Source organism: Streptomyces sp. NRRL S-646, assembly GCF_000720765.1.
Lineage (GTDB): Bacteria > Actinomycetota > Actinomycetes > Streptomycetales > Streptomycetaceae > Streptomyces.
The window spans coordinates 57672-173014 of sequence record NZ_JODC01000009.1 but is presented as its reverse complement, the minus strand read 5'-3'; the positions used below and the strand labels follow the sequence as shown (position 1 = coordinate 173014).

General features: G+C 69.7%; 95 protein-coding genes, 9 tRNA genes, 1 other RNA gene and 4 pseudogenes (2 of these 109 cut by a window edge). 54 read left to right on the top strand and 55 right to left on the bottom strand.

From position 1 onward, the window contains the following. The 3 genes from IH68_RS53440 to IH68_RS0124140 all read right to left on the bottom strand — a co-directional run. Window positions 1–2534 carry the 5' portion of an ATP-binding protein gene (locus tag IH68_RS53440; RefSeq protein ID WP_159403722.1) on the bottom strand. Its footprint begins 514 nt before the window's first position, so only the first 2534 of its 3048 coding nucleotides appear in the window; its start codon is at window positions 2532–2534; the stop codon falls past the left edge of the window. A gap of 111 nt (window positions 2535–2645) precedes the next feature. Beyond that, complete coding sequence (locus IH68_RS0124145; protein ID WP_234341545.1) at window positions 2646–3035, bottom strand: hypothetical protein; 390 nt, start codon at window positions 3033–3035, stop codon at window positions 2646–2648. A gap of 2231 nt (window positions 3036–5266) precedes the next feature. Then, a complete protein-coding gene (locus IH68_RS0124140) occupies window positions 5267–7042 on the bottom strand; it encodes a trypsin-like serine peptidase (protein WP_234341544.1) in 1776 nt (591 codons plus the stop codon). A 198-nt stretch (window positions 7043–7240) separates the two neighbouring features. Here IH68_RS0124140 and IH68_RS0124130 point away from each other — a divergent pair, with 198 nt between their 5' ends. Continuing rightward, entirely contained in the window at window positions 7241–8134 is an 894-nt protein-coding gene (locus IH68_RS0124130; RefSeq protein WP_030938647.1) for a hypothetical protein, read from the top strand. A gap of 196 nt (window positions 8135–8330) precedes the next feature. On the opposite strand, the gene IH68_RS0124125 is transcribed toward IH68_RS0124130, so the two are convergent. From IH68_RS0124125 to IH68_RS0124115, 3 genes are all read right to left on the bottom strand, one after another. Then, entirely contained in the window at window positions 8331–8579 is a 249-nt protein-coding gene (locus IH68_RS0124125) for a hypothetical protein (protein ID WP_030938646.1), read from the bottom strand. 255 nt (window positions 8580–8834) lie between these two features. Then, window positions 8835–9041 carry a hypothetical protein gene (locus IH68_RS0124120; RefSeq protein WP_030938645.1) on the bottom strand — a complete coding sequence of 69 codons (207 nt, stop codon included), beginning with the start codon at window positions 9039–9041 and terminating at the stop codon, window positions 8835–8837. 261 nt (window positions 9042–9302) lie between these two features. After that, a complete protein-coding gene (locus IH68_RS0124115; RefSeq protein WP_030938644.1) occupies window positions 9303–9779 on the bottom strand; it encodes a MarR family winged helix-turn-helix transcriptional regulator in 477 nt (158 codons plus the stop codon). A 127-nt stretch (window positions 9780–9906) separates the two neighbouring features. Here IH68_RS0124115 and IH68_RS0124110 point away from each other — a divergent pair, with 127 nt between their 5' ends. Further along, window positions 9907–10311, top strand: coding sequence for an HGxxPAAW family protein (locus IH68_RS0124110; protein WP_030938643.1), 405 nt, complete (start codon window positions 9907–9909; stop codon window positions 10309–10311). A 107-nt stretch (window positions 10312–10418) separates the two neighbouring features. Next, on the top strand, window positions 10419–11303 hold the full coding sequence (locus IH68_RS0124105; RefSeq protein ID WP_030938641.1) for a DUF2797 domain-containing protein: 885 nt from the start codon (window positions 10419–10421) through the stop codon (window positions 11301–11303). Window positions 11304–11354: 51 nt separating this feature from the next. Here IH68_RS0124105 and IH68_RS59450 read toward each other — a convergent pair whose 3' ends face one another. Beyond that, window positions 11355–11618 carry a DUF397 domain-containing protein gene (locus IH68_RS59450; RefSeq protein ID WP_078912602.1) on the bottom strand — a complete coding sequence of 88 codons (264 nt, stop codon included), beginning with the start codon at window positions 11616–11618 and terminating at the stop codon, window positions 11355–11357. A gap of 1053 nt (window positions 11619–12671) precedes the next feature. Between IH68_RS59450 and IH68_RS0124095 the strand changes: the two genes are divergently transcribed. From IH68_RS0124095 to IH68_RS0124065, 7 genes are all read left to right on the top strand, one after another. Then, a complete protein-coding gene (locus IH68_RS0124095; RefSeq protein WP_030938639.1) occupies window positions 12672–13547 on the top strand; it encodes an amidohydrolase family protein in 876 nt (291 codons plus the stop codon). 183 nt (window positions 13548–13730) lie between these two features. Continuing rightward, window positions 13731–14471, top strand: a complete 741-nt coding sequence (locus IH68_RS0124090) for a response regulator transcription factor (RefSeq protein WP_030938637.1) — start codon at window positions 13731–13733, stop codon at window positions 14469–14471. Then, complete coding sequence (locus IH68_RS0124085) at window positions 14468–16084, top strand: sensor histidine kinase (RefSeq protein ID WP_030938635.1); 1617 nt, start codon at window positions 14468–14470, stop codon at window positions 16082–16084. Before IH68_RS0124090 ends, IH68_RS0124085 begins: the two co-directional genes overlap by 4 nt. A gap of 14 nt (window positions 16085–16098) precedes the next feature. Beyond that, on the top strand, window positions 16099–17616 hold the full coding sequence (locus IH68_RS0124080) for a bifunctional glycosyltransferase family 2/GtrA family protein (protein ID WP_030938633.1): 1518 nt from the start codon (window positions 16099–16101) through the stop codon (window positions 17614–17616). Window positions 17617–17618: 2 nt separating this feature from the next. Then, entirely contained in the window at window positions 17619–19826 is a 2208-nt protein-coding gene (locus IH68_RS0124075) for a glycosyltransferase family 39 protein (protein ID WP_030938631.1), read from the top strand. Between the two features lie 78 nt (window positions 19827–19904). Beyond that, complete coding sequence (locus IH68_RS0124070; protein ID WP_234341541.1) at window positions 19905–21350, top strand: MFS transporter; 1446 nt, start codon at window positions 19905–19907, stop codon at window positions 21348–21350. A gap of 155 nt (window positions 21351–21505) precedes the next feature. Beyond that, on the top strand, window positions 21506–22261 hold the full coding sequence (locus tag IH68_RS0124065) for a TetR/AcrR family transcriptional regulator (RefSeq protein ID WP_030938626.1): 756 nt from the start codon (window positions 21506–21508) through the stop codon (window positions 22259–22261). Here IH68_RS0124065 and IH68_RS0124060 read toward each other — a convergent pair whose 3' ends face one another. The 4 genes from IH68_RS0124060 to IH68_RS0124045 all read right to left on the bottom strand — a co-directional run bounded on the left by IH68_RS0124060 (window position 22262) and on the right by IH68_RS0124045 (window position 26794). Then, entirely contained in the window at window positions 22262–22732 is a 471-nt protein-coding gene (locus IH68_RS0124060) for a PPOX class F420-dependent oxidoreductase (protein WP_030938624.1), read from the bottom strand. Between the two features lie 67 nt (window positions 22733–22799). Beyond that, complete coding sequence (locus IH68_RS0124055; RefSeq protein WP_030938622.1) at window positions 22800–23621, bottom strand: YceI family protein; 822 nt, start codon at window positions 23619–23621, stop codon at window positions 22800–22802. Between the two features lie 115 nt (window positions 23622–23736). Beyond that, window positions 23737–26280: an MFS transporter gene (locus IH68_RS0124050; RefSeq protein ID WP_030938619.1), complete on the bottom strand. Its 2544-nt coding sequence runs from the start codon at window positions 26278–26280 to the stop codon at window positions 23737–23739. Between the two features lie 13 nt (window positions 26281–26293). Continuing rightward, window positions 26294–26794, bottom strand: coding sequence for a MarR family winged helix-turn-helix transcriptional regulator (locus tag IH68_RS0124045; protein WP_030938616.1), 501 nt, complete (start codon window positions 26792–26794; stop codon window positions 26294–26296). Window positions 26795–26989: 195 nt separating this feature from the next. Here IH68_RS0124045 and IH68_RS0124040 point away from each other — a divergent pair, with 195 nt between their 5' ends. Then, on the top strand, window positions 26990–27190 hold the full coding sequence (locus IH68_RS0124040) for a hypothetical protein (RefSeq protein WP_030938614.1): 201 nt from the start codon (window positions 26990–26992) through the stop codon (window positions 27188–27190). Window positions 27191–27199: 9 nt separating this feature from the next. Here the strand turns inward: IH68_RS0124040 and IH68_RS0124035 are convergent, their stop codons facing one another. The 9 genes from IH68_RS0124035 to IH68_RS0123995 all read right to left on the bottom strand — a co-directional run bounded on the left by IH68_RS0124035 (window position 27200) and on the right by IH68_RS0123995 (window position 32379). Beyond that, the gene (locus tag IH68_RS0124035; protein WP_420719007.1) at window positions 27200–27886 is read right to left on the bottom strand and encodes a hypothetical protein; all 687 of its coding nucleotides are present in this window, start codon (window positions 27884–27886) and stop codon (window positions 27200–27202) included. A gap of 110 nt (window positions 27887–27996) precedes the next feature. Continuing rightward, the gene (locus IH68_RS0124030) at window positions 27997–28920 is read right to left on the bottom strand and encodes an RNA polymerase sigma factor SigF (protein WP_030938610.1); all 924 of its coding nucleotides are present in this window, start codon (window positions 28918–28920) and stop codon (window positions 27997–27999) included. A 269-nt stretch (window positions 28921–29189) separates the two neighbouring features. Continuing rightward, entirely contained in the window at window positions 29190–30041 is an 852-nt protein-coding gene (locus tag IH68_RS0124025) for an RNA polymerase sigma factor SigF (RefSeq protein ID WP_030938608.1), read from the bottom strand. A gap of 158 nt (window positions 30042–30199) precedes the next feature. Then, window positions 30200–30493: a Dabb family protein gene (locus IH68_RS0124020; RefSeq protein ID WP_030938606.1), complete on the bottom strand. Its 294-nt coding sequence runs from the start codon at window positions 30491–30493 to the stop codon at window positions 30200–30202. 20 nt (window positions 30494–30513) lie between these two features. Continuing rightward, complete coding sequence (locus IH68_RS57255) at window positions 30514–30690, bottom strand: hypothetical protein (protein ID WP_030938603.1); 177 nt, start codon at window positions 30688–30690, stop codon at window positions 30514–30516. Window positions 30691–30773: 83 nt separating this feature from the next. Continuing rightward, window positions 30774–30858: transfer RNA gene (locus tag IH68_RS0124010), tRNA-Ser, on the bottom strand. 73 nt (window positions 30859–30931) lie between these two features. Continuing rightward, window positions 30932–31357 (bottom strand): tRNA adenosine(34) deaminase TadA, encoded by a 426-nt coding sequence (gene tadA, locus IH68_RS0124005; protein ID WP_030938601.1) that lies wholly within the window; start codon window positions 31355–31357, stop codon window positions 30932–30934. 59 nt (window positions 31358–31416) lie between these two features. After that, window positions 31417–31944: a hypothetical protein gene (locus IH68_RS0124000; RefSeq protein ID WP_030938600.1), complete on the bottom strand. Its 528-nt coding sequence runs from the start codon at window positions 31942–31944 to the stop codon at window positions 31417–31419. Between the two features lie 240 nt (window positions 31945–32184). Then, window positions 32185–32379, bottom strand: coding sequence for a hypothetical protein (locus IH68_RS0123995; RefSeq protein WP_030938598.1), 195 nt, complete (start codon window positions 32377–32379; stop codon window positions 32185–32187). A 151-nt stretch (window positions 32380–32530) separates the two neighbouring features. Between IH68_RS0123995 and upp the strand changes: the two genes are divergently transcribed. Continuing rightward, window positions 32531–33166 (top strand): uracil phosphoribosyltransferase, encoded by a 636-nt coding sequence (gene upp, locus IH68_RS0123990; RefSeq protein WP_030938597.1) that lies wholly within the window; start codon window positions 32531–32533, stop codon window positions 33164–33166. Window positions 33167–33293: 127 nt separating this feature from the next. Here the strand turns inward: upp and IH68_RS0123985 are convergent, their stop codons facing one another. The 5 genes and pseudogenes from IH68_RS0123985 to IH68_RS0123965 all read right to left on the bottom strand — a co-directional run bounded on the left by IH68_RS0123985 (window position 33294) and on the right by IH68_RS0123965 (window position 36470). Next, entirely contained in the window at window positions 33294–33932 is a 639-nt protein-coding gene (locus IH68_RS0123985; RefSeq protein WP_234341539.1) for a LytR C-terminal domain-containing protein, read from the bottom strand. A 110-nt stretch (window positions 33933–34042) separates the two neighbouring features. After that, window positions 34043–34339 (bottom strand): type II toxin-antitoxin system VapB family antitoxin, encoded by a 297-nt coding sequence (locus tag IH68_RS0123980; protein WP_003999914.1) that lies wholly within the window; start codon window positions 34337–34339, stop codon window positions 34043–34045. 182 nt (window positions 34340–34521) lie between these two features. After that, window positions 34522–35019, bottom strand: a complete 498-nt coding sequence (locus IH68_RS58240; protein ID WP_234341584.1) for a hypothetical protein — start codon at window positions 35017–35019, stop codon at window positions 34522–34524. Window positions 35020–35099: 80 nt separating this feature from the next. Further along, window positions 35100–35795 (bottom strand): annotated as a pseudogene (locus IH68_RS50095) (HdeD family acid-resistance protein). 81 nt (window positions 35796–35876) lie between these two features. After that, window positions 35877–36470: an HhH-GPD-type base excision DNA repair protein gene (locus IH68_RS0123965; RefSeq protein ID WP_030938595.1), complete on the bottom strand. Its 594-nt coding sequence runs from the start codon at window positions 36468–36470 to the stop codon at window positions 35877–35879. A gap of 90 nt (window positions 36471–36560) precedes the next feature. Here IH68_RS0123965 and IH68_RS0123960 point away from each other — a divergent pair, with 90 nt between their 5' ends. From IH68_RS0123960 to IH68_RS53415, 11 genes and pseudogenes are all read left to right on the top strand, one after another. Beyond that, window positions 36561–38711: a penicillin acylase family protein gene (locus IH68_RS0123960; protein WP_030938594.1), complete on the top strand. Its 2151-nt coding sequence runs from the start codon at window positions 36561–36563 to the stop codon at window positions 38709–38711. After that, window positions 38704–39297 carry a GNAT family N-acetyltransferase gene (locus tag IH68_RS0123955; RefSeq protein WP_030938592.1) on the top strand — a complete coding sequence of 198 codons (594 nt, stop codon included), beginning with the start codon at window positions 38704–38706 and terminating at the stop codon, window positions 39295–39297. The genes IH68_RS0123960 and IH68_RS0123955 overlap by 8 nt, the downstream gene beginning before the upstream one ends. After that, window positions 39294–39767 (top strand): cupin domain-containing protein, encoded by a 474-nt coding sequence (locus IH68_RS0123950; protein ID WP_030938590.1) that lies wholly within the window; start codon window positions 39294–39296, stop codon window positions 39765–39767. The genes IH68_RS0123955 and IH68_RS0123950 overlap by 4 nt, the downstream gene beginning before the upstream one ends. After that, a complete protein-coding gene (locus tag IH68_RS0123945; RefSeq protein WP_030938589.1) occupies window positions 39764–40525 on the top strand; it encodes an SDR family NAD(P)-dependent oxidoreductase in 762 nt (253 codons plus the stop codon). Before IH68_RS0123950 ends, IH68_RS0123945 begins: the two co-directional genes overlap by 4 nt. Window positions 40526–40735: 210 nt before the next feature. Then, complete coding sequence (locus IH68_RS0123940) at window positions 40736–42475, top strand: copper resistance CopC/CopD family protein (RefSeq protein ID WP_030938588.1); 1740 nt, start codon at window positions 40736–40738, stop codon at window positions 42473–42475. A 239-nt stretch (window positions 42476–42714) separates the two neighbouring features. Then, window positions 42715–44025, top strand: coding sequence for an ABC transporter substrate-binding protein (locus IH68_RS0123935; RefSeq protein ID WP_030938586.1), 1311 nt, complete (start codon window positions 42715–42717; stop codon window positions 44023–44025). Then, window positions 44025–45005 (top strand): carbohydrate ABC transporter permease, encoded by a 981-nt coding sequence (locus IH68_RS0123930; protein WP_030938583.1) that lies wholly within the window; start codon window positions 44025–44027, stop codon window positions 45003–45005. Before IH68_RS0123935 ends, IH68_RS0123930 begins: the two co-directional genes overlap by 1 nt. Next, on the top strand, window positions 45002–45886 hold the full coding sequence (locus IH68_RS0123925; protein ID WP_030938581.1) for a carbohydrate ABC transporter permease: 885 nt from the start codon (window positions 45002–45004) through the stop codon (window positions 45884–45886). The genes IH68_RS0123930 and IH68_RS0123925 overlap by 4 nt, the downstream gene beginning before the upstream one ends. Before the next feature lie 26 nt (window positions 45887–45912). Next, a complete protein-coding gene (locus tag IH68_RS0123920; protein ID WP_030938578.1) occupies window positions 45913–47229 on the top strand; it encodes a glycoside hydrolase family 36 protein in 1317 nt (438 codons plus the stop codon). After that, the gene (locus tag IH68_RS0123915; RefSeq protein WP_030938575.1) at window positions 47226–49238 is read left to right on the top strand and encodes a beta-galactosidase; all 2013 of its coding nucleotides are present in this window, start codon (window positions 47226–47228) and stop codon (window positions 49236–49238) included. Before IH68_RS0123920 ends, IH68_RS0123915 begins: the two co-directional genes overlap by 4 nt. 38 nt (window positions 49239–49276) lie before the next feature. Further along, window positions 49277–49603, top strand: a pseudogene (locus IH68_RS53415) (DNA-formamidopyrimidine glycosylase family protein); the annotation flags it as partial. 572 nt (window positions 49604–50175) lie between these two features. Here IH68_RS53415 and IH68_RS0123910 read toward each other — a convergent pair. Genes IH68_RS0123910 through IH68_RS0123900 form a run of 3 tightly spaced genes read right to left on the bottom strand, consistent with a single transcriptional unit; the run spans window position 50176 to window position 52092 of the window. Then, window positions 50176–51213 (bottom strand): iron-containing redox enzyme family protein, encoded by a 1038-nt coding sequence (locus IH68_RS0123910; protein ID WP_030938573.1) that lies wholly within the window; start codon window positions 51211–51213, stop codon window positions 50176–50178. Further along, the gene (locus IH68_RS0123905; RefSeq protein WP_030938570.1) at window positions 51210–51431 is read right to left on the bottom strand and encodes a CDGSH iron-sulfur domain-containing protein; all 222 of its coding nucleotides are present in this window, start codon (window positions 51429–51431) and stop codon (window positions 51210–51212) included. Before IH68_RS0123905 ends, IH68_RS0123910 begins: the two co-directional genes overlap by 4 nt. Next, the gene (locus IH68_RS0123900; protein ID WP_030938569.1) at window positions 51415–52092 is read right to left on the bottom strand and encodes a HemK2/MTQ2 family protein methyltransferase; all 678 of its coding nucleotides are present in this window, start codon (window positions 52090–52092) and stop codon (window positions 51415–51417) included. The genes IH68_RS0123905 and IH68_RS0123900 overlap by 17 nt, the downstream gene beginning before the upstream one ends. 316 nt (window positions 52093–52408) lie before the next feature. Here IH68_RS0123900 and IH68_RS0123895 point away from each other — a divergent pair, with 316 nt between their 5' ends. Next, window positions 52409–55618, top strand: coding sequence for a bifunctional cytochrome P450/NADPH--P450 reductase (locus IH68_RS0123895; RefSeq protein ID WP_030938566.1), 3210 nt, complete (start codon window positions 52409–52411; stop codon window positions 55616–55618). Between the two features lie 171 nt (window positions 55619–55789). Further along, window positions 55790–56989, top strand: a complete 1200-nt coding sequence (locus IH68_RS0123890) for an MFS transporter (RefSeq protein ID WP_030938564.1) — start codon at window positions 55790–55792, stop codon at window positions 56987–56989. 208 nt (window positions 56990–57197) lie between these two features. Here the strand turns inward: IH68_RS0123890 and IH68_RS0123885 are convergent, their stop codons facing one another. Continuing rightward, window positions 57198–57821, bottom strand: coding sequence for a TetR/AcrR family transcriptional regulator (locus tag IH68_RS0123885; protein ID WP_030938562.1), 624 nt, complete (start codon window positions 57819–57821; stop codon window positions 57198–57200). A 371-nt stretch (window positions 57822–58192) separates the two neighbouring features. Between IH68_RS0123885 and IH68_RS0123880 the strand changes: the two genes are divergently transcribed. The 3 genes from IH68_RS0123880 (at window position 58193) to IH68_RS0123870 (ending at window position 60069) form a co-directional block, all read left to right on the top strand. Further along, window positions 58193–58606, top strand: coding sequence for a hypothetical protein (locus IH68_RS0123880; protein WP_030938560.1), 414 nt, complete (start codon window positions 58193–58195; stop codon window positions 58604–58606). A 69-nt stretch (window positions 58607–58675) separates the two neighbouring features. Continuing rightward, a complete protein-coding gene (locus tag IH68_RS0123875) occupies window positions 58676–59326 on the top strand; it encodes a hypothetical protein (protein WP_051833701.1) in 651 nt (216 codons plus the stop codon). A gap of 95 nt (window positions 59327–59421) precedes the next feature. Further along, entirely contained in the window at window positions 59422–60069 is a 648-nt protein-coding gene (locus IH68_RS0123870; protein WP_051833700.1) for a hypothetical protein, read from the top strand. Here the strand turns inward: IH68_RS0123870 and IH68_RS0123865 are convergent. Both IH68_RS0123865 and IH68_RS0123860 read right to left on the bottom strand, forming a co-directional pair. Further along, complete coding sequence (locus tag IH68_RS0123865; protein ID WP_030938554.1) at window positions 60047–63787, bottom strand: hypothetical protein; 3741 nt, start codon at window positions 63785–63787, stop codon at window positions 60047–60049. The genes IH68_RS0123870 and IH68_RS0123865 overlap by 23 nt on opposite strands. A gap of 358 nt (window positions 63788–64145) precedes the next feature. Continuing rightward, on the bottom strand, window positions 64146–65924 hold the full coding sequence (locus IH68_RS0123860; protein ID WP_234341537.1) for an LPXTG cell wall anchor domain-containing protein: 1779 nt from the start codon (window positions 65922–65924) through the stop codon (window positions 64146–64148). Window positions 65925–66242: 318 nt separating this feature from the next. On the opposite strand from IH68_RS0123860, the gene IH68_RS0123855 reads away from it, so the two are divergent. The 3 genes from IH68_RS0123855 (at window position 66243) to IH68_RS50090 (ending at window position 69734) form a co-directional block, all read left to right on the top strand. After that, window positions 66243–66773: a SigE family RNA polymerase sigma factor gene (locus IH68_RS0123855; protein ID WP_030938551.1), complete on the top strand. Its 531-nt coding sequence runs from the start codon at window positions 66243–66245 to the stop codon at window positions 66771–66773. Then, window positions 66770–67555: a hypothetical protein gene (locus IH68_RS0123850; RefSeq protein ID WP_030938550.1), complete on the top strand. Its 786-nt coding sequence runs from the start codon at window positions 66770–66772 to the stop codon at window positions 67553–67555. Before IH68_RS0123855 ends, IH68_RS0123850 begins: the two co-directional genes overlap by 4 nt. A gap of 316 nt (window positions 67556–67871) precedes the next feature. Continuing rightward, window positions 67872–69734: a non-reducing end alpha-L-arabinofuranosidase family hydrolase gene (locus IH68_RS50090; RefSeq protein ID WP_324607683.1), complete on the top strand. Its 1863-nt coding sequence runs from the start codon at window positions 67872–67874 to the stop codon at window positions 69732–69734. A gap of 296 nt (window positions 69735–70030) precedes the next feature. Here IH68_RS50090 and IH68_RS0123840 read toward each other — a convergent pair whose 3' ends face one another. Beyond that, a complete protein-coding gene (locus tag IH68_RS0123840) occupies window positions 70031–71716 on the bottom strand; it encodes an RICIN domain-containing protein (RefSeq protein WP_030938549.1) in 1686 nt (561 codons plus the stop codon). A 370-nt stretch (window positions 71717–72086) separates the two neighbouring features. Between IH68_RS0123840 and IH68_RS55455 the strand changes: the two are divergent. Then, window positions 72087–72218 (top strand): annotated as a pseudogene (locus IH68_RS55455) (site-specific integrase); the annotation flags it as partial. Between the two features lie 73 nt (window positions 72219–72291). Here the strand turns inward: IH68_RS55455 and IH68_RS0123830 are convergent. Beyond that, window positions 72292–72379, bottom strand: a tRNA-Ser gene (locus IH68_RS0123830). Window positions 72380–72452: 73 nt separating this feature from the next. Here IH68_RS0123830 and ffs point away from each other — a divergent pair. From ffs to IH68_RS59175, 3 genes are all read left to right on the top strand, one after another. Beyond that, window positions 72453–72549: signal recognition particle sRNA small type (ffs, locus tag IH68_RS52390), an RNA gene on the top strand. Between the two features lie 53 nt (window positions 72550–72602). After that, window positions 72603–73160 carry a hypothetical protein gene (locus tag IH68_RS56465; protein ID WP_159403721.1) on the top strand — a complete coding sequence of 186 codons (558 nt, stop codon included), beginning with the start codon at window positions 72603–72605 and terminating at the stop codon, window positions 73158–73160. 138 nt (window positions 73161–73298) lie between these two features. After that, complete coding sequence (locus tag IH68_RS59175) at window positions 73299–73613, top strand: hypothetical protein (RefSeq protein WP_159403720.1); 315 nt, start codon at window positions 73299–73301, stop codon at window positions 73611–73613. Window positions 73614–73646: 33 nt separating this feature from the next. Here IH68_RS59175 and IH68_RS59865 read toward each other — a convergent pair. Further along, window positions 73647–74192 (bottom strand): annotated as a pseudogene (locus IH68_RS59865) (histidine phosphatase family protein); the annotation flags it as partial. A gap of 210 nt (window positions 74193–74402) precedes the next feature. Between IH68_RS59865 and IH68_RS0123815 the strand changes: the two are divergent. The 5 genes from IH68_RS0123815 to IH68_RS0123795 all read left to right on the top strand — a co-directional run bounded on the left by IH68_RS0123815 (window position 74403) and on the right by IH68_RS0123795 (window position 83054). Then, window positions 74403–76646, top strand: a complete 2244-nt coding sequence (locus IH68_RS0123815) for a DNA polymerase III subunit gamma and tau (RefSeq protein ID WP_030938548.1) — start codon at window positions 74403–74405, stop codon at window positions 76644–76646. A gap of 267 nt (window positions 76647–76913) precedes the next feature. Next, a complete protein-coding gene (purD, locus tag IH68_RS0123810; protein WP_030938547.1) occupies window positions 76914–78167 on the top strand; it encodes a phosphoribosylamine--glycine ligase in 1254 nt (417 codons plus the stop codon). Window positions 78168–78534: 367 nt separating this feature from the next. Next, complete coding sequence (locus IH68_RS0123805; RefSeq protein WP_030938546.1) at window positions 78535–80331, top strand: membrane protein; 1797 nt, start codon at window positions 78535–78537, stop codon at window positions 80329–80331. 213 nt (window positions 80332–80544) lie between these two features. After that, on the top strand, window positions 80545–82047 hold the full coding sequence (locus tag IH68_RS0123800; protein WP_030938545.1) for a N,N-dimethylformamidase beta subunit family domain-containing protein: 1503 nt from the start codon (window positions 80545–80547) through the stop codon (window positions 82045–82047). Window positions 82048–82154: 107 nt separating this feature from the next. Further along, window positions 82155–83054: a phosphoribosylaminoimidazolesuccinocarboxamide synthase gene (locus tag IH68_RS0123795; protein ID WP_030938544.1), complete on the top strand. Its 900-nt coding sequence runs from the start codon at window positions 82155–82157 to the stop codon at window positions 83052–83054. Window positions 83055–83095: 41 nt separating this feature from the next. On the opposite strand, the gene IH68_RS0123790 is transcribed toward IH68_RS0123795, so the two are convergent. The 8 genes from IH68_RS0123790 to IH68_RS0123755 all read right to left on the bottom strand — a co-directional run bounded on the left by IH68_RS0123790 (window position 83096) and on the right by IH68_RS0123755 (window position 87601). Continuing rightward, a tRNA-Gly gene (locus IH68_RS0123790) sits at window positions 83096–83171 on the bottom strand. Window positions 83172–83194: 23 nt separating this feature from the next. Further along, entirely contained in the window at window positions 83195–83809 is a 615-nt protein-coding gene (locus tag IH68_RS0123785; RefSeq protein WP_030938542.1) for a response regulator transcription factor, read from the bottom strand. Continuing rightward, window positions 83806–85086: a sensor histidine kinase gene (locus IH68_RS0123780; RefSeq protein WP_420719006.1), complete on the bottom strand. Its 1281-nt coding sequence runs from the start codon at window positions 85084–85086 to the stop codon at window positions 83806–83808. The genes IH68_RS0123785 and IH68_RS0123780 overlap by 4 nt, the downstream gene beginning before the upstream one ends. After that, a complete protein-coding gene (locus IH68_RS0123775; RefSeq protein WP_030938538.1) occupies window positions 85059–85838 on the bottom strand; it encodes an ABC transporter permease in 780 nt (259 codons plus the stop codon). The genes IH68_RS0123780 and IH68_RS0123775 overlap by 28 nt, the downstream gene beginning before the upstream one ends. Next, on the bottom strand, window positions 85835–86773 hold the full coding sequence (locus tag IH68_RS0123770) for an ABC transporter ATP-binding protein (RefSeq protein ID WP_030938535.1): 939 nt from the start codon (window positions 86771–86773) through the stop codon (window positions 85835–85837). Before IH68_RS0123770 ends, IH68_RS0123775 begins: the two co-directional genes overlap by 4 nt. Before the next feature lie 160 nt (window positions 86774–86933). Then, window positions 86934–87006 (bottom strand) — tRNA-Gly (locus IH68_RS0123765). Between the two features lie 81 nt (window positions 87007–87087). Next, window positions 87088–87159, bottom strand: a tRNA-Gly gene (locus IH68_RS0123760). 124 nt (window positions 87160–87283) lie between these two features. Then, entirely contained in the window at window positions 87284–87601 is a 318-nt protein-coding gene (locus IH68_RS0123755; RefSeq protein WP_030938533.1) for a histone-like nucleoid-structuring protein Lsr2, read from the bottom strand. Between the two features lie 279 nt (window positions 87602–87880). Here IH68_RS0123755 and purS point away from each other — a divergent pair, with 279 nt between their 5' ends. The 3 genes from purS to purL are packed head-to-tail and all read left to right on the top strand — an operon-like array spanning window position 87881 to window position 91076. Continuing rightward, window positions 87881–88144: a phosphoribosylformylglycinamidine synthase subunit PurS gene (purS, locus tag IH68_RS0123750; RefSeq protein ID WP_015659417.1), complete on the top strand. Its 264-nt coding sequence runs from the start codon at window positions 87881–87883 to the stop codon at window positions 88142–88144. Continuing rightward, window positions 88141–88821, top strand: coding sequence for a phosphoribosylformylglycinamidine synthase subunit PurQ (purQ, locus tag IH68_RS0123745; protein ID WP_030938528.1), 681 nt, complete (start codon window positions 88141–88143; stop codon window positions 88819–88821). The genes purS and purQ overlap by 4 nt, the downstream gene beginning before the upstream one ends. Continuing rightward, window positions 88818–91076, top strand: coding sequence for a phosphoribosylformylglycinamidine synthase subunit PurL (gene purL / locus IH68_RS0123740; RefSeq protein ID WP_030938526.1), 2259 nt, complete (start codon window positions 88818–88820; stop codon window positions 91074–91076). Before purQ ends, purL begins: the two co-directional genes overlap by 4 nt. 67 nt (window positions 91077–91143) lie before the next feature. Here purL and IH68_RS0123735 read toward each other — a convergent pair whose 3' ends face one another. After that, window positions 91144–91719, bottom strand: a complete 576-nt coding sequence (locus IH68_RS0123735; RefSeq protein ID WP_030938523.1) for a Uma2 family endonuclease — start codon at window positions 91717–91719, stop codon at window positions 91144–91146. Between the two features lie 164 nt (window positions 91720–91883). Next, a complete protein-coding gene (locus IH68_RS0123730; RefSeq protein WP_037885100.1) occupies window positions 91884–93377 on the bottom strand; it encodes an MFS transporter in 1494 nt (497 codons plus the stop codon). Window positions 93378–93454: 77 nt separating this feature from the next. Here IH68_RS0123730 and IH68_RS0123725 point away from each other — a divergent pair, with 77 nt between their 5' ends. The 5 genes from IH68_RS0123725 to purM all read left to right on the top strand — a co-directional run bounded on the left by IH68_RS0123725 (window position 93455) and on the right by purM (window position 98451). Then, window positions 93455–94093, top strand: coding sequence for a TetR/AcrR family transcriptional regulator (locus tag IH68_RS0123725; protein ID WP_030938520.1), 639 nt, complete (start codon window positions 93455–93457; stop codon window positions 94091–94093). Between the two features lie 10 nt (window positions 94094–94103). Beyond that, a complete protein-coding gene (locus IH68_RS0123720) occupies window positions 94104–94901 on the top strand; it encodes a maleylpyruvate isomerase family mycothiol-dependent enzyme (protein WP_030938518.1) in 798 nt (265 codons plus the stop codon). A 40-nt stretch (window positions 94902–94941) separates the two neighbouring features. Continuing rightward, window positions 94942–95730: an META domain-containing protein gene (locus IH68_RS0123715; protein ID WP_030938516.1), complete on the top strand. Its 789-nt coding sequence runs from the start codon at window positions 94942–94944 to the stop codon at window positions 95728–95730. Between the two features lie 61 nt (window positions 95731–95791). Continuing rightward, complete coding sequence (gene purF, locus IH68_RS0123710; RefSeq protein ID WP_030938514.1) at window positions 95792–97321, top strand: amidophosphoribosyltransferase; 1530 nt, start codon at window positions 95792–95794, stop codon at window positions 97319–97321. A 62-nt stretch (window positions 97322–97383) separates the two neighbouring features. Beyond that, window positions 97384–98451, top strand: coding sequence for a phosphoribosylformylglycinamidine cyclo-ligase (gene purM, locus IH68_RS0123705; RefSeq protein ID WP_030938512.1), 1068 nt, complete (start codon window positions 97384–97386; stop codon window positions 98449–98451). 76 nt (window positions 98452–98527) lie between these two features. Here purM and IH68_RS0123700 read toward each other — a convergent pair whose 3' ends face one another. Together IH68_RS0123700 and IH68_RS0123695 are read right to left on the bottom strand one after the other, a co-directional pair. After that, window positions 98528–98785 carry a DUF3073 domain-containing protein gene (locus IH68_RS0123700; protein ID WP_030938509.1) on the bottom strand — a complete coding sequence of 86 codons (258 nt, stop codon included), beginning with the start codon at window positions 98783–98785 and terminating at the stop codon, window positions 98528–98530. 290 nt (window positions 98786–99075) lie between these two features. Beyond that, window positions 99076–100179: a Leu/Phe/Val dehydrogenase gene (locus IH68_RS0123695; RefSeq protein ID WP_030938507.1), complete on the bottom strand. Its 1104-nt coding sequence runs from the start codon at window positions 100177–100179 to the stop codon at window positions 99076–99078. Window positions 100180–100402: 223 nt separating this feature from the next. On the opposite strand from IH68_RS0123695, the gene IH68_RS0123690 reads away from it, so the two are divergent. Together IH68_RS0123690 and bldC are read left to right on the top strand one after the other, a co-directional pair. Continuing rightward, the gene (locus IH68_RS0123690; RefSeq protein WP_030938504.1) at window positions 100403–101245 is read left to right on the top strand and encodes a hypothetical protein; all 843 of its coding nucleotides are present in this window, start codon (window positions 100403–100405) and stop codon (window positions 101243–101245) included. Window positions 101246–101810: 565 nt separating this feature from the next. Further along, window positions 101811–102017 carry a developmental transcriptional regulator BldC gene (bldC, locus tag IH68_RS0123685; RefSeq protein ID WP_003949541.1) on the top strand — a complete coding sequence of 69 codons (207 nt, stop codon included), beginning with the start codon at window positions 101811–101813 and terminating at the stop codon, window positions 102015–102017. A gap of 492 nt (window positions 102018–102509) precedes the next feature. Here the strand turns inward: bldC and IH68_RS0123680 are convergent, their stop codons facing one another. The 9 genes from IH68_RS0123680 to IH68_RS0123640 form a co-directional block, all read right to left on the bottom strand. Next, complete coding sequence (locus IH68_RS0123680) at window positions 102510–102698, bottom strand: DUF6274 family protein (RefSeq protein ID WP_030938502.1); 189 nt, start codon at window positions 102696–102698, stop codon at window positions 102510–102512. A 607-nt stretch (window positions 102699–103305) separates the two neighbouring features. Continuing rightward, window positions 103306–103380: transfer RNA gene (locus tag IH68_RS0123675), tRNA-Asp, on the bottom strand. Window positions 103381–103474: 94 nt separating this feature from the next. After that, window positions 103475–107482 carry an ATP-dependent RNA helicase HrpA gene (hrpA, locus tag IH68_RS0123670; protein WP_030938499.1) on the bottom strand — a complete coding sequence of 1336 codons (4008 nt, stop codon included), beginning with the start codon at window positions 107480–107482 and terminating at the stop codon, window positions 103475–103477. A gap of 58 nt (window positions 107483–107540) precedes the next feature. After that, window positions 107541–107870, bottom strand: coding sequence for a hypothetical protein (locus tag IH68_RS0123665; protein ID WP_030938497.1), 330 nt, complete (start codon window positions 107868–107870; stop codon window positions 107541–107543). 43 nt (window positions 107871–107913) lie between these two features. Beyond that, a complete protein-coding gene (locus IH68_RS0123660) occupies window positions 107914–109539 on the bottom strand; it encodes a hypothetical protein (RefSeq protein WP_234341534.1) in 1626 nt (541 codons plus the stop codon). Window positions 109540–109610: 71 nt separating this feature from the next. Further along, window positions 109611–109684: transfer RNA gene (locus IH68_RS0123655), tRNA-Phe, on the bottom strand. Window positions 109685–109708: 24 nt separating this feature from the next. Continuing rightward, a tRNA-Asp gene (locus tag IH68_RS0123650) sits at window positions 109709–109783 on the bottom strand. Window positions 109784–109824: 41 nt separating this feature from the next. Beyond that, window positions 109825–109897, bottom strand: a tRNA-Glu gene (locus tag IH68_RS0123645). A gap of 80 nt (window positions 109898–109977) precedes the next feature. After that, on the bottom strand, window positions 109978–111564 hold the full coding sequence (locus tag IH68_RS0123640; RefSeq protein WP_030938493.1) for a metallophosphoesterase family protein: 1587 nt from the start codon (window positions 111562–111564) through the stop codon (window positions 109978–109980). Window positions 111565–111649: 85 nt separating this feature from the next. Here IH68_RS0123640 and IH68_RS0123635 point away from each other — a divergent pair, with 85 nt between their 5' ends. The 4 genes from IH68_RS0123635 to IH68_RS0123620 all read left to right on the top strand — a co-directional run. Then, window positions 111650–112000 (top strand): metallopeptidase family protein, encoded by a 351-nt coding sequence (locus tag IH68_RS0123635; protein WP_009327618.1) that lies wholly within the window; start codon window positions 111650–111652, stop codon window positions 111998–112000. Between the two features lie 76 nt (window positions 112001–112076). Then, entirely contained in the window at window positions 112077–112598 is a 522-nt protein-coding gene (locus IH68_RS0123630) for a hypothetical protein (protein WP_030938492.1), read from the top strand. Between the two features lie 217 nt (window positions 112599–112815). Further along, the gene (locus IH68_RS0123625; protein WP_030938491.1) at window positions 112816–114963 is read left to right on the top strand and encodes a DEAD/DEAH box helicase; all 2148 of its coding nucleotides are present in this window, start codon (window positions 112816–112818) and stop codon (window positions 114961–114963) included. A gap of 231 nt (window positions 114964–115194) precedes the next feature. Continuing rightward, window positions 115195–115343, top strand: the beginning of a protein-coding gene (locus IH68_RS0123620) for an FG-GAP repeat domain-containing protein (RefSeq protein WP_030938490.1). The gene runs 2947 nt beyond the window's last position; 149 of the gene's 3096 nt are visible here — the first part of the coding sequence; its start codon is at window positions 115195–115197; the stop codon falls past the right edge of the window.

Sequence of the window (115343 nt, the reverse complement as noted above, 5' to 3'; positions counted from 1 at the left end):
AATTTGCATGATCTGATTGCATTATCCAGAACCATCCCCGAAACTTCCCAGGCGCTCAACAGCAAACTGTCCGCAAAGTCATAGCGCCCAAGATGGGAACAGATAACCAGATCGGAGGCTGAAATATCGTTCACTGTGTCGCGATTGAGCATTTTCCCGAGCACAGCTCGTGATGCGCCTGGGATCTCACGCAGAAGATGTTCCATATGATCTGTCGCGGAACTATGAATCACATGTACAGCATCGTAATCATTCAATTCCTTAGCCGAGATTGATTTCCTTTCCTCCCCCTGCTCGACAACAAACAAGGGAAGCGATGAAACAACCTCTCGCAGCTGCGACTGAGAGACAGGCCGCCCCGAAGTCAAATCTGCGCTGATTACATTTGCTTCAGCGGTCGCCCATGTCAGTGAGTAGCCACGCTTTGACTGGAGGAGTGAAACTTCTTCTTCGACATGAGCACAGAAAGCCTCATATGAATTATTGATGAACCTCTTGTATTCCGGGGTGGCGTCGACGGCCGAACGAGCCACGTTCGTACGTGGAGCGTTGGGTCCGAAAGAATTAGCGATGGCCCAAAAGGTAGGTTCCCTATATCCAGGAGTATTACCTTCAACACGAATTCCCCCGACACAGACCCCCACCATCGGATCTGATTCCTCATCCTCATCGTCCTGATTTTGAATATCCAGGAACGTCCACTCTCGGAAGTATTCGTTCCATCTCACCGCATAGGCAATCGAGAAGCCATCCCCATCTCGCTGAATTACTCGGATTTTTTGTTTATCGAGCTCGATGGCATTACCTTCAGCGGAATCACGGATGAAGCTCTCCAGCGCATCCGCCATACTGGCAAAGCCGATAGAGACAGGTTCTTCATTATTAATTTGAACAGATACCTGACAGTCGGGTAGAACTACCCAATTCTTGGCAACGCTAAGAAAATCTCCCGGTTTCGCACTAGGCCTAAGGGAGAGTTTGACCACCGTCCCATGAGGACGAATGAAGCTAGGAACGCATTCTTTGTCCAGCGTTCGAACCAAATATTTTCCATGCACTGAACGAAGCGATAGCTGCCGCGCCTTCTCTTCATTTGGGTGGCATGTGAGAACCTCCACCTGATCAGCGATCATGAAGGTGGAAAGCACCCCAATACCGAATCGGCTAATTGGGCTGAAATCTGGATTCTGCTTTTTGAATTCAGGATCTTGGTAACGGCTCGACCCAGCACGCAGCAGGTTATTCTCAATAATTCTCTGAGTCATGCCCGTTCCGTTATCCCATACTTCAAGTGTGCGCTCAGCTGAATCCCACTTAACTCGCACCTCACCCATCGATACTGATAGCTCGCCGTGCTCCAAACGCACGGCATCGATTGAATTTTGGATCAGCTCTCGTAGAACGACATTAGAGTCGTTGTACAGAGTGTGCCCGGTTAGCAAATCGAGCACTTTCTCTTGATCGAGGGAGAATTGGAAGGGTTCTGTCAAAAAGCCCTTTGCTTCGACCTTTGTGGTATCGATTTCCTTCCACGGGAAAACATGGTTGACGCCGAGGTTTTGCGTCGATTTTTCTGCCCACTCATGGCTGGCGCGTAGCTCTGCAGAAGCGAAATTCAGATACGAAGTGAGTCCGAAGAAGCCGTCTCCGTCCGTGAACCGAGCGTGGACTTCAATAGTGTCCCTCGCGGCAGTCTCACTCACATTTCCTTCTCCGTCATAGCCTGGCTTTGGAGTAACTGCACGAACTGCCGACTGCTTAGCCCACTCCGCTTGACTCACGGGGTCAGATGGCTTAAGTACCCGAAATGCAATCGATGGAGTACGATCTCGGGTGATATGCAGAAGATCAACCGTGCGCAAAAGGATCGCAGCAAACTGGACATTAGCCTTTTCTTGCTCAGTAGCTCCGTAATACCTCCGCACGGGGTACTTCTTCGCGTTGTCTAGATCTTCCAAGTGATGACTTTCGCACACCTTAGCCAAGTCCTCACGAAATACGTCATCCAATGGGGCCAGGATGCGCTTCACTTCTTCGAGAAGCGTAGTTGCTACGCCAATCTCATTGGTTTGCTTCCCCTCGATCCAGTTCGCAACGCGGGTGGCATGGTGGTATCTGACGAATTCTTGATAGAGGAATTTTTCCCTTTCTTCTTCACTCAGCTCCGCGATTCGTGTCTTATAGTCGCGTCCGTCGTTATCGTCAGTCATAAGGTTTTCTTCGCAGAAATCGGCAAAACTGGATTGCCCTCTTCTTTCGAACTCATCCTTAGTGACCAACATTCCCAAGTCATGGAAGTAGGTTGCGAGAACAATAAGTAGCCAATCTGCTCCTGACATTGCCTCTTTAGTTTCCTCAGTGATCAACCAGTCGAGCTTCCCAAGCATTGCCACGATGTGACTGATGTCATGCTTTGTGTATTGGTCAAAGAGTCCATCCTTTCCGATATGGCTCAGTAGTTCCTCGACCTCTCGCCGTGTTTGAACAACGCTGATTCCGCCGAAGGCTTCCAGGCTTCCCGCTTGTTGAGCCATGCTTTCCGCGTACGAAAGGTGGTCTGAAATTGCCATCATGACTCCAATCAATCCACGAAAGATTTGATGCGTGATTTTTGGCGAGCTACTTCAGAGATCCCAGACAGATAGTTAATTCATCGCTGGCAAGAGGAAAACTCCCGCGAGGAGCCACATCACGGCCAGCGAGACCAGAATGAAGAGGAGGACGTAAGTCTCGTACCAGCGAGAGAAGTTCGCAATTTGCGGCCTTTTGCGAAATCCGACTGCGACGATCTCATCGGTGATATCGCATTCCTCATTACGGTAGTCAACCCAAGCAATCACGCCCACGATCATTAATGTGATGGTGAATGCAGCCACTACCGTGGCCAGGATAAGGAGGCCAATCACGCCGCGTTGTGCAGTTGCTGCATCCAGGCCCCATTTTCGGTAGCCTACAAAAAGAGCGAGGGCTGCACCGACCAGGGTCGTGGCAAGAGTCTGATAAATCGCAAGAAATCGATACGTATTTTCATTCACTGCGTGAATTTGCTGCAGTATGTAGCGATACCTTTCCAGAGCGAAGTCTTTCCGCGCTGTCTCGCACTCCGGCGTTGTCTCTCCAGACAAGGATTTGTGCCCCCCTCTTGCTGTGCTAGCCGCCACAGCACACTAGAGCATCTGGCCACGTAGCGCCCTGGATATGCATCAAAATGGCTATTCCTTGCCCTACGCGGGGAGAAGAAGGTAGGGGACGCAGCAGCGGCCGGCCCAGAGTCAGCAACTTGGAGCTAGAACCCGAAGCCTGCCCACACGTGCCATATGTGTGTCAGATTGTGCGGGGAGCCACGGGGAACAGCAGGCAGCAAGCCACCGGGCCCCAGGCACTACCAGCGGTCCTGCGCAGGCCAACCACCCGCTCCGCCCTGGATCACCTCAGCTTCCCAAGCTCAGGTCTCGTTGACTTGCTCAGGGCGACGGCGTGAAGCCGGCGGATAGGCCGAGGCAGAACGCGGAGCCAGGCTCCGCTGGGGTCCATCCCCCGCGAAGGGCGAGTTCGATGGCGTGGGCGACGTCAGACGGCCGTACAGGCTTGGCCTCACGTCCGAACCAGTTGCTCGGATGCGGCTGGTTGGCGGTGACCACGAGCGTTGTACCGGAGGCGTCCACTTGCTCGACCGCGAATGTGCACGGCGTCCAGGCCAGGGCCTGAAAGTAGGTCGGCCTACGTCGCGCAGCCGCCAGCGGTAGGCCGTGCCGTCGACAACGATCCGTCGTGATCCCTTGCGGACCAGTGCCATGGCTTCCCCCTTCAACAGCGAAGATGCTAGCGAGCTCGGCCCCGCCGTCCGTCTCAGTTTCCGTCTCATTCAGCGCCGTTCGCGGACGTTCAGACGGGACCGAAGCCTGTAGCCGCTCCGGCGACCAGCCGACCGTGAACGCAGGTGAACGACCCTGTACGCGGCTCGGCGAGGCACCAACACAGTTGGAAAGCGTGCACCCATAAGAGTGCTCCAGACGTACTGACCGGCGTGCGCCCGCATCGCCTGACTCCACCGACCGTGCGCCCTGCTCTGTGTCGGCTACGTGGCACACGCTGGATGCCCGGACGCGAAGCGGACCAGCGGGAGGGGGAGAGACCGTGGGCGAGTGGAAGCAGGGGAAGTGCGGTTGGCCGACGGCGGCTGGAGGTCGTTGTCAGAACAAGACGCTGAAGGGCACGTCACGTTGCTACCTCCATCAGGGTGACTGGACCAAGCGTGGCCAGGCCGAACTGAAGAAGCGTGCGAGCAGGCGTCGCAAGAAGTGATCTGTACGCGGTCCGGCACCTCTCGGCGGCTGTCGGGAGGGGGGTGGTGTCGAAGCTTCACGAGCTCCCGGACCGGCGTGGCTCGGGGATCTCTTCTGAGCCACCCCCCTTGGTCGCGTGCTCTCCTTGCCGAGATAACAGACCGACCCAACGCTCCGCAGCCTACGGGTAGCCACTGACAGCGCTGTGCACCACGGACGCACCCGATAGAGCGCGGAACCGCGGGAATCACGATGAAAGCGGACCAGTCCAGTGGCGGGGCGAATCAACGGTTTGCCTGCGGTCAGCGGCAGCTCTGTGCAGATGCCGCCTTGACCTGTCACGATCAACACATGGCCAACCTGTCGAAGGTCGTAGATCGTCTGGATGCCGTCATGGACCTGTTGGGCCCAGTGATCGGCGTCTTGCTGCTGGCAGTGGGCATTGAGACCCACCGCGACGGTGGATCTGTGGGTTGGCCTATCGCGGGAGCGGTAGTGCTTGTGGTCAATCTCTGGGTCGCCTGGCGCCGACTGGCTGGCCGCCGTAACCCGAATGCCGCGTCATAGCGACGCCACGCAACCGCCCATGCTCCCGCAGGTGCCCGATGGGACGTTGTCCGGACGAGGCCCGAGGAGCTGCGGTACAGCAGCGGAGTACAGCAACCACAGCAACCGTCCTCGCCCAGCAGTGCCCTCCAGGGGCTGCCGAGCGACCTGTATGGCCGTCAACGCCCGATCTCTGTAGAGCTACGGATCAGAAGGTTGCAGGTTCGAATCCTGCCGAGTGCACACAGGTCGAGGGCCCCGGAGAGATCCGGGGCCCTCGGCGTTTCCCGCGGCGTAAGTCAGTCCCGTACGGCGACGGTTGATCAGCCGGAGGGGGAGCCGCCAGGGGATCGCGGGTGGTGGGGGGGCGCCACCGACAGAGTGGGCAAGCCTGCGTTGTCGGTGGCGGGGTTCCACATCGGTGTCCCGTCCGATCAGGAGGTCGGGGCCACGAGCGTGTGCTCGGTTCCCAGCCGGGTGGCTCCCGTGTCGGTGTACATGGTGGTCTCACCGTCGGACCAGCGGATGACGAGGTCGTCGGTGCGCCCGTTTCCGGAGTAGTTGCCGGTCGTCATGGCCGTGTCGTGGGTCCAGGTCTTGTCGGGGTCGAGGATGCGCTGCTCGCTGCCCAGGCCCGAGGTGGTGGTGCCGACGTAGTTGTCGAGTTCGCCGTCGATCCAGCGCACCATGAGGTCCCACTTGGTGTTGCCGGAGAACTCGCCGCTGGTGAGGAGCGTGGCGTTCTTCCAAGTGTCGTTCGGGTCCTTGAGCTTGTGCTCCTGGCCGAAGGTGCCGGCGCCGACGTTGGTGTACAGGGTCAGTTCGCCGTCGACCCAGCGCACGATCAGGTCGGTGACGTGCTGGGAGGCGTTGAAGCGGCCCGCCGCGATCTGGACTGCGTTCTTCCAGGTGTCGTTCGGTTTGATCATCTGGGTGCCCGCCCGGTCGAGGCCGTTGGAGCCGACGTCGCCGTAGAGGGTGACCTCGCCGTCGACCCAGCGGACCAGCAGGTCGAACTGGTCCGACCCGGTGAAGTCGCCGGCGGTGATGGTCTTCGCGTTCTTCCAGGTGCCGTTGGGGGCCAGCAGCCGTCGCTCGGTGTCGTAGCCGCCGTGTCCGTTGCCGGGGTAGAGCGTGACCTCGCCGTCGGTCCAGACCACGATCATGTCGCTGTGGCCGGTCTGCCGGAAGTCACCCGAGGCCAGCAGGCCGGCGTGCTGCCAGGTGGCCGCCGAGCCGGGCAGCCATGGGTCGCCCGGCCCCTGGTAGGGCGGCTTCCTGCCCAGCTGCCGGTGGGCGGCGGCGTGGTCGAACAGGTCCTGGGCGTCCTTGCCGTAGACCGGGGCGTACGTCACCCAGTCGTCGTTGGCGTCGTTGCCGCCGCCGTTGTATCCGCCGGTGTTGCCGATGACCTTGCCGGTACCGGTGGCGCTGTCGTAGTCCTCGATCCAGGGGCCGCCGGAGACACCGCCGTAGAAGCCCTTGCAGGTCATGCGCAGCTGGCGGAAGCCCGGCAGCTGGGAGGTGCTGACCGGGCAGCGGACCGGCGTGTGGCCGGGGTTGATGTCGCCGGATCCGGGATAGCCGATGACGGTGACCTTGTGGTGGTAGCTGCTGGTGGGCGTGAAGGTCAGGGCGCCCGTCACGTCCTCCACCTTGCCGTGGCTGTTGGCGTCCACCTGGGCGAAGGCCAGGTCGAGGTCGGACGCGGCCGACTTGGTGTTCTTCGAGTAGCGCGCGTCCAGGTACATCTGGGCGACCGGGAAGACTCCGTACGGCTGCTCGGCGGCGGACTTACCGCTGCGGTACATCGGCACGAAGATGCGGTGCGTGGCCCCCTGCAGGCCGAGTCCGCAGTGGCCGGCGGTCAGGACGATGTCCTTGGCGGCCGTGTGGACGACGCTGCCCGTGCAGTAGGTCTTCGGGCCGCCCAGGGGCGTGCCGTCAAAGAAGAAGGTCCCGACCGTCCTGTGGCCGGCGAAGTGCTCGGGCTCGGGCGTGCCGGACGGCGGTGGCCGGTGGGCGGTGGCGCGCTGTGCGCTGATTCCGTGCCTGGCGGCGGCCGGGCCCGGTGCGGCGTCGACCGGGACCGCGTTGTCCATGCGGCCCGCCGTCCAGTACTTCTCCTCCTCGCTGAGACTCGGTCCCTTTGCGGGAGTGGGGGGAGTGCCGGACGCGGCGGAGGCCGGTCCGGTGCCGAGTATGCCCACGCACAGACCTAGGGCGAGGGCCGGAACCCATCTGTATCTGGAACGCAACGAGGTGTCTTTCCGTCTTGAAGTCAGCCGGACGGTGAGTGATGCCGCGCTTCGTTTAATCGCACACCAGTTCGACGGTGAAGACGGCCAGCATACCGACCCCCGCGGTGCTGTCCGGCACAACGTCAAAAGACAGGACACACAACGGCGATGGACAGATTCCGTACCGCCGCGTGGGCGGCGCTCCCGCTCCTGCTGCCCCTCCTGGCGGCCGGACCGGCTGCAGCCTCGGACTCGGTCTCCCCGCCCACGGCATCGCTCACGTACGGAAGCGTCAGGTCGGTGCGGCCCGGCGACATGCTGACGGTCGATGCCAAGCAGGGCGAGGCGCTGTACGGCGACACCATGCGCTCGTCCGTGTTCCTCGCGACAGGCAAGCTGCGCATGAGGGATCCGCTGCTGACCACCACCGTCACCATCGCCTGCGAGGCCGAGCCCGGCACCTACCCGGTCCTGCGGCGCGGCGCCGGAGACGTGGGCCCCGAGGAGCATCCGTTCCGCTGGGCGCGGGTGCGCGTCGAGGGGGTCGACGAGGCCGCGCGCGGGGCCTGCCGCGACAAGGTGAAGAAGCTGCCCCGGCCCGACCCGGAGGAGCGCTGGGCCCCGGACACCACCTGGCCCCAGTCGGAGTGGGACGTGCGGACCTTCCGGGCCGGCCATCGCATCACGATCACCGACAACGACGACGAGGGAGCGGACGGGGACATCAGCCTCACCTCCCGCGCCTTCACCGACCGCCCCGTACTGCGCGGCGCCAAGGCCGTCCTGACCGCCACCACCACCCTCAAGTGCGACGCCGCACCCGGCCTCTACGTCGTCTACCGGCATGACGTCGGCCAGAGCGGCCCCGACAAGCCATGGGCCCGGCTGCGCCTCCTGGGCGCCGGCCGGGGAAAGGCCTGCTCCACGGAGCAGGCGGCTGCGCATTCTTTCGGGTCGTCACGCCTCGGCGTGGCGGCCTGGGCCGTGGGCGGCGCGCTCCTCGCCGTGGCGGCGGGGGCTCTGTTCCTGCGGGCCAGGTCCCGCCGCGGGAACTCCGCCTGAAACACCGCGCGGTATCTGGAGCCGGCTGCTGGTCTGGGGTCTTCTGCGTGCGGCCTTCGGGCCAAGCAGGGTACGGGACTCGGCGCCGCGGACCGTCAGGGGTGACCCGTGGGCGGAGACAGCGCTCGGCGCCCGGAGCTGTGCTCCGGGCGCCGAGACCCAAGTCGGTCAGCTATGTGACGCGATCAGTGGCCACCTAGTCACAGGTACTGGAGCCGACGTGGTTGTTCTGACCGCCCGCGTTGCCCTCGCCGTTGAGCGCATTGCCCAGCAGGCCGTTGAGCAGCCCTACCTGGCCGAGGATGTCGACATTCAGGTCGTGGGACCTGCACCCACCACCTTCATGCATGAGGTTCGCGGGCTGGGCGGTGGCGGTGCCGGTGGCTATGAGGGTGAAGCTACCGAGGATGGCGGCCGCGACAGCGGCCTTCTGAAGCTTGCGCATTACTTCCTCCTTGGGTCGAATGAGCGCGCCATCAAAGATCCACTAAGCGCTCATTTGGGAGGCTAATCCGATATGTCCCGCCGCGCTCTTCGGGGCTGGCATACGGGGTCAATAGTGCGCAACCGGGCGAATCGGTCGCCGTCAGCACGGTCGGCGGCAAGTCCGAATCCTGTTGGTTTCACACGCATTTGAGGCCCCGAAGGATTTCGGGGCCTCGTGGTCGTCGTGATCTGACGCTGACACAGATGGACGAGTTCAAGCGGCGGCTGCCAGGCGGTGGAAGGCCTCAGTGGTGCAGGGGTGGGCGAGCTCGTCCAGCTGGTGCCGCCACTCCGGATCGGCGAGGGTCGGGTGTGCCAGGTCCCAGGCGGCGAGCAGCGGGGCGAGCTCGCTCTCGTGAGGGTGCTCCTCGGTCAGGTTGTCGATGGTGGTGCTCGGCTGGGAGGGCAGGAGCGGCTTCATGGCGGTTTCCTTCCGGCTGGGCGGGCGGAGAGGCTCCGGGATCCGTCGGGTTCAACGATGCCGCCGCCCGGTCGCCGCAACCATGGAGTGGCCTCCCGTATCGAGGGTGGAGGTGGCCGTACCCCTGGGGGTGGTCGGCCCCCCTCTTGCTGAAGCGGCTCGGCGCGGGGCGGGAGGCGGCCCGCAGCAGGTCTGACTGGCCGGGGAGTTGGCCCCGCCGCGTGCAGCGGCCGGTCCAAGTGATGCGTGCCGCCCGGGGGTTCAGTCCGCTCGGCAGTGTTCCTCCAGGTAGCCGGCTGCCAGCGCGCTTGCGCGCGTGAACCAGTCGGTCAGTACGGCGATTTCGTCGGGGGAGTAGTCGGCGAAGAGCTGGTTCAGGCGGGCGTAGTACGGCTCGTAGACCTCGCGGACGCGGGCCTCCGCGTCCGGCAGGGCGGCCACGCGGACCCGGCGGCGGTCCGTCGGGTCGGGGCGGCGGGTGACGTAACCGGCGCGTTCCAGGCGGTTGAGGATTCCGGTGACCGCGCCCGTGGTGACGTGGGCGCGGGCTGCCAGGTCACCGGCCGTGAGCAGGTTCTCGCCGGCCTCGATGACGTAGGCGAAGCAGGTCAGATCGGTGACGTTCAGGCCGATCTGCTGGGCCATCTCCTGCTGGCCGATCAGGCTGGTCGCGATGAGGTGGTCCATTGCCGACAGCGCCTGGGCCGGGGTGGCGGTCGGGCGCGGCTTGGCTTGCATTCCGGATTCCCTGATTCCCTTAGATCGTGAGAGATTTATGCGCTAAATTTCTTAGGAGGTGAGGGATCTGGCCAGGCGCGGTGTCTGGTTCTGTCCGGATCCCGTTCGTCCTCGGGGAGGCGGGTACATGAGCGCACACCAGTATGACGAGGGGCACACGGTCGCGGGCTGGACCGGTTTCGCGGTCGCGACCGCAGGGGCCGTGGTGCTGGGGCTGGGGGTGTGTACGGCCTCGGTGATCGCCCTGGCCGGAGGGCTCGGCATCGTGGTCGTGAGCGTCCTGGTCACCTGGGCGCTGCACCTTGCGGGATGGGGCAAGCCGCCGGGGCGGCGGCCCAGGGAGCAGTGGGGATGGCGGGTACGGGATCTGGCGGCGCGGGAGGGGCATCCCGGGTGCGTCGGATGCCGGCTGGCCGCGCGCGGACGGGGAGTGCCGGGATCGAGGGGAGCGAGGCGTATGGCGGATTCGTCCGGCGCGGCGGTCGGCGGCGCGGAGCCGGAGCCTGCTGTCGTCGCTGAATCAGGGCGCTGAACCGGCTGTATCGGGGCACCGGCCTGACCGGCTGTATCGGGGCACCGACCTGCTCGAATGCCCTCGCCACGGTCCGTTGTCAGTGGCGCCCCCTACTCTCGAAGGCAATGGCACAGGCATGGAAGTGCTCGGGGCTGCGGTGGGCGGCAGGCAGTCCCGTGCTGGCGTGGGACGGCGGTCGGCGCTCGGCGCTGACCTGGGGGAAACGGGTGGCCTTCGGGGTCGCGGACGGGGGTGTACGGACGTGTGTGGGAGCGCGGGGACATGCGTGTCCGGTGCGGGCGGTCGTGCCGGGGCGGAGTACGGGGGCGCGGTGCGAGGAGTGTGCGCGGCTGGACCGGGCGCACTCGGTGGCCGCCGACACGATCGCGGACGACCCGCGGCCGTACCACGTGTATCTGGCGTGGTTCGGGCCCGGCATGGTCAAGGTCGGGATCACGGCCGAGGAGCGGGGCTCCGCACGGCTGCTTGAGCAGGGTGCGGTGTGCTTCAGCTGGCTGGGGGTGGGGCCGCTGATGGCGGCGCGGCGCACCGAGGAGTTGCTGCGGGTCGCGCTCCAGGTGCCGGACCGGATTCCGTACGCCGAGAAGCGGGCAGTGCGGTCCGGGTTGCCGGTGGCGGAGGCGGAGCGGGTGGCAGAGGTCGAGGAGTTGCACGGGCGGGCGCTCGCACTCGACGGCTGGCCGGAGTCACTCGCCCGTGAGCCCTGCCAACCGGTCGATCACGCCGAGGTGTTCGGGCTCGCCGACCTGCCGGCCGCCGTCGGCGAGGTGACCGAGCTTGTCGCGGGCGGGGCGGTGAGCGGGCGGTTGGTTGCGGCGGCCGGGCCGGATCTGCATCTGGTGACCGGGCGTGGCGTCGTTGTGCTGGATACGCGATTGATGCGGGGGTGGGAGTTGCTTCCTGTCGAGGGACCTGTAGGAGAGGGCGAACTCAGTCTTCCGATACAGGAGTTCAAGCGTGGACCCAGCGCGCAGGACGGCTTGTTCTGAGTTGTCGGTCGAACCTGGAGGGGCCGGCGTGCGGCGCCTCGGCCATGCGGTTCAGGTGGGGAGCCGGTCAGTAAGGCGGGGGAAGGCTGTCCAGACCCCTGGCGTGACCTGGAGTATTGGCCCGTCCGCGTCCTTGGAGTCTCGGACGGCGACGGTGCCGGGGATGTTGCGGGCGACCACGAAGTATCCCGCTGGCCGACGATCTTCACCGAAGTCATCCGTCCGCGGCCGGCCCGAGCATCCCGAACCCCGCGTACACCGGACCCGTGGCCTGCAACTCCACGATGCACACTGCCCAGTGCTACGACGTGCCATCGCCGGGCGTGCCGCCGCGGCCCGCGCGTTGGTGCTCGGCTCGGTCATCCGTGTCCCGCCAAGCCGCACCGGCCGCGGGGTCGTTGAATCAGGCTACTTCGAAGGCCGCCGGCCACGAGCGGCAACCAACGTTTCAACAATCAAGATGAGCAGTGAATTGGCAAACCCGACCAACCTCTGGGCTGCTCCGGCTGTAGCAGGCTGCCTCCTGGATCTGGGTCTATGGCGAGGCCGACACCGACCGCGGCATATTCGTAGAGTGAGTGTTGAGCGTTAGCGAGGCAGAGGAGGAAATGACAGGCATAAAGCCCTCCTCCTCTGCCTGCCCCTATCTCACGCGCGGATAGGTGTCATGCACACTGGTTGCCGACGCCGTCGCAGTCGCCATCATCCCCGCCGTGGCGATAGGCGACCGGGCTGGACTGGACCGTCGTGGCCTTTGTGGCGGTGTGAAGGACCGACGGTGCGGCCATCGCGGATCCGGCCGTGGCAGTCGCGGTTGCGAGAGCGAAGCCAAGGACGGCGCTGATCGCGAGTATTCGTGACATGGATCTCTCCAGGCGTGTTTGGTGTTTGGTGTGTTGCCCCCTTGTCCATCACTCTGCCTACTCCTGTGGCAGGTTTCATCTCGGGCGCGGCCAATCGTGTGACCCCCGCGGAATCGTCCCGCCATGTCTCTGACGAGCGGCAATACTAGAGAATCTCTCCCAGCGCCAGCCTGCACTTGCCGTAACGCGCGATGGCGTCGCACGGTTCGCGGGCCACGACCAAGAACGCGGAGTGGAACCTCGACAACAGAGGCTCCACTGTGGCCCATTGTTCGCCCGTCAGATCTCCATGTGCCGCGAACCCAAATCCGCTCTCACCGCGTACCGCCCCGGTCACGGACTCGTAGGAGCGGTCCCGGGACGAGCGCAGAGGAGACGTCCCGGCGCCGTCGGCAGCCCCGCAACCCCTACTGGATCTCTTTTGGTAGGCGCTATGGACACCCCATCCCTCTCCGGTCGATCGTGGACGACATGAGCGAGGGCAGTTACGGATTCGCGAGGGCGTATGCCTGAGGCCGAGGATGTGCGGCGGTTCTGGCAGCGGATCGGGCTGCCCGGGCTGGTCGACGTGCACACCCACTTCATGCCCGAGCGCGTGCTGCGCAAGGTCTGGGGCTACTTCGACTCACTGGGGCCGCTGACCGGCGGCGTCGAATGGCCCATAACGTACCGGAAGGAAGAAGAGGAACGGGTCGCACTGATAAGGGAGTTCGGCGTGCGTCGCTTCACCGCCATGCTCTACCCGCACAAGCCGGGCATGGCGCAGTGGCTCAACAGCTGGGCTGCGGACTTCGCCGACCGCACTCCGGACTGTCTGCACACCTCAACCCTCTTTCCGGAGCCGGGCGTTGAGGCCTACGTGCAGACAGCTCTCGACGCCGGGGCGCGGGTCTTCAAGGCGCATGTGCAGGTGGGGGCGTACGACCCGGCGAGTGAACTCCTCGATCCGGCTTGGGGGTTGCTGGCAGAGGCGGGGGTCCCGGTGGTGATGCACTGCGGGTCGGGGCCGGCGCCCGGCAAGCACACCGGGCCCGAACCGGTCGGGCGGGTGCTGGCCCGGCATCCCCGGCTGCGGCTGGTCGTCGCGCACATGGGGATGCCGGAGTACGAGGACTTCCTCGACCTTGCCGAGCGGTACCGGGAGGTGCGGCTGGACACGACGATGGCGTTCACGGACTTCAGCGAGCGGCTCGCGCCGTTCCCGCGGCGGGCGCTGCCCCGGCTCGGCGACCTCGGCGACCGGATCCTGCTGGGCAGCGACTTTCCCAACATCCCGTATCCGTACGTCCATCAGCTGCACGCCCTGGAGCGGCTGGGGCTGGGTGACGACTGGCTGCGGGCCGTCTGTCATGACAACGGGGCGCGGTTGTTCGGGCTGTGAGATCCCACAGGCAGGCTTTACGCCCTGATCACCCCGGCCCCACCGATGATGGAGGCCGGGTTTGCGCAGGTGCCGCAGGTCAGGAGCTTCCCAGGGGTTGCCTGAGAGGTGCCTGTGCGTTTCTCAGGGAAATCACAGGTTGTCGAAAGGGTGCTCTCAGAGGATCCCGACAGTGTGTCCACCATGACCACGACCTCGCCCCAGGGGCGCACCGAACTGCTGAGGCCGGACGGGAGCCCCGTCCGAGTGCTTGTGGTGGACGACGAGATGTCGATCACCGAGCTGCTGTCCATGGCCCTTCGTTATGAGGGATGGCAGATCCGGAGTGCGGGGGATGGCACGGGTGCCATCCAGACCGCGCGGGAGTTCCGGCCCGACGCCGTCGTCCTCGACATGATGCTGCCGGACATGGACGGGCTGACGGTGCTCGGGCGGCTGCGCCGTGAGCTGCCGGATGTGCCGGTTCTGTTCCTGACCGCCAAGGACGCAGTCGAGGACCGGATCGCCGGTCTCACCGCCGGTGGCGACGACTACGTCACCAAGCCGTTCAGCCTGGAAGAGGTCGTCGCACGGCTGCGGGGGCTGATCCGGCGCTCCGGTGCGGCCGACCGGCGCTCGGACTCCGTGCTCGTCGTCGGTGACCTGACGCTGGACGAGGACAGCCACGAGGTCAGCCGGGCCGGGGCGGGCATACACCTCACCGCCACCGAGTTCGAGCTGCTGCGCTTCCTGATGCGCAACCCGCGGCGCGTGCTCAGCAAGGCGCAGATACTCGACCGGGTGTGGTCGTACGACTTCGGTGGACAGGCCAACGTGGTCGAGCTCTACATCTCGTATCTGCGGCGGAAGATCGACGCCGGTCGTGAGCCGATGATCCACACCCGGCGGGGAGCCGGCTACCTCATCAAGCCTGCCGCGTCATGAGCGGACGGCGACGACCGCGTACGCAGAAGCGACGAGCGGGACAGCCGCGCACCCTGCGGGCGCGGCTCGTCGTCGCTTCCGTGGTGCTGATCGCCGTGGTGTGTGCGGTGATCGGGACGGTTACGACCTTGGCGCTCAGGCAGCATCTGTACGACCAGTTGGACAAGCAGCTGCACGAGGCCGTGACGCGTGTGTCGGGCGACTTCGGGCCGCCCGGCGTGGGCGGGGACGATGGTGCACCCGGCCAGGCCAACCGGCAGAGCCAGATCCGCAAGACGTCCGATCTCAGCGATTTCGTCAAGCACGGCCCGCAGCAGCCCCCGGGCACGCTCGCGGCCAAGGTCGTCAACGGTTCCGTCACCGACGGCAAGATCAGTAAGAAGTCCTCGTCCAACTTCGAGATGAGCGCCGGGGACCTCACCGACGCCCAGAAGACCTCCCTCGGTCAGGTCCCCCAGGACGGCAATCCGCACACCGTGGACCTTCCGGGGCTGGGCACGTACCAGGTCGAGTACAGGAGCGGCTACTACGTCGGCTTCCCCACCAAGGAAACCGACGGCAACATCAACACCCTGATCCTCGTCGAGGTCAGCGTCACCGCCGCCGGCCTGGGCGCAGCCGTCATCGCCGGTTACGTCCTCGTCGGCGTGGCCACCCGCCCCCTCCGCCGAGTCGCCGCCACCGCGACCCGCGTCTCCGAACTCCCCCTCCACACCGGCGAGGTGAACCTCAGCGAGCGGGTGCCTGAGTCCGAGACCGATCCGCACACCGAGGTCGGACAGGTCGGGGCCGCGCTCAACCGGATGCTGGACCATGTCCACGGGGCGCTGCACTCGCGGCAGCAGAGTGAGATGCGGGTGCGGCAGTTCGTCGCCGACGCCAGCCACGAGCTGCGCACTCCCCTGGCCTCCATCCGCGGGTACGCCGAGCTGACCAGACGCGGCAGAGAGCAGGTCGGGCCCGACACCCGGCACGCCCTCGGTCGTATCGAGTCCGAGGCGGGCCGGATGACCTTGCTGGTCGAAGACCTTCTTCTCCTCGCCCGTCTCGACGCCGGACGGCCGCTGCAGTTCGAGCAGACCGACCTGATCCCGCTGGTCGTCGACACGGTCAGCGACTCCCGTGCGGCCGGCATGGATCACAACTGGCGGCTCGATCTGCCCGATGAACCCGCGCTGGTGTCGGCGGACGCCGCACGCATCCAGCAGGTGCTCGTCAACCTGCTCGGCAACGCCCGTAAACACACCCCGCCAGGTACGACCGTCACCGCACGAATACAGCGCCGCGGCCCGTGGATGTGCGTGGACGTCGAGGACAACGGGCAGGGGATTCCGGCGGAGTTGCTCCCGCACGTCTTCGAGCGGTTCGCGCGGGGTGATTCGTCGCGTTCCCGCGCCTCCGGGTCGACCGGCCTCGGTCTGGCGATCGTGCAGGCCGTTGCGACCGCGCACGGCGGTGCCGTCACCGTGGACAGCGTTCCGGGACGCACGGTGTTCACCGTGCATCTGCCCGCGCTTGCCCCGGTGCTGCCCCGGCCGGCCCCCGAAACGAATTGGCAATCGCACTCACAGGCAGACCACAGTGCCACCACATGGGTGCAACAGGGCACTTGACCAGAGTCGTTTCCATGCGAACCGACTCTTCTCCCGGCACCCTGCCGGCGCGGGAGCACCTCCCGGCCGGCGACGCCGGTACGCCTGTCCTGGACGTAGTGATCCCCGTCTACAACGAGGAGAAGGACCTCCAGCCGTGTGTGCTGAGACTGCACGACCACCTCAAGCGCACGTTCCCGTACGCGTTCCGGATCACGATCGCGGACAACGCATCGACCGACACCACCCCGCTGGTGGCGGCGCGGCTGGAGACGGAGATCCCCGAGGTCTCCAACTTCCGACTGGAGCAGAAGGGCCGCGGTCGCGCCCTGCGGACCGTGTGGTCCGCCTCCGAGGCGCCGATCCTCGCCTACATGGACGTGGACCTCTCCACCGACCTCAACGCGCTGCTGCCGCTGGTGGCGCCGCTGATCTCGGGTCACTCGGACCTGGCGATCGGCTCCCGGCTGGCCCGCTCCTCCCGCGTGGTGCGCGGGCCCAAGCGGGAGTTCATCAGCCGGGCGTACAACCTGATCCTGCGCGGCTCGCTGCAGGCCCGCTTCTCCGACGCGCAGTGCGGCTTCAAGGCGATACGGCGTGATGTCGCGCAGGTGCTGCTGCCGCTGGTCGAGGACACCGGCTGGTTCTTCGACACCGAGATGCTCGTCATCGCCGAGCGCGCGGGTCTTCGTATCCATGAAGTTCCCGTCGACTGGGTCGACGACCCCGACTCCACCGTCCACATCGTGAAGACGGCGACCGAGGACCTCAAGGGGGTGTGGCGGGTGGGCAAGGCCCTGGCCACCGGGTCGCTGCCGCTGGACCGGATCACCCGGCCCTTCGGCGACGACCCGCGCGACCGCGACATCCAGGACGTACCGAAGGGGCTGGCCCGCCAGCTCGTCGGGTTCTGTGTGGTCGGCGGTCTGTCGACCCTCTTCTATCTCGTCCTCTACAGCCTCTTCCGGCAGTTCGGCGGCTCGCAGGTCGCCAACGCGCTGGCCCTGCTGGTCTCCGCCATCGCCAATACGGCGGCCAACCGGCGCCTCACCTTCGGAGTGCGCGGCAGCGGCGGCGCCGTCCGGCACCAGGCGCAGGGCCTGGTCGTCTTCGGCATCGGGCTCGCGCTGACCAGCGGTTCGCTCGCCGCCCTGAACGCGGCGACGTCCGACCCCGGGCACTCCACCGAGCTGGCGGTCCTCATCGCCGCCAACCTCGCGGCGACCGTGCTGCGCTTCCTGCTCTTCCGCGCCTGGGTCTTCCCCGACAAGAGCGACAGCGTGCAGTCCACCGTGGTGGCATCGCACACCCCGTCCTCGCCGACCTGTGCGACGGCCCCGTACCCGCAGCAGTACCCGCAGCAGGCGTACCAGCCGCTGCCCCCGCTGCCGCAGCGCCCGGGCGCGCGCCCGAACGTGCCGTACCAGAACGTGCCGCACCAGAACCACCACACGACCCAGTTCCGCGCCGGTGAAGTCGCGGACCAACGCCGGCAGGACGCCACCATGCATCTGCAGCCGGTGCGCCCGACCGACACCGAGCCGAGGGACTGACGATGACCACCCACTACGACCAGTCGGCCCGGCCGGGTCCCTCCGCGTGGGGGCCGCCACCGACGGCGACCACGGACGTGCCGGAGCCCGTTGCCCCGCCGACCGCCCCGGCTCCCGGATCCGGTGAACCCCAGCAGCCCTTCGTCCGCAGACTCTGGCGCGGCCGCCCCGAGGACCCCCGCTGGGTGCGCCCGGCGTTCCTCGGCCTGCTGCTCGCCACCGGCCTGCTCTACCTCTACAACCTGAGCGCCTCCGGCTACGCCAACTCCTTCTACTCGGCGGCCGCCCAGGCGGGCAGCAAGAGCTGGAAGGCGTTCTTCTTCGGATCGCTGGACGCGGGCAACGCCATCACCGTCGACAAGCCCCCGGCCTCCCTGTGGCCGATGGAGCTGTCGGTGCGGATCTTCGGCCTCAACTCGTGGGCGATCCTCGTCCCCGAGGTCCTCATGGGCCTCGCGACGGTCGCCGTCGTCCACTCGTCCGTACGCCGCCGGTTCAGCCCCGCGGCCGGTCTGATCGCGGGCGCGGTCCTCGCGCTCACTCCCGTTGCGGCGCTGATGTTCCGGTTCAACAACCCGGACGCCATGCTGGCGCTCCTGATGTCGGCCGCCTGCTACTTCGTGGTCCGCGCCCTGGAGGACGGCCGTACGAAGTGGCTGCTGTGGGCCGGTGTCGCGATCGGATTCGCGTTCCTCGGCAAGACCCTGCAGGCCTTCCTGATCCTGCCGGCGCTCGCGATCGTCTACGCGGTCTGCGCGCCGGTGTCGCTGAAGAAGCGCTTCGGGCAGCTGGCCGCGGCGACGGCCGCGCTGGTGGTGGCCGGCGGCTGGTGGGTCGCGATCGTCGAGCTGTGGCCCGCCTCCTCCCGCCCCTACATCGGCGGTTCGCAGGACAACAGCTTCCTTTCGCTGACCTTCGGCTACAACGGCTTCGGCCGGCTGAGCGGCAACGAGACCGGCAGCATCGGTGGCGGTGGCGGTGGCGGCGGCACCGGTATGTGGGGCGAGACCGGCTGGGACCGGATGTTCGGCTCCGAGGTCGGCAGCCAGATCTCCTGGCTGCTGCCGGCCGCGCTGATCCTCTTCGTCGCGGGACTGGTGGCGACGCGCAAGTACAAGCGGACCTCCGTGACCCGCGGTTCGTTCCTGGTCTGGGGCGGCTCGCTGCTCCTGACCATGGTCGTCTTCAGCTACATGGCGGGCATCTTCCACCAGTACTACACGGTGGCCCTCGCCCCCTACCTCGCCGCCGTGGTCGGCATGGGCTCCGCGCTCCTGTGGGAGAGGCGGCGCGAGACCTGGGCGTCCCTCACCCTCGCGGGCGCGGTCGTGGCGAGCGCCGCCTGGGGCTATGTACTCCTCAACCGCACCTCGGACTATCTGCCCTGGCTGAAGTACCTGGTCCTGGTCGGCGGCCTGGTCGCCGCCCTCGGCCTGATCTTCGCGGGCCGGATCAACCGGCAACTCGCCCTCGGGGCGGCCGCCGTGGGCATCCTGGCCTCCCTGGCCGGCCCGACCGCGTACACCCTGTCCACCGTGAACAGTGCGCACACCGGCTCCATCGTCACGGCCGGCCCGGCCGGCGCGAGCATGATGGGCGGCGGCCGGGGCGGCCCCGGCGGCGGTGGCGGCATGCGGGGCGGCATGGGCGGCGGCATGCCGGGTCGGCAGAACCAGCAGAACGGCAACGGCAACAACCAGAACCAGCAGAACGGCAACGGCTTCCCGGGCGGCGGCATGCCGGGTCAGCAGAACGGCAACGGCAGCACCCGGAACCAGCAGGGCGGTATGCCCGGCGGCCGGACGGGCGGCGGCATGGGCGGCGGCGGTGGCGTCGGCGGCCTGCTGAACGGCGCGAGCGTCAGCTCCCAGGCCAAGAAGCTGCTGGAGACCGACTCGTCCAAGTACACCTGGGTCGCGGCGGCCATCGGCGCGCAGAACGCGGCGAGCTACCAGCTCTCCACCGGCGACCCGGTGATGGCCATCGGCGGCTTCAACGGCACCGACCCGTCCCCGACCCTCGCGCAGTTCAAGCAGTACGTGGCCGCCGGCAGGATCCACTACTTCATCTCGTCCGGCACGGGCGGCGGCATGGGCGGCAGCAGCAGCGGTACGTCCTCGCAGATCACGTCGTGGGTCGAGAAGAACTTCAAGAAGGTGACGGTCGGTTCGTCGACCTTCTACGACCTGACACAGAAGGCGAGCAGCTAGCAGGCGGCAGACAGGCGGGCGGCATCTGACGGAGAAGGCGTTGTACACCGTATAGCACCCAGCTATACGGTGTATGGCATGTCTACGTCCCCGCAGAGCCGGTCCCAGGGCCACCCCCAACGCTGGCTGATCCTCGGTGTCATCTGTCTCGCCCAGCTCACCGTGCTGCTCGACAACACCGTCCTGAACGTGGCGATCCCCTCCCTCACCAGGGAGTTGGGTGCGGCCACCTCCGACATCCAGTGGATGATCAACGCCTACTCGCTCGTCCAGTCCGGCCTGCTGCTCACGGCGGGCAGCGCGGCGGACCGTTACGGCCGCAAGAAGATGCTGATCACGGGCCTGGCGCTGTTCGGGGCCGGTTCGCTGACCGCCGGACTGGCCGGCAGCACGGGCCAGTTGATCGCCGCACGGGCCGGCATGGGCGTGGGCGGTGCGCTGCTGCTGACCACCACCCTGGCCGTGGCGATGCAGATCTTCACGCCCGAGGAGCAGCCGAAGGCCATCGGCATCTGGGCGGCGGTCAACGCGCTGGGTTTCGCGGCGGGTCCGCTGCTCGGCGGGTTCATGCTGAACCACTTCTGGTGGGGAGCGATCTTCCTGATCAACCTGCCGGTGGTGGCGCTGGGACTGATGGCGGTGGTGGCCCTGGTTCCGGAGTCCAGGGCTGCGTTTTCCCGGGGGACAACCCCCGGACCCCCGGAGCGCGGCGACCGTCCCGACCTCCTCGGCGCACTGCTCTCCACGATCGGCATGGCCGCGCTGGTGTTCGCGATCATCTCCGGGCCGGAGCACGGGTGGACGTCGGTGCGGGTCCTCGGCACGGCGGCGGTCGCCGGCCTGGTCCTGGCTGCCTTTGCGTACTGGGAGACCCGGATCCCGTACCCCATGCTCGACCTGCACTTCTTCAGGGACCGGCGGTTCACCGGAGCGGTGGCCGGAGCGGTGCTGATCACCTTCGGCATGGGCGGGGCACTGTTCCTGCTCACCCAGCATCTGCAACTCGTGCTTGGTTACGGCCCCTTGGAGGCCGGTCTGCGGACGGCGCCGCTCGCGCTGACGATCGTCGCGCTGAACTTCTCGGGGCTGTCGGCGAAGTGGTCGGCCAGGCTCGGTACACCGGTGTCCGTCGCGCTGGGGATGGTGCTGATGGCGGGTGGGCTGGTGTCCGTCGCGCTGCTGGACTCCGGGGGTTATGCGGGGACGCTGGTCGGGCTGTTGCTGATCGGTGGGGGGTGTGCGATCGCCAACCCGGCGATGGCGCACGCCGTCATGAGCGCAATTCCCCCGGAGAAGGCGGGGGTGGGGGCCGGGGTCAACGGGACGTTGGCGGAGTTCGGGAACGGGTTGGGGGTTGCCGTGCTCGGCGCGGTACTCAGCTCCCGGGTTCCGTCGGCCGGGCTGGCCGCGGGGTTGGAGGCGGGGCAGTTGGTGGGGGCGGTGGCGGTACTGCTGGGTGGGTTCCTGGCCGCCGCGTTGCTGCGTCGCGCTGAGCGGGCAGACTCGGGGGTGGTGGTCGCCTAGGAGCTCGGGTGCAGCGGTTGCCGGGCGGCTGAGGGCTCGTCGTGGTTTCTCGCGCTCACGCGGCGGAGCCGCACATCGACACAGCCCTGCGTCCCTCTGGGGCGGCTGCCACCTAGCATCGTGATCAGTCGACGTAAGTCTAGGAAGGTGCGCCAATGGTGAGGGCAGCCGAGCGGGCGGCGCGGACCAGTGTGTGGCTGGAGGGCAAGGTGCGCCGGGGCGGTCGCGGCGGTCAGCCGTCGGGGCTCGACCGGGACCGGATCACCGAGGTGACCGTCCGCCTCCTGGACGGGGAGGGGCTGGCCAAGTTCTCCATGCGCCGGCTGGCCGCCGAACTGAATGTCACCGCGATGTCCGTCTATTGGTACGTCGACACCAAGGACGACCTCCTCGAACTCGCCCTGGACGCGGTCTTCGGCGAGATCGGCCTGCCGGACCCGGATGCCGACGAGGACTGGCGCGACCAGCTGCGGGCGCTGGCGAGGGAGTACCGCTCGCTGCTGGTCCGTCATCCATGGCTGTCGTCGCTGGCCGGCACCTTCCTCAACATCGGCCCGAACAACCTGGCCTTCGCCCGCGTCGTGCAACGCGTCATCCGCCGCACCGGCCTGCCCACGCACGGACTGGCGGCGGCCATCTCGTCCGTCTTCCAGTTCGTGTACGGCTTCGGCACGATCGAGGGCCACTTCAACGCCCGCAGCGCCGACTTCGGAATGACCGCGGACGAGTACTTCAAGCACGCCATGAGCGCGGTGACGCAGGACCCGCAGGCCGCCGAGGTCGTCAAGGAGTCCGAGGACATCATGGCGGCCCGCGGCGGCGACACCGTGCACGAGATGTGGGAGCGGGACTTCGACTTCGCCCTGGACCTGCTGGTCGCGGGCATCGAGGCGATGGTGGCCCGGGGCTGACTACTCCTCAGTGGCCAGCCGTGCCGGGAACCCACCCGTGGCCACCGGCCCCCACTTCTCGGGAGTGACCCGGATGATCGACTTGCCCTGCTTCACCATCGCCGCCCGGTACTCGTCCCAGTCCGGGTGCTCGCCGGCGATGTTCCGGTAGTACTCCACCAGCGGTTCCACGGACTCCGGCGAGTCGATGACCTCTGCCGTTCCGTCCACCTGCACCCACGGCCCGTCCCACTCGTCGCTCAGCACGACGAGGCTGACGCGCTCGTCCCGCTTGGCGTTGCGGGTCTTGGCCCGATCGGGGTAGGTGGAGACGACGATCCGCCCGGAGTCGTCGACCCCGCAGGTCAGCGGCGAGGCCTGCGGGCCGCCGTCGGCACGGCGCGTCAGCAGGATCGCGCGGTGGCGGGGGCGTACGAAGTCCAGCAGTTCGTCGAGGGAGACGCGGGTGTTGGTCGCGATGTTCGGTGCCATGGCGTCAGCCTAGGCGCCGGGGCGCTGCTCGGCCTGTCCCTGCCGTGCCTACGCTCACGGGCCGCGTTCACGCCTGCGGCAGCGACTCCCCCTGCACCGCCTGGATGTCCAGCTCCACCTTCAGCGTCGTGCCGATCGCGGCGATACCCGCCTGGAGCACCTGGTTGTAGTTCATGGCGAAGTCCTCGCGGCGGAGTTCCGTCGTCGCACGGAAGGCGGCGCGGGTGCCGCCCCACGGGTCCGCGCCCGTCCCCAGGTACGCCAGGTCCAGGTCCACCGGCCGTACGACCCCGTGCAGCGTCAGCTCGCCGTGCACGGTCCAGCGGTCCGCGCCCGCCGCCGTAAGGCCGGTGGACCGATACGTGATCTCCGGGTACTTCTCGGCGTCCAGGAAGTCGGGCGAGCGCAGATGGTCGTCGCGCATGCCGTTGCCCGTGTCGATCGAAGCAGCCCGGATCACCGCTTCCACCCGCGACTTCTCCACCTCGTCAGGGGTGATCTCGACGCGCCCGGCGAACTCCGTGAACCGCCCGTGCACGCTGGAGATCCCCAGGTGCTGGGCGACCGCGCCCACCGAGGAGTGCGCGGGGTCGATGGTCCACGGCCCGGGCGGCGGCAGCTCCGTGCCGCCCTGCCGGGCCAGCGTCACCGCGCCGAGCTCGGCCCGTCCGCTCGCCGTGACGAGTGCGCTGGAGGCCACGGGCGCATACCCGACGGCCGTGACGATGACGGTGTAGGCCCCCGGGGCGAGCTCGGTGGCGTCCCGTACGGCCCCCTCGGCGTCCGCCTCCGCGCGCAGCACCTGTGTGCCGGTCATGTCGGTCACCGTGACGACCGCGTGCGACACGGCCCATCCGTCCCGCGTACGGATCTTCGCGGTCAGTCCCATCCCGTTTCTCCCTGCAGTGCAATGCAAATGGTCATAAAGAGAACCGGCCCGTGGCGCCGGGCGCGCACCTCCGCTCAGAGCGCGCACGCCGTCCGCCACGGGCCGGAGTATCGAACTACTCGCCCGGGTGGGCCAGTTCGATGTCGTGGTCGTCGACTCCGCGGCCGTTCACCGTGAGGGCGGTCGCCACCGGCGGGTAGCCCGTCGCGATGACCGTGTAGTCGCCGCCGTTGAGGTCGGTGAAGGCGTAGGCGCCGTCCGTGCCGGTGGTGGCCGTCCCGACCACGTTGCCCGCCGCGTCGACCAGGGTGACCCGGGCGTCGGCCAGCGGGCCGTGCGGGGCGCGTACGACGCCCTGGAGCTGGGCGCCCGAGTCGAGGTCGATCTCGATACGGGTGACCCCGGTACCGCCCACCTCGACGGGCAGGGCGCGCGGCCGGTACCCGGCGGCGTTCACCGCGACGGTCACGGCACCCGGCACCAGCTCCGCGAGGGAGAACTCGCCCTGCTCGCCGGTGGCGGCGGTGGCCAGCAGCTCCCCGCGGACATCGGTCACGATGACCATCGCGTCCTTGACGGGCAGCGTGGTCTCGGCGGCCCGCACCACACCGCTCAGCCCGCTGGTGCCGCTGAGCAGGATGTCGTACGAGACCGGCTCGCCGTTCACCACGACCGTGGACGCCTGCGGCTGGAAACCGTCGGCGGCGGCGATCAGGACGTAACTGCCGACGCTCGGCGCCTCGAGGGCGTAGGAGCCGTCGGCCTGCGCGACCGACCGGCCCAGCTGCCGTCCCGCCAGCGAGATCAGCGTGACGGCGGCCTGCGGCACGGGCGCACTCTCGTTGCCGCGGACGAAGCCGCGCACCGGGATCCCGCCGGATGCGGCCGGCTCCTCGGGCCGGGCGAGGGTGGCCACGGCGGCGAGCTTCTGCGTGCCGTCGGCGGCGACCTCGGTGTCGGACACGGCCCAGCTCGGGGCCTTCTCGACGACCGGAGCCGAAGCGGGGGCCGGGGCCTCGACGGCGGCCGGAGCGGCCTGGGACTCGGAAGGCGTCCCGTCCGCGGCAGCGGCCTGCGCCAGCGCGCCCTTGGTCTTCAGCGGGACCTCCTTGATGAACAGGGTGATCAGGAACGCGACGGCCGCGAGGGCGCCCGCGATCAGGAAGACGTCGGCGATGCCGTGGCCGTAGGAGCTCTCCATGAGGGTGCGGATCGGGGCCGGCAGCTTGCCGAGGTCCGGGAGGCTGTCGGTGGACGAGCCGGAACCGGCCAGCGCCGCGCGGTACTGCGGGTCGAGGGCGGCGATGCCGTCCTTGACGTAGTGCGTGATCCGGTGGGACATCACCGCGCCCAGCGCGGACACGCCGACCGCACCGCCGAGCGAGCGGAAGAAGGTGACCGTGGAGCTGGCGGAGCCGAGGTCGCTCGGGTCGACCTGGTTCTGCGTGCACAGCACCAGGTTCTGCATCATCATGCCGATGCCGAGACCCAGCAGCGCCATGAAGATCGACATCTTCCAGTACGCCGTGTCGTAGCGGATGGTGCCGAGCAGACCGAGGCCCGCCGTCACCAGCACGCCGCCGCTGACCAGCCACGCCTTCCAGCGTCCGGTGCGGGTGATGAACTGCCCGGAGACGGTGGAGGAGATGAACAGCCCGCCGATCATCGGGATGGTCATGACGCCCGACATCGTCGGGGACTTGTCGCGGGCCAGCTGGAAGTACTGGCTGAAGAAGACCGTGCCGGTGAACATCGCGACACCGACGAACAGCGAGGCCAGCGACGCGAGCGTGATCGTGCGGTTGCGGAACAGCCGCAGCGGGATGATCGGCTCGCTCGCCTTCGACTCGACGAGCACGAAGACCAGACCGAGGACGATCGAACCGCCGACCATCGCGTACGTCTGCCAGGACACCCAGTCGTACTTGTCACCCGCGAAGGTGACCCAGACCAGCAGCAGCGAGACGGCGGCGGCGATGAAGAAGGCACCGGCCCAGTCGACCTTCACGTCCCGCTTCACGACCGGCAGGTGCAGGGTCTTCTGCAGCACGATCAGCGCGAGGACGGCGAAGGGGACACCGACGTAGAAGCACCAGCGCCAGCCGAGCCAGCTGGTGTCGGTGATGACGCCGCCGAGCAGCGGGCCGCCGACGGTGGCGACGGCGAAGGTCGCGCCGAGGTAGCCGGAGTAACGGCCGCGCTCGCGCGGGGAGATCATCGCGGCCATGACGATCTGGGCGAGGGCGGACAGACCGCCGACGCCGATGCCCTGGACGACACGGCAGGCGATCAGCATGCCGGCGTTCTGCGACAGGCCGGCGGCCGCGGACCCCAGGACGTAGATGACCAGGGCTATCTGGACGAGCGCCTTCTTGCTGTACAGGTCGGCGAGCTTGCCCCACAGGGGAGTGGCCGCGGTCATCGACAGCAGGGCGGCGGTGACGACCCAGGTGTAGGCGGACTGGCCGCCGCCGAGGTCGCTGATGATGTGCGGCAGGGCGTTGGTGACGATCGTGGACGACAGGATCGCCACGAACATGCCGAGCAGCAGACCGGAGATCGCCTCCATGATCTGCCGGTGCGTCATCGGGGCGTACTCGGCGGAGCCTCCCCCGTGCTTGGCATGAGCCCGCACACCGGCTGGTGTGGTCGTTGCCATGGGCTTCCTTCTCTTAAGTGCTTGCGGGTGTACGGGTGGTCGGTTCGAGTTCGTGTGCGGGGGGCGGGAGCCGGGGCGGCAGGGCTCGGCAGTCGTCGAAGCTGGCCCGCAGGCGTTCCATGAGACGGCTGAGCTGGGCGACCTCCTCGTCGCTCCAGTCGGCGAGCCGCTCGGCCAGCAGCTGTGTGGTCCGCTCGGACAGCGTCTCCAGCTGGGCCAGGCCCGTGGGTGTGAGGTGCAGGATCCGGGACCGCTTGTCCGCCGGGTCGGGGGACCGGTCGATCCAGCCGCGCTCGGCGAGGTGCGCGACATGGCGGCTGGTGACCGACATGTCCACGGACAGCAGCTCGGCGAGCCTGCTCATGCGCATGTCGCCGTGGCGTCCCAGCAGGGTCAGCACGGCGGCGCTGCCGGCCGGGCAGTCGGACGGCATGATCCGCCCCAGCTCCCGCTTCACGGCACCGAAGGCGCTGAACTGACGGATCAGCTCCTCGTACTGCGCCCGCTCGGCCATCACACCTCCCGCATTCGTTGCTTGGGGCAACCATAGAAGTTGTTGGTTGCTGCAGGCAAACAAAATGGTCCGGATGCGAGACAAAAACTTGGCAAAGGCAAGTATTGCGGGTGTAAACATGCAGGTGAGGATGGTTGCGGCTGTGAACCGCCCCCCACTTGGGCCACAACCACTGATTCGCTAGGGTCTCGGGCTATGGCTAACCCCCAGGGCCCCCAGGGCAACCACGACCCCGCAGGCAGCACCCAGATGTTCCGCGCGTTCGTCGACGAGGGCCCGCAGGGCCGCCGTCAGCAGCAGGCGCCCGCGTCGGCCGGTCCGCGCATCGGCCTGATCGTCGGCATCGTCGTGGCCGTGGCCGTCGTGGCGGCCGTCGCCTGGCTGGCACTCAAGTAGGGCGTACCGCTACTTCCACTGGACGGTGACGTCCCGCGTCTCGATGTGCATGCCCAGCGGCACGCTCCCCCACTCTCGGCTTCGCTCGAGCGGGGGGACCCCCATCGCGGCGACGCACACCGTCCAGGTCTTGTCCTTCCGCGCTCCGGCCCCGATCGGCACGGGAAGCCCGGCGGTCGACTCGACCGTCCCCCAGTCGATGCCGAGCGCCCCGATGACGTGCGTCCCGAAGGTCACCTCACCGGAACGCACCGCCGTCCCCCCGGAGTTGAAGAAGTCCAGCGTGACGTCTTCGCACCACCGCTTGTCGGTGGCTTCACGAACCGGGTCGCTCCAGGTGAGCGCGGCGGGTCCGGCGGGTGCCGTGCGGCTGCGAGTCGCCGTCGGTGACGGCGAATCCGGTGTCGTACGACCGGACTTGGTTCCGCCGGTGGACGGCGCCGGATCGGGCGATGTCGGTACGGCTGTCTCCGGTACGTTGCCCGAACTGCTGCCCGGTGCAGAGGAGCCGCGCTTCTCCGAGCCGCCGTCCAGCGGCACCAGCGTCACACCGCCGGTCGGAGCCGCTGCCGTGGCGGAGGCCTGGGGCGCACCGCCGGCCACCCCGGTTGCCACGTACCCCTCACCCCGGCTGCCGCCCCCGCACGCGGCCAGTGCGGCGCCCAGACAGACGACGGCCGCCGACGCGCCGATCACGGCGCCTCGACGGCCATGTGTCCATGTCGTCCCAGGAATCCCACGCAGCATCGCGCCATGGTGGCTGACGCTCCGTCAAATAGGAACCCTCAGGTGACTCCTGAGGAGGATCAGTCGGAGATGAGCCCCTCCCGCAGCTGCGCCAGTGTCCGCGTCAGCAGCCGGGAGACGTGCATCTGGGAGATGCCGACCTCCTCGCCGATCTGCGACTGGGTCATGTTGGCGAAGAAGCGGAGCATGATGATCTGCCGCTCGCGGGGCGGGAGTTTGGCCAGCAGGGGCTTGAGGGACTCGCGGTACTCGACGCCCTCCAGCGCGGTGTCCTCGTAGCCGAGGCGGTCCGCGAGGGAGCCCTCGCCGCCGTCGTCCTCGGGCGCCGGGGAGTCGAGCGAGGAGGCCGTGTACGCGTTGCCGACCGCGAGGCCGTCGACCACGTCCTCCTCGGAGACGCCGAGCACGGCGGCGAGTTCGGGGACGGTCGGGGAGCGGTCCAGCTTCTGGGAGAGCTCGTCGCTGGCCTTGGTGAGGGCCAGGCGCAGCTCCTGCAGCCGGCGCGGGACGCGCACCGACCACGAGGTGTCGCGGAAGAACCGCTTGATCTCGCCCACGACCGTCGGCATCGCGAACGTCGGGAACTCCACGCCGCGTTCGCAGTCGAAGCGGTCGATCGCCTTGATCAGGCCGATGGTGCCGACCTGGACGATGTCCTCCATCGGCTCGTTGCGCGAGCGGAAGCGGGCCGCCGCGTAGCGCACCAGCGGGAGGTTGAGTTCGATGAGGGTGTCCCGGACGTACGCACGCTCGGGGCTGTTCTCGTCGAGTGCGGCGAGCCGCAGGAAAAGGGAGCGGGACAGGGTGCGGGTGTCGATGGCATCCGAGGCCGGAGGGGCCGGGATGTCAGCGGCCGTAGGGGCCGGGGCCGGTGCGGTGTCGACGGCTGCCACCTCATCGATGGAGCCGAGCACGGCGTCGGCGGGCGCGGACTCGCTCTTCGTGAGCGTGAGCACCTTCGAGCTGCCCTGATCTGCGGACATGCCACCCCCTCTGGGTCGCGGGACGGTCGTGGCCGAGGCTCCCCTGGTGAGGAGTTCAGCCTTCACCTGAATACCGGAGCCGAAGCCACGGCAAACGCGCTTGGGGAAGAATGTCACATGTCGGCAACACGCTGTAGTGACATGTCGACATGCGAGACGCGAATAGGCCCTGGAAAGAGGGGGTCTGATGCTTTTTCAGCGCAGAACTGTCGGGAACGGCGCTGGTGAGCGATTCGCTCGTGCCGGTGACGCCTCGATCATGCTTGCGGTTACGCCTCGATCCGATTAGCGGACCGCAGTCGCTGGAAGCTACGCGCGAGTAGCCGTGAGACATGCATCTGGGAGACGCCGAGTTCCGCACTGATCTGCGACTGGGTGAGGTTGCTGTAGTAGCGCAGAAGAAGGATTCTCTGTTCCCGTTCCGGCAGTTGTACGAGGAGATGGCGGACGAGGTCGCGGTGCTCGACGCCGTCCAGGGCCGGGTCCTCGTAGCCGAGCCGGTCGAGGAGCCCCGGCAGTCCGTCGCCCTCCTGGGCGGCCTCCAGGGAGGTCGCGTGGTACGAGCGGCCGGCCTCGATGCAGGAGAGCACCTCCTCCTCGGTGATGCGCAGCCGTTCGGCGATCTCGGAGGTCGTCGGGGTGCGCCCGAAGGCGGTCGTCAGGTCCTCGGTCGCGCCGTTGACCTGCACCCACAGCTCGTGCAGGCGGCGCGGGACATGGACCGTGCGGACGTTGTCCCGGAAGTACCGCTTGATCTCGCCGACGACGGTCGGCATCGCGAAGGTCGGGAACTGCACGCCCCGGTCCGGGTCGAAACGGTCGATCGCGTTGATGAGCCCGATGGTGCCGACCTGGATCACGTCCTCCATCGGCTCGTTGCGGGAGCGGAAGCGGGCGGCCGCGTAGCGCACGAGCGGGAGGTTGGCCTCGATGAGCGCCCCGCGCACCCGGTTGTGTTCCGGCGTGCCCGGCCCGAGCTCCTTGAGTTCGCCGAAGAGCACCTGGGTGAGGGCCCGGGTGTCGGCGCCGCGGCTGCGCGGCGGTGCGGCCTCCGGCGGGGCCTCAGGGGCCTCCAGGGGCGGTGCTTGAGGCGCAGTACTGGCCGGCACGGTCAACTCCACCTCGCAATCGATCAACGTATTCGGCAAAAGCGGTCATAGCATCACAAGAGATGTGCACTGTGTGCAAGCACCGCATTACGCCGTGTTGAGGGCAAGTTGGGGCATAAGACGCGCAAAGGCCCTGCGCCGGAACGGCGCAGGGCCCAGCGGGGTCCGGCTCAGTATTCGTAGTCGGCGATCACCCAGGTGGAGAACTCCTTCCACAGCGTCACGCCCGCCTGGTGCTCCGGGTGCTCGACGTAGCGCCGCAGCGCGGCCGCGTCGTCGAAGCCGGAGTTGATGGCGAAGTCGTACGCGATGGGGCGATCGCTGAGGTTCCAGCCCAGCTCCCAGAAGCGGATCTCGGGGATCTTCCCGTCCAGCGACCGGAAGGCGTCGACGCCCTCCAGGACGCGCGGGTCGTCGCGCTCGACGCCCTCGTCGAGCTTGAACAGGACGAGATGGCGGATCATGTGCGCTCCTAGCTGCGGGCCTAGTGGGCGCCGTTGGCGAGCCAGGTGAAGAAGTCGCCTATGGCCTTGGCGGCGTCCGATATGCCCTCGAACCCTATCTGGACGTAGTCGGCCGCCTTGGCCGGGTCCGTGATGATGATGTACAGCGCGAAGACCACGAGCACATAGACGGCGATCTTCTTGGCATTCACCGCCATTGCGGCCTCCCCAGTCACTGTTGCCCAACGACCGCACATGATCGCACGAAGGGCCCCGTCTCTCGACGGGGCCCTTCCCAAAGCGGTAGCGGAGGGATTTGAACCCTCGGTGACTTGCGCCACACTCGCTTTCGAGGCGAGCTCCTTCGGCCGCTCGGACACGCTACCGAGGGAGACCTTACAGCACGCCGGGCAGTGCTCTGAAATCGGTATTCGGGGGTCGGTGTTCAGGGTCCGGTCTTCAGTGGGAGCGGAAGAATTCGGTGAGGATTCGGGCGCAGTCCTCGGCGAGTACGCCCTCGATCACCTCGGGGCGGTGGTTGAGCCTCCGGTCGCGTACGACGTCCCACAGCGAGCCGGCCGCGCCGGCCTTCTCGTCGCGGGCGCCGTAGACGACACGGTCCACGCGGGACTGCACGAGCGCGCCCGCGCACATCGTGCAGGGCTCCAGCGTGACGACCAGGGTGCAGCCGGACAGCCGCCACTCCCCGAGGTCGGCCGCCGCCCGGCGGATGGCGAGGACCTCGGCGTGCGCCGTCGGATCGCCGGTGGCCTCGCGCTCGTTGTGTCCGGCCCCGAGCACGGTCGTACCGTCCGAGGCCAGCACGACGGCGCCCACGGGCACGTCGGCGCCGGCCCGCCCGGCCTCGTCCAGGGCGAGCCGCATCGCGGCCCGCCAGCGGTCGCGGACCGGGTCGGGGGTGCCTCCTGTGGGCGCTGCAGCGGTCAGCGGACGGTCTCCAGGACCTCCGAGGCGCCCAGGGCCTCGGCGATCGTGTTCAGGGCGTCCTCGTCCAGGGTGCGCAGCTCCTTGGCGCTGACACCGAGGTCGTCGAGGATCTCGGGGTCGCCGACGGGGCTGTGCGGCACGGACTCGGCGGACGGCGTGTCCTCGTCGCCGTCCTCCTCGTCCTCACCGTCCTCGGTGCCGTCGAGGTCGAGGGAGTCCAGGTCGGCGTCGTCGTCGCCGGGCTCCCTTCCGAGCAGTTCGTCGGTGAGCAGGATCTCGCCGTAGCTGCTGCGGGCGGCGGCTGCGGCGTCCGAGACGTAGATACGAGGGTCGTCCTCGCCGTCGACGCGGACGACGCCGAACCAGGTTTCTTCCTGTTCGATCAGGATGAGCACCGTGTCGTCCTCGGTCGAGGCTTCCCGGGCGAGATCGGCCAGATCCGACAGGGTTTCCACATCGTCGAGCTCTGTGTCGCTCGCTTCCCACCCGTCTTCGGTGCGCGCGAGCAGTGCGGCGAAGTACACCGTGACTCTCCCACTGGTCTTAGGCGTGCCGGTTGGAGGTCCCCCCGGCGGGGCTCAGGGCGGGGAGAGCTGTGCTCCGAGCCCCACCCACTCGGAATCGTGGCAGAAACAAGGCGTTCAGGGGACGTCTTCGACACCCTGTGTCTGCCGTCTTTGATCGGCCACGAGCGGGATCGTACGCGGCGATCGGCGTGTGCACGCAACGGGTTGCCCTCAGGCGCGTCCCGCGTCGGACCGCGGCTACCAGCGGAAGGTGCGCATGCGCATGGCGTGGCGCAGCCGTGCGGTCTTGGCGCGCCGGGGCTGCACACGGTCCCGCAGCTCACGGGCTTCGGCGAGGTCACGCAGGAACTGGGCCCTGCGGCGCCGGCGCTCGGCGTCGGTCTCGGCCGACGGCGAGTCCTGGCGGGTTTCACGCTCAGGCAGGTCAGGCATAGGCACACCACCCCCCGGTACGTCCTCCCACTTTCCCTCTGATGGGCGGTTTGATGCCAGCTTGGATCCAAGGGGCGAGGGCGAAGCCCTCTCGAGCAGGGCGGTGGTGGGAGACGGGTGGGCCTCACGGAGGCGCGGTTACTGTTAGGGCATGCGTCTCCACGTCGTCGACCACCCCCTGGTCGCCCACAAGCTCACCACGCTGCGCGACCAGCGCACCGACTCCGCGACCTTCCGCCGTCTCGCCGACGAGCTGGTCACCCTGCTCGCCTACGAGGCCACGCGTGACGTGCGCACCGAACAGGTCGACATCACGACGCCGGTCTCCTCGACCACCGGCGTCAAGCTCGCCCGCCCGCGCCCCCTGGTGGTGCCGATCCTGCGGGCAGGCCTCGGCATGCTCGACGGCATGGTCCGGCTGCTGCCCACCGCCGAGGTGGGCTTCCTCGGCATGATCCGCAACGAGGAGACGCTGCAGGCGTCCACGTACGCCTCCCGCATGCCCGAGGACCTCTCCGGGCGGCAGGTGTACGTCCTGGACCCGATGCTGGCCACGGGTGGCACGCTGGTCGCAGCGATCCAGGAGCTGATCAAGCGCGGTGCGGATGATGTGACCGCGGTGGTGCTTCTTGCGGCCCCCGAGGGGGTCGAGCTCATGGAACGCGAGCTGGCGGGTACGCCGGTGACGGTGGTGACGGCGGCCGTCGACGAGCGGCTCAACGAGCACGGGTACATCGTGCCGGGGCTCGGGGACGCGGGGGATCGCCTCTACGGGGCGGCTGAGTAGGGGGGCCTGCAGAGCGCCTATTCGCCGTAGGGGTGCGGATTTCTTGCGGCTGCGGTTCCGTTGTGGCTTGTCGCGCCCACGCGGCGGAGCCGCATATCGACACAGCCCCGCGCCCCTTACCGGCGGTTCAGCAGCTCTTCTTTGACGAAGCGGGCGCCGGGCTGGGATTGGCCAATACGCCCAGCGCTTTGTCGGCGTCGGCCTTGCTCGTGAGGTCCTTGAAGGCCGTGCCGAGGATCAGGTCGACGTCCGTGCCCTTGCGGGCGTCCGCTCGCTTCTCCGCGCCGGCGAGCTGCGTGGCGAGCACCGGAAGTGAACTGTTCAGGGCGGAAGGCGGGCCGAGCAGTATGCCGGTGCCCTTGACCTTCTTGTCGAACTCCTTGGACGCGTTGCCCACATCGCCGATCTTGAAGCCGCGCTTCTTCAGCTCGTCCGCCGTGCTCTTGGCCAGACCGCTGCGGGGCGTGGCGTTGTAGACGTTGACCGTGATCGTGCCGGGCTTGGGGAGGGCCGGCCTCTTCGTGTCGGCCGACGGGCTCACCTTGGTCGCGCAGTCCGCCTTGGGGCCGGCCGCCGAAGCCTTCTCGCCGCCACCGGTGAAGAGGTCGATGAGCTGCAGCGTGCCCCAGCCGACCAGGCCGAGCGCGGCGACGGAGGCCACCAGGGCGACCCCGAGCCTGCCGCGCCGGCGCCTGCGCATCCGTGGGTATTTGTCCCCCGTGATCCGGTACTTGCCGCCCATGCCCGGGGGGGTCAGCATGCTCATGAGCGCAGCGTAGTGCGCCCGGGCGGCGATGCCTACTAGATGATCATTCGAGGCCGCACAGGTGAACCCGAAAGGGCCAAGCCGTTACCGGCAGGCCTGCCGGGCTCGTGTCAGTCGAGTTCGAGCACGCGCGCGTGCAGCACCTGGCGCTGCTGCAGCGCGGCCCGCACCGCGCGGTGGAGGCCGTCCTCGAGATACAGGTCGCCCTGCCACTTGACGACGTGTGCGAACAGGTCGCCGTAGAAGGTCGAGTCCTCGGCCAGGAGGGTCTCCAGGTCGAGCTGTCCCTTGGTGGTGACGAGCTGATCGAGGCGGACCGGGCGCGGCGCGACGTCCGCCCACTGCCGGGTGCTTTCCCGGCCGTGGTCGGGGTACGGCCGGCCGTTTCCGATGCGCTTGAAGATCACACGGAAAGCCTACCGGTCAAGACCTTCCGGGCGCAGCCATGGCGACGCAGTGCGGAGGCCGAAAAGAAGTTGCAAACCGGGGCAAACAATCCGTACGGGTGTTACACACAGGCTGTGGACGGAGGGCGCCGGCCCGGCGGAGGCGGTGGGTCCACGGGGAATGCCCGCCTCCGCCGGCGGATTCAGCGGTCCCGTTCCTTCCGGGGCTGCTCGGGTTCCGGCTTCTTCAGATTCTGTTTCGGTGCGTTGCGTGCGGCTTCCGCGCGCAGCAGGGCGCGCAGGACCGCGTACGGGTCGGTGGGCATGGCTGTGTTCCTTGGTTCCTTGCGTGGTGACTGACGTTTTCCGGGGGGCCGGGGTCTGTCAGCAGCGCAGGACCACGGAGCGCAGCGTCTGCAGGGCGTGCGGCGGCCGGGGCGGGGCGGGGAGGGGGCGGTCCGCCGGGGTGTCGAGGGGCGGGTCCTGCAGGGGGGGGCGGGGCGCAGGGCCACGACGGTGCGGTGCAGGGCGTCGGCCGCCGGCCGCAGGGCCGCGTCCAGGGCGTCGTACTCGACGATCTCCGTGGCGGCGGACGGTGCCGCGTACACCTCTGCGTGGGCGCCCGGTACCAGTAGGGCGAGCAGCAGAACGAGCGTCCGCAGCCAGGCGTGGCCGCGGGACAGGCTTCGTACGGTGCTCACAGGAGGTCATTTGCCCACGGTTTGTCCCGCGTTCAGCAGATCGGGGCCGAGAACCGCCCGTTCGGGGGACCCGGTGCGGCTCAAAGGGTGCGTGGCACCCGGCCCCGGATGCGGATCGCGGTGACGATCTCGACCACGCCGACCGCGACCAGCCAGATGCCGCCGACCAGGGTGAGGACGGCGACCGATTCGAACGGCGAGTCGATCAGCACGATTCCGCCGAGGAAGGTGACGATCCCGAGGAAGACCTGCCAGCCGCGGGCCGGCATGGTGCTGTCGGAGGCGGCGGCCAGGGTCTGGGTGATTCCGCGGATGAGCCAGCCGATGCCGATCCACAGGGCCAGCAGCAGGATCGACCGCATTGGGCCGCGCAGACAGAACAGGCCCAGCAGGATCGACAGGGAGCCGCTGATGAAGGCGAGGACGCCAGCGCCGTCGTCATGGGGGTCCCCCCCCGCGCGAGGTTGTTCGAGCGTGGGGGAGTGTGCCGAAGGCGGCGACCAGCTGGAAGATGCCGCTGATCAGGAGGTAGACGCCGAAGAGGACGCCGGCCGCGAGCAGGGAGGCGCCGGGCCAGACCAGGACCAGGACGCCGAGGACCAGGGAGGCGACGCCGGTGAGCAGGACGACCTGCCAGGCGGCGCGGGAGAGGGCGTGCAGGGGGCCTTCGAAGGGGGGGGCTCCGGCTCATGCGGGCCGGTCGCGCGTCCGGCGGCGTGCACCTTGCGGTCGTCGTACTGCGGGCCCGCGGCGGAGCCGTTCGATGGCTCGGTCATGTTCCATGCTTGGACCCGTGGCGGGCGCCGCGCCACCCGTGGGAGCCGGTCGGCTGACGGCCGTCCCCCGACTGCCTTCCGCTACTTCCCGGCGGCCTTCGCGGCCTTCGCGGCCGCCTTCATCTCCTGCTTGTGCGCCCGGACCTTGGCCAGCGACTCGGGTCCCTCGATGTCGGCGACGGAACGGTGGCAGTTCGCCTCGCCGTATCCGCCCGCGGCCTCCCGCCAGCCCTTGGGCCGTACGTCGAGCTGCTTGCCCAGCAGTGCGAGGAAGATCTGCGCCTTCTGCTTGCCGAAGCCGGGCAGCTCCTGCAGGCGCTTCAGGAGCTCACGGCCGTCGGCCACGTCCTTCCAGACGAGCTCGGCGTTGCCGTCGTAGTGCTCGACGAGGTACTGGCACAGCTGCTGGACGCGCTTGGCCATGGACCCCGGGTAGCGGTGCACGGCCGGCTTCTCGGACAGGAGCGCGGCGAAGGCGTCCGGATCCATCACGGCGATCTCGTGCGCGTCCAGGTCGTCGGCGCCGAGCCGGTCCGCGATCGTCCGGGGCCCCTTGAACGCCCATTCCATCGGGACCTGCTGGTCCAGGAGCATCCCGACGAGGGCGGCGAGCGGCGAGCGTCCGAGGAGCTCGTCGGCCTTGGGGTCCTGGGCGAGGTGCAGGGTGACGTCCATGACCCCGATCATCCCTCTTTCACGCCTCGCGTACGATTCCAGCACGAATTACTAAGGCAAGGCTTGCCTAACGATGCAGGGGGTTGCAGCGTGACGACCGAGATCTACCGTGACGCGTGGGGCATCCCGCACCTGCGTGCCGGCAGCGCCCGCGAACTCGCCCGCGCGCAGGGCCTGGTCACCGCCCGCGACCGCGCATGGCAGCTGGAGGACGGGCGGCACCGTGCGCAGGGCACCTCGGCGTCCTTCCTCGGCCCCGAGGCGCTGCCCTGGGACCTGTTCGCCCGGCGGGCCCGCCTCGACGACACCGCACGGAGCTGCTGGGCGGCCCTGGAGGAACGGGACCCCGAGACGGCGGACTGGGTACGCGCGTACGTCGACGGGGTCAACGACGGACTGGACAGCGGTCCTACGGCCCCCGAGTTCGACGTCGTCGGTCTCGCCCCGGGGCGCTGGGAGCCCTGGACCCCGCTCGGTATCTGGCTCGCCACGCACATCCTGTTCGCCGGGTTCCCGGCCAAGCTGTGGCGCGAGGAGGCCGCGGCGCACCTGGGCGAGGAGGCCGTCGGCCTGTTCGCCGCCGACGGGCCCGGCAGCTCCGGCAGCAACGGCTGGCTGGTCGGCGGGGCGCGGACCACGACCGGTCACGCCGTGATCGCGGGCGACCCGCACCGGTTCATCGAGGACCCCGGCGTCTACCAGCAGATCCACCTCTCCTGCCCGGACTTCGACGTGGTCGGTCTCGCCGTGCCGGGTGTTCCCGGCATCGCCCACTTCGGCCACACCGGCACGGTCGCCTGGGCGATCACCAACGCCATGGCCGACTACCAGGACCTGTACCGGGAGCGGCTGCGGGGTGCGGCGGCGGGGGTGGAGGCCCTCGGGCCGGACGGGGTGTGGCGGCGGGTGTCCCGGCACACAGAGACCGTGGAGGTCGCGGGGGAGGAGGCGGTCGAGGCCGAGGTGATCGAGACCGAGCGGGGGCCGGTGATCGCCGGGGGGATTTTCTTCGCCCCCGCCGCCCCGTCCCTTCCCGTCCCTGGGGGCTCCGCCCGCAGGCCCACGTTCGGCCCTGAAGGGGCCTCGTCCTCAAACGCCGGACGGACTGAAGGGCTTGCCCTTCGTTATCCGCCCCGTGTCACCGGTGATCTTGGCTTCAGTGCCCTTCTGCCTCTCCTGCGGGCCCGGCGGGTCGCCGACGTGGATCGTGCTGTTGATCTGTGGGCCGAGCCCGTCAACGTCGTTCAGGCCGCCGACACCGAAGGTGGTCTGCTGCACCGCGTCGCGGGGCGGGTGCCGGTGCGTGCCGAGGCCAATCGGCTTCGGCTGGTCCCGGCCTGGGAGCCCGGTCATGAGTGGCAAGGCTGGCACGAGATGCCGAGGGCCGCCGAACTCACCGGCTCCGTCGCCGTGATGGCCAACCAGCGCGGCCTCGCGACCCCGCTCGGCGTCGAGTTCGCCCCGCCCCACCGCGCCGAGCGGATCGCCGCGCTCCTGTCGGAGAAGGAGCAGTGGTCGGCCGGCGACATGCCGGCGATCCACACGGACACCCATCTCGCCTCTGCCGCACCCCTGCTGGAGCATCTGGCCGCCCTCGAAGACCTCTCCCCCGAGGCCGCCGCCCTCCGCGACCGCCTTCTGCGCTGGGACCGCCGCATGGATGCGAGCAGCACCGACGCGGCCGTCTACGCGGCGGTGCGCGGCGCGGTCGTAAGGCAACTCGCGGCACACCCTTCCTTCGCCGCGCTCTCCGCTCCGCCCGACTGCCCCGAGGTCTTCCTCCCCTGGCTCGCCCTGCTCCCGCGCGTCGGCTTCGCCCTCGAACACCTGCTGCGCGCCGCGGAGTTGCACGGCGTCGACCGGGCGGACGCAGTGCGGGCGGCCGTGGAGGAGGTGGCCGCCGAGCCGCCCGCCGGCACCTGGGGTGACACTCACCGGCTCGCTCCCTGGCGGGCGCTCACCGGGACGCCGTACGACGGGCCGGGTCTGTCCGGCGACCACGACTGCGTGCTGTGCACCTCCGCCGTGCCGGGGGTGACGGATCTGGCCGCGCGCGGGCCCGCCGCCCGCTACGTGTGGGATCTGGCCCGGCGCGAGGACAGCCTGTGGGTCGTCCCCTTCGGCGCGTCCGGTGTCCCGGGCTCGCCCCACCACGACGACCAACTTCCCTTGTGGCTCAGGGGGGAACTGCTCCCGGTCGTCACCGACTTCACCCGCCTGCAGAAGGAAACCGATGACTGACGTGTACGTCCACGAGCAGAGCGTCGACGGTTTCGGCACCGTCCGTATCCGTCCCCTCGACCCGCACGCAGACGCGGAGGTCGTCCACCGCTGGGCCGCCGAGGAGCGTGCAGTCTTCTGGGGCATGAACGGCCTCGGCCGGGACCAAGTGGCCGGGATCTACGCCCACATGGACACCCTCGCCACCCATCATGCCTTCCTGCTGCTCAAGGACGGCACGCCGGCCGCACTGCTCCAGACGTACGAGCCGGAGGCCGACCGTGTGAGTGAGTGTTACGAGGTGCAGGGCGGCGACCTCGGCATCCATGTCCTGCTCGCGCCCGCCGGCCCGGACGGTGCGCGGCCCGGCTGGTCGGCGGTGCTGTTCGGGGTCATCGCGTCGTACGTGCTGAAAGGCCTGGACCGGCGCCGGATCGTCGTCGATCCCGATGTGCGGAACGAGAAGGCGATCGCTCGTTTCCTGCGGCAGGGGTTCGAGGCCGGGCCGGTGGTCGTGCTGCCCGAGATCGACATCCCGGACGTGTACCTGCCCGAGAAGAAGGCTCAACTGGCCTTTCTGCGCCGGGAGGTAGCCTTCCCCGAATGACTCCTGAGGACCTCGTCGCGCACTACGGACTGGAACCGATCCCGCGCGAGGGCGGACTGTTCCGCCAGACCTGGGCGGGCCCCGAGCGCGCCGACGGGCGGCCGGAGGGCACCGCGATCGTCGCCCTGCTGACGGCGGACGACCACTCGGCCCTGCACCGCCTGCCCACCGACGAGATCTGGCACTTCTACCTCGGCGACCCGCTGGAGCTGCTGCTCCTCGCCCCGGACGGGACGTCCAGGACGGTGGTGCTCGGACCGGACGTACTGGGCGGCCAGCAGCCCCAGACGACCGTGCCGGCCGGCACCTGGATGGGCGGGCGGGTCGTCGCGGGCGGGGCGTGGACGTTCTTCGGGTGCACGATGGCGCCCGGGTTCACCTACGAGGGCTACGAGCACGGGGACGCGGGCGAGCTCACGGCGCGGTATCCGGCCGAGGCCGACCGGATTGCGCAACTGTGCCGTCCATGAAGCTGCTGGAAGGACAGGTCGCCCTGGTCACGGGCGCGAGCGGTGGTATCGGCCGGGGCATCGCGCTGCGCTTCGCCGAGGAGGGCGCGGCGGTCGCCGTCCAGTGCCATACGGATGTAGAGGCGGCGCGGGGAGTGGCCGCACGGATCGAGGAGCTCGGCCGGCGGGCCGTCGTACTGCAGGGCGACCTCACCGACGAGGACGCGTGCCGGCGGGTGGTCGGTGAGGCGGTCGAGTGGGGCGGTGGGCTGACCGCGCTGGTCAACAACGCGGGCGTGCAGCCGACCCGGGAGCTGCCCGGGATGACGGCGGCCGAGTGGCGGGCTGTCGTGGACACCAACGTGTCGAGCGTCTTCGCGTGCACGCAGGCCGCGGCGGAGGCCATGCGGGAGCGCGGTGGCGGAGGTTCCGTGACCCACATCGCGTCGATCGAGGCACACCACCCGGCGCCGCTGCACGCCCACTACAGCGCCGCCAAGGCAGCCGTCGTGATGCATGCGCGGTCGGCGGCCCTGGAGTACGGCCCGTACGGCATCCGCGTCAACACCGTCTCACCCGGACTGATCGACCGGGAGGGCCTGGCGGAGGCCTGGCCAGAGGGGGTCCGGCGGTGGCGGACGACGGCGCCACTCGGCCGACTGGGACAACCGGAGGACGTGGGCGACGCCTGCGTGTTCCTGGCCTCACGGCTGGCGTCCTGGGTGTCGGGACACGACCTGGTGGTGGATGGAGGGGTGTCGGCCCGGCCGGCGTGGTGAGGTGTCGGTGGCTTGCGTGTGGTGCTGTTGGGGGCGGCAGGAGTGGGCTTCGGCGGCCGGGGTGGCCTGGTGAGTGGTTGGCGGGTCGTGTGCGTACCTATCCGGAAGGCGGTAAGGGCCGGGACGGAGGGTGGCGTGGGGTGTGACGGTGAGGGCAGGGGGCGGCAGCGGCGACGAGGGCTCCGCGGGTACCGGGGGGTTCAGGGGCTGGTGCTGCTGGGTGCCGTGCTGGTCCTGCTCGTCCTCGGCGGTGCGGGGCCCGCGTCGGCGCACGCGGCGCTCAAGTCCACCGACCCGGAGGACGGAACCGTCCTCAGGTCGGCACCCCGCTCCGTCACCCTGACGTTCACCGAGTCCGTCGGTCTGCTCGACGACTCCTTCCGTGTCCTGGACCCGGACAACCGGCGTGTGGACATCGGCGAGGCCCAGCACGCCGAGGGCCGCTCCGACACGGCGAGCGTGGCCCTGCCCGCGAAGCTCGCGAAGGGCACGTACGTCGTGGCCTGGAGGGTCGTCTCGGCGGACAGCCACCCGGTGGGCGGCGCGTTCACCTTCTCCGTCGGCAAAGCCTCCGCGACGGTCGCCACGGTGGACACCGGACCGGTCGAGAACCCCGCGACCGAGAGTCTCTACAACGTCGCCCGGTACCTCGCCTACCTGGCGGCGGCGCTGCTCATCGGCACCGCCGCCTTCGTCGCCCTGTGCCGCCCGGCCGACCGCGGCCCGCTGCGGAAACCCCTGGTCGTGGGCTGGTGGACGCTGCTGGGGACCACCCTGGCGCTGCTGGCCCTGCGCGCCCCGTACGAGACCGGCACGGGCCCCGCGACCGCCCTCGACGCCTCCGCCTTCACCCGCACCCTCACGGGCCGCCCCGGCCTGGCCCTGCTGGCCCGGCTCGCCCTGCTGCTGATCGGCGCCGTGTTCGCCGTACGACTCCGCAAACGCGAGGCATGGCCGCGGCCGCTGCTCGCCGCCGGTGGCGCCCTCGGTGTGGCCCTCGCGCTCACCTGGGCCGCCTCCGAGCATGCCTCGGCGGGCATCCAGGTTCCCCTGGCGATGGCGTCCGCCGTGCTGCACCTGCTGGCCATGGCGGTCTGGCTGGGCGGCCTCACGGCGCTGCTGATCCTGCTCCACCGCACCGAACTGCCCCCGGCCGTCGTGGCCCGCTTCTCCCGGCTGGCCTTCGCCTCCGTGACCGTCCTGGTCGTCACCGGCGTCTACCAGTCCTGGCGCGGCCTGGGCTCCTGGAGCGCGCTCACCGGGACGACGTACGGGCGCCTGCTCCTCGTCAAGGTGGCCGCCGTGGTGCTGCTGCTGACGGCGGCCGGGCTGTCGCGGCGCTGGACCGCGCGGCTTGTCACGGCGGACGCGGAGACGGCCGTACGGGAGCGCGTCCCGGAGCCCGTGGGCGGGCCTCCCGTGGCCGCGGCGGACGAACCGGCGGCGGTCCCAGCCGCCGGGGGCACGAGCCGCCGCAATCTGCGTCGCAGCGTGCTCGCCGAGGTCGCCGTCGGTGTCGTGGTGCTGGTGATCACGACCGTGCTCAGCAGCACGCTGCCGGGCCGCGCGGCCGCGGAGGCGGCGCAGGCGCCCGCGACGGCCGGCGGGCTGCCCGCCGCGTCGGTCACGACGATCCCGTTCGAGGTGGGCGCCGCGCGCGGCAAGGTGCAGATCACCCTCGACCCGGGCCGCGTCGGCGACAACACCGTGCAGGCTGTTGTGTTCGGGCCCGACGGAGGCATCGTCACCGTGCCGGAGCTCCGGCTCTCCTTCACCCTGCCCGCGCAGAGGATCGGCCCGCTCGACGCCAAGTTGAAGGACCAGGGCGGCTATTGGGGCGCGGATTCCGTCACGCTCCCCATCGCCGGGACCTGGACGATGAAAGCCACGGTCAGGACGTCGGAGATCGACCAGGTCAGTGTGACCAAGTCATTCCGCATCTCCGGCTAGCAACGACGCGAAACCGGCATTTACTCTCATCTCCGTGCAGGTGCGTTCGATGATTCGGACGGTTTCGATCACGAACATGTCGGTCACGTTTCCACAAAGGTGCCCGGCGGCTCTTGACGCATGACCGGACAAAGGGCTGATATAAGCGCCACGATGTTCGGTCGAGTTGATTTCTGGTCGTTTTCGACTTGTTTCGTCATGGCGTAGTTGGACCGAACCCCTGCCTTCAGGAGCCGTACATGGACCTCTCCCCGTCGGGTCTCTCTCTGCCCGCCCCCAGCCGTCGTGGTCTGTTGCGTGGTGTGGGTGGCGCAGCCCTGCTCGCGGGTGCGGGCATACCCCTGCTGAGCGCGTGTGGCAGCAGTGGGTCCTCCTCGGACCCCAAGACCGTCAGTCTCGGCTCCAACTCCTCGGACGCGGTGCCCAAGAAGGCCTTCGCCGAGATCTACGCCGCCTTCACGAAGAAGTCCGGCATCAAGGTCGACGTGAACACGAAGGACCACAACACCTTCCAGGAGCAGATCAACTCCTACCTCCAGGCCACGCCGGACGACGTGTTCACCTGGTTCGCGGGCTACCGCATGCAGTTCTTCGCGGCGAAGAAGCTCGCGACCCCCATCGACGACGTGTGGGAGAAGATCGGGGGCAACTTCCCCGACGCGATGAAGCAGCTGTCCAAGGGCGAGGACGGCAAGTACTACTTCGTGCCGCTGTACACGTACCCGTGGGGCGTCTTCTACCGCAAGAGCGTCTTCAAGCAGCACGGCTACCAGGTTCCCACCACCTGGGACCAGCTGGTGACGCTGTGCAAGCAGATGAAGAAGGACGGCCTGGTCCCGATCGCGTTCGGTGACAAGGACGCCTGGCCGGCGATGGGCACCTTCGACCAGATCAACTTCCGGCTCAACGGCTACGACTTCCACAAGTCGCTGATGGCGGGCAAGGAGGCGTGGACGGACCCGAAGGTCAAGGCGGTCTTCGACCACTGGTCCGAGCTGCTGCCCTACCACCAGGACGGCTTCATGGGCCGCACCTGGCAGGACGCCGCGCAGACGCTGGTCTCCAAGAAGGCGGGCATGTACGTCCTCGGTTCCTTCGTGGCCCAGCAGTTCACCAACAAGGCCGACCTGGACGACCTCGACTTCTTCGCCTTCCCGGAGATCAACTCCCAGTTCGGGCAGGACACCGTGGAGGCCCCCACCGACGGCTTCATGGTCTCCAAGGCCCCGAAGAACCACGACGGTGTCACCAAGCTGATGGAGTACCTGGGCACGCCGGAGGCCGAGCAGATCTACCTCAAGGCCGACTCCAGCGTGGTGGCCGCCTCCAGCAAGGCCGACACCTCGTCGTACACCCCGCTGCAGAAGAAGGCGTACGACATGATCAGCAACGCCAAGTCGCTGACGCAGTTCATGGACCGTGACTCGCGGCCGGACTTCACCTCGACGGTGATGCAGCCCGGTCTGCAGAAGTTCCTGCAGAACCCCAAGGGCGTGGACAGCCTGCTGTCCTCGATCGAGCGCCAGAAGAAGACGATCTTCGCTTCCTGATGACGACCGACATCACCTCGAAGAGCCCGGAGGCGGCCGCCGTGTCGCCTCCGGGCCATGCGCCTGAGAAGAAGCGGGTCCCGCAGGGCCACAAGCGCCTGCTGACCCGCCGTGACCGCATCACGCTCGCCTTCATGGCGGGCGTGCCGACGGTCTTGCACGTGGCCCTGGTGTGGCTGACCGCGCTGGCCTCCATCGCGCTGGCCTTCACCACCTGGGACGGCATCGGCTTCGACTCGATCAAGTGGGTCGGCCTGGACAACTTCCGTCAGCTGTTCACCGACAACCCGCAGTTCTGGCCGGCCGTCGAGCACAACATCATCTGGTTCGTGGTGCTCATCGCCATCCCCACCCCGCTGGGCCTGTTCCTGGCCGTGCAGCTGGACAAGAAGATCCGCTTCAGCCGCGTCTACCAGACCGCGTTCTTCCTGCCGGTGGTGGTCTCCCTGGCGGTGACCGGGTTCGTGTGGCAGCTGGTCTACAACCCCGACACCGGGCTGATCAACAGCCTGATCGGGGCCAACAAGCCCGGCCACTACATCGACTGGATCGGCGACCCGCACCTGAACCTGTGGGCGGTGCTGGTGGCCGCCTCCTGGCGGCACACCGGCTACATGATGATCCTCTACCTGGCCGGCCTCAAGGGCGTCGACCCCTCCCTGCGCGAGGCCTCCTCGCTGGACGGCGCGAACGAGTGGCAGACGTTCAAGAACGTCATCTTCCCCACCCTGCGCCCCACCAACACGGTCGTCCTGGTCGTCACGATCATCGAGGCGCTGCGCGCCTTCGACCTGGTGTTCGTGTTCAACAAGGGCGCCCAGGGCACCGAACTGCTGTCGATCCTGATCACCAACAACATCATCGGCGAGTCCAGCCGGATCGGTTACGGCTCCGCGATCGCGGTGGTGCTGCTGGTCATCTCCCTCGCGGTCATCATCCCGTACCTGATCGCGACCTTCAGGAAGGAGCGGCGCGCATGAGCACGGCTGTCATCGAGAAGCAGCGCACCCCCGTCCGCCCGGCCCGGATCCTGCTGCACACGTTCCTCATCGTCACCGCGCTGGCCTGGCTGGCCCCGCTTTTGTGGGCGGTCTTCGCGGCCCTGCGCCCGTACTCGGAGACCAGCAACCGGGGCTACGTCTCCTGGCCGCACAAGCTGAGCCTGGAGAACTTCACCAACGCCTTCCAGCAGTCGGACATGCTGCACTACTTCGGCAACACGCTGATCATCGCGGTCCCGGCCGTGCTGATCACGCTGCTGCTGTCGTCGATGGTCGCCTTCTACGTCTCCCGCTTCGACTTCCGGCTGAACATCTTCCTGCTGCTGGTCTTCACCGCGGGCAACCTGCTGCCCCAGCAGGTCATCATCACCCCGCTGTACCGCCTCTACCTGCTCATCGACCTGCCCGGCATCACCGTGAGCGGCAAGCTGTACGACTCCGCGCTCGGCCTGGTCCTCATCCACGTCGCGTTCCAGTCCGGGTTCTGCGCCTTCGTGCTCAGCAACTACATGCGGATGCTGCCGCACGAGCTGACCGAGGCCGCCCTCGTCGACGGGGCCTCGGTGTGGCGGATGTACTGGCAGATCGTGCTGCCCCTGTGCAAGCCCGCCATGGCCGCCCTCGCGACGTTGCTCTCGATCTGGATCTACAACGACTTCTTCTGGGCGATCGTGCTGATCTCCACCGGCGAGAACATGCCGATCACGTCCGCGTTGAACAACCTCTCCGGCCAGTACTTCACCGACCCCAACCTGGTCGCCGCCGGAGCCCTGCTCACCGCGATCCCCACCCTGATCGTGTACTTCGTACTGCAGCGCCAGTTCGTCAGCGGACTGACCCTGGGCGCCAACAAGGGCTGACGCCCTCCCTTTTGAAAGAGACCTCCGTGCAGCACCACCCCTTCACCGCCGTCGCCTCCGTTCCCGTGGACCCGGCCAACGCCCGGGTCCACGAGGAGGGCTGGCAGTCCTGGAGCCCCAGCGGCGCCTATGCCCTCGGCGACAAGCCGTACCGCCCGACCAACGACAACTGGGCAACGGTCTGCTACCGCCCCGGCGTGACCGTCCCCGAGAGCACCTTCCAGGGCGAGGGCCTGCTGGCGCTCGACCCCGGCGACGGCTCCCCGGCCCGTCTGTGGGCGGCCGTCGACCCGACCGCCGAGGTGCCGTCCATCCGCCTGACCGTGGCGGACGGCATCGCGGAGGTCACCGCCGACGGCGCGGTGAAGGAGTGGACGGGCACGGACGTCCAGGCGGCACTGGGCAGTTGGGCCGACAGCCTCGGCGTCGAGCCGCCGCGCCCGGCGCCGACCGTCTGGTGCTCCTGGTACGAGTACTTCACGAACGTCACCGAGGACGACATCCACGAGAACCTGCGTGCGATGGACACCCTCGACCTGCCGATCGACGTGGTCCAGATCGACGACGGCTACCAGAAGGCCCTCGGCGACTGGCTCACCCTGTCGGGCCGCTTCCGCTCCCGCGAGGGCATCGCGGACGCCATCCGTGCCCGCGGCCGCCGGGCCGGCATCTGGACGGCCCCCTTCCTGGTCGACCCGGCGAGCGACCTGGCCACGGAGCACCCCGACTGGCTGGTCCGCGGCACCGCGGGCGGCTTCACCCACGCCGGCCGCAACTGGGGCCACGACCTGCGCGTCCTGGACACCACGCACCCCGAGGCGGCGGCATACCTGACCGAGGTCTTCCGCACCCTGCGCACCGAGGGCTACGACTACTTCAAGGTCGACTTCCTGTACGCGGGCGCCCTGGAAGGCGTACGGCACAAGGCAATCGACGCCCTCACCGCGTACCGCGAGGGCATCGAGCTGATCCGCGGGGCGATCGGCCCGGACGCGTACCTGCTGGGCTGCGGCGCCCCGATCCTGCCCTCGATCGGCCTGTTCGACGCGATGCGGGTGAGCCCCGACACGGGCCCGCACCGCCGCCCCGAAGCCGACGACTTCAGCCAGCCGGGCCAGGACCCGGCCGAGTTCACCGGCGCCGGCCGCCAGTGGCAGCACGGCCGCCTCTGGGTCAACGACCCCGACTGCCTGATGGCCCGCCCGGCCGTGGAGACACGGGAACGCTGGGCGGCACACGTGGAGGCGACCGGCGGCCTGATGGCGTCCAGCGACCGCCTGCTGTCCCTGGACGAGTGGGGCGTGGCCACCACCCGCCGGCTGCTCTCGGGAGCCGAGCGATGACCCGCGCCCTGAAGGTGCCGGGCATCGCGTACGGCGGCGACTACAACCCCGAGCAGTGGCCCGAGGAGGTCTGGGCCGAGGACATGCGCCTGATGGCCGAGGCCGGGGTCACCATGGTCAGCGTCAACATCTTCTCCTGGGCGCTCCTTGAACCCTCCGAGGGCACGTACGACTTCTCGCGCCTCGACCGCATCCTCGACCTGCTCCACGCCCACGGGATCGCCGCCGACCTGGCGACCCCGACGGCGGCCCCGCCGGCCTGGTTCTTCGTGAAGCACCCGGAAGCGCTGCCGGTGGACAAGGACGGCCGCCGACTCTCGTACGGCAGCCGCCAGACGTTCTGCCCTTCGAGCCCCGCCTACCGCGAGGCGGCCCTGCGCATGGTCGGCGAGCTGGCCCGGCGGTACGCGGAGCACCCTGCGGTCGTGATGTGGCACGTCCACAACGAGTACGGCTGCCACAACGCGGAGTGCTACTGCGACACCAGCGCGGAGGCGTTCCGCGCCTGGCTGCAGGACAGGTACGCGAGCCTGGACGCGCTCAACCACGCCTGGGGCACCACCTTCTGGAGCCAGTGGTACTACGACTGGGACCAGATCCTGCCGCCGCGCGCGACCGGCGCCGTCCCGAACCCGACCCACCAGCTGGACTGGCGCCGCTTCTGCAGCGACGCCCTGCTCTCGCTGTACGAGGCGGAGCGCGACGTCCTGCGGGAGGCCGCCCCGGAGACCCCCGCCACCACCAACTTCATGGTGATGTACAACTTCGACGCCCTCGACTACTGGCGCTGGGCGCCCGAGCTGGACATCGTCTCCAACGACCACTACCTCCAGTCCGCCGACCCCGAGTCGCAGATCGACATCGCCCTCAGCGGCGATCTGGTCCGCTCGCTCGCGGGCGGCCCGTGGCTCCTGATGGAGCACTCCACGGGCGCGGTGAACTGGCAGCCGGTCAACCGCGCCAAGACGGCGGGGGAGTTGCGCCGCAACGCCCTCGGCCATGTGGCGCGCGGCGCCGACGGCATCGCGTACTTCCAGTGGCGGGCGGCGAAGGCGGGCGCCGAGCAGTGGCACTCGGCGATGCTGCCGCACGCGGGCACCGACAGCCGGATCTGGCGGGACGTGGTGCAACTGGGCGCGGATCTGCGGGCGTTGGCGGAGGTGCGGGGTGCCACCGGCACCGCCGAGGTCGCCGTCGTCTGGGACTGGAACGCCCGTTGGGCCCTGGAACTCCCCTCGCAGCCCAGCGGCGAGCTGCACTTCCAGGACCTGGTCCGAGCCTGGTACGAGCCGCTGTGGCGCTCGGGCGTGGCGGTGGACTTCGTCCGCCCGGACGCGGACCTGTCGGCGTACCGCCTGGTCCTGGCCCCTTCGCTGTACCTGATCGACGACGCGGGCGCCGCCAACCTCACCGGCTTCGCGGAGCGCGGCGGCACGCTGGCGGTCGGCTTCCACAGCGGGATGGTCGACGCCAACTGCCATGTCCGGCTGGGAGGTTACCCGGGCGCGTTCCGGGAGGCCCTCGGCGTCCGCACGGACGAGGTGTTCCCGCTGCTGCCCGGGCAGACGGTGGCCCTGAGCGACGGCACCACGGGCACGCTCTGGTCGGAGCGGATACGGCTGGAGGGCGCGGAGGCGGTGACGTCGTACACGGACGGACCGCTGACCGGGATACCGGCGGTGACCCGCAACTCGTACGGCACGGGCACGGCCTGGTACGTGGCCACCCAGCCGGACCCGGAGGCCCTGTCCGGCCTCCTGGAGCGCCTCCGCGTCGAGGCCGGGGTGGAACCGGTGCGCTCCGCTCCCGCGGGCGTGGAGGCGGCCCTGCGGCGCGGCACCGAGGCCGACTACCTCTTCCTGATCAACCACACCGACCAGGACGCGGAGGTCGCCGTCTCCCCGGAGGCGACCGAGCTGCTGTCCGGGCAACCGGTGGCCGGCGGGAGGGTGACGGTGGCGGCGAGGGAGGTCGTGGTGGTGCGGGAGCCACTGGTGGGTACCCGGTAGCGAAGTCGCCGGAGCCTCCCGTAGCGAGGTGAGCGGTCATGCCCGAGCTGCCGGACGTCGAGGGATTCCGGCGGGTCTTCGTGTCCTGCGCGAAGGGCCGGGTGATCCGGCAGGTCGACGTCCGTGACGCGGGCGTACTGCACGGGGTGAGCGCGCGGTGGCTGCGGGAGGCGCTGGAGGGCCGGCGCTTCACCGGGGCGGAGCGCCACGGGAAGTGGCTGCTGGCCCGAACCGGCGGCCCCACCCTCGTGCTCCACTTCGGCATGACCGGCCTGCTGGTCTGCGCCCGCCCCGACGACGCGGTCGAGCCCCACGACCGCGTGGTGTTCACCGTGGGCGCCGACCGCCAGCTCCGCTACCGCGACCAGCGCAAGCTCCAGGGCCTGTGGCTGGCCGAGGACGAATCCGCCGTCGGACGGCTGCTGGCGGGCCAGGGCCCGGACGCGCTGGAGATGGACCGTGAGCGGTTCGAGGCCGCGCTCTGCGCCCGCCGCGGCACGATCAAGACCGTCCTCACCAATCAGTCCCCCCCCGCGCCTTCGTCGAGGCGTTGCGACGCTTCGGTCATTGTTCTCCTCAGCCGTGCCGCGAGCGAGAAGCGCCTCGCGAGTGCCCGCCCCGACCGGCGGGAAACCAGCGACTCCTCCGCGTGCCGACGCTACCCACGCGTCGAGCGGCGCGGGCGCTGCCACGCCTCCGGAGCAGGGGCGGATCGCCCGGCCGCCAAACCAGGGGCGACCTCTTCGCATCAGGCTCTTTGCGTCAGGGCATCGACGACGAGACGGCCACCTGCAGGGGCGGGTGGCCACGGCCACCCCTTCCGGGGTGCGCGCCGCCTCGTCCTGCCCGTCCATGTCGGTCCAGGCCCAGGGGCAGAAGATGCCGGGCAGTTCGGCTCCGGCGCGGGGCACCCAGGAACGTCAGCCGGGCCTCCACCTCACCCAGCAGAACCCGCAGACTCGGCCCGGTCCGGTCGTGCCGGCCGTCTCCGCCGCCAGTCCGCCAGCAGCCTGGCCGCCAGGGCGTCCTCCAGGTGGGTGGTCGTGCGGATCCCGAAGACGACGTCGGCCTCCAGGCCCGGTTCGCTCTCCAGGAGGCCGCCCACGACGTCATGCCGTACGACCTGTTCGTGCACGGCGTCGGCCTCCACGTGCTCGGTGTAGAACCGCACGGCCGCCGCTCCGGCCCCGGCCCGGCCCATTGCTTCGGCGAGGCGGCGGGAGGCCGGGGACGAGGTCACCTCGACGGCGGCGAAGTGCCCGACGAGCGCGCCGCGCAGCGCCCGGTGCAGACCGAACAGGGACATCAGATTGACGGTGGCGAGCGCCTCGGCGGGGGCGGTGTCGACGTAGTGCCCGTATGCCGTCTCCAGCCCCAGATCCGCCATGAGGTCGGCGTACAGCTGCGCGTGGATCTCGTCCGCGCGGCCCGCGCCGAACTCGTCGAACTCGACGGCGACCATCGCCGCCTTGGCCCGGCCGTGCAGCCGGGGGATGACCCAGGCGTGCGGATCCGCTTCCTTGAGGTGGTAGAGCGAGCGCAGGGCCGCATACTCCCGCAGGTGGCCGAGATCGCCTTCGTCGCGCAGGAAGTGCGAGACGCTGCCGACGGCGTCCACCGGTTCGACCTGCAGTTCGTCCAGTGCCTGCCGGGCCGTGTCGGAGGCGTCCACCGGCACGTCCGCGCGCAGTGCCCCGAGAAAGCGGTCCTCGATCTCGGCGCGGCAGGCCAGCAGACCGCTGTCCCACTCGAGCCCGTCGGGCACGCCCTGGAAGCCCTCGTAGTGCAGCTCGTAGAGGACGTAGAGGGCGAGCTGCAGATCCTCGCCGTACGGCGAGCAGCGCGCCGGGGGCGGAATGCGGTCGGGGGCCGGTCCCCGCAGCAGGGCCAGCACGGCGCCTGAGAGCGGCCCCCGCGGTTCGGGCAGTGGCGGCGGCCGGTGGCGAGACTGGTCGCGGGGGCGGGTCGTGGTCATTCGGGGCCGCCTTCGCAGGGCCGCCCGCCGCGGCGGCGATGGCTGGTGTCGCACCAGGGGTACGTACGGCTGCGGCGGCAGGTGCAGACGGCCACGGTGAAGCGCCGGGAGACCGTCACCTCGCCGTTCTCGTCCACCACTTCGACCGGTCCCTCGATGAGGAGGGGCCCGTCGCGCTGGACGCGAACCCGGCGGGGCCGGTCAGGTGTGTTCGGCACGGATCACCACCAGCTCCTCCGTCGTACCGCCGGCCGTCAGCCCCCGGTCGCGCAGCCAGCCGAGCCGTGAACGCAGCACGCTGCCGAACGGGAGCCGGGTCCGGTCGACGACCTCGGCCCGCAGACCGGCGTTCGCGAGGCGCACCACTGTGGCGTCGATGCCGCACAGATGCGAGTGCACGATCAGCAGTGCGCCCGTCGGCCGCAGGAACGTCGACGCGGTGTCGCAGATGCGGTCGATCAGCAGCCGGCCGTCCGGACCGGCGTCCCAGGCCCGGGCGGCACCCACGGGCGGCGTCTCGTCCTGGGCGGGCACATAGGGCGGGTTGGCGACCACGAGGTCGAAGCGGCGGCCGCGCACGGCCGAGGCGAGGTCGCCGTGGCGCACGCGCAGGGTCTGGCCGTTCAGCAGGGCGTTGAACCAGGTGGCCGCAACCGCCCGCCAGGAGATGTCGACGGCGGTGACCCGGCCGCCGAGCCGCGCCGCCTCCACCGCGAGCACTCCGCTACCGGTGCCCAGGTCCAGCACGTCCGTACGTTCCGTGATCGCCTCGCGGCACATCGCCCGCCGCAGCAGCCGGGTGTCGGTCTGCGGGGGATAGACGCCCCGCGGGACCCAGCAACGGGGCGGGGCGGCGACGATCGAGCGGCTGGTGGTCATGGGTGTCTCCATCAGCCTGGTGCCTTCCGCCGAGGACGAGCGCCACCGGGGCGAACCGGCAGCGTCCCACGGGTACCCCCTGCCGACAGACGTAACGACCGGCGCCGAGAGGCCCGAACGCCATAAGGCCTCACCGCCAGGTCACACACCTGAGCGTGTGAACGACGCCCGCGACCTCCCTCCCGATGCACTGAACGGCCCGACGGTTCTGTCGATCGACCGTGTCATGCAACACAATCGCTCGACATTGTCGAGTGACAATGTCGTGTGTATGTTGATCACAAGCGACAGCCGGTGCGGCACGAAAGGCAGACCCATGACCAAGACGCCCCTGCGTGGAACCGAGCCGATCCCCCAGCGTCCGGCCCTCCCGCTGGTCGGCCACGCGTTCAGCGTCCCCAGCGGTGCCGACGGCCTGCTCCATGTGATGAAGGAGGCCAAGGAGCTGGGGCCGCTCTTCCGGCTCCGGATCTTCGGCAACGACATCAACCTCGTCTCCGGCCTGGACCTCGTCACCGAACTCGCCGACGAGACCCGCTTCCGCAAGAACGTCCACCCCGACCTCGTCGTCCTCCGGGCGATCGGCGGAGACGGGCTGTTCACGGCCTTCAACGACGAGCCGAACTGGCGCAAGGCGCACGACATCCTCATGCCGGCGTTCTCGCTCGGTGCGATGCGCGGCTACCACGCGACGATGCTCAAGGTCGCCCGGGAGCTGACAGGGAAGTGGGACCGGGCGGCAGGCACGGAGCCCGTGGACGTCGCCGCCGACATGACCCGGCTCACCTTCGACACCATCGGCCTGTGCGGCTTCGGCTACGACTTCGAGTCGTTCGCCCGCGAAGAGGCCCACCCCTTCGTCACCTCGCTGTCACGGGCGCTCGGCTTCGCGCAGGCCAAAGGGGAGTCGATCCCCGGTACGGACCTCTTCAAGTGGCGGCAGGCCGAACAGTTCCGCGGGGACGTGACCCTGATGCAGGACCTGGTCGACGACGTGATCCGGCAGCGCAGGGCTTCCGGCGACCAGAGCACCGACGACCTGCTCGGGCGGATGCTGAACACCCGCGACGCCGTCACGGGCGAACCGCTCGACGACGTGAACATCCGTCACCAGGCGATCACGTTCCTCATCGCCGGGCACGAGACCACCAGCGGGGCGCTGTCCTTCGCGCTCTACTACCTGACCAAGCACCCCGAGGTCCTGGCCCGTGCCCAGGGGGAGGTCGACGCGCTGTGGGGCGACACGGACGCGCCCGAACCGGACTACGCGGACATCGGGAAACTGACGTACATCCGTCAGGTGCTCAACGAGGGCCTGCGGTTGTGGCCCACGGCGCCTGTTTATGCGGTGGAGCCGCTTGAGGACACCGTCATCGGCGGGAAGTACGCCGTGCGCAAGGGCGAGTCGCTGCTGGTGCTCATTCCGCAGCTCCACCGGGACCCGGCCTGGGGCGAGAACGTGGAGCTGTTCGACCCCGACCGGTTCCTGCCCGAGCGGGAGGAAGCACGCCCCGTCCATCTGTTCAAGCCGTTCGGCAACGGTGAACGCGCCTGCATCGGCCGCCAGTTCGCGCTGCACGAGGCGACCCTGGTCCTCGCGCTCCTGGTGCACCGCTACCGCCTGATCGACCACACCGACTACCAGCTGAAGATCAAGCAGTCCCTCACTCTCAAGCCCGACGAGTTCACCCTCGACCTGGCCCGGCGGGCCGCCGCGGAGCGGCGCCGGCCCGCCGCCGTGACCGGCGCACCCGCGACCCTGGAGCGGCCCGCGGCCCGGCGCGTCACCGGCACCGCACTGACCCTCCTGCACGGCTCCAACCTGGGGACCTGCGCGGGCATCGCCCGCGATCTGGCCGAGGACGGCGGCGAACGCGGATTCACCGCGACCGTCACGCCCCTCAACGAAGCGGTGGGCAAACTGGCGCCCGACGCCGGGCCCGTGGTGATCGTGGCCGCCTCCTACAACGGCAGGCCGACCGACGACGCCACGGAGTTCGTCGCCTGGCTGGAGGGACTTGAGCCGGGCTCGCTCGACGGAGTCCAGTACGCCGTACTCGGCGTCGGAGACCGCAACTGGGCCGCCACCTACCAGCGCGTCCCCACCCTCATCGACGAACGGCTCACCGCCGCGGGCGCCGTACGCCTGCTGGAGCGCGGTGCCGCCGACGCCTCCGGGGACTTCGGCGGCACCGTCGACCGGTGGACGGGTGACCTGTGGGCCGCCCTGCTCGACCGGTACGGAGCCGAAGGCGAGGCGGCTGCGGTGGAGACGGAGACCGACCAGGACGCGGGGCTGTACGAGCTGCAGGACACGACCGACTCGGTCATCGGCGGGCTCGCGGCACGCCACGGCGTCCAGCCGATGGAGGTGCTCGACGCCTACGAACTCGTCGACATGGACCATGGGCTCGGCCGTTCCAAGCGCTTCGTGCGGCTGCGGCTGCCCGAGGGCGTCACCTACCGAACCGGCGACCACCTGGCCGTACTCCCGCGCAATCCCGACGCCCTGGTCCAGCGGGTCGCCGACCGGTTCGGCCTCGACCTGGACCGCACCGTCCAGCTGCGCGCCCGCCGCCGCAGCCGCAACATCCTGCCCGTCGACCGCCCCCTGACCCTGCGCCGGCTGCTGACCGACTTCGTCGAACTACAGGACGCGGCGACCCAGGAGCAGGTCGCGGTGCTCGCCGAGCACACGGCCTGCCCACCGGAGAAGCGCCCCCTGGCAGAGCTGGCGGCGGCGGAACCCGAAGCCTTCCGTGAGCAGGTGACGGCCGCCGGGCGGAGCGTCCTGGACCTGCTGGAGCGCTACCACGCCTGCGAGTTGCCGTTCGAGCGCTTCCTCGAACTGCTCCCCGTGCTGCGCCCGCGTCACTACTCGATCTCCTCCTCCGCGCAGGCTGCCCCGGGCGAGGTGGACCTGATGATCTCGCTGCTGGCGGCACCCCACCGCGGTGGCGAAGGAACGTTCCAGGGCATCGCCTCGCACTACATCCAGACCGTTCGGGCCGGGGACACCGTCCAGGCCAGGGTGCTTCCGTGCAGCGAGTCGTTCCGCCTGCCGCAGGACCCGTCCGTCCCCGTCATCCTGATCAGCGCCGGCACCGGTCTGGCCCCCTTCCGCGGAGCCGTCCTCGACCGCAAGCACACGGGAGCGACCGGGACGCTGCTGTGCTACTTCGGCTGCGACCACCCCGCCGTCGACTACCTCCACCGCGAGGAATTCGAGCTGGCCGAGGCGGCCGGAGCCGTCAGCATGCGCCCCACCTTCGCCTGCGCGCCCGAGAACGGCGCCCGCTATGTGCAGGACCGCATCGCGAAGGAGAGCGACGAGGTCTGGGCCGCGCTGGAGGCCGGCGGACGCGTCTACATCTGCGGCGACGGCCGCCGCATGGCTCCCGCCGTGCGCGAGGCGTTCATGGCCGTCTACCGGAAGTACACGGGCGCGGACGACGAAGAGGCCACCGCCTGGCTCGCCGCCCTGATCGAGTCCGGCACCTACGTCGAGGACGTCTGGGCCGGCTGAACACACCGCATCCCCGCCGCGGGGCACGGGCGTCCGCAGCGCCCGTGCCCTCCCCGTTCCGAACGCCACCTGCTCTCCCCCACGTGAGGTTGCCATGCCTGTCGAACGCTCGGCGGTCCGCCCAGGACCCGTCCTCTTCCCGCACTCGTTCTCGTTGCAAATGAGCGGCCGGTGAAGGCGCGCGGCGGCACCGTTCTCACCTCCGGTGTCGCGGTGGCGCTCATCGCCGGAGTGACGCTCGGCAACGGCGGCGCAAATGTGATGCCCGTCTTCGTCGACGACTTCGCCTCGCGCTTCGCCATGTCCAACTCCGGTGCCGGACTCGTCGCCGCGACCCAGCTGCTGGCGACCGCCGTCGTGACCCTGCTGCTGGCCCGACGGGCCGCGCGGCCGGGCCGCGTGGGGCTGACCCGCCTCGGCCTCGCCTGCGCGGGAGTCGGCTTCCTGGCCGCGACGGCAGCGCCCGACGCGGTGACCCTGATCCTGGCGAACCTGGTCCTGGGAGCAGGACTCGGTGCGGTCTACGCCGCGGCCACAGCGGCGCTCGCCGCCACCGACGACGCGGACAAGGCGTCCGCGGTCACCATCTCGGGGACGGTCGCGGTGACGGCGCTGCTGATCATGGCGGTTCCCGCAGCCAACCACGACCTGGGGGAGGGCACCGGGTTCGTCCTCATGGCGCTGTGCTGCATGGCCGCCTGGCCCCTCGTGCGCAGGCTTCCGGACGGCCCCCCGGCCTCCGGTGGCACCTGCCACGGCGCGGACGGCAACGGCGTCGCGGCCCGCCCTTCGGTGATCCTGCTGGCGGGAACGGCGCTCCTGTGGGCAGTCACCCAGGGGGCCTGGTCGTATGCCGCGGTGCTGGGACGTCAGCACACCGCCATGTCGGACTCGCTCGTGTCGGCGGTCCTCGCGGTCTCGAGCGTGGTGGCACTCGTCGGCGCGGTCGTCGGCCCCGCAGCCGCACGCCGCTTCGGGCGCATGCGGTCGATGGCGGCGTTCGTCACCGCACAGGCCCTGGCGATGGCCGTCCTGATCTCCACCCACGACACCGTGCTCTTCATCGCCGCAGCCGTGATCTGGCAGGGGTGCCAACTGGCCGTCCTGGTGCAGATGCTGGCCGCCGCCGCGCTCATCGACCCGACAGGGCGCCTGGTCGCGTCCCTCAGCGGCGCGGGCGCGCTGGGCACCGGCATCGGACCCCTGGCCGTCGGCGCCGTCCTGGACGCGGCGGGAGCCGGCGTACTCAGCGTCCTTCTGGCTCTCGGCACCTTCGTCGCCTCTCTGCCCCTGCTCAGGATGACGGTGGCAGGTGCGGGCGCCCCCGCCGAGCGTCACCCGGCTCCGGCGCCTGCTGCCGAGGCGGGTTGAGAGCATCCGGCGCTGGGGCCGAGTCCGGGTCGGCGGCATGACCGTCAGCCGGGACTCGGCCCTTCGCCGTCGAGGCCACCGCATGCGACAGCACCTCGACGACCGGGGTTCAGAAGTACGTCCGGACAGACGCGGACAGCGGCCGTCCGCGTCGGCAGGTGGGCGCCGGCCACCCCGGCCCATGCGCGTGGTGGCCCGTCGGTGCTGGTCAGTCCGTAGGTACGGTCACGAGGTCCAGCCGGCCGCCCGCCAGGGCCACGACGGCGGAGACCAGCGCTTGGAGCGCGGTGTGTTCACCAGCCTCGTCGGGCAGCGACAGGTGCTGCATGGTCAGTCCGTCGAAACCCGCGAGGAAGAACCGCGCGAGCGTCTCGGCCGGCTGGCCCAGCTGGTGGCCGGTGCGTTCGGCCGCCTCGTTCACCAGCTTCGTCGTCACGTCCACGATCCCGCCGTAGTGGCTGCGCAGGGCCTCGCTCAGGGAGGGGGTGCGCAGAGCGAACATGGACAGCTCGTTGAGCAGTAGGTAGCTGGTGGGCTGCTCACCCACGGTGCGCCACAGGGCGGCGGCGAGAGCCGTGACCGTCGCCTCGAAACCGGCGTCCTCGGGTGCCGCCCGCTCGACCTGCGCGACCAGGTCCTCGGTGAGCTGCTCCATGACGGCGCGGTAGAGCCCCTCTTTCGTGCCGAACGTGTAGTGCACGGTGGCCTGTGCGACGCCCAGCTCGGCAGCGATGGCGCGCGTGCTTCCGGCTGCGACGCCCTCCCTGGCCATGAGGTCGATGGCCGCTTTGATCAGCTGGGGGCGGCGTTCGGCCGCGGAGACGTGAGCCATGCTCCCATTGTATCGACTTAGTCCATTGGTCAAGTCGTTCGATCAAGTCGATGGGGGCGAGTGAAGGGGCGCGCTGCAGCGGCGGACACGAGGCCCCCTGGCCTGCCCGTCCCACCGCCGCTGCAACAAGCTCCTCAAGCCGGGCCACTGATCGTGTCCGTCCAAGCGGTCTGCGAAGACGCGTACGCCACGCCGGACAACCGCCCCCGACCAGCAGGAACACACGATCAAGAGGATCTTCACTGGTTGAACAGCTCGGATTGATCACTCACTGAGGAATTGATTTCTTCCTGGATCCGACTGTCTGATCAACCGCCCGCCCCCGAGATTCGGTTGTGCCTGAACCCGACCGGACAGAAGGGAGCGGGGCCGTGTCCCGTTCACTCCGTAGAAGAATCGCCGGCGCCCTGGCCGTGGTCGCCCTTGCGGGAGGGTCGCTGACCCTGGCCGCCGGTGAGGCCGGCGCCGTCCCCGTCCCCAACCCCCACTGCAACTCCCCCGTCTTCACAGCCTGCGTCGCGATCGTCAACCAGAGCGTCGACGCGAACAGCTGGCGTATCAGTGTCACCGAGCCCAACGGCCACAGGTGGAACCGCTGCCTCACGGGCGGCCATCGCGGCGAAACCAGCCACTACACGGACGTGTGGTTCTCCAACAGCGACCAGGTCTCGCTGACGGCCTACCGCGCCGGCAGCTGCGAGGGATGGAGCCGGAACGACGACTGGTACGGCGACTGGTACTCCACCCCGGACCAGTACCACCAGATCGTCGTCAACAGGCACTGACCGCCGTACACCGCTCGCAGCACCGGACCCTCCCCCCCATTGCTTCTCTCCCCGCAAGGAGCCACCCAAGTGCGTCCCCACGCTCTGACGACCCCCGCAGCAGAGCCCACAGTGAAGAAGAAGAGCAAGCACCGCCGCTGGCTGGCGTCGGCGCTGAGTCTTGGTCTCGCGCCGCTCATCCTGCTGGCCTCGCCCGGCTCCGCCTCGGCGGACACCTGGTGCTGGAAGCCGGACGGCTACGACATCCGCAAGGGCGACACCACCTGGGCCAAGTCCCAGACCCAGGCCGGCAACACCTTCCAGGACTGGGTGTGGCGCGGACCCACTTTCCGCTGCCCCACGAACTCACCCGGCTGCCAGTACGCCTGGCAGCAGCAGAAGACGACGGGCTGGCAGTGGTCGGTCGGCGTCAGCGTCAGCAACCCCGTCCCGTGGCTCAACCAGGTGCTCGCCAGCGTCACCCCCTCCTACGGCCGCAACGGGTCCACCTCCACCACGTTCAACTTCACCACGAACCTGCGCCCGGGCCAGTACGCCCAGCCGATCCAGGTGGTGGAGCGCCGCTGGACGAAGGGCACCTTCGTCGGCGCCTTCCGCACCGACCACTCCGGCTGCGAACACGGCTCGGAGCGGTACTGGTGGGACGGCAACTACGAGTGGGGCTCGTGGCAGGCCAACCTCCGGGTCAACGACTACGGCTCGTACAACATCTGGGACTGACACCCCAAAGCCGGCCCGGCCCCGGTGTTCCTGCACCTTCACCGGGGCCGGGCCTCCCTCCTGTTCGACCTCCGACCTCATGAGGAACCCCGGCCATGCACCCGCGCAGTCTCCGCCGTCTCCCCCGCACCGCCCTGCCCGCGGCCGCCGCCCTCCTGTGCGCTCTGCTGGCCTCCTGCTCCCCGGGCAGCGCATCCCCGGCCGCCGCGGGAGCTTCCCCCTCCGGTGCAGATCCGATGACGACCGTCTCGCCCGGCCCCGCCGTCACCCCCTCCGTCACCTCCTCGCCCAAGACGCTGCCGCCTTCCCGCCTGTGCGCCGTCCTAGACCGGTCCGCCGCCGGGCAGGTGCTGACCGGCCCGAAGCAGGCTCCCCGCGTCGCACCCGGCAATGGCACGGCTTTGGACTCCTGTAGCTACGCCTCCGGCGACGGGACGGCCCTGCTGACCCTCAACCCGTCCGCACGCTCCTACGACGCCGAGGTCTCCGCCTCGCACAACCTGGTCCGCGACCCCGCGTCGGCGGGCATGCGCGACGTGAAGGTCACCGAGGTCGCCGGGCTGGGGCAGGGCGCCTTCCGCGAGACCGTGCAGGTGCTGCAGCCGCCGCAGAACGTCGCCTACGTGGTGTGGCGCGCGGGTTCCAGGACCTGGGTGCTCACCCTCGCGGACACAGACGGGGCGACGGACGCCGACCGCCTCGTATCGCTGGCCCGGCAGCTCACTCCCCGGCTCCCGCACTGACCCCGCACGTCCGCCGATAGGGTGCGTCCGGCACGTACGTCCGCCACTGTTCCCGCGTCAGGTCGGTGCCCGCCCGGGCGCAGACCCGCGCGAGCGCCCGTCCGGGATCGACGGCGTACCGCTGGAGCGGGACGTGCGCACTGCCCGTGTACAGGGTCGTGCCGTCGGGGGAGAAGGCCAGGGACTCGACGGCGTCGCCGGGCGTGGTCAGCGGGGTGCCGAGCGGCTGGCGGGTCGCCACGTCCCACAGCTGCACGCTCCCGGCGTCGCCGCCCACCGCCAGCGTCCGGCCGTCGGGGCTGAACGCCAGCGCGCTCACCGCCTCCGGGCGGTCACCGAGCGGCGCGGGGAAGACGTTGCGCAGCACACCGGCACGCCGGCTCGCCGTCCTGTCCCACAGGGCGACCCGCCCCATGTCGTCGCCGACCGCGAGTACGGAGCCGTCGGCGGAGAACCCCACCGCGCCCACGTGCTCGCCCTGCACCAGGTCGCGGCGCGCGACCTTGGCCAACGGCAGCCCGGCGAGCCGTCCGTCACCGACCAGCAGCCCGCCGTCGGGGCGCACGGCCAGGTGAACACTGGCCAGCCCCGGCAGCACCGCCGTCCTGCGGCGAGCCGCGGTGTCCCAAGCCTCGCCGTACAGGTCGCCGCCAGGCCGGAGAGGGGAGCGGGCGGCGTACAGGGTGCGCCCACCGGGTCCGAGAGCGGCCTTCACCACCGGGTCTTTGGGCAGGTCCATGGTGGAGCGGACGCGGCGACGGGCGATGTCCCACACCGTGAACGACTGTGCGACGGCCTCCCGGCCGGGCGCCGAGACGCCGTACGCGAGCGCCGTGCCGTCCGGGCTGAACGCCAGCAGGGGGAGAGGGGCGACGGGGATCGCCGGGTCGGGATCGCGGAGGACCGGTACGTTCACCGGGGGCAGGGTGCGTGTCAGCCGGTCGTCGGCGGTGGCGCGGAGCCGGAAGAGGTAGCGGTCGCCGGATCGCTCGGCCGTGGCGTACGTACGGCCGTCGGGGCTGAAGCCGACGGCGTCGAGCGGGGTGCCGTGCCAGGCCGGGGTGACCGCCGCGCCGAGGTCGAGGGTGTGGACGGTGCTGCCCTCCAGGTAGCGCAGGGTGCGGCCGTCCGGGTCCCAGGCCAGGCCGCTGTAGGGGCGCTGGTTGTTCAGGGAGTGCCGGAAGACGGGCACTTCGGGGGCCGCCAGCCGACGCACCCGGATCTCCTCGCGGTCGGCCGTCGCGAGGAAGGCGCCGTCCGGGCTGAAGGAGGCGTGCTTCACGCCGTTGTCGGCGAGGTCTGCGATCCGCTTGCCGGTTCCGGTGTCCCAGACCCGGAGCCCGGTGCCGGTGGTGGCGGCCAGCCGGTCTCCGTCGAGCGCGAGGACGGTCGTGTTCGTGTCCTCGTCGCAGATGCGGTCCTTCTGCCAGTCGCCGGACAGGGCACGGCGACCGGGGATGTCCCACAGCTGAGGGGCCCGCCCGCCGGAGCAGACGGCTGCCCGCCGCCCGTCCGCGCTGAGCGCCGTGGCCGTCGTACCCGGTGCCGGGGCCTCGAACAGCACACGGCCGTCCGCGACCGAGCGCAGCCGCAGCCGGTCGCCCTCGGCAACCAGGAAGGCACGGTCGTCGCCGGTGAAGCGGACGTCGGTGACCTGCGGCAGCGGATCGGGACCACCGGTCCAGTGCCCGGTGGCCGTGTCCCACAGCCGTATCCCGTCCTCGCCGCTGACCACGAGCACCCGCACGTCCGGGCTCGCCCCGACAACCATGCCGTCGGGCAGCCGGCCCGAGCCGGTGCGCCGGCCCGTTCGCACGTCCCAGGAGCGCCAGGTGCGGTCGACCGGGCTCAGCAGGGTGCGGCCGGAAGCGGAGAGGGAACGCCAGGCGGAATCGCCGGGCACGGGGTCGGTGAAGGTGTCCGTCTCCTGCTGGGCGAGGGAGCCGAGCAGGGCGCGGCGGGACTCGGGCAGCTCGGCGACGCGCCAGGCGGCCGCGCCCAGCAGCAGTGCGGTGCGCGGGTCGGTGGTGCGCAGCGCGTCGGCCACGTCGGCGACCTGGCGGGCCGCTTCCTGGGTGCGCCGGCGCTCGTTGTCGTCGTAGGCACGCCAGACGGCGAGGGCCGTCAGCAGCGCCACCGCCAGGACGGCGGACAGCGACACGGTCAGGATGCGGTGCCTGCGGCTGATCCGGGCCGCGGCCCGCTGCTCCGCCGCCCGGGCGTCCAATGCGGCGCCGAGGAAGGCCCGCTCCGGCACCGTCAGCGCGAGGTCGGCCGCGAGGTCCGGGAACAGCTCCTCGGTGCGGGCCAGCCGGTTGCCCCGGTACAGGTAGCCCGGGTCGCGGTCGTGTTCCAGCCAGGTGCGGGCCGCGTCCGCGAGCATCCGGTGGTGCCGCAGCCGCTCCCGGTCCTCCTCGATCCAGCCGTGCAGCCGGGGCCAGCAGGTGATCAGGGCCTCGTGGGCGAGCTGGACGCCGTCCTCGTCGGCGGTCAGCAGCCGGGCCCGGGTCAGCCGCTCCACCACCACCCGCACATCGGCATCCGCCCACTCCTCCAGCTCGGCCCGGGTGAGCGGGCGGCGGGTGTCGGGGGTGCCCTGACCCGGCTCGACCATCCGCAGCAGCACCCGCCGGGCGGCACCCGCCTGGGCCGGGGACAGTCCGCCGTACACCTCCTCCGCACTCGCCGCGATCGCGCCCCGCACCCCGCCGACGGCCTCGTACCCGGCGAGGGTGAGCATCCGGCCCTTGCGGCGGCGCCAGGTCTCCAGCAGCGCGTGCGAGAGCATCGGCAGCCCGCCGGGCTCGCCCTGCACCTCGTCGACCAGGCGGGCGGTCAGCGTCCGCTCCACGCGGCATCCGGCCGCCTGCGCGGGTCCGACCACCGCCTCCCGCAGCTCGTCCGCCGTCATCGGGCCGAGCAGCAGCCCGGCGCCGCGCAGCGCGTCCGCGAGGCCCCGGTGCTCGGCGCAGCGGGCGTAGAAGTCGGCGCGCACGGCGACCAGCACGCGCAGTCTGCTGTCCGGGGCGCGGGCGGCGAGCAGCAGGTCGACGAAGCGGGAACGTTCCTGCGGGTCGCGGCAGAGGGTGAAGACCTCCTCGAACTGGTCCACCACCACCCAGCTCTCCGGCTCGTCCTCGGCGGGGCTCAGCAGATGTCCGTACGTCGTGGCCGGCATGGCTCCCGGGGTGAGGATCCGCAGCGTGGCAGGGCAACCGAGCGCCACGATCTCCGCCCGCAGCCGCGGGACCAGCCCGGCCCGCAGCAGGGACGACTTCCCGCTCCCCGAGGGGCCGAACAGCACCGCGAACCGGTGCTCGCACACCAGGTGCCCGACCTCGTCGACCACGCGGTCGCGGCCGAAGAACAGATGCCTGTCGTCAGGCTCGAACCGGGCGAGACCGCGGTACGGCGACGGAGCGTCCTCGATGTCCTCCACCGAGGCCGCCTGGTTCGCCTCCGCTTCGGCGGCCTTCCAGCGCGGCTCCCACTCGGCGGGATCGCCCCCGCAGGCGCGTACGTAGCCCTGGACCACGGCGAGAGAGGGAAGCCGTTCACCGGCGGCGGCCATTGACAGGGCGGTCGCCGAGAAGCCCGCCGCTTTAGCCATCGTCCGGTAGGAGGGGCTGCCTGCGGCCTTCCGCAGCTCGCGCAGCTCGTGCGCGAGCCGCTGGACGGGCCCGGCCGTCGGGTCCACCGGTCTCTCGGGCCGCCCCATGACGCGTACCTCCGTAGGTGCGGTACAAGACGTCCTGACATTTGAATGGCGACCATACGGATAGCCGGGTGACATCCGGGTTGCCTGCGAATGATGAATGGGTGACCGCAGCCGGACGGCCGGGGGGGCTTGGAGCCCCGATCCGGAGGCTGTGGTCCCACGCCTCCGATCCGGGTGCGAAGGCCCTTCCCCCCGGCTCGACTCATCCAGGGGCGAGGAAGAGACGGCCGGGCGGGAAGGTCATCGCCGCGCGCGGGTTCCTGTGTGGTGGAACACCGGCGCGGAGGCCGACGGCCCGGGGCTCACGCCGCTGGTGGGCGGCGGTGCCCGGGCCGTCGGCCGTCGGCGCGGCAGGGGCTCACCTGGCGTGCGAACCCCTGCTGCGGCGCCTGCGAAGCACCAGTACGGAGCCGGCGGCGAGGGCCAGCAGGCCACCGAGGGCGCTGTAGGTGACGGTGTCGCCCATCCCGGTGGAGGCCAGGTCGCCGGCCGTGTCGCTCCGGTCGGGCCGACCGACGGGTACGCCGGCTGCCGAGGCCTGCGCCCGGGTGCCGATCGTGCCGGAGGCGGCGGCGACCGGGGCGGCGGCGCTCGGGGTGGGGGCGGGGGACGGGGCGTGGGCGCGGGAGGCCGCGGACGCGGGCTTCAGCTGGAGGGTCGTGATCGAGTACGGGGGCAGTGTCTGTGCGGCCGCCGTTCCCCGCGCCGCCGTGGTCAGGGCGGTGCCGCCCTTGGTGTACGAAACGGTCCTGACCGCCCCCGCGGCCGGTGTGTATCCCTTGTAGGAGAGCGACACCTGTGCCGTGTTCTGCGGGTCCTTGTTGATCAGCATGACGTTCAGGCCGCCGTCCCTGCTGCGCACCGCGTGCACGGCGACCGACTGCTTGGCGGAGGACGCCTTGACCATGGTGTCGCCGGGACGGGCCAGCGCGGTCAGCGAGCGGATGCCCCAGTAGGTGGGGAAGGGCGTCTCACGGGCCGGTTCGCAGTGCCCGCCGGCGCAGCTTCCGCTGGAGAGCACGCCCTGGTCCAGGTAGTCGGTCTCGCCGCCCACGGTGGTGGGTGCCTTGCCCATGCCGTTGTGCAGGTCCCACCAGTCGACGTTGACGGCGCCGTGTTCGAACCAGTTCATGTACGTGTCCGACGCGAACAGGGCCGCGGCCTGGCTGGTGAGGGCCGGCGACTGGGTGCTGTCGGTCTCGGTGACCGCGATCTCGACCGAGGCGGCGTGCGCACCCGCGTAGGTGGTGAGCAGCGAGCGCACCGCGGAGGTGACACCCGCGACCTGGGTGGGGGAGTTCAGCAGGTCCGCCGTGCTGGAAGCGCTCGGGTACGAGTGGATGATCACGAAGTCGATCGACTTGCCGGCGATGGCGAGCACGGTGTGGTTCCAGTCGGCGGTGTCACCCGCGGCCATCACCCCGTCCGGCCAGGAACCCGGAGTGTTGAGCACCGCCCCGATCTTCACCTTCGGGTCCACGGCCTTCATCGCCTTCGCGTAGGCGAGGAGGTTCTTCGCGTACTCCCTGGGGCTTTTGTCGGCGTGGTTGTCGAGCTCCCATTTGCTGCCGTAGTACCCGTTGCCGGAGACCTCGTTGCCGATCTCCCAGTACTTCACGCCGTAGCCCTTGTCGACATTGGCGTACTTGACCCAGTCGGCGGCCTCCTGGGGCGTGCCGGAGCCGTAGTTGGCGGTGATGATCGGCTGGGCGCCGACCCTCTTCGCGGTGGCCATGAAGTGGTCGAAGTCGGTCCCGGGCGCGACCCAGCCGCCGCCGTCGAGGGTGTGGGTCTTCCAGTGGTAGGCGTCCGCGTAGGAGCCACCGGGGTAGCGCAGCTGCCGGACTCCGGCGCCCTTCATCAGCGATGACGCCGTGGTGTCGGTCATGTACGAGTCGTAGACCGCCGTGTTGAGGCCGACCCCGGTGCTGGGCACCGTGCCCAGCGAGGTACCGGCATCCACCGTGATGCCGACGGCCGGCGCGGCGTTCGCGCTGAGCGCCAGGACGCCCGCGCCGGCCCCGGCCACCAGGGTCGCCACTGCCCCCGCCACGATGCGGCGGCGCGTTCGGCTACGGCGGTGCGTACGGTCCCGAGGCATCGGCTGTTCGGTCGTGGTCGGGTCGTCAGGTGACACGTGGTGGCTCCCGATCGGAGTGCGTGGACACGGGTGGCGTGGGGCAGCTGATTGCGCTCGCCGTGGTTGGTGCAACCCCTGAGTGGCCGCTCGGGACGGAAAGGTTGCCGCCGTATCCGATGTTCTTCGGATCCCGCAGCGGCTCCTGCCTGCACAGGGCATCCGACGACCTGGTGATCGCGGCGATGAACGTCACCGGTCGGCAGGCGGCATCGCCGTGCAGCCGGACATCGCGCAACCGGGCCCTGTTAGGCTGCGCCCCCGTTGTTAAACGTGCAACTAACGTGTACATCATTGCCAGGAGAGGGCGATGGGGGGATGGTCCTCGAAGACGCGTCCGCGGAGTTCCACGAATTCTTCGAACGCCACTATGCCGAACTCGCCCGTCTGGCCCACCTCCTGACCGGCGAGGCCGACGCGGCGGACGACCTCGCAGCGGATGCCCTGGTCGCCCTGTGGCAGCGCTGGGATCGACTGCGGCAGGCCGACCACCCGCTCGCCTACGCCCGCGGTGTGGTGGCCAACCTGGCGCGGGGACGCATCCGCAGTGCGGTGCGCGAGCGACTCCGGATCACGCTGTTCTGGTCCCGCAGCCCCGAGAAGGTGGAGGGGCCTGACATGGCGGCCGTACTGGATGTCCGCGCGGCGCTCGCCCGGCTGCCGTTCCGCAAGCGCGCCTGTGTGGTGCTGCGGCACGCCTTCGACCTGTCGGAGAAGGACACGGCGGTGGCGCTGGGCATCTCGGTCGGAACGGTGAAGAGCCAGACCTCGAAGGGGATGGCCGAGCTGGAAAGGATACTTGGCGCAGGAACGGTCGGGGACCTGGTGGCAGGGAGGAGGAACCGGTGAACGAGGAGATCGCCCGTCGGCTGCGCGAGGCCGCCGAGGCCCACCGGCCCGACCGCGCGAGGATGCTGGCCCGGGTGCAACGCGGCATGGCCGGCCCCGCCGTCCGTCACCGCGCGCGGCCGTTCGCGAGGTCCGGGGCCAGGGTCGCGCTCGCCGGGCTCGCCGCCGCCGGCATCCTGGCGACCGGCGGCCTCGCAGTCGCCGCCATCGTCGCGCACTCCTCGCAGTCGGCCACCGTGACCGTGCCTGCCACCCCGCCCTCGGCCGCCGGCTCCCCGCACCCGACATCGGCCCGCCCCACCCCTGTCGCGCCGGCTCCGGTCACCACCCCGGGCAGCTCGCGACCGACTCCGCCGGCCACCAGTCCTTCACCGGCCGCCGGCGAGAGCCGGAACGGGCCGCTGTGGTCGGCCGGCTCGGTGGACCCGAAGAGCACCGTCTACTGGACGCAGAGCAACCTCGTCCTCAAGACGACTCGGCCGCTCACCTCGCTCACGATCGAGATGCGGATCGTGCAGACCGGCGGGGTGCAGAAGACCGGCACCTGGCAGACCCTGCCGAGTGATGACTTCACCATCACCACCCGGGAGGCCGGCGGCACGCTGGTCTTCCGCTGGGTCCTCAAGCCGGGCCTTACCGTGCCGGCCGGGAGCTATGAGTTCGCCGCCCAGTTCAACAACGGCACCGGCGTGCGCAGTGCCGCGGGCGACGGCTACCGCGTCGACGCGCAGGGTGCGGGCGGCTCCGCGTCGGTCCGGGGAGCGTTCGTCCCGACCCGGTGAACGCCGGGTCGGGTACCGGCGCGCGGCGCAGGCCCGCGTTCCCAGGTGCCCCGGCGCACCCCTCGCGGAAATCCTCCCTCGATCGCGGCAACCTTTGTGTCCGTGGCGGCAACTGGCGGGTATCCGGGGCCGGATCAAGGCCCGCTATGCCAAAGGGACATACCGTTGCCAGATCAGAACCGCTCTCATCGCCGTAAACCGACTACCCGCACCGTGCTCGTCGCCGCCGTGGTCCTCGCCGCCGCGGGTACCGCCGTACCCCTGGTCGCTCAGGCCGCACGTACGTCGAATGCCGCCTCCACGCCGGGAATTCAACATGGTCACCCCGGAGAACGAGATGAAGTGGGACACCACCGAACCGTCCCGCGGCAACTTCAACTTCGGTCCCGCCGACCAGATCGTCGGCCACGCCACCTCCCACGGCCAGCGAATGCGGGGCCACACCCTGGTGTGGCACTCGCAGCTGCCCGGCTGGGTCAAGTCCATCACCGACGCCAACACCCTGCGCGGCGTGATGAAGAACCACATCACCACCGAGATGACCCACTTCAAGGGCAAGATCTACGCCTGGGACGTGGTCAACGAGGCGTTCGCCGACGACGGCAGCGGCCGGCACCGAAGCTCGGTCTTCCAGAACGTGCTCGGCGACGGCTTCATCGAGGAGGCGTTCCGCACCGCCCGGGCCGCCGACCCCTCCGCCAAGCTCTGCTACAACGACTACAACATCGAGAACTGGACCGACGCCAAGACGCAGGGCGTCTACAACATGGTCAAGGACTTCAAGTCCCGCGGAGTGCCCATTGACTGCGTCGGCTTCCAGAGCCACTTCGGCACCGGCGGACCGCCGGCGAGCTACCAGACCACGCTGTCCAAGTTCGCCGCGCTCGGCGTGGACGTCCAGATCACCGAACTCGACATCGCCCAGGCGTCACCGACGGCGTACGCCAACGCCGTCCAGGCGTGCATGAACGTCGCCCGCTGCACGGGCATCACGGCGTGGGGCATCCGCGACAGCGACTCCTGGCGCACCGGTGAGAACCCGCTGCTGTTCGACTCGGGCGGCAACAAGAAGCCCGCCTACAGCGCGGTGCTCACCGCCCTGGGCGGCAGCAGCGGCGGCGGCACGCCGGACGGGGGCACGACGGGTGGCGCGGGCATCACCCCCGGCACCGTCTACACGCTCTCCGCCGCGGCTGCCGGACGCGTTCTCGACGAGCCCGCGGGATACAACGGCAACGGCACCCCGCTCCAGGTGTGGGACGCCAGCGGTGCCTCCAACCAGCAGTGGCGGGCCGGCCGGAACAGCGACGGCTCCTACACCCTGACCAACGTCGCCAGCGGCCGGGTACTGGACGAGCCGGGCAACCGGACGGGCAACGGGACGAGGATGACCGTCTGGGACTCCAACGGCGGGGCCAACCAGCACTGGCGCGCGGGCCGCAACAGTGACGGCTCCTACACGCTGACCAACGTCGCCAGCGGCCGGGCCCTGGAGATCCCCGGCGGCCGGACCGCCAACGGCACTCCGGTCCAGATCTGGGACTCGGGCGGCGGCGCCAACCAGCACTGGAACTTCAGGACGTCGACGTCGGCCCCGACAACGCCCACGCAGACGGGCGCCACATGCGCTCTTCCGTCGACGTACCGGTGGACGTCGACGGGTCCGCTGGCGCAGCCGGCAAACGGGTGGGACGCGCTGAAGGACTTCACCACGGTGACGTACAACGGCAAGCACCTGGTCTACGCGTCGAACGTGGCGGGATCGTCGTACCACTCGATGATGTTCAAGCCCTTCACGAACTGGTCGGACATGGCGTCGGCCGGCCAGACCGGGATGAGCCAGTCCGCGGTGGCGCCCACGCTGTTCTACTTCGCGCCCAAGAAGATCTGGGTGCTGGCGTCGCAGTGGGGCGCGGCGCCCTTCGTCTACCGCACCTCCAGCGACCCCACCGACCCCAACGGCTGGTCCGCGCCGCAGGCGCTGTTCACCGGCAGCATCCCGGGCGCCGCTCCGATCGACCAGACCCTGATCGCCGACGGCCAGAACATGTACCTGTTCTTCGCCGGTGACAACGGCAAGATCTACCGGGCGAGCATGCCGATCGGGAACTTCCCGGGCAGCTTCGGCTCGTCGTACACGACGGTCATCTGCAGCGCTGATCTGCCTGATCCACGTTGATCGCGATCGGGTCCGGTGCGCCGACGCGTGGACGAGCGGTCTACGGCGTGGCACCCACCCGCTGACCGATACTCACCGACTCGAGGAACCCCAGCCGTACGCCGGCTGGGGTTCCCGTCGTTCGGGGACCAGGCGTAGGCCCGGCGAGGCTTGTCCGGCTGATGGGTGTGCTCCTGATCCTGCGCGGCATGGCCGGCGCCGGCCGAGAAGTCCTCAGCCCGGCGAAGATGACGAATGCGCCCCCATCGGGGAGATGGGGGCGCATTCGTGCCTTCGCCTACTTGAGCGCTGTGCCGCTACTTGAGCGCTGTGCCGCCTGAATTGTGGTAGGCGATGGTCTTGCTGATCAGGTTTCCGCCGTCGGTCTCGGCCGTTGTCTGTTCCTGCTGCCCTGGACCGAACAGCAGCCCGGCGATATGGGCGTTCGCCACCTGGTCCATGTGTCCGAAGAACCAGTCCACCTTGTCGTCCTTGTAATGGTTGAGGGTGTTGTTCTGCGCCATGTTGCCCACGGGGATCTGCCACAGGACCACCGGCTTGCCCACGGACTCGGCCATCGTCTTGTAGAACTGCAGCGCGGCGGCGGCCTTCTGGTCGTTCCAGAAGTGGTCACTGCCGCCGTGGGCCGGCTGCGCGTACCAGCCCGCGTCGCGGTCCGACACATCGGTGGCCAGGAAGTCGGCGTTCTTCGCCCCGAGGCTCGCGTAGTCCTTGACGCAGGCCTGTGTGTTGGTCTCCCAGTCGAAGCAGGAAAGGTGCATCCCCACGGCGGTGTTGGGTGCGTACTTGTGCGCCATCGAGATCAGGCACTGGGCGAGTCCGGTGGCGCTGTTCTCCTGCGATCCGCAGTCCGTCGGATTCGAGGCCGTGACCTGTGCGGGAACCTGGTGCGGATTGCCGAGCGACCGGACGTAGCCCCAGAAGTCGGGCTCGAGGTCGATCGCGTCGTGCGATGTGCCGATCTTCTGGAGGAAGAAGCGGTAGTCGTTCAGGTACCGGGTGAGCAGGTCGGTCCTGTTGATGGCCTTGACCTCGCCCGGACCGTCGCCCTCGCCTGCCGCATCCCCGAGGTCGCGCAACGAGTACCAGGTCCAGAGCATCTTCTGCGGACGCGGGCTGCCCTTGTACGTCGCCTGGGCCGCCACGCTGTCCCGCCAGGTCACGTAAGTGCCGGGCGCCGTGGTGCTGCCGTTCCAGCAGCCCCACCAGCCCGACCAATCGTCGTGGCAGCGCGCTGCCGTGTAGTAGTCCGACGAGGGCGCGGGCCGGCTGTGCACATAGGCGTACCGCACGTCGAACGGCGCGGCGGCTGCCGAGGCGTCGGACACCGAGCCGCCGATGAGCACCGTGCTGCTGCCCATGAAACGTGTCGTCGAGCTGCCGCCACCGGCCACGGGAGACGGCGTCGACGACGGGTGCGAGCTGCTCGGAGCCGGACTGGTGGGAACGCTGCTGCTCGGCGCGGTGGGCGTACCGGAGCTGCCGACACTCCCGGCCGGGACGAGCTGCCACTGCTGATCGGCGCCGCCCCGGTCGCGGTCCTGGACGACGGCGCCCCCGTCGGCCTTGGCGGCGTTGCGGACATCGACAGCCATGCCACTGAAGCGATTGACCAAACGCACGTAGCCGTCCGGCGACTTGGCCAGTTTGAACTGCTGGTTGGCGCCGTTCAGGTCCTTCCACTGCACGATGGCGGAGCCGGCGGTCTTCGACCAGCCGAGGTCGTCCAGCACCTTGCCGGAGTTCCGGTTCTGCAGCCGGTAGTACCCGTCACCCGCGTCGATGAACCGCCACTGCTGGTTGGCCCCGCCGTGGCGCGCCCACTGCACCACCGCCGCGCCGTCGTTCTTGGCGGAGGCGCGGTCGTCCAGCACCTTGCCGCTGTTGCGGTTGACCAGCACGTACCACTTCTTCAGATCCAGGGTTTTTTGCTGCGCCGAAGCCTGGCTGACCACGACAGCCGAGCCGGCCACGACCACCATGGTGAGACCCGCCCAGAGACCCCGACGCGCGAGCAACCGACGGCCACGATGCTTCGAGCGACCACCGCGCGCGCCGCCGTCGGGGGACGCCACCGATGAGGTGGGTGGGCCGGGGACATGTCTGTGCTCTCGTTCCAGGGACACGCCTGTGCTCTCTTTCAGCCGTTGCATCTGACCGGACCACTTGGCCGGACGACACTGAGTGGTCCCAGAGGCCGAAAACGTTGCCGCGAAGAGCCACAGATCTTTTCTTTTTCGCCTTGACCGCATGCCGCCCGGGCCCGGCGGTGGCCCGGCCGGCAGTTCCAGGAAGCGGACCGTGCCGTCGGGGGTGGCCAGGACCGGCGTCGGGTGGCCTGCTCTGGGTGCTCTCCTGAAGGACGCGGGCGTACGAGACGGCCGTCTCCATGACGCTCGCCACATCGCCGCGACCGTCCTCCTGATCCTCGGCGTCCCGTACGTCGTGGTCGGCGCGATCACGGGCTGGGAGCCGCCGAAGACCAACTGAGACGGACAACGTCGAAGGGCCCCACCGCGAACGGTGGGGCCCTTCGACATCGTGCCCGGTGAGGCACTGGCGGAGGATACGAGATTCGAACTCGTGAGGGGTTGCCCCCAACACGCTTTCCAAGCGTGCGCCCTAGGCCTCTAGGCGAATCCTCCGCTGGGAACATTACATGACGTCGGAGGGTGCTAGCGAACTCGTTCGGGCGTCCCGCGATCGGGTAAGGTGGGGCTCAGCCCCTCACGCGGCGCTATCTGACTGAACTCCCCCAGGGCCGGAAGGCAGCAAGGGTAGGTCGGCTCTGGCGGGTGCGTGGGGGGTCTTGTGTTTCCCGGACGTCGCCGACGATTCCGATACGGCCGTCGGGGCCTGGTCGCGACGGTGCGCGCGGAGGAAGATCCGCTCGTCGACGTAGACCGCGAGGAAGAAGACGAGCGCGACGCCCAGGCCGATGACCGAGGGGTGGCGGCCGGTCGTGGGGGTGAGGACCGCGGTCATGGCCAGCCACAGGAAGACGTTGGGCGTGTTCTGCGTGATGAACATGTCGCGGCCGAGGCCGGTGTCGTGCGGGCGCAGGCGGAGGAAGAGCGCCGTCAGCCCTCTCAGGGCCGTCAGGACCGTGGCGGTGACGGTCGTCGTCAGCAGCAGATGAACGGCCTGCGCGGCCGTCAGACCCGTCGGCGGGGTCAGCGCGAACGTGGCCAGGCCCGCCAGGGGGATCAGGGCGAGGCCGCCCAGCCAGTTCCAGTTGGTGCTGAGGGCGCCCGCGCGGATCGGGTCGCGCCGGCGCAGGGCCTGGGCGCCCGCGCCGGGCAGGACGAGGGCGGCGAGCAGCACGGCCGCGTAGCTGAGCAGCGCGGGTTCCAGGGTGGTGAGCGTATGGGCCTGTGCCGTGCCGCCCGGCAGCATCACCGGGAGCGCCAGACCCGCCAGCAGTAGCACCGGGAGGGCCAGCGAGGCGGCCACTGTGTGGCGTACGGCGAAGAAGTAGTCGCCTCCCCAGAGGAGGGAGAGGGTGGGCACCACGAGGGCCGGGGGGAGCAGGAGGAAGAGGCCGGCCAGCTCCAGGGGGAGGGAGTGGCCGGCCCAGAGCAGGATCAGACCCAGGGCCAGGCGGGGCAGGAGCAGGGGCCATGCCGTGTGCAGGCTCGCGAGTGGGCGGCGCAGCGTGTGCGGGTTGACGCGCAGCATGGCGAAGAAGGAGCCGATGGAGAGCAGGGCCGTCAGCGCCACGGTGAACACCAAGGCGGGCACGCGTACGCCCAGGGCGAGCTGTGCGGCCGTCCCCGCCCCGGCCGCTGCGGCGATCAGCAGCGGGAGGCGGATCTCGACGATCTCGCCGAGGTCGTTCAGCAGGCCGACAGCCGCCGGGCTCGCGACCGCGCGGCGTAGGTCCTCTTCGGAGAGCGGGCGGGCGTTGGGGATCTTGAAATCGCGGTACGACTCGGGTCGGGCGTCCGCGACGACCAGCGCGAACATCTCCACGATGTACTTGTGGGCGACGACGAGGACGGTACGGCCCGCCCGGGAGGCGGGGAGCAGCACCTCGTTGTAGTACGCGGCCACGCGCGCGTACATCTCGCTCCAGGGCTCGCCGCCGGGGGGCCGTCCGGTCGGGGAGTGGAACGCCTCGGTGTAGCCGGCGAAGCCGATGGTCTTCTTCACCAGGCTCTTGTTGCGGCCGCTGTAGAGGCCGAAGTCGCGTTCCGTGAGGGCCTCGTCGATCGTGAACCGGTCCGGTGGCTCGGGCAGCCGGTCGGTGATCGTCCGGGCGGTCTCCTGGGCGCGGCGGAGGGTGGACGTGTGCACTTCGTCGATGCGTGTGCCGCTCGCCGCGAGGGCGGCGACCCGGTCTGCCGCCTGCTCGGCCTGGCGCAGGCCGAGCGGGGTGAGCGGGGCGTCCAGCCGTCCGGCGAAGCGATTCTGCTCGTTCGCCTGGGACTCGCCATGGCGGATGAAGTAGAGGGGCATGAGTGTCCTTGCGGGGCGTGGGGGGTGTGGGGGGTGTGAGTGAGGCAGGGGCACTGTGCGTTTGGTGTTGTATTTGAGCGTTCAACTTAATCATGAGGGGTGCTCTGTTTCTGGGAAGCGGCCGTCAAGAGACGCTCATGTTTCGCCCGGGCACTCGTCCCGGCATCCGGGCGGCCCGCGTTGTCAGTGGGCGCCTATAACCTCGTATGCGTGTCGTCTCTCGCGCTGTACCGCCGCTATCGCCCGGAGTCGTTCGCCGAGGTCATCGGGCAGGAGCATGTAACCGACCCGCTGCAGCAGGCGCTGCGGAACAACCGGGTCAATCACGCGTACCTGTTCAGCGGGCCGCGCGGCTGCGGCAAGACGACGAGTGCGCGCATCCTGGCCCGCTGCCTGAACTGCGAACAGGGGCCCACGCCGACGCCCTGCGGGGAGTGCCAGTCCTGCCGCGACCTTGCGCGCAACGGACCGGGCTCCATCGACGTCATCGAGATCGACGCCGCTTCGCACGGTGGCGTGGACGACGCACGTGAGCTGCGCGAGAAGGCCTTCTTCGGGCCGGCCGCCAGCCGGTACAAGATCTACATCATCGACGAGGCCCACATGGTCACGTCGGCCGGCTTCAACGCGCTGCTGAAGGTCGTCGAGGAGCCCCCGGAGCACCTCAAGTTCATCTTCGCGACCACCGAGCCCGAGAAGGTCATCGGGACGATCCGCTCGCGGACGCACCACTACCCGTTCCGTCTCGTGCCGCCGGGGACGCTGCGCGAATACCTCGGCGAGGTGTGCGGCAAGGAGGAAATCCCGGTCGAGGACGGCGTGCTGCCCTTGGTGGTCCGGGCCGGTCAGGGTTCCGTGCGTGACTCCATGTCCGTCATGGACCAGCTGCTCGCGGGCGCCGGGGCGGACGGTGTGACGTATGCCATGGCCACCTCGCTGCTCGGGTACACCGAAGGTTCGCTCCTCGACTCCGTGGTCGAGGCCTTCGCGACCGGTGACGGGGCCGCCGCCTTCGAGGTCGTCGACCGGATCATCGAGGGCGGCAACGACCCGCGCCGCTTCGTCGCCGACCTGCTGGAGCGACTGCGCGACCTGGTGATCCTCGCCGCCGTGCCGGACGCCGCGGAGAAGGGGCTCATCGACGCCCCGGCCGACGTCATCGAGCGCATGCAGGCCCAGGCGGGCACCTTCGGCGCCGCCGAGCTCAGCCGCGCCGCCGACCTGGTCAACGAGGGCCTGACGGAGATGCGCGGCGCCAACTCGCCCCGCCTCCAGCTCGAGCTGATCTGCGCGCGCGTGCTCCTGCCCGCCGCCTACGGGGACGAGCGGTCGGTGATGGCCCGCCTCGACCGGATCGAGCGTGGCGTGAACTTCTCCGGGGGCGGCGCCGCGCCGGCCATGGGATACGTGCCGGGACCCGAGGCGCATGGAGGCGCGATGCCCGGGGCGACCGGCGGGGAACCGGTTCCGCCCGGAGGCGGCCCCGCAGCCGCCCGGGCGGCGGTGCGCGCATCGGGTGCGCCGTCCGTCGCGCCGGCCGGCCAGGGCGCTCCCGCAGCCGTGGAACCCCCCGCCCGCACACCTGCTGCCCCGGCCGCCGCCCCGACCGAACCTGCGGCTCCCGCAGCACCCCCGGCACCCGCCCCCGCGGCAGCCCAGCAGCCCCAGTCCCCCCCGTCAGCTCCCGCCCCCGGCGCCTGGCCCACCGCGGCCCCCGCGGGCGGCGGCCGACGCCCCGGCGGCTGGCCCACGGCCACCCCCGCAGGCGCCGGGCAGCCCACGCCCCCGGCCGCCGCACCGGCCCCGCCCCCGGCAGCCACGCCCCAGCCCACCGCGCCCGCCGCCGGCCACGTGCCCCCGAGCGGCGGCCCGGACCCCCGCATGCTCTGGCCGAACATCCTGGAGGCCGTCAAGAACCGCCGCCGCTTCACCTGGATCCTGCTCAGCCAGAACGCCCAGGTGGCCGGCTTCGACGGCACAACCCTCCAGCTCGGTTTCGTCAACGCGGGCGCCCGCGACAACTTCGCGAGCAGCGGCAGTGAGGACGTACTGCGCCAGGCGCTGGCCGAGCAGTTCAACGTGCAGTGGAAGGTCGAGGCGATCGTCGACCCGTCCGGCGGCTCGGCCCCGCCGTCACCCGCAGGCCCCTCCAACGGCGGCTACGGCGGAGGCGGCACCCCGGGCGGCTACGGCAACACCGCCGCACAGCGCCCGGCGTCCCCGCCGCCCGCCACCTCACCCGCCCCCACATCACCGCCCCCGACGGCCCAGGCCACCCCCTCCGCCGCACCCGTTTCCCAGCCCACAGCCCCGGAACCCCCGCCCCCGGTCTCCCCCGAGGACGACATCCCCGAGGACGACGACCCCGACCTCAATGAATCGGCCCTGTCCGGCCACGAACTGATCGTGCGCGAGCTGGGGGCGACGGTCATGGAGGAGTTCTCGAACGAGTAGGCCGCTCTTCAGGACGGGGCTGTTCTTCCAGGCGGGAGTTCTTTTGGGCGGGCCTGTTCTTCCGGGTGCGCTGTTCTGGCCGCGGTCACGGCACTCCAGCCCGTCCGGTGTTTGAGGACGAGGCCGTTCAGGCCGAAAGCAGGGGTCTGGGGGCGGCAGCCCCCAGGGCCGGTCACTGCACCATCCGGCACCGCTTGGAGGAACGTACAGCTCACTGTCCCCCTCCCACTCAGCACCCCGCACAAAACCCCCGTTAGGCTGACCCCCGTGAAGGTCCTCGTCATCGGCAGCGGCGCCCGCGAACACGCCCTGTGCCGTTCCCTGTCCCTCGACCCCGACGTCACCGCGCTGCACTGCGCCCCCGGCAACGCCGGCATCGCCGAGGTCGCCGAGCTGCACCAGGTCGACGCCCTGGACGGCAAGGCGGTCTCCGCGCTGGCCACGGAACTCGGCGCCGACCTCGTGGTCGTGGGCCCGGAGGCGCCCCTCGTCGCCGGGGTCGCCGACGCCGTGCGCGAGGCGGGCATCCCGGTCTTCGGCCCCTCCCGGGAGGCCGCGCAGCTGGAGGGCTCCAAGGCCTTCGCGAAGGACGTCATGGCGGGGGCGGGGGTGCCCACCGCACGCTCGTACGTCTGCACGACCCCGGAAGAGGTCGACGAGGCCCTCGACGCCTTCGGCGCCCCCTACGTCGTCAAGGACGACGGCCTCGCCGCCGGCAAGGGCGTGGTCGTCACCGGCGACATCGAGGCGGCGAGGGCGCACGCCAACTCCTGCGAGCGCGTCGTCATCGAGGAGTTCCTCGACGGCCCCGAGGTCTCCCTCTTCGCCATCACCGATGGCGAGACGGTCCTGCCCCTCCAGCCGGCCCAGGACTTCAAGCGCGCGCTCGACGGCGACGAGGGCCCGAACACGGGCGGCATGGGCGCGTACTCCCCGCTGCCGTGGGCCGACCCGAAGCTGGTCGAGGAGATCCTGCAGACCGTCCTGCAGCCGACCGTCGACGAGATGCGCCGCCGCGGCATCCCCTTCTCCGGCCTCCTCTACGCCGGTCTGGCGATCACGTCGCGAGGCGTCCGGGTCATCGAGTTCAACGCCCGTTTCGGCGACCCCGAGACCCAGGTGGTGCTGGCCCGCTTGAAGACCCCGCTGGCCGGTCTCCTGCTCGCCGCCGCGAACGGCACCCTGGAGCACCTGCCGCCCCTGCGCTGGAGTGACGACGCCGCGGTCACCGTGGTCGTCGCCTCGCACAACTACCCCGGTACCCCCCGCACCGGCGACCCGATCACCGGCCTCGACGAGGTGGCCGCCGAGGACGCCCCGCACGCGTACGTCCTGCACGCCGGCACCAGGCACGACGGTGACACGGTGGTCAGCGCAGGCGGCCGCGTCCTGTCCGTCACGGCGACCGGCAAGGACCTCACCGAGGCCCGTGACCGCGCGTACCGGGCCGTCTCCCGCATCCGCCTCGACGGCTCCCAGCACCGCACGGACATCGCGGCGAAGGCGGCACAGAACGCCTGACCCACCGCGTCGTCCGCACCCGCCGACGAACCCATCGGGCCCCGAATCCGTCTAAGGATTCGGGGCCCGACGCATGCGGGACCGGGCTCCGGATCGGGCCCGGGTTCGAGTCCGGGATCAGGGGCCTGATCTTCGCTTTCCGTCATCCACCTCTCCCCAAAGCCATTCCATCGAGTGACCGATACCCCATCCGGCTGACGTGGGCCGAGGCCCCAACTAGGGTGCGGCGCAAGCGGTCCGGCACTTGGCCCACCGGCATTGCGATGTCAGTGGCGGGTGCCACAGTGGGGGAGTGAGCAACGCCAGGACAGCCGCGCGACAAGGACAGCTTGGGAGGGGGTGAGGAGCGGCCGTGACCGGTACCGGTATGGGTGTGGAAGCGGGCGCGCAGGCAGCGCGCTCCAGGGCCCTCGCCGTGCTGCGCATCCGCAGCAGGGCGCTGGCCGTCGCGCTCCTGCCTGCGGCGGCCGCAGTGATCCTGCTGGCCGGCGGTTCCACCGACCACCTCGTGGGCCCGTTCTGGCACGCCGCCCGCTGGGCCATGACCCCCCTCGCCGTCCTCGTCCTGCTCGCCGCGGCCGCCATCGCCCTGGTCGTCGCCCGCGCCCGGCCGGCGGTCAGTCCGACGGTCCCGATCGCCGAGGAGTCGGCCCCGGACCTGTACCGGATGGTGCGCGACCTCGCCGACCGGCTGGACGTCCCCGCCCCCTCCGCGATAGCGCTCACCCCGGACTGCGACAGCTGGCTGGAGGACCGCACCCACCCGGCGCACGGCCCGCCCCCCGCGGCGGACCGCGACGAGATAGCGGGCATGCGGGGCGCCCACCGGCGCACGGCCGCCGCGCCGGTCCTCGTCATCGGCTCCCCCTTCCTGTGGTGGATGCGCGTCGGCGAACTGCGCGCGGTCCTCGCTCCGGTCGTCGCCGGTACGGGACCCTCCGCCCACCCGGACATAGCAGCGGCCCGCCGCTTCGTACGGGGCCTGGACGCGGCGGTGGCCGTGGGCTCGACGCCCGGCCGCTGCCCCTTGACCCGCGCGGTGTGCGCGAGCGTCGGCTGGGTGGCCCGTCTGCTGCTGCGCAGCTGCCGGGAGCATGCGGCGCTGATGGAGCGAGGCGTGGCGGCCGCGGCCTCCGAGCGTGCACAGGCTGTGGACTACGGCCTCAGGATCGTCGCCCAGGAACAGGTGGGCCTGGCCTACGCCGGCTGGGACCGCCTGCTGACCCGGGTCGCGCTGCCCGCCTGGCGGATGGGCCGCTGGCCCTCCCGCCTGGACGCCGGAGTGGTGGCGGCCCTCACCGAACTCTCCCGTCGCGACCGCCTGGCCGAGGGCTTCGCCTCCCGTCTGGGCGAACGCCCCGCTTGCGACCTGCTGGAAGAGCCCGGCACGGTGGACGGCGCGGCCTCACTCCTCGCCGCCCGCCTCTTCCACGGCGGACCCGCCGAGCCCGGCCCCGACTGGGCCCCGGTCGACTGGGACGAATACCCGGAGGAGGTCGTGGACCGCAAATGGCGCACCGACGCGGCCCGCCTCCACCGAGTCCTCGACACCCTGGGCGTCAGCCACACCCCCGACCCCAGCACCCAGCCCCCCGACGGCCCCACCCTCTCCAGAATCCTCGACCACTTGTCGACCCCGCCGCCCGGTCCCGCAGTCGCCGACGGCGAGCAAGCCCCACAGGGGCCACCTGCAGCCGACGACGAAAGCAGCACGGGCGGTGCGGGTGGGAACAACACGGCCGAAGGCGAAGCCGAGGCCGAAGAACCCGCAGAAAACGAACGCACAGCCACCCTCGCCGCAGGCCTTACCGCCGAACTGGCCCGCGAGGAAGCCACAGCCACCCCCGCGGAGCAAACCGCCCCCGACGCCGCCTTCTGGGACGACGCCACGCTCCCCCTCTTCCCGCTCCAACCCCCGCGCACAGCCCGCGAGTTGCTCGCGGACCACGTCACCGCGATGGTCTGCTGCGCCGCCATGGACACCGCAGGCGCAACGCCGGGCCTCGACTGGCTCGACGGCCCGTCCCTCCTCATCAACGGCGAACGGGCCACGGATCTGACCCCCCGCGTCCTCAGCCTCGTCGAGGACGGCGACCCGGCCCCCCTGCGGGCCTGGCTTCTCGACTCGGGCATACGCCCCGAGAAGCCCGTCCGGCTTGTGTGACGGTCCCCGGTTCCGGAACCCCGCATTCCACTTTCGGCCAATTCGCAACGAATAGTGACCAGATGGGTGCGCAATGTGATGTGCTGGGACCGATCGAGCACATGGCAAGGGCTTACGGCACAAGCCAGGCACGCCAGGGCCACAAGCCAGGCACGCCACACCATGCGACAGGCACACCACGCGACCGCGGGGGATCGAGGGAGGGGAGCGACCATGGGGCAGGAGCAGATCCGCCGCTGGGAATCCGGGGCGCTGGCGCATGCCGTGACCGATCCCTTCGGCCAGGGCCCCGTGCCCTGGCTCCGCGGCAGCGAGACGTACTTCGACGACACCGGCCAGGTGGTTCCCTGGTACGTGGACGCACCCCAGCAGTCATCGCCGGGCGACTCCCCGAACACCCCTCGGGTCCCCGCACCCCGGGCCGCCGGCGGCCCCCGCTCCGCGGACGACGTCCGCCGCCAGATCAAGGGCTTCATCTCCACCGGCGCCGTCGCCCCCGGCGAGGCCGTCGACTTCCACATCACGGTCGACCCGCCGCAGGAATTCAGCGTCGACATCTACCGCATCGGCCACTACGGCGGTGACGGCGCCTCCAAGATCACCACCAGCCCCCGTCTCTCCGGCATCGTCCAGCCCCCGCCGCTCGCCGCGGACCGCACGGTCTCCTGCCACCACTGGTGGCTCTCCTGGCGCCTGCAGATCCCGAGCTACTGGAGCATCGGCGCCTACGTCGCCGTACTCACCACCCTCGACGGCTACCGCTCCCACATCCCCTTCACGGTCCGCGACAACCATCCCGCGGACCTGCTCCTGCTGCTGCCCGACGTCACCTGGCAGGCGTACAACCTCTACCCGGAGGACGGCCGCACGGGCGCGAGCCTCTACCACGCCTGGGACGAACAGGGCCGCCTGCTCGGCGAGTCCGACGCCGCGACCACGGTCTCCTTCGACCGCCCGTACGCCGGAGCCGGTCTCCCCCTGCATGTCGGCCACGCCTACGACTTCATCCGCTGGGCCGAGCGCTACGGCTACGACCTCGCCTACGCCGACGCCCGCGACCTGCACGCCGGGCACGTGGACCCCACCCGCTACCGCGGCCTGGTCTTCCCGGGGCACGACGAGTACTGGTCGGCCAACATGCGCCGCACCGTCGAACTCGCCCGCGAGAACGGCACATCCCTCGTCTTCCTCTCCGCCAACACCATGTACTGGCAGGTGGAGTTGGGCCCGTCCCCGTCCGGCGTCCCCGACCGCCTGCTGACCTGCCGCAAGCGCAAAGGCCCCGGCCGGCCCGTCCTGTGGCGCGAGATCGACCGCCCCGAGCAGCAACTGGTCGGCATCCAGTACGCGGGCCGGGTCCCCGACCCCCACCCCCTGATCGTCCGCAACGCCGACCACTGGCTGTGGGAGGCGACCGGCACCCACGAGGGCGACGAGATCGAGGGCCTGGTCGCAGGCGAGGCGGACCGCTACTTCCCGCGCACCCCGCTCCCCGAGCACGAGGAGCGCATCCTGCTCGCCCACTCCCCGTACACCGACTCCGAGGGCACCCTCCGCCACCAGGAGACATCCCTCTACCGAGCCCCCTCCGGCGCCCTGGTCTTCGCGTCGGGGACCTTCGCCTGGTCTCCGGCCCTGGACCGTCCGGGCCACGTCGACGCACGAGTCCAGCGCGCCACGGCCAACCTCCTGGACCGCATCTGCAAACGTGACTGAACTCACGTAAGCCCACGTCACCGCCCCTTTCGACCCCACCCCGCTCCAAGGGCGACCCCGGCATACGGGAGAATCGACCCCATTGGACAGAACCACGGGGAGGAACCGTGTCCGGATTCGTAGAAAAGCCCGAGCCGATCCAGGTTCCGGGCCTGGTTCACCTCCACACCGGCAAGGTGCGCGACCTGTACCAGAACGAGGCGGGCGACCTCGTGATGGTCGCCAGCGACCGCATCTCCGCCTACGACTGGGTGCTGCCGACCGAGATCCCCGACAAGGGCCGCGTCCTCACCCAGCTGTCCCTGTGGTGGTTCGACCAGATCGCCGATCTGATCCCCAACCACGTGATCGGCACCGACCTGCCCGCCGCAGCCCCCGCCGACTGGGCCGGCCGCACGCTCGTCTGCAAGTCGCTGCAGATGGTCCCGGTGGAGGCCGTGGCCCGCGGCTACCTCACCGGCTCCGGCCTGCTCGAGTACAACGAGTCCCGCACGGTCTGCGGCCTCGCCCTCCCCGAGGGCCTGGTCGACGGCAGCGAACTCCCCGCCCCGATCTTCACCCCGGCCACCAAGGCCGAGGTCGGTGAGCACGACGAGAACGTCTCGTACGAGGAGGTCGCCCGCCAGGTCGGCGCCGACACCGCCGCCCGACTGCGCCAGGCCACCCTCGCCGTCTATGCGCGGGGCCGCGACATCGCCCGGGACCGCGGCATCATCCTCGCGGACACCAAGTTCGAGTTCGGCTTCGACGGCGAGACCCTGGTCCTCGCTGACGAGATCCTCACCCCGGACTCCTCCCGCTTCTGGCCGGCCGACCAGTGGCAGCCGGGCCGCGCGCAGCCGTCGTACGACAAGCAGTTCGTCCGGGACTGGCTGACCTCGCCGGAGTCCGGCTGGGACCGCAGGAGCGAGCAGCCCCCGCCGCCGCTGCCGCAGCAGGTCGTGGATGCGACCCGGGCCAAGTACATCGAGGCGTACGAGCGCCTGACGGGCACGAGCTGGTCGTAGGGCACGAAGAAGCCCCCCGGCGAAAGCCGGGGGGCTTGATCTGGAGCGGACGACGAGGCTCGAACTCGCGACCTCAACCTTGGCAAGGTTGCGCTCTACCAACTGAGCTACGTCCGCAGTGCGCCGTGGCGCGGAGCCAACTATACCCAACCCCGCTCCCGCGCGAGCCGCACCGCCGTATGCCGGTTCTCGGCTCCGAGCTTGGAGACGGCCGACGAGAGGTAGTTCCGTACGGTCCCCTGCGACAGCGCGGCCCGCTCGGCGATCTCCGCGACGGGCGCCCCGTCGGCGGCGAGTTCCAGCACCTCCGCCTCCCGCACGGTCAGCGGCGAGTCCCCGGAGGCGATCGCATCGGCGGCCAACTCGGGGTCGACGTAACGGTTCCCGGCATGCACGGTCCTGATGATCTCCGCGAGCCGCTGCGCGCTGACCGTCTTCGGAACGAACCCGCGCACACCTGCCGCAAGGGCCCGCTTCAGATGCCCGGGCCGCCCGTGACTGGTGACGATCAGCACCTGGCAGCCGGGCAGTTCGGCCCGCAGTGATGTGGCGACCTTCACACCATCGGCGCCCGGCATCTGAAGATCGAGCACGGCCACATCCGGCTCGTGCGCCCGCGCCATCGCCAGCGCCTCAGGACCGGACGCCGCCTCGGCCACGACCACAAGGTCGTCCTCCAGCCCGAGCAGAGCGGCGAGCGCGCCCCGGATGAGATGCTCGTCGTCGGCGAGCAGAAGCCGTACGACGGCGGTCATGCCGTGACCTCTTTCACACTCAGGGGCACCTCGGCCGTCACGCGGAACACGTCCCCGCCGATCCGACCCGCCTCCAGCGTTCCGCCCACCGCCGACAGCCGCTCCTGCAGCCCGGCCAGCCCGGACCCGCCGCCACCCGCAGGATCCGAGGCCCCGTCGTTCTCCACGGTCAGCACCACACATCCCCCGTCGGCCTGCAGTGCTATGTCACATCGCGCCGCATCCCCGTGGCGCAGCACGTTCGTCGTCGCCTCCCGCACGACCCACCCGAGCACCGACTGGACCCCGGCCTCCAGCCCGCCGGCCTCCCTGCTCACCTCGCAGCGAATCCCGGCCGCACTCAACACGCCCTGCGCACCGGCGAGTTCGACCCCGAGGTCGGCCTCTCGGTACCCCCGTACGACATCCCGCACCTCCCGCTGCGACTCCTGCGCGATCCGCTGCACCTCGATCATCTGCTCCACGGCCTCGACCCGCCCACGCCGCGCGAGCTGCACGGCGAGTTCGCTCTTGAGCGCGATGACGGCAAGATTCCGCCCCATCACGTCGTGCAGATCCCGCCCGAACCGCAGCCGTTCCTCGGCGACGGCGAGCCGGGCCTCGGCCTCCCGGGCCCGTTCCGCCTCCCACAGGACGGACAGGGTCCAGGCGCCGCAGCGGCTGGTGAACAGGGAGAAGAGCACCCCGAAACCGGTCAGTACGCCGACCATGACGATCCCGGCCGGTTCCGGATCGGTCCAGGCGAACGCTGCCATGAGCACCACGGCGAGCACCGCGGACCGGCGTAGGAACACCCCCATGGGCGCGACCAGCCCGTAGAGCATCCCGAAGGGCATCAGCGCGGCACCGATGACAAGCCTGATCGTCACCGCGTCGATCCCGCCCAGCGCGGCAAGCGCCAGGGTCAGGGCCAGCGCGAGGCCCAGCAGGACGGCGGCGGGGCGCAGGGCGCGGACCGGGAGTTCGGCGCGGCCCAGGTAGTGGTCGAGCACGGTCCGGGTGAGCCGGTTGGCCTCCACGCACTGCAGGGCGCTCACCAGCAGGAGCAGCCCCGCGACGACCGCCGACGCGGGCCGCCGCCCAAGCCCGCCCACCAGCGGCAGTGCCAGCCAGGACAGGGAGAAGATCCATGTCGAGGCATACCAGGTCACCAGAGTCTGCAACTCGACCCGCTCGGCCTTGCTCCGCTCCCGCCAGTGCCGCCGCTGCCACCCCCGTACCAGTCCGAGCACCACCGCTCCCCCGTCCGTCAGCGCCGAGGTTCCCAACGGAACCACCGCCGTACAGCAAACACCGCCACCACGGTCCAGGCCAGAGCGGTCACCACCGCGCCCAGCACCTCGTAGGCGCTCAACTGCCCGGTCCAGCCGCCCCGGACCAGCCGGATCGCGGGGGAGAGCGGAAGCAGTTCGCAGACGGAGGCCAGCCGGTCCGGCAGGAATTCGGTGGGGATCATGATGCCCGAGCCGAACATGGACACGAACACCAGCGGCGCCGCCGTGATCTGGGCGCTCTCCGTGGTCCTGGTGAAGGAGGCGGTGAGCGCGGCGAGCGCGGCGCACAGCACCAGGCCCGACAGGAGACCGAGGACCGTGAGATACGGCGCCCGGGGCGCCCCCGCGTCGAGCAGCACCGCGCAGCCGACGCCGAACAGGACGGCCTGAGCGAAGCCGAGGCAGACGGCGGGCAGAGCGGTGCCGGTCAGGATCTCCGCGTCGTCGAGTTCGCCGGTGCGCAGCCGCTTGAGGACGAGCTCCTCGCGGCGGGCGACGTAGGCACTCACCAGGGAGGTGTACACGGCGAACAGGAAGGAGAAGCCGATCGCGGCCGTCAGCATCACCGTGCCGACGCTCAGCCCCTTCGCCTTCAGATCCATCTGGTCGACCGCAGGCCGCACACTGAGCGGCAGCGAGAGCGGCATCAGTAGCGCCATGACCACCGCACTCCGGTTGCGCCCGAGCAGAGTCAGCTCCGCCTGCGCCAGGGCCCGCAACCGCCGCCCGACCGGGCCGAAGACCACAGCACTCACACCGCCACCTCCTGCTCCCTGGCGATCCCCAGGAACGCCTCCTCCAGCGAGGCCGACCGCACATCCAGCCCCCTCAGCTCCACCCGCGCCCCCTCGGCCCACACCAGCAGCCCGGTGGCCGCCCGCTGCAACTCCCGCGTCCGCAGCCGCACGACGTCCCCGTCCACCTCGTGCCCGCACACCCCCAGCTCACCGAGCGGCGGCAGGTCCCCCAGGAAGTAGCCGTCGGGCAGCCGGAAGGAGATCCGCGAGGGCCGGCCGGCGGTCACCTCGGCCGGGGTACCGGCGGCCGCGATCCGTCCGTCGTGCAGGATCGCCAGCCGGTCGGCGAGGCCCTCGGCCTCCTCCAGGTAGTGCGTGGTGAGCAGCACGCTGGTGCCGCCGTCGCGCAGCGTCCGCACCAACTCCCAGGTGTCCCGGCGCCCTTCGGCGTCGAGCCCGGTCGTGGGCTCGTCCAGGAACAGCACCTCGGGCTCGCCGAGCAGCGCGAGAGCCAGGTCCAGCCGCCGCCGTTCACCTCCGGACAACTGCTTCACCCGTACGCCGGCCTTCCCCGTCAGCCCGACGAGCGCCAGCGCCTCGTGTTCGGGCCGCGCCCCGCTCACACACCCCGCCCACATCCGCGCGGTCTCCGTGACGGTCAGCTCGGAGGGAAATCCGCCCTCCTGGAGCATGACTCCGGTCCGCGGTCGCACGGCGGCCCGCTCCTCGTACGGATCGTGGCCGAGCACCCGCACCCGGCCCCCGGCCGGGCGGGCGAGCCCCTCCAGCAGTTCGACCGTTGACGTCTTGCCCGCGCCGTTGGTGCCGAGCAGCGCGAAGATCTCGCCGCGGCGCACGGAGAAAGAGATTCCGCGCACCGCCTCGAACCCGCCCCCGTACACACGCCGCAGGTCAGTGACCTCAATCACGTGTTCGTGTTCGTTCGTGTCCATGACTTCAGCGTCCCGGCGAGCGGGACCCCGCAGCAGTGCGCGCTGTCATCACTCGGCATGACAAATGTCAGAGGGAGATCAGGGGGAGATCAGGCCGGACGGAAGGAGAGACGCCGAACACGACGAAGGCCCCAGCCATAAGACTGGGGCCTTCGATCAGAGCGGACGACGAGGCTCGAACTCGCGACCTCAACCTTGGCAAGGTTGCGCTCTACCAACTGAGCTACGTCCGCATTGCCTCCGACCGGCTCCCACCGATCGGCGCGAGCACCAGCCTACCTGATCCACAAGAGTGGTTCTGACCGGCGGTGCAGAGCGGGTGACAGGAATTGCACACTGCGCCTTCCCCCTGGAAGGGGGATGTTCTGCTACTGAACTACACCCGCATGTACTCCGTGAGCCGGGCCTTTCGGCCTTGCCCCTCGGCGTGCTCCAGACTCTAGCTGACCAGGAGGGGTGCAGCGCAAGTCGGTTCTCCCGAGGGGCCGGTGACCGGCCGTCGGGCGGCGCCTACTGCGCCGCGCTGAACGCCTCGTAGACCTTCTTGGGGATCCGGCCGCGGGCCGGGACGTCCATCTTGTTGGCCTGGGCCCAGGCGCGGACGGCCGCCGGGTCGGGGGCGACCTCCGTCTGCCGGTACGTCCGGCCCGACTTCGACCGCTTGCGGCCGGCGTCCACGTACGGCGCGAGCGCCTTACGCAGTTTCTTGGCATTGGCTTGATTCAGGTCGATCTCGTACGACTTGCCGTCGAGTCCGAAGGCGATCGTTTCCGCCGCTTCCGAGCCGTCGATGTCGTCAAAGAGAGTGACCACGACCTTCTGCGCCACGAATATCGGTCCCTTCGTGCGGCACGCTGACAATTCATTTGTACAGTGCCCGACAATGCAATGTGAAGCCCGACTAAATCCTCCCGCGTGTCCGAGCGCAATAGGTTTCGGATGTCGATCCCGGATCTTTCCCGGAAATTTTCTGCAGTGACCGCTCGCCGCACCGGATCGTGACAGTCGTCACGTAGATTCCTACAAGTCGACGCGCGTAGAAATTTTGTGCAGGTAGTCTGAAACCACTGCAGGAACCTGCTCCGCACCACACCACCGGGAGTGCACGTGGCACGCGTCGTAGTCGACGTCATGCTCAAGCCGGAGATCCTCGACCCCCAGGGCCAGGCGGTGCAGCGCGCACTGCCGCGTCTGGGTTTCGAAGGCATCTCCGACGTACGTCAGGGAAAGCGATTCGAACTGGAAGTTGACGGGCCGGTCGACGAGGCCGCCCTCGCCCGCATCCACGATCTTGCGGAATCCTTCCTCGCCAACACCGTGATCGAGGACTTCACCGTCAAGGTGGAGGAAGTCGCGGAGGCCGCGAAGTGACCGCTCGTATTGGCGTCGTCACTTTCCCGGGCAGCCTCGACGACCGGGACACCCAGCGCGCGATCCGCCTCGCGGGCGCGGAACCGGTCGCTCTCTGGCACAAGGACAAGGACCTCCACCAGGTGGACGCGGTCGTCCTCCCCGGCGGTTTCTCCTACGGCGACTATCTGCGGGCCGGCGCCATCTCCCGCTTCTCGCCGGTGATGGAGACGGTCATCGAGCAGGCGAAGGCCGGCCTTCCGGTCCTCGGTATCTGCAACGGCTTCCAGATCCTCACCGAGGCCCACCTCCTCCCGGGCGGCATGCTCGGCAACGACCACCTGCACTTCATCTGCCGCGACCAGAAGCTGCGCGTGGAGAACGCCTCCACCTCCTGGACCAGCGACTACAGCGAGGGCCAGGAGATCCACATCCCGCTGAAGAACATGGACGGCCGCTACGTCGCCGACCAGTACACGCTGGACAAGCTGGAGGCCGAGGGCCGGGTCGCGTTCCGGTACCTGGACTTCAACCCGAACGGCTCGCTCAACGACATCGCCGGCATCACCAACGAGGCCGGGAACGTCGTGGGCCTCATGCCGCACCCGGAGCACGCCGTGGAGCCGCTCATCGGGTCCGGCCGCACCGACGGCCTCCCCTTCTTCACCTCGATCCTCAAGAAGCTGGTCAACGCATGAGCCGGACGCCTCTGGACACGGTCGAGCACGCGGCCGCGACCCCCGACGTCGAGCTGCCCTGGGCCGAACTCGGCCTGAAGAAGGACGAGTACGAGCGCGTGGTCGAGATCCTCGGCCGCCGGCCCACCGGTGCCGAGCTCGCCATGTACTCCGTCATGTGGTCCGAGCACTGCTCGTACAAGTCGTCGAAGGTGCACCTGCGCCAGTTCGGCGAGAAGGCCCCGCAGTCGGACGCGCTGCTGGTGGGCATCGGCGAGAACGCCGGTGTCGTCGACGTCGGCCAGGGCTACGCGGTCACCTTCAAGGTCGAGTCGCACAACCACCCGTCGTACGTCGAGCCCTACCAGGGCGCGGCCACCGGTGTCGGCGGCATCGTCCGCGACATCATCGCGATGGGCGCCCGCCCGGTTGCGGTCGTGGACCCGCTCCGCTTCGGTGCGGCCGACCACCCGGACACCAAGCGCGTCCTCCCGGGCGTGGTCGCGGGCATCGGCGGCTACGGCAACTGCCTGGGCCTGCCGAACATCGGCGGCGAGGTCGTCTTCGACGCCTGCTACCAGGGAAACCCGCTGGTCAATGCCGGTGCCATCGGTGTGATGCGGCACGAGGACATCCACCTGGCGAAGGCGTCCGGCCCGGGCAACAAGGTCATCCTGTACGGGGCCCGTACGGGCGGCGACGGCATCGGCGGCGCCTCGATCCTGGCCTCCGAGACCTTCGACGACGCCAAGCCCTCGAAGCGTCCGGCCGTCCAGGTCGGCGACCCCTTCCAGGAGAAGCTCCTCATCGAGTGCACCCTGGAGGCCTTCAAGGAGAAGCTGGTCGTCGGCATCCAGGACCTCGGCGCGGCCGGCCTGTCCTGCGCGACGAGCGAGCTGGCCTCGAACGGTTCCGGTGGCATGCGCGTCACCCTGGACGACGTACCGCTGCGCGACTCGACGCTCTCGCCCGAGGAAATCCTCATGAGCGAGTCGCAGGAACGCATGTGCGCGGTCGTGGAGCCGGAGAAGGTCGACCGGTTCCTGGAGATCTGCGACAAGTGGGATGTCATCGCCACGGTCATCGGTGAGGTCACGGACGGCGACCGCCTGGAGATCTACTGGCACGGCGGCAAGATCGTCGACGTCGACCCGCGGACGGTCGCGCACGACGGCCCGGTCTACGAGCGGCCGTATGCCCGCCCGTCCTGGCAGGACGCCCTGCAGGCGGACGACGCGGGCAAGCTCGCGCGGCCCACGACGTCGGCGGAGCTGAAGGACCAGGTCCTGAAGCTGGTGGCCTCGCCCAACCAGGCCTCCAAGAAGTGGATCACCTCGCAGTACGACCACTTCGTGCAGGGCAACACGGTGCTGGCCCAGCCCGAGGACTCGGGCATGATCCGCATCGACGAGGAGTCCGGCCTCGGCGTCGCGATCGCGACGGACGGCAACGGCCGGTACGCCAAGCTCGACCCGTACGCGGGCGCGCAGCTGGCGCTCTCGGAGGCGTACCGCAACGTCGCCACCACCGGTGCCAAGCCCCTCGCGGTCTCCGACTGCCTGAACTTCGGCTCACCCGAGGACCCGGCCGTGATGTGGCAGTTCGCGGAGGCCATCCGCGGACTCGCCGACGCCTGCCAGCAGCTCGGCACCCCGGTGACCGGCGGCAACGTCTCGCTCTACAACCAGACGGGCGAGGCGGCCATCCACCCGACGCCCGTGGTCGCGGTCCTGGGCGTCATCGACGACGTCGCCCGCCGTACGCCGGTCGCTTTCCAGGAGGAGGGCCAGCTCCTCTACCTCCTCGGCGACACGCGTGAGGAGTTCGGCGGTTCGGCCTGGTCGCAGGTGATCCACGACCACCTCGGCGGGCTGCCCCCGAAGGTGGACCTGGAGCGTGAGCGCCTGCTGGCCGAGATCCTGATCTCCGCCTCCCGTGACGGCATGATCGACTCCGCGCACGACCTGTCGGACGGCGGTCTGATCCAGGCGGTCGTGGAGTCGGCACTGCTCGGCGGCAAGGGCGCGCGTCTGATCGTTCCGGACGGGCTCGACGCCTTCACCTTCCTCTTCTCCGAGTCGGCGGGGCGCGCGATCGTCGCCGTGCCGCGCTCCGAGGAGGTCCGCTTCAACGACATGTGCGGCGCGCGGGGCCTGCCCGTCACGCGCATCGGTGTCGTGGACGGTGACTGCGTCGAGCTCCAGGGCGAGTTCGAACTGCCGCTGGAGGAGCTCCGCGAGGCCCACGAGGGGACGATCCCGGCGCTGCTCGCGTAGGCAGTGGTACGACGGTGAAGGCCCCGCCCGGATCATCCGGGCGGGGCCTTCTCGGCTGGTCGGGCGTTCAGCGGACGTAGTTCTTGAGGATCTCCGTGTCCAGTTCGATGTCCATAGGGCCGGGTACGGACACCTTCTCGCCGAACTTCGAGGTCTGGATGCTGCGGTAGCCGCCGACCTGCCGGTCCGGGTTGCTGTGCACCGTGACCGTGCAGGAGTCCCGGTCGATCAGGAGGTACAGGGGGATTCCGGCCTGCCCGTAGGCGGTCGGCTTCTCGTGCCGGTCCCGCCGGTCGGTGTCCGAGTCGTACGAGGTGACCTCGACGACCATGAGCGCGCCGTCCGGGTCGGCCCACTCACCCTGTCCTGCGAAGTGGGCCTCCGGTACGAGCACCGCATCCGGTTTCACTCTGCCCTCCCGATAGGCCTCCACCCTGAGCCTTCGGCCCTGGTACAGGTCCAGGTCGGGCCTGGTCTGCATACAGCGCCGGGCCAGCCAGGTGACGATGGTGTCGTGGTCTCCGTCCGCCACCTTCTTGACTTCGATCCGTCCGTTGATGAACTCCAACGTGACGGTCTCGGGAGCGGCGGAGGCGATCGTTTCGAACTCCTCCACCGACATCTGAGACGTGCGCTCGGCCATAACCGTCGTGTTGCACCCCCTTCCAGGCGGAAGCCAGTGTTGCCCGGTCCCGACGGTGCGGTGCGGATTTCGCCGTCGATCACACGCACGGGTGATCACCCCAGGTCTTCTGATCCGTCGTCTCTTGTCCGTGGGGGGCCGCCGGCGAGGCCCACCGTGAATGGTCAGGCCCCAGCGGGCTGGTGCTCCAGCGCGGTCTCCGGGGTGCCGCCCTCGGCCGGCGGGGACGTCGGCAGCCGCAGCGCCAGTACGGCGGCCAGCGCCATCAGCGCCGCCCCGCCCCAGAAGACCGCCTGCGTCGCGTCGGTGAAGGCCTGCACTCCGTCCTTGTGAGCGGTCCCGGTGAGCCGGGCCAGCGTGCTGATGTCGCCGCCGGGGCCGTGGGCGGCGTACAGGCGGGCCAGGACGGTGCCGAAGAGGGCGGTGCCCAGGGCGTTGCCGAGGGTCTGGAAGAACCGGATGCCGGTGGTGGCGACGCCCAGCTGGTGGTGTGGGGCGGCGTTCTGGACCAGGAGGATCAGCTGGCCGACCAGTTGGCCGAAGCCGACGCCGGCCAGGAAGAGTTCACCGCGGATCAGCCAGAGTGAGGTGTGCGGGGCGGTCGTCGTGGCGAGGAGGGCGAAGGCAACGGCGCTGGTGGCCGTGCCGGTGAGGGTGAAGGTGCGGGCCGTCCAGCCGCGTGCGGTGAGCGGGCCGGTGAGCAGGCCGACCGTCGCCAGTCCGACGGCCATCGGGACCAGGTACAGGCCCGCGGAGGAACTGGTGATCCCGCGGGCGACTTGCAGGTAGATCAGGACGTAGTAGATCGCGCACATCATCGCCCCGCCCATGATGGCCTGTACGGCGAAGCCCAGGCGCACCTCGCGGATCTTGAACAGAGGGAGAGGGAGAACCGGTTCGGGGGCGCGGAGCTGCCGCCAGAGGAAGAGGGCGAGCGCCGCGACTGCCGTCAGGAGGAGTCCGGTGATCACCGGAGACGTCCACGCGTACCGCTTCCCGCCCCAGTCCGTCACCAGCAGCAGCGCACTGGAGAAACCGGCCGCGAGCGCGGCGCCCGCGTAGTCGACCGGGCGGCGCACATGGTGCTCGGGGAGTTTCAGGGCGAGAGCGGCGCCGGTCAGGGCGGTGATACCGACGGGCAGGTTGACGTAGAAGATCCAGCGCCAGTTGGCGTGATCGGCCAGTAGGCCGCCGATCCAGGGGCCGACCGCCATGGCCCCACCGGCGACGAGGCCACCCAGGTTGATGCCCTTGTCGGCGCTCTTCTCCTCCGGGCCTTTGAGGTGGGCGATGACCACCATCGTCACGCTCATCAGGCCACCGCCACCCAGGCCCTGCAGAGCCCGAGCCGCGATCAGCTGCGCCATCGACTGAGCGGCTCCGCACAGCGCGGAGCCGAGCAGGAAGGTGGCGATCGCGCCGGTGAACACGCGTTTCGGGCCGACGACGTCGCACAGCTTGCCGTACAGCGGCAGCATCGCCGCCGACGCGAGCGCGTAGGCGCTGACCAGCCACGGGATCTTGTCGATGCCGTGGCCGGGGTCGAGGTCCCGGACGATCGGGACGGTCGCGGCGGACACGATCTGCATGTCCAGCAGGGCCAGGACGATCGTCAGCAGGCAGACGACGAAGGCGACTTTGCGCTGGGTCTCGGTCATGACACCACCATGGATCCTTTTGTGTACCGAGTCAATGTTTCATCTTGGCTTAAAATTCGGCTTGGTACAGTGAGTGCATGGCTGAAGTGATGGGGTTGCGGGAGCGCAAGAAGGCGCAGACCGCGCGGCGGATCTGGCAGGTGGCCGTCGAGCTCTTCATCGAGCGCGGGTTCGACGCCGTCTCGGTCCAGGAGATCGCCGACGCGGCCGAGGTCTCCAAGATGACCGTCTTCAACTACTTCGGCTCCAAGGAGGATCTGGTCTTCCTGCCCATGGAGGAACTCTTCGGCGACGCGGCCCGCGCGGTCCGCGGGCGTCGGCCCGGCGAGTCCGCTGTGGAGGCCGTGCGTCGGCAGTTCCTGGAGATGGCCGAGGCCCGCGACCCGTCGGTCGGGCTGCACCCCGAACCGTTCGCTCGACAGCTGCGCCAACTCGTCCTCGCCACACCGGTCCTGATGGAGCGCGCCTTCCTCTCCGCCCAGAAGGGCACCCGCGACCTGGCCGTGCTGCTCGCCGAGGAGACCGGCGACCCCATGCTCGCCACCGTCGCCGCCGCCATGCTCAGCGCCGCCCGCAACGCCCTCATCGAGGAGCATCACGCCCGCATCGCACGCGGTGAGACCGTCGACGAGGTCGCCACCGATGCCGCGGAGCGCGCCCGGCTGGCGTTCGACCTGGTCGAAAAGGGGCTGAGCGGCTATGCGGTGAAGGTCTAGGCTCACCGCCATGCCCCCGGCCAAGAAGCGCGCCCGTACATACGACCCCGTCAAGATCCGCAAGGCCGTTCTGGCCCAGTTCGGGAACGTCCGGGAGGCCGTGCGCACCCTGAGCCCCGAGCAGTTGGCCGGGTCCACCCGGCTCGGCGAGTGGACCGTGCGGGAGCTGGTCGCGCACATCGGGATGGCGGTGACGGCCGTGCACCGGTCGCTCGACAAGCCGGAGCCCGCCAAGCAGGACGCCGTGCTGCTCGACTGGGCCTTCGCCACCGCCGCCAACTCCTCGGCCATCGACGACTTCACCCGGCGGCTCGCGGAGGAGCACCCCGACCTCGACGTCTACCTCGCCGACGTGGAGCAGAGCCTCGTCCGGCTGCTCGACGAGCACCCCGGCACCCGCCTGCTGGACACCAATGTCGGCGCCCTGCCCCTTGCCGACTACGTCGTCACCCGCACCGTCGAACTCGTCGTCCACACCGACGACCTGAACGCCGCCGTGCCCGGACTCGAGGTGCCGTACGACCGCCAGGCCCTCGCCGCCTGCACCCGGCTGCTCGCCGACGCCCTGGCCGCGAAGGCGCCCGGCGGCTCCACCGAGGTACGGATCCCGCCGTACGCCGTCGTGCAGTGCATCGAGGGCCCCCGGCACACCCGCGGCACCCCGCCGAACGTCGTCGAGACCGACCCGCTGACCTGGATCCGGCTTGCGACCGGGCGTGTGACCTGGGCGGATGCCGTCCAGGAGGCACAGGTCAGCGCCAGCGGCGAGCGGGCGGACCTGAGCGGGCTGCTGCCGCTGATGAAGTGAACGGGGGGAACCGGTCGCCCGTCCCTCCCGTCCCATCGGCATGGACAAACAGCGACTCACCCTCGCCGTCCTGACCGTGCTTCCGCTCGTCATGGCGTGCGGAAGCGACACGGGCAGCACCTCCGTCGCGTCGGAGGTGTCCGGCGTCCACTGGAAGGTCGACAGCGTCACCGTGGACGGCACCACCCGGCGTGCTCCCGCCGACGCCGACATCCGGATCCGCGAGGACGGAACCGCCGTGGGCAACTACGGCTGCAACGAGTTCGGCGCGAAGGCCGCCTTCAAGGACCACCGCGTCGAACTGACGCACGCCCGCCAGACCCTGATGGCCTGCGAACCGCGGCGCATGGCCTTCGAACGGGCCCTCGCAGCCACCCTCACCGACCACTCGCTCACGTTCGAGACCAAGGGCGACGGCCTGACGCTCACCACCCACGACGGCGACCGCATCCGGCTGACCAAGGAGAAGGACGCCCCGCTGTACGGGACGAAGTGGACGATCACGGCACTCGGCGACAGCAACGGCACGGCGACCAGCCTGCCGCGGCAGCAGACGACGTCCGCGTACCTCACCTTCGACAAGAAGTCCGGCAAGGTCACCGGCCGCCTCGGCTGCAACCACGTCACCGCGAACGCCACGGTTCGCGACGGACATATCACCCTGGGCGCCCCGTCCACCACACGAATGATGTGCGACACCTCACTCATGCATACGGAGAAGAGCCTCCTGCGCCTCTTCGACGGCACCGTGAGCTACGGGTTGGATCACCAAACTCTCACGCTGACCAGCGCAAACGGAGAAACCGCCAAGGCCGTCGCCGAGCGGTGATCCAATAGCGGCAGGTATCCCCAATTCGGACCAGTGGTCGATCTCGCCTACACTCGGAGCCGTGCCACGTGGTGACGGTCGACTCAATCATGATCTGCTCCCCGGTGAGAAGGGCCCCCAGGACGCCTGCGGCGTCTTCGGAGTCTGGGCTCCCGGTGAAGAGGTCGCCAAGCTCACTTACTTCGGGCTCTACGCCCTCCAGCATCGGGGCCAGGAATCCGCGGGAATCGCGGTCAGCAACGGCTCCCAGATCCTCGTCTTCAAGGACATGGGCCTCGTCTCCCAGGTCTTCGACGAGACCTCGCTCGGTTCGCTCCAGGGTCATATCGCGGTCGGTCACGCCCGCTACTCGACCACCGGCGCCTCCGTGTGGGAGAACGCCCAGCCGACGTTCCGCGCCACCGCGCACGGCTCCATCGCGCTCGGCCACAACGGCAACCTGGTCAACACGGCGCAGCTCGCCGAGATGGTCGCCGACCTGCCGAAGAAGGAGGGCGGCCGCACCCCGCGCGTGGCGGCCACCAACGACACCGACCTCCTCACGGCCCTGCTGGCCGCCCAGGAGGACGCGGACGGCAGGCCGCTGACCATCGAGGAGGCCGCCCACACGGTCCTCCCGAAGGTGCGCGGTGCCTTCTCCCTCGTCTTCATGGACGAGCACACCCTGTACGCCGCCCGCGACCCGCAGGGCATCCGCCCGCTGGTCCTCGGCCGCCTGGAGCGCGGCTGGGTGGTCGCCTCCGAGTCCGCCGCCCTCGACATCTGCGGCGCGAGCTACGTCCGCGAGATCGAGCCGGGCGAGTTCGTGGCCATCGACGAGAACGGCCTCCGCACCTCCCGATTCGCGGAAGCGAAGCCCAAGGGCTGTGTCTTCGAGTACGTGTACCTGGCCCGGCCCGACACCGACATCGCCGGCCGGAACGTGTACCTCTCCCGCGTGGAGATGGGTCGCAAGCTCGCCAAGGAAGCCCCGGTCGACGCCGACCTGGTCATAGCGACCCCGGAGTCCGGAACCCCGGCCGCCATCGGCTACGCGGAGGCCTCCGGCATCCCCTTCGGCGCGGGTCTCGTGAAGAACGCGTACGTCGGCCGGACCTTCATCCAGCCCTCGCAGACGATCCGCCAGCTCGGCATCCGTCTGAAGCTGAACCCGCTGAAGGAAGTCATCAAGGGCAAGCGCCTGGTCGTCGTCGACGACTCGATCGTGCGCGGCAACACCCAGCGGGCGCTCGTGCGGATGCTCCGCGAGGCGGGCGCGGCGGAGGTCCACATCCGGATCTCCTCTCCCCCCGTCAAGTGGCCCTGCTTCTTCGGCATCGACTTCGCCACCCGCGCCGAGCTCATCGCCAACGGCATGACCATCGACGAGATCGGCACCTCGCTCGGCGCCGACTCCCTGGCGTACATCTCCATCGACGGCATGATCGAGGCGACCACCATCGCCAAGCCGAACCTGTGCCGCGCCTGCTTCGACGGCGAGTACCCGATGGAGCTCCCGGACCCCGAGCTGCTCGGCAAGCAGCTGCTGGAGACGGAGCTGGCCGCCGGCCCGGCCGCCACGGCCGCCGCCGACGCGATCCGCCGCCCATAGACGGCCCGTCCTGTGCGTTTTTCAAAAAACGCCTGCCGTACGACACGAAAGTTCTCATAGCCATGTCTGAGACAACTGGTGCCAGCTACGCAGCCGCGGGCGTCGACATCGAAGCGGGCGACCACGCGGTCGAGCTGATGAAGGAGTGGGTGAAGAAGACGCAGCGCCCCGAGGTCCTCGGCGGTCTCGGCGGGTTCGCCGGCCTCTTCGACGCCTCCGCCCTCAAGCGCTTCGAGCGTCCCCTCCTCGCCTCCGCCACCGATGGCGTCGGCACCAAGGTCGACATCGCGCGCCGGCTCGGTGTGTACGACACCATCGGCCACGACCTGGTCGCGATGGTCATGGACGACATCGTGGTGTGCGGCGCCGAGCCGCTGTTCATGACCGACTACATCTGCGTCGGCAAGGTCCACCCCGAGCGCGTGGCCGCGATCGTCAAGGGCATCGCGGAGGGCTGTGTGCTGGCCGGCTGCGCCCTCGTCGGCGGCGAGACGGCCGAACACCCCGGACTGCTGGGCCCGGACGACTTCGACGTCGCCGGCGCCGGTACGGGCGCGGTGGAGGCCGACCGGCTGCTGGGTCCGGATCGCATCCGTACGGGTGACACGGTGATCGCCATGGCGGCCTCCGGGCTTCACTCGAACGGGTACTCACTCGTCCGCCACGTCCTGCTGAACCAGGCGGGCCTGTCGCTCGACGCGCGGATCGAGGAGCTCGGCCGCACCCTGGGTGAGGAACTGCTGGAGCCGACCAAGATCTACTCCCTGGACTGCCTGGCCCTGACCCGTACCACCGAGGTGCACGCGTTCAGCCACGTCACGGGTGGCGGCCTCGCGGCGAACCTCGCCCGCGTCATCCCGGACGACTTGCACGCGATCGTCGACCGCTCCACCTGGACCCCGGCCCCGATCTTCGACCTCGTCGGCAGGACGGGTCAGGTCGAGCGCCTGGAGCTGGAGAAGACCCTCAACATGGGCGTGGGCATGATCGCCATCGTCCCCGAGGAGTCCACGGACGTGGCCCTGACGACACTGGCCGACCGCGGGGTCGAGGCATGGGTCGCCGGAGAGATCACGGATCGCGGCGACCACGAGACGGGCGCGGCCCTCGTCGGCGACTACAGCGCCTGACGACCGCGACAGCAGCGCAAAACCCGGTCCGGTGGTGTGGACCACTCCCGGACCGGGTCGAGCACGGTTAAGTGCGTCAAGCGCCGCGGCGATGTTGCGACGTGGGACCGGACTCGTCGTCCTCGTCCTCATCGTCGTCGTTGTAGAGACTCGCGTACTCGGCGTACGGGTCGTCTTCGTCCTCGTCGTCCTCGAACGGCTCGCCGTTCGGCGGTTGGCTCGAAGTCGAAGCGCCCAGCTCGCTGGCCAGACGCGACAGGTCAGTCCCGCCGCTGTTGTACTTCAGCTGGCGGGCGACCTTCGTCTGCTTGGCCTTGGCCCGGCCGCGCCCCATGGCTCGACCCCCTCGGTGACGGGGCTCGACGGCCCCAGAGTCTTGACACGCGTTCATGATCTGGAACGGGCTCTCCGCAGAGAGACCGGTCCGTAGGGCTTCCACGGTACCTGAGCCCGCGCCCATACGGTACGTCGCCCGCAGGACGGGCTCGGGTCCAGGACCCTCGGGGCGCCCCGTCCCCGCTGGTCAACCGCGATTTTAACCACTTCTCGGCAGGCGACCCGCCGACGAACGTGAGAGTTCTCTCTAAGTGTGCGCCGACGGGTACCGGCCAAACCTCCCGAAGGTCAGAGACTGCGTCCGGTGGCCGCCTCGTGCATCCGCTGCTCGGCGATCCGGTCGGCCGCCGCGGCCGGCGGAATCCCGTCTGCCTTCGCACGTGCGAATATGGCCAGCGTGGTGTCGAAGATCTTCGCGGCCTTCGCCTTGCACCGGTCGAAGTCGAAGCCGTGCAGCTCGTCGGCGACCTGGATGACACCGCCGGCGTTCACCACGTAGTCCGGCGCGTAGAGGATCCCGCGGTCGGCGAGGTCCTTCTCGACGCCCGGGTGGGCGAGCTGGTTGTTGGCGGCGCCGCAGACGATCCTCGCGGTCAGGGCGGGCACGGTGTCGTCGTTCAGGGCTCCGCCGAGCGCGCAGGGGGCGTAGATGTCCAGGCCCTCGACGCGGATCAGGGTCGCGGTGTCGGCGACGGCGCTCACACCCACGGGGTGCGCCGCGAGGATCCGGCCCACGGCCTCCTCGCGCACATCGGTGATGACGACCTCGGCGCCCTCGTCGCGCAGGTGCCGGACCAGGTGGTGGCCGACCTTGCCGACGCCCGCGATGCCGACCTTGCGGCCGCGCAGCGAGGGGTCGCCCCACAGGTGCTGGGCGCTGGCGCGCATGCCCTGGTAGACGCCGAAGGCGGTGAGGACGGAGGAGTCGCCGGCGCCGCCGTTCTCCGGGGACCGCCCGGTGGTCCAGCGGCACTCGCGGGCCACGACGTCCATGTCGGCGACGTACGTCCCGACATCGCACGCGGTCACGTACCGACCGCCGAGGGAGGCGACCATGCGCCCGTAGGCGAGCAGCAGCTGCTCGGTCTTGTCCCTCTCCGGGTCGCCGATGATCACGGCCTTGCCGCCGCCGTGGTCGAGACCGGCCATGGCGTTCTTGTACGACATCCCGCGCGCGAGGTTGAGGGCGTCGGCGACGGCCTCCGCCTCGGTCGCGTACGGGTAGAAGCGCGTACCGCCGAGCGCGGGGCCCAGGGCGGTGTTGTGGATGGCGATGACGGCCTTGAGGCCGCTGGCGCGGTCCTGGCAGAGCACGACTTGCTCATGTCCGCCCTGGTCCGAGTGGAACAGGGTGTGCAGTACATCAGCAGGTGCGCCGGTTACGTCGGTCACTGTGGTGACTCCTGAAGTAAAGAGCGGCGGTTGGAGACCAGCTCCCGTGCGGGTGGCGGGTGCTGTGAGCATGAGATTAGAGCCTGGGTGCCCCGGCCACCGCGCAGTGCTCAGGATCACCCACTCGCGGAGTACGTCCGTGCGACGATTTGCATAGATTTCCCGCCCGTTTGTGAGCGGGTTCCGCAGGTTTTCCCGGTGGTGGGCGGGGGAGGGAGCAGGCGTGCCCAAGGTGTCCTCGGTGATCGTCCCGTACGCGACGTATCTGCGCGTGTACGAGCCACTGGCCGCCTTCCCCGAGCCGGAGCGCAGCCACTGGGCGCGCTACGCCCGGCGCGCCGATCGTCCCTCGTACCAGGACGAACTCCGCCGCTCCCTGGCCGACTTGGTGCCCACCCCGCCGATCCCGGTGCCGGTGCACGAGAGCAGTGACGCCTTCGTGCTGGAGGCCGACGGGGTGCTGTGCGTGTGCCCCTGGCGGACCCGGCTGCGCGGCTGGCAGGCCCTTCAGGAGCTGCCCGAGGAGCTGCCGAAGCCGGTGCTGGACGCGGTGCTCCCGGAGGTCGTACGACGCCAGACGACCCAGGACTACGAGCGCTGGCTGGTCCGCAACCCGGACGCCCGGCCCTGGATCCGCACGGCGACCTGGCAGGTGCCGCTGCACTGGTTCGTGCTGGTGTCCGACCAGGAGCGGCGCTTCGACAAGGGCTCCGGCGAGATCCCTCCGATGCTGCGCTACCAGACGCCGATGGTGCAGGCGCGGCGGCGGGTGGCGCGGGCGCTGCGGGCCCTGAAGGACGGCATCGACGAGGGGCCGCTGATCGACGGCCTGGTGGACGTGGGGCGCTGGCTGGAGGAGTTCCACCCGCGCTCGGTGGTGGAGCTGGACTACGGCGGCCTGGTGCACACGCTGCCGGCCGGTGAGCTGGAGGACGACCACTCGGCGGCGGACGTCGCCGAGGGCATCGAGGCGCTGCGGCAGGGCGACGGGGCGGCCGCGGGGGCGGCGTACGCGCGGCTGGTGGAGCGCTGGCGGTCGGTCCGGGACCGGCGCTCGGCCAACTGACAGCGACCTCAGGTAACGAACTGACGTTTGACGAATCGCCCGTTTTGGGGTTTCGTCCTCGCACCGAAGTGTGCTCTGTGTTTCCTGAGGTTTCGTCAACATGGGACGTAGGTCCCGATCCGGGCGTTCATCTCAAGCTGTGCCAAGCGTGACGGACCGCACTTACGCGGCTCTTGCGTCCCTTGCCCCTCCTCGTGCCAAAATAGGACAAGGAGTCCGGGGAGGGCTCCGTCCGTCCCAGTGCGTACCACTGTGGGCGGAATCTCAGCATTGCACGCTTTGGGGGGTCTCGTGGCTCCTGATTGTCCTGTGACTGATCGTCACAGTGACGTGACTGTCCGCTATGGCATGGTCCATCGGCTTCCGTCGCTGATGAACACCTGGAGGGGCAATTCCATCGGTTTGGCCGACGCGGCTGGACAGATGGTGTAGTTGTAGTGCCGAGGACAAGCCGTTCGTCCTATAACCGACTCGACTCGCGTCCACCATTTCGGGCAACGCGGGTCAAGGTGCAGAATTTAGAGGAAAGAACCGAGAAGGTTCGGTTCTCCCGAGGAGGCCGCTCATGACCGCTCGCACCCCTGATGCCGAGCCGCTGCTGACCCCGGCTGAGGTCGCCACGATGTTCCGCGTCGACCCCAAGACGGTCACGCGGTGGGCGAAGGCCGGAAAGCTCACTTCGATTCGAACGCTCGGCGGGCACCGCCGCTACCGCGAGGCGGAGGTCCGTGCACTGCTCGCGGGCATCCCGCAGCAGCGCAGCGAGGCCTGAACAACTGCATAACCGGGCTAACCGGCAGGTCCCCCACTTGCCGTGGCGCCCGAACCCTGGCTCCAAGCGACGCGGGGTCTGCCCCAACAGGCTCCACGCCCACGCTCTTCAGAGCTTTCCAAGCAAGTAACAGGGTGCGTCGTCGATCGCGCTGGACTCCGCCGGGTCCAGCGCGATCTTTTTTGTGCGCGCGGCGTGCCTGGTCCGGGCCGCTGTGAGTGGCCTTGTCGGAGTCTGGGGAGGGGCGTCGGATCTCTTGTGGGGGCCCGGGGGGCGGCGCCCGGCGGGAGCCCCCCGGAGGGGCCCCCGAGTGGTGCAATTGCACATATAAAATTGACCACTTGTAGGTGGGGTGTAAGTACCGCGGTTTCAGAAACTCATGCGGTGACACCCGTCACATGCCGGGGTCCTTGTTGCCGTCGTCGTCCGTGCGCTAGAGGAGGTGTACGGTCCAGATCCCCGTGGCGGGGCGGGCGTTGGAGCGGCCGGCCGTCATGCGCCGGCGGCACTTTCGTCCTCGACGACCTCGTCCGGGCCCTCGGCGGCCCTCGGCGAGTCCATCGCCAGCCGCAGCAGGTGGTGGCATATCGGGCAGTGGCGGGTCAGGTGGCCGTACGACAAGGCGGCCGACAGATGCGCACGGAGCAGGGCCCGTGTCTCGTGCCTGACCGATGCCGCCATACGCCACCTCCACGGGGCCGAAGGGGGAACGGCCCTGTCTTCTGGGTACCGAGGGAATGTGACGGCGTCAAGACGGCATGGGGCTCCGCGGGGGGCTCCGCCGTGCGCCGGTGACTCCAGTGCCGTGCCCTTGCCGGTGCCGGACGCTGCGCTGACCGTCGCCCTGGGGGCTGCGCCCCCAGACCCCCCTTCGGCCTGAACGGCCTCGTCCTCAAACGCCGGACGGGCTGAGACGGCACGCCCGGCACGAGAAAGGGCCCGCACCTTGTCGGCACGGGCCCTGCTCACTTCTTGCTGCGGTCCATCTTGGCCGGGTGGCGAGTGGTGGGTGGGTGTGGGTATGAGGAAGGCCCGCGCCTTGTTGGTGCGGGCCGGGTATGAGGAAGGCCCGCGCCTTGTTGGTGCGGGCCTCTTGCTGCGGTCCTGACGGGATTTGCTGTACCCGATTGCGGCTGCGCCGCGGGCGCGGCCTTCACCTTGGCCGGGTGGCGAGTGGTGGGTGTGATTGCGGCTGCGCCGCGGGCGCGGCCTCCATCTTGGCCGGGTGGCGAGTGGTGGGTGTGGGTATGAGGAAGGCCCGCGCCTTGTTGGTGCGGGCCTCTCGCTGCGGTCCTGACGGGATTTGAACCCGCGGCCTCCACCTTGACAGGGTGGCGAGCACTCCAAACTGCTCCACAGGACCAGGTTTCGCGGCGCCATTCGTGCGTTGCGCTGCGAGAAGAGACTGTACAGGAGGGTGAGCCCGCTGGTCGAACTCACCCAGTGTGTGCAGGTGGTTACGGGGCGGCCGCGTCGATCGCCTTCACGATCCGCTTGTCGGAGACGGGGTACGCCGTACCCAGCGCGTGGGCGAAATAGCTGACCCGGAGCTCCTCGATCATCCAGCGGATGTCCAGCACCGAGGAGGGGACCGGACGGCCCTGGGGCATCTGCTCCAGGAGCCATGCGTACTCGTCCTGCATCTCGTGGACCTTCTCCATGCGCGTCGTGTCCCGCTGGACACCCGTCGGCATCTGCTGGAGGCGGCGGTCCGCGGCCACGAGGTAGCGCATCAGGTCGGGCAGGCGGCGAAGGCCCGTCGCGGTCACGAAGCCCGGCTTCACAAGGGCGTCCAGCTGCCTGCGGACGTCCTGGAGGTTCGGGAGCAGCGCGGGGCTGCGTACGGCCTTCAGGCGGCGCTCACAGGCCTGCCAGGCCGCCAGGACCTGCTGGACCTGGCCCACCGTACGGATCGTCGTGTCCACGATTTCCGCCCGCACCTTGTCGTACAGCTTCCGGTACGACTCCTCGTCCCACGCCGGCCCCCCGAAGTCCCCGATCAGCTTGTCCGCCGCCGCCATCGCGCAGTCGTCGAACAGGCCCTGGATCGAGCCGTGCGGGTTCGCGGACAGGGCGAGCTTCTGGGCGTTCGTCAGCTTCTCGGACGCGAACTTCGCGGGGTTGACCGGGATGTTGCGCAGGATCAGCCTGCGCGTGCCCTTCCACATCGCCTCCGCCTGTTCCGCCTCCGTGTCGAAGAGGCGGACCGAGACCGTGTCGCCGTCGTCGACCAGCGCCGGGTACGCCTTCACCGGCTGGCCCGCCCGGCGCGTTTCGAAGACGCGGGTCAGGGAGCCGATCGTCCAGTCCGTCAGGCCCTTGCGTTCCAGGGACTCCCCGCCCTCGCGGGAGGCGGTGGCCGCGGCGGCCTGGGAGAGGGCCTTGCGGGCCTTCGGCTTCAGCTGGAGCCGCAGCGCCTCCAGGTCCTTGTCCTCGGCGAGCTTGCGGCGCCGCTCGTCGACGATGCGGAAGGTGATGCGCAGATGGTCCGGGACCTTCGACCAGTCGAAGTCCGACTCCTCGAAGGGGACTCCGACCATGCGCTTCAGCTCACGCGCCATCGTCACCGTCAAGGGCTCCTGCAAGGGGGCGGCCGTATCCAGGAAGCGCTTCGCGAAGTTCGGCGCCGGCACGTAGTTGCGGCGGATCGGCTTCGGGAGCGAGCGGATCAGCTCGGTCACGAGTTCCTCCCGCAGGCCCGGGATCTGCCAGTCGAAGCCCTCGTCGGTGACCTGGTTGAGGACCTGGAGCGGGACATGGACCGTCACACCGTCCGCGTCCGCGCCCGGCTCGAACTGATACGTCACCCGGAACTTCAGCGGACCCTGCCGCCACGAGTCCGGATAGTCGGCCTTGGTGACCGCCTCCGCCGACTCCCGGATGAGCATCTCCCGCGCGAAGTCCAGGAACTCCGGCTGCTCGTGCCGCTTCCGCTTCCACCAGGAGTCGAAGTGGGCGCCGGAGACGACGTGTTCAGGCACCTTCTGGTCGTAGAAGTCGAAGAGCGTGTCGTCGTCGACGACGATGTCCCGGCGCCGGGCGCGGTGCTCCAGCTCCTCGACCTCGCTGAGGAGTCTGCGGTTGTCGGCGAAGAACTTGTGGTGCGTACGCCAGTCGCCCTCGACGAGCGCGTTGCGGATGAACAGCTCGCGGCTGACCTCGGCGTCGATCCGGCCGTAGTTCACCTTCCGCTGGGCGACGATCGGGACGCCGTACAGCGTGACCTTCTCGTACGCCATCACCGCCGCCTGGTCCTTCTCCCAGTGCGGTTCGCTGTACGTCCGCTTCAGGAGGTGCTCGGCGAGGGGTTCGACCCACTCGGGCTCGATCTTCGCGTTGACGCGGGCCCAGAGACGGGAGGTCTCGACGAGTTCGGCGGACATGACGAACCGCGGCGGCTTCTTGAAGAGCGCCGAGCCCGGGAAGATCGCGAACTTGGCGTTGCGGGCGCCCAGATACTCGTTCTTCGCGCCGTCCTTCACGTCCTTCATGCCGATGTGGGACAGCAGTCCGGCGAGGAGGGACAGGTGGATGCGGTCGCCGGGGGCGTCCTCCTCGTTGAGGTGGATGCCCATCTGCTTGGCGACCGTTCTCAACTGCGTGTAGATGTCCTGCCATTCGCGAATGCGCAGGAAGTTGAGGTACTCCTGCTTGCACATCCGCCGGAAGGAGCTGGAGCCGCGCTCCTTCTGCTGCTCGCGGACGTAGCGCCACAGGTTGAGGTAGGCGAGGAAGTCGCTCGTCTCGTCCTTGAAGCGGGCATGCTGCTGGTCGGCCTGGGCCTGTTTGTCGGCGGGGCGCTCGCGCGGGTCCTGGATGGAGAGCGCGGCGGCTATGACCATGACCTCGCGGACGCAGCCGTTCTTGTCGGCCTCCAGGACCATGCGGGCCAGGCGGGGGTCGACGGGCAGCTGGGCGAGCCTGCGGCCGGTCTGGGTGAGCCGCTTGCGTACGTCCTTCTCCGCCGGGTCCAGCGCGTGCAGCTCCTGGAGCAGCTGCACGCCGTCGCGGATGTTGCGGTGGTCCGGCGGGTCGATGAAGGGGAACTTCTCGATGTCGCCGAGGCCGGCCGCGGTCATCTGCAGGATGACGGACGCCAGGTTCGTACGGAGGATCTCCGCGTCCGTGAACTCCGGGCGGGCGAGGAAGTCGTCCTCGGAGTAGAGGCGGATGCAGATGCCGTCGGACGTACGGCCGCAGCGTCCCTTGCGCTGGTTGGCGCTGGCCTGCGAGATCGGCTCGATGGGCAGGCGCTGGACCTTGGTGCGGTGGCTGTACCGGCTGATCCGGGCGAAGCCCGGGTCGATGACGTACTTGATGCCCGGGACGGTCAGCGAGGTCTCGGCGACGTTCGTAGCCAGAACGATCCTGCGGCCCGTGTGCGGCTGGAACACGCGATGCTGCTCGGCGTGCGAGAGGCGGGCGTAGAGGGGCAGGACTTCCGTGCCCTGCCCATTGGCGCCTCCGGCGCGGGGGTAGTTCTTCCTGACCAGCGCGTCCGCCGTGTCGCGGATCTCGCGCTCGCCGGAGAGGAAGACGAGGATGTCGCCCTTGCCCTCGCCCTGGAGCTCCTCGACCGCGTCGCAGATCGCGGTGATCTGGTCGCGGTCGGAGTCGTCGCCGTCCTCTTCGAGGAGCGGGCGATAGCGCACCTCCACCGGATACGTCCGGCCGCTGACCTCGATGATCGGGGCGTCGCCGAAGTGCCGGGAGAAACGCTCGGGGTCGATGGTCGCGGAGGTGATGACGACCTTGAGATCGGGCCGCTTCGGCAGCAGCTGCGCGAGGTAGCCGAGCAGGAAGTCGATGTTGAGGGACCGCTCGTGGGCCTCGTCGATGATGATCGTGTCGTAGGCGCGCAGCTCGCGGTCGGTCTGGATCTCGGCGAGCAGGATGCCGTCCGTCATCAGCTTGATGAAGGTCGAGTCCTGGTTCACCTGGTCGGTGAACCGCACCTTCCAGCCGACGGCCTCGCCGAGCGGGGTGTCCATCTCCTCGGCCACACGCTCGGCGACCGTGCGGGCGGCGATACGACGGGGCTGGGTGTGCCCGATCATGCCCCGCACCCCCCGCCCGAGCTCGAGACAGATCTTGGGGATCTGGGTGGTCTTTCCGGACCCGGTCTCACCGGCGACGATGACGACCTGGTGATCGCGGATGGCCTCCGCGATGACGTCCTTCTTCTGGCTGACCGGCAGCTGCTCGGGATACGAGACGGCGGGGACCCGGCCGCGCCGCTCGCCCATCCGCCCCTCGGCCTTCGCGATCTCCGCCTCGATCTCGGCGAGGACGGCGGCCTGGGCCTCGGGCTTACGGATCTTGCGCGCGCCTTCGAGCCTGCGCCCGAGCCGGTGCGCGTCGCGCAGGGAGAGCTCGGTCAGGCGGGGGGCGAGATCGCCGAGGGCCGGCGAACCGGGCGCCGGGGTGCCAGGTGCCGGAGTGCCGGGGGCAGGATGCGTAGACATACGCGATCCAGGATCTCATCCCTGGGAAATCCCTGGCGAACCATTTGTGGCCGGTGCCTCAGGACGCCTCGGAGGTCCTCTGAGCGGGAGGCGCGGCCGGGGCGGCGGGCGTGGCCGCAGGCGCCGGTGCCGGCTGCTGCTGCCGTGCCGCGCCCTCGCCCAGCGCGATCGACTTCGCGGTGTTGGAGACGGCCTTGATGCCCAGGTAGGCGGTGGTCATGCTGCTCACCGCGGTGAAGGCGGCGGTGAGGACGCCAACGATCACCGACCTGTCCCCACCGAGCCGCCACACCCCGAAGATCGCGACCCCGGCGATGGCCAGATTACTGATCACCACGGCCAGCAGCCCGTACCGGGCCCGGCTCTTCTCCAACGCGGCGTCCCCCATGGCCCTGGAAGGTAGCGCCCGGCGAGGCAGGGTGCCAAGCCGGTCACCGCACGTCGACGTAGTCCTCCCGGCCGTCACCGACGAAGTGCTTGCTGTCGGGGTACAGGAAGACGGGCACCCAGGTGCCGTCCTGCGTCGCCTTGAACCCCTTGCCGAAGGAGCCGTTGGTCTGCGTGGTGACGGTGGCCATCAGGTACCAGGTGGTCTTGCCCTTGGGCCGGAAGAGGATCTGCACCTTCTTGCCGCCGTACGCCTTCCAGGTCGTACCGCCGACCTTGAGCTCCTGGAGCACGCCCTTCACCGTGATCGTGCGGCCCTTGGTCACCGGCTCGGGGGACGCGTTGGCGTCCTTGATCCGGGTGAGGGCGCGGTTGCGGCGCAGGGCGGTGCTGAGGGTGCCCTTGATGTCCTTGGCGGAGGAACCGCCGTAGTGCAGGCGCCAGTAGCCGTCGGTGTAGCCCGGCAGCTTCTCGACCGTGAACTGGGAGCCGAAGCTGGTCTTGACGGTCTTCTTCGTGCTCCAGCCGGTCCTGCCGTCGGCCGAGTACTGGATGTCGACACTGGCCTGGTCGCTGGTGTCGCGGCCGATCAGGTCGAGGGTGCCGTTCACGGTCACCTGGGCGTACTTGTCGAGGGATGCCGTGAAGCCGGAGAACTTCGTCGTCGCGGTGACGGCGACGGTGACATCGGCGGTGTTGTGCACGATGTAGGGGTTGTACGGGCGCACCTGGACGGCGATCTCGTAGACGCTCTTGGCGCCGTACGGGTACCGCTCGAAGGAGAAGCGGCCGTTCGCGTCGGTGGTCGCGTCGACGGGGCTGCAGGTGGTGCAGTCCTTGTAGTCCATCTCCAGCGGGATGCCGGCCAGCGGCTTCCACTCGCCGCCGTACTGGTACTGGAGGGTGCCGGTGACGTCGACCTTGTCGCCCGCGGTGACGTGGAAGTCGCTCTTGTCGAGGACGTACCGGGTGGGCGCGGCCTGCGGCCAGACCTGGACCGCGTCGGTGGTGAAGAAGCCGAGGCCGCCGTTGTACGTGGCGCGGGCCCAGCCGCCCGTCGTCTCCCGGGACGCGGAGAAGTGGCCGGTGTCGTCGGTGACGGTGGGAGCTTCCGCACTGCCGTTGTCGAAAGCGGGGGTCACGGTGGCGCCGGGCAGCGGCACGGTCTCGCGGGTGCTGGGGTCGCGGACGACCAGGTCGCCGGTGGCGGTGACCGTGCGGTGCTCGATGTCCGGCTCGGTCGGCGTGACGGCGAAGCCGGTGATGACGGGCTGCTTCTGGTAGTGCAGGGTGCCCGCGTTCTGCTGGACGGTGGTCTCGCCGCTGCTGTCGGTGGCCTCGACGTCGACCGTGTAGTCGCCGAGCGTGTCCAGGTGGATGGGCTGGGAGGCCCAGATCCCCTCCCACGAGCTGACGTAGTACTTCTGCGTGAAGTCGGTGATCTTGGCCACCGGCGCGTCCGACTCGCTGCCGCCGACCGGGCGGAGGGTCGCGGTGACCTTGTCGATGTCGCCGCTGTAGTTGAGGCGCACGTCGAGGACCGACCAGTCGGCCGAGTCGCTGTACGCGTCCTTCACGTTCGGTCCGGCCGCATGGGCGGTGCCGGGCAGGGCAAGGGTGCCGACCAGCACGGCACCGGCCGTCACCAGCCCTCTGGCTATGTGTCTCAAGAACCCCCCTCAGGTTCCCTGTGGACGACGAAACCCCCCTCCGGATGTCCGGGAGGGGGGTTTCGTTCTTGTGGCTGGGGCCGGGGTCGAACCGGCGACCTATCGCTTTTCAGGCGATCGCTCGTACCAACTGAGCTACCCAGCCACGAGGCTTCCGAGGAAACCTCAGCGGTCCTGACGGGATTTGAACCCGCGGCCTCCACCTTGACAGGGTGGCGAGCACTCCAAACTGCTCCACAGGACCAAGCTTCGTGGGCGACCACCAGTGTCGCACACGGTTTTGCGTGCCCCCAACGGGATTCGAACCCGTGCTACCGCCTTGAAAGGGCGGCGTCCTAGGCCGCTAGACGATGAGGGCTATCGGCCCGCCTGGGCGCCTCTCAGCGCGTCGGGGACGTGAGAAGCATATGGGATGGCGGGAGGTATCGCCAAAACGGTTTACGGGGTGGAGGGCGAGGGGGTGGATGGGGCGGGAGAGGAGGGGGTCGGCGAGGACGGGGTGGCTCCGGGCTGGTTCTCCTTGGGGAGGTGGCGGGTGACCTCCGCCGTCGTCTCGCCGAGGCCGCCCAGTTTGATCGAGTCCCAGGCCTGGAGGCGGCGGGTGTCGCGGTCGAAGTAGAGGATCGAGGCCTCGATCGGGGCCGGGTACTTGTGTTCGAGCGCGCGCAGGCCGCTGCCGCCCGTCGAGCCCTCCATACGCAGGTGGGTGCCGCGCTGCAGGATCTCGTCGCCTTCGTGGTGCAGGTGGCCGCACAGGACCAGTGGCACCTCGCCGTCGACCTCGCGGGCCGCCGACGGCTCGTGGACCATGGCCACGTCGACGGGGGTGCCCGCGCTCTTCTGGTCGCTCAGGGCCGTCGCCAGGCGGGCGCCGGCCAGTTCCTCCGACGCGGCGGCTCCCAGTGCCTTCGAGCGGTCGGGGGTGAACTGCGGGTCGCCCATGCCCGCGAAGCGCAGGCCCGCGATCGTCTCCGCCCGGCCGCCGTCCAGCACGTGGACGTTCTTCATGCGCTGCAGATGGCGCTGGGTGACATCCGAGTCGTGGTTGCCGCGGACCCAGACGTACGGGGCCCCCAGGTCCGCGATCGGGTCGAGGAAGCCGTTCTCCGCCGCCGAGCCGTGGTCCATCGTGTCGCCGGTGTCGACGATCACGTTCACCTTGTACTGGTCCACCAGCGACGCGATGATCTTCCAGCTCGCGGGGTTGAGATGGATGTCCGAGACGTGCAGGACGCGGACGGTGGACGGGTCCGGCTGGTAGGCGGGCAGCGTGGACGTGACGTCGTAGAGCTTCGTCACATTGGTCACCAGGCGGGCCAACTCCTTCTGGTAGACGTCGAATTCGGTGACGATGTTGCGGGCGTTGCCGACCAGCGAGGGCGCCGAGGAGAGCAGGCCCGAGTACTTCGGTTCGAGGACGGACTCGGGGTTCCAGGTCGCGTACACCGAGGCTCCGCAGGCCATGAGGAGGGCCAGGGCCGTGCCGCCGGCGGCGAGGGCGCGGCGGGGGCGTCGGTAGACCGCGAGGCCCAGGGCCGTGGCACCCGACACGACGGCCACGCAGGAGCGCAGGGCCACGTCGAGGGTGCCGTGCTCGACGTCGTGGGCGACCTCGTCCTGGAGGCCGGAGAGGCGTTCGGGGTGGTCGACCAGGGCCTGGGCGCGGACCGGGTCGAGCTGGTCGACGTTCACGTCGAGGCGGAGCGGCGCGTGGTGGCTGTTCAGTTCCAGGGCGCCGAGCGGCGAGATGTTGATCTTCGTGCCGCCGCTGAGGGACGGGCGCAGGGTCATCGTCGTGTTCATGGGGCCGACCGGGACCCGTACGTTGCCGACGATGAGCAGCCCCAGCCAGGCGCCGAGCAGGACCACGGCGGCCAGGCCCAGGGCGCGGGGCCAGGGGTGCGGCTGCCGGACGAGCTCGAGGGTCGGGTGGGGGCGGCGGGAGCGGTAGTGGCGGGTGAGGGTGCGCGGGGACTTGCGTACCCGGTTCAGGACGGTGGCGGCGATGGCGGGGACGCGGGCCATTGGTCCCGTATGCCCAAGTGCGGGCATGGATATGCAGGTGGGTCCATGACTCTCGTACGGACGGGCCGTGGCCGACAATGGGCCTGTGCTGGAGATGACGCGCGAGGAGTTCGAGGAACTGGTCGCCGAGGCGCTCGACCGGATCCCGCCGGAGCTGACGCGGCTGATGGACAACGTCGCGGTGTTCGTGGAGGACGAGCCGCCGGCGGACGATCCCGAGCTGCTCGGGCTCTACGAGGGGACTCCGCTGACGGACCGGGGTGAGTGGTACGCCGGGGTGCTGCCGGACCGCATCACGATCTACCGGGGGCCGACGCTCAGGATGTGCGAGTCGCGGGAGGACGTCGTCGCGGAGACCGAGGTGACCGTCGTGCACGAGATCGCCCATCACTTCGGGATCGACGACGCGCGGCTGCACGCCCTGGGATACGGGTGAGCGGGGCGCGTGTCCTCTTGTGGGCGGCGGGAGTTGGGCAGGTTGACTCCTTCCCCCGCCTCGGAGGTGGCTTTCCGTGCGCCGCTTGTACGTACCCGTCCGTCTGGCCGCCACGGTCATGGCCGTCGCCGCTGCCGCCGGCTGCATGAGTGTGGGCGAGGACGGGGGAGGCGGGGGCGCGAAGCCGTCGCACTCCGCGGGGCAGCGGGGCGGGGAAGCGCCCGACGGCGGGACGGGTGTGTCCGGCAGGGGCGTCGGGGCCGGCGTCGCCGACGGCAAGCACGAGGGCGGCAAGCGGGAGAAGGAGAAGGACGGGAAGTCGGCGTCCCCCTCGGCCTCGCCGTCCGCGGGGGCCGGACAGTCCGCCCCTGCGGCGGGCAAACCCGGCAACGGGAAGAGCGACAATCCCGGGGTTCCCGCGCCGACCGTCGCGTCGCCGACCCCGACGCACACGGAGGAGCCGCAGCCGACGCCCAGCGAGCAGCCGGTCACCGCCTCGCCCCAGCCGACGGTCGCCGAGCCGTCGTCCTCGGCACACGAGGAGTCGCCGCAGATGACCGAGCGGGAGCCGGCGCCGACGGCGGGCTCACCGGCGTAGGGACGTGACGAGCGTCTCGGTGGATCGGTTTGCCTTGGGGTGTGCAGGGTGCGTATGGTGGTAGATCGTTTGATCCCATTGCCCGGCGCCATTGCAGAGAGCGCCGCGTGGCGCGTTCTCTCCCTTGCCGTGGCTGACCGCATAGAGGCGGTCGTATTGCGAAATCACGGAGTTGACGGGCGCGTGCCGACGAGACTCCGGAAGGTTTCGCTTACGCATGTCCATTTCCAGTACTGATCACGTCGTCGTGCCCGAGAACGAGGGCACCGAAGGCGCCGTGGAAGCTCCCGAGGTCACCTTCGCGGACCTCGGTCTCCCCGAGGGCGTCGTGCGCAAGCTCGCGCAGAACGGCGTGACCACCCCCTTCCCGATCCAGGCCGCGACCATCCCGGACGCCCTGGCCGGCAAGGACATCCTCGGCCGTGGCCGCACCGGCTCCGGCAAGACCCTCTCCTTCGGTCTGCCGACGCTGGCGCGTCTCGCCGGCGGCCGCACCGAGAAGCACAAGCCGCGCGCCGTCATCCTCACCCCGACCCGTGAGCTCGCGATGCAGGTCGCGGACGCGCTGCAGCCGTACGGCGACGTCGTGGGCCTGAAGATGAAGGTCGTCTGCGGCGGTACGTCGATGGGCAACCAGATCTACGCCCTGGAGCGCGGCGTCGACATCCTCGTCGCCACCCCGGGCCGTCTGCGCGACATCATCAACCGCGGCGCCTGCTCCCTGGAGAACGTCGAGGTCGCCGTCCTCGACGAGGCCGACCAGATGTCCGACCTGGGCTTCCTGCCCGAAGTCACCGAGCTGCTCGACCAGATCCCGGCCGGCGGCCAGCGGATGCTGTTCTCGGCCACGATGGAGAACGAGATCTCCACGCTGGTCAAGCGCTACCTGAGCAACCCGGTCACGCACGAGGTCGACAGCGCCCAGGGCAACGTCACGACCATGTCGCACCACATCCTGATCGTGAAGCCCAAGGACAAGGCGCCGGTCACCGCGGCCATCGCCTCCCGCAAGGGCCGCACCATCATCTTCGTCCGCACCCAGCTGGGCGCGGACCGGATCGCCGAGCAGCTGCGCGACGCCGGTGTGAAGGCCGACGCGCTGCACGGCGGTATGACGCAGGGCGCGCGGACGCGCACGCTGGCCGACTTCAAGGACGGTTACGTCAACGCGCTCGTCGCCACCGACGTCGCCGCCCGCGGCATCCACGTCGACGGCATCGACCTCGTCCTGAACGTCGACCCCGCCGGTGACCACAAGGACTACCTGCACCGCGCCGGCCGTACCGCTCGCGCGGGCCGCACCGGCACGGTCGTCTCGCTGTCGCTGCCGCACCAGCGCCGCCAGATCTTCCGGCTGATGGAGGACGCGGGCGTCGACGCCGGGCGTCACATCATCAACTCCGGTACGGCCTTCGAGCCCGAGGTCGCCGAGATCACCGGCGCCCGTTCGATGACCGAGGTCCAGGCCGAGTCCGCGGGCAACGCGGCTCAGCAGGCCGAGCGTGAGGTCTCCCACCTCACCAAGCAGCTGGAGCGGGCGCAGCGCCGCGCGACCGAGCTGCGCGAGGAGGCCGACCGTCTGGTCGCCCGGGTCGCCCGCGAGCGCGGCGAGGACCCCGAGGCGGCGGTGGCCGAGGCGCAGGCGGCGGTCGCCGAGACCGTCGAGGCGGCCGAGGTGTCGGTGCCCGAGCAGCCCGCCGCTCAGGACGTCGACCGGGCGCAGGCTCCGTCGTCGTACGAGCGTCGTGAGCGTCGGGACAACGACCGTGGCGGGTTCCGCCGCGACGACCGTCGGGACGACCGCGGTGGTCGTTCCTTCGAGCGCCGGGACAACAACGACCGCGGTGGGTTCAACCGCGACCGTGGTGACCGTGGGTTCGAGCGTCGGGACAACGACCGTGGCGGGTTCCGCCGTGACGACCGTCGGGACGACCGCGGTGGCCGTTCCTTCGAGCGTCGTGACGACCGTGGTGGCCGTGGGTTCGAGCGTCGGGACAACGACCGTGGCGGGTTCCGCCGTGACGACCGTCCGTCCGACCGTGGCGGTCGTTCCTTCGAGCGTCGTGACGACCGCGGTGGCCGTGGCTTCGAGCGTCGGGACAACGACCGTGGCGGGTTCCGCCGTGACGACCGTCCGTCCGACCGTCCGGCCGGCCGTTCCTTCGAGCGCCGTGACGAGCGCGGTGGGCACCGTGGCAGCGACCGTCCCTTCAACCGGGACCGCCAGGGCGACCGTCCGGGCTTCCGCTCCGGCGGCCACGAGCGCCCCTACGGCCGTCGTGACGACCACCGCGGCACCGGCACCGGTGGCGGCTCCTCCTTCGGCCGTCGCGACGACAAGCCGCGCTGGAAGCGCAACGGCTGATCTGATTCAGCGGTGAACGCCGTGGCCCCCCGTCACACCGGACGGGGGGCCACGGCGTTTCTGCTGTTCCACGCGGTCCGGGGTGGGTTGGAAACCAGTTGGAAAACCTTTTACCGGGCCGTGAACTCCCGGTAGGATCAGCTCACTTCTGAGGCGAATGTGACGGCCGGGGGGCCTGGGCACCGGACATCGGGTGCGTGCGCGACGCCTCGTTCTTCGGGGAGGGTCTCCTTGACTCGTCATGGCTTCGTACGTCTGCGTCTCGTCGCCGCCTCGGCGGTACTGGCCGCAGGCCTGAGCCCGCTGCTTCCGTCAGCACCGGCCGTCGCCGACGCCGCGCAGGAGACGGTGGTGCCGGCGACCATGCGCTCCACGTACAC

Bases quoted from the DNA above. Each gene is read 5' to 3' on its own strand.
- IH68_RS0124130 (WP_030938647.1), top strand. From the start codon at position 7,241: ATGGACAGATTCCGTACCGCCGCGTGGGCGGCGCTCCCGCTCCTGCTG.
- IH68_RS0124125 (WP_030938646.1), bottom strand. From the start codon at position 8,579: ATGCGCAAGCTTCAGAAGGCCGCTGTCGCGGCCGCCATCCTCGGTAGC.
- IH68_RS0124120 (WP_030938645.1), bottom strand. From the start codon at position 9,041: ATGAAGCCGCTCCTGCCCTCCCAGCCGAGCACCACCATCGACAACCTG.
- IH68_RS0124115 (WP_030938644.1), bottom strand. From the start codon at position 9,779: ATGCAAGCCAAGCCGCGCCCGACCGCCACCCCGGCCCAGGCGCTGTCG.
- IH68_RS0124110 (WP_030938643.1), top strand. From the start codon at position 9,907: ATGAGCGCACACCAGTATGACGAGGGGCACACGGTCGCGGGCTGGACC.
- IH68_RS0124105 (WP_030938641.1), top strand. From the start codon at position 10,419: ATGGCACAGGCATGGAAGTGCTCGGGGCTGCGGTGGGCGGCAGGCAGT.
- IH68_RS59450 (WP_078912602.1), bottom strand. From the start codon at position 11,618: ATGGCACGTCGTAGCACTGGGCAGTGTGCATCGTGGAGTTGCAGGCCA.
- IH68_RS0124095 (WP_030938639.1), top strand. From the start codon at position 12,672: ATGCCTGAGGCCGAGGATGTGCGGCGGTTCTGGCAGCGGATCGGGCTG.
- IH68_RS0124090 (WP_030938637.1), top strand. From the start codon at position 13,731: ATGACCACGACCTCGCCCCAGGGGCGCACCGAACTGCTGAGGCCGGAC.
- IH68_RS0124085 (WP_030938635.1), top strand. From the start codon at position 14,468: ATGAGCGGACGGCGACGACCGCGTACGCAGAAGCGACGAGCGGGACAG.
- IH68_RS0124080 (WP_030938633.1), top strand. From the start codon at position 16,099: ATGCGAACCGACTCTTCTCCCGGCACCCTGCCGGCGCGGGAGCACCTC.
- IH68_RS0124075 (WP_030938631.1), top strand. From the start codon at position 17,619: ATGACCACCCACTACGACCAGTCGGCCCGGCCGGGTCCCTCCGCGTGG.
- IH68_RS0124070 (WP_234341541.1), top strand. From the start codon at position 19,905: ATGTCTACGTCCCCGCAGAGCCGGTCCCAGGGCCACCCCCAACGCTGG.
- IH68_RS0124065 (WP_030938626.1), top strand. From the start codon at position 21,506: ATGGTGAGGGCAGCCGAGCGGGCGGCGCGGACCAGTGTGTGGCTGGAG.
- IH68_RS0124060 (WP_030938624.1), bottom strand. From the start codon at position 22,732: ATGGCACCGAACATCGCGACCAACACCCGCGTCTCCCTCGACGAACTG.
- IH68_RS0124055 (WP_030938622.1), bottom strand. From the start codon at position 23,621: ATGGGACTGACCGCGAAGATCCGTACGCGGGACGGATGGGCCGTGTCG.
- IH68_RS0124050 (WP_030938619.1), bottom strand. From the start codon at position 26,280: ATGGCAACGACCACACCAGCCGGTGTGCGGGCTCATGCCAAGCACGGG.
- IH68_RS0124045 (WP_030938616.1), bottom strand. From the start codon at position 26,794: ATGGCCGAGCGGGCGCAGTACGAGGAGCTGATCCGTCAGTTCAGCGCC.
- IH68_RS0124040 (WP_030938614.1), top strand. From the start codon at position 26,990: ATGGCTAACCCCCAGGGCCCCCAGGGCAACCACGACCCCGCAGGCAGC.
- IH68_RS0124030 (WP_030938610.1), bottom strand. From the start codon at position 28,920: ATGTCCGCAGATCAGGGCAGCTCGAAGGTGCTCACGCTCACGAAGAGC.
- IH68_RS0124020 (WP_030938606.1), bottom strand. From the start codon at position 30,493: ATGATCCGCCATCTCGTCCTGTTCAAGCTCGACGAGGGCGTCGAGCGC.
- IH68_RS57255 (WP_030938603.1), bottom strand. From the start codon at position 30,690: ATGGCGGTGAATGCCAAGAAGATCGCCGTCTATGTGCTCGTGGTCTTC.
- tadA (WP_030938601.1), bottom strand. From the start codon at position 31,357: ATGCGGCTCGCCCTGGACGAGGCCGGGCGGGCCGGCGCCGACGTGCCC.
- IH68_RS0123995 (WP_030938598.1), bottom strand. From the start codon at position 32,379: ATGCCTGACCTGCCTGAGCGTGAAACCCGCCAGGACTCGCCGTCGGCC.
- upp (WP_030938597.1), top strand. From the start codon at position 32,531: ATGCGTCTCCACGTCGTCGACCACCCCCTGGTCGCCCACAAGCTCACC.
- IH68_RS0123985 (WP_234341539.1), bottom strand. From the start codon at position 33,932: ATGAGCATGCTGACCCCCCCGGGCATGGGCGGCAAGTACCGGATCACG.
- IH68_RS0123965 (WP_030938595.1), bottom strand. From the start codon at position 36,470: ATGGACGTCACCCTGCACCTCGCCCAGGACCCCAAGGCCGACGAGCTC.
- IH68_RS0123955 (WP_030938592.1), top strand. From the start codon at position 38,704: ATGACTGACGTGTACGTCCACGAGCAGAGCGTCGACGGTTTCGGCACC.
- IH68_RS0123950 (WP_030938590.1), top strand. From the start codon at position 39,294: ATGACTCCTGAGGACCTCGTCGCGCACTACGGACTGGAACCGATCCCG.
- IH68_RS0123945 (WP_030938589.1), top strand. From the start codon at position 39,764: ATGAAGCTGCTGGAAGGACAGGTCGCCCTGGTCACGGGCGCGAGCGGT.
- IH68_RS0123935 (WP_030938586.1), top strand. From the start codon at position 42,715: ATGGACCTCTCCCCGTCGGGTCTCTCTCTGCCCGCCCCCAGCCGTCGT.
- IH68_RS0123930 (WP_030938583.1), top strand. From the start codon at position 44,025: ATGACGACCGACATCACCTCGAAGAGCCCGGAGGCGGCCGCCGTGTCG.
- IH68_RS0123925 (WP_030938581.1), top strand. From the start codon at position 45,002: ATGAGCACGGCTGTCATCGAGAAGCAGCGCACCCCCGTCCGCCCGGCC.
- IH68_RS0123915 (WP_030938575.1), top strand. From the start codon at position 47,226: ATGACCCGCGCCCTGAAGGTGCCGGGCATCGCGTACGGCGGCGACTAC.
- IH68_RS0123910 (WP_030938573.1), bottom strand. From the start codon at position 51,213: ATGACCACGACCCGCCCCCGCGACCAGTCTCGCCACCGGCCGCCGCCA.
- IH68_RS0123900 (WP_030938569.1), bottom strand. From the start codon at position 52,092: ATGACCACCAGCCGCTCGATCGTCGCCGCCCCGCCCCGTTGCTGGGTC.
- IH68_RS0123895 (WP_030938566.1), top strand. From the start codon at position 52,409: ATGACCAAGACGCCCCTGCGTGGAACCGAGCCGATCCCCCAGCGTCCG.
- IH68_RS0123885 (WP_030938562.1), bottom strand. From the start codon at position 57,821: ATGGCTCACGTCTCCGCGGCCGAACGCCGCCCCCAGCTGATCAAAGCG.
- IH68_RS0123870 (WP_051833700.1), top strand. From the start codon at position 59,422: ATGCACCCGCGCAGTCTCCGCCGTCTCCCCCGCACCGCCCTGCCCGCG.
- IH68_RS0123865 (WP_030938554.1), bottom strand. From the start codon at position 63,787: ATGGGGCGGCCCGAGAGACCGGTGGACCCGACGGCCGGGCCCGTCCAG.
- IH68_RS0123855 (WP_030938551.1), top strand. From the start codon at position 66,243: ATGGTCCTCGAAGACGCGTCCGCGGAGTTCCACGAATTCTTCGAACGC.
- IH68_RS50090 (WP_324607683.1), top strand. From the start codon at position 67,872: ATGGTCACCCCGGAGAACGAGATGAAGTGGGACACCACCGAACCGTCC.
- IH68_RS0123840 (WP_030938549.1), bottom strand. From the start codon at position 71,716: ATGGTGGTCGTGGCCGGCTCGGCTGTCGTGGTCAGCCAGGCTTCGGCG.
- IH68_RS0123805 (WP_030938546.1), top strand. From the start codon at position 78,535: ATGGGTGTGGAAGCGGGCGCGCAGGCAGCGCGCTCCAGGGCCCTCGCC.
- IH68_RS0123800 (WP_030938545.1), top strand. From the start codon at position 80,545: ATGGGGCAGGAGCAGATCCGCCGCTGGGAATCCGGGGCGCTGGCGCAT.
- IH68_RS0123785 (WP_030938542.1), bottom strand. From the start codon at position 83,809: ATGACCGCCGTCGTACGGCTTCTGCTCGCCGACGACGAGCATCTCATC.
- IH68_RS0123770 (WP_030938535.1), bottom strand. From the start codon at position 86,773: ATGGACACGAACGAACACGAACACGTGATTGAGGTCACTGACCTGCGG.
- purL (WP_030938526.1), top strand. From the start codon at position 88,818: ATGAGCCGGACGCCTCTGGACACGGTCGAGCACGCGGCCGCGACCCCC.
- IH68_RS0123735 (WP_030938523.1), bottom strand. From the start codon at position 91,719: ATGGCCGAGCGCACGTCTCAGATGTCGGTGGAGGAGTTCGAAACGATC.
- IH68_RS0123730 (WP_037885100.1), bottom strand. From the start codon at position 93,377: ATGACCGAGACCCAGCGCAAAGTCGCCTTCGTCGTCTGCCTGCTGACG.
- IH68_RS0123725 (WP_030938520.1), top strand. From the start codon at position 93,455: ATGGCTGAAGTGATGGGGTTGCGGGAGCGCAAGAAGGCGCAGACCGCG.
- IH68_RS0123720 (WP_030938518.1), top strand. From the start codon at position 94,104: ATGCCCCCGGCCAAGAAGCGCGCCCGTACATACGACCCCGTCAAGATC.
- IH68_RS0123715 (WP_030938516.1), top strand. From the start codon at position 94,942: ATGGACAAACAGCGACTCACCCTCGCCGTCCTGACCGTGCTTCCGCTC.
- purM (WP_030938512.1), top strand. From the start codon at position 97,384: ATGTCTGAGACAACTGGTGCCAGCTACGCAGCCGCGGGCGTCGACATC.
- IH68_RS0123700 (WP_030938509.1), bottom strand. From the start codon at position 98,785: ATGGGGCGCGGCCGGGCCAAGGCCAAGCAGACGAAGGTCGCCCGCCAG.
- bldC (WP_003949541.1), top strand. From the start codon at position 101,811: ATGACCGCTCGCACCCCTGATGCCGAGCCGCTGCTGACCCCGGCTGAG.
- IH68_RS0123680 (WP_030938502.1), bottom strand. From the start codon at position 102,698: ATGGCGGCATCGGTCAGGCACGAGACACGGGCCCTGCTCCGTGCGCAT.
- hrpA (WP_030938499.1), bottom strand. From the start codon at position 107,482: ATGTCTACGCATCCTGCCCCCGGCACTCCGGCACCTGGCACCCCGGCG.
- IH68_RS0123665 (WP_030938497.1), bottom strand. From the start codon at position 107,870: ATGGGGGACGCCGCGTTGGAGAAGAGCCGGGCCCGGTACGGGCTGCTG.
- IH68_RS0123640 (WP_030938493.1), bottom strand. From the start codon at position 111,564: ATGGCCCGCGTCCCCGCCATCGCCGCCACCGTCCTGAACCGGGTACGC.
- IH68_RS0123625 (WP_030938491.1), top strand. From the start codon at position 112,816: ATGTCCATTTCCAGTACTGATCACGTCGTCGTGCCCGAGAACGAGGGC.